89 protein-coding genes and 1 tRNA gene (1 of these 90 running past the window's edge) are annotated in these 115,343 nt (G+C 54.5%); 55 read left to right on the plus strand and 35 right to left on the minus strand.

The features are described from left to right. The coding region (locus tag AC222A_RS00005) for a TonB-dependent receptor (protein WP_486774527.1) at positions 1-1,363 on the plus strand (1,363 nt) is incomplete at its 5' end. Positions 1,364-1,384: 21 nt separating this feature from the next. On the opposite strand, the gene AC222A_RS00010 is transcribed toward AC222A_RS00005, so the two are convergent. From AC222A_RS00010 to AC222A_RS00020, 3 genes are read right to left on the minus strand one after another with little or no spacing between them, the layout of a single operon-like run. Then, a complete protein-coding gene (locus tag AC222A_RS00010; protein ID WP_372759519.1) occupies positions 1,385-2,674 on the minus strand; it encodes a flavohemoglobin expression-modulating QEGLA motif protein in 1,290 nt (429 codons plus the stop codon). Continuing rightward, positions 2,671-3,774: a GNAT family N-acetyltransferase/peptidase C39 family protein gene (locus AC222A_RS00015; protein ID WP_372797603.1), complete on the minus strand. Its 1,104-nt coding sequence runs from the start codon at positions 3,772-3,774 to the stop codon at positions 2,671-2,673. The genes AC222A_RS00010 and AC222A_RS00015 overlap by 4 nt, the downstream gene beginning before the upstream one ends. Beyond that, positions 3,771-4,907 carry a DUF2817 domain-containing protein gene (locus AC222A_RS00020; protein ID WP_486774528.1) on the minus strand — a complete coding sequence of 379 codons (1,137 nt, stop codon included), beginning with the start codon at positions 4,905-4,907 and terminating at the stop codon, positions 3,771-3,773. The genes AC222A_RS00015 and AC222A_RS00020 overlap by 4 nt, the downstream gene beginning before the upstream one ends. A 142-nt stretch (positions 4,908-5,049) precedes the next feature. On the opposite strand from AC222A_RS00020, the gene AC222A_RS00025 reads away from it, so the two are divergent. From AC222A_RS00025 to AC222A_RS00035, 3 genes are all read left to right on the plus strand, one after another. Continuing rightward, on the plus strand, positions 5,050-6,519 hold the full coding sequence (locus AC222A_RS00025; RefSeq protein ID WP_372749974.1) for a RimK family protein: 1,470 nt from the start codon (positions 5,050-5,052) through the stop codon (positions 6,517-6,519). A gap of 236 nt (positions 6,520-6,755) precedes the next feature. Further along, positions 6,756-9,173 carry a TonB-dependent receptor gene (locus tag AC222A_RS00030; RefSeq protein WP_486774552.1) on the plus strand — a complete coding sequence of 806 codons (2,418 nt, stop codon included), beginning with the start codon at positions 6,756-6,758 and terminating at the stop codon, positions 9,171-9,173. Positions 9,174-9,278: 105 nt separating this feature from the next. Next, positions 9,279-9,355 (plus strand) — tRNA-Arg (locus AC222A_RS00035). Positions 9,356-9,543: 188 nt separating this feature from the next. Here the strand turns inward: AC222A_RS00035 and AC222A_RS00040 are convergent. After that, the gene (locus AC222A_RS00040; RefSeq protein WP_372747222.1) at positions 9,544-9,747 is read right to left on the minus strand and encodes a helix-turn-helix domain-containing protein; all 204 of its coding nucleotides are present in this window, start codon (positions 9,745-9,747) and stop codon (positions 9,544-9,546) included. A 144-nt stretch (positions 9,748-9,891) separates the two neighbouring features. Between AC222A_RS00040 and AC222A_RS00045 the strand changes: the two genes are divergently transcribed. Genes AC222A_RS00045 through AC222A_RS00055 form a run of 3 tightly spaced genes read left to right on the plus strand, consistent with a single transcriptional unit; the run spans position 9,892 to position 12,213 of the window. Continuing rightward, positions 9,892-10,128 carry a hypothetical protein gene (locus AC222A_RS00045; RefSeq protein ID WP_372747199.1) on the plus strand — a complete coding sequence of 79 codons (237 nt, stop codon included), beginning with the start codon at positions 9,892-9,894 and terminating at the stop codon, positions 10,126-10,128. Then, on the plus strand, positions 10,121-11,326 hold the full coding sequence (locus AC222A_RS00050; protein ID WP_372747200.1) for an Arm DNA-binding domain-containing protein: 1,206 nt from the start codon (positions 10,121-10,123) through the stop codon (positions 11,324-11,326). The genes AC222A_RS00045 and AC222A_RS00050 overlap by 8 nt, the downstream gene beginning before the upstream one ends. Continuing rightward, positions 11,323-12,213, plus strand: a complete 891-nt coding sequence (locus AC222A_RS00055) for a hypothetical protein (RefSeq protein WP_372747201.1) — start codon at positions 11,323-11,325, stop codon at positions 12,211-12,213. Before AC222A_RS00050 ends, AC222A_RS00055 begins: the two co-directional genes overlap by 4 nt. 351 nt (positions 12,214-12,564) lie before the next feature. On the opposite strand, the gene AC222A_RS00060 is transcribed toward AC222A_RS00055, so the two are convergent. After that, positions 12,565-14,481, minus strand: a complete 1,917-nt coding sequence (locus tag AC222A_RS00060) for a flavin monoamine oxidase family protein (protein WP_372747202.1) — start codon at positions 14,479-14,481, stop codon at positions 12,565-12,567. 117 nt (positions 14,482-14,598) lie between these two features. Here AC222A_RS00060 and AC222A_RS00065 point away from each other — a divergent pair, with 117 nt between their 5' ends. The 9 genes from AC222A_RS00065 to AC222A_RS00105 all read left to right on the plus strand — a co-directional run bounded on the left by AC222A_RS00065 (position 14,599) and on the right by AC222A_RS00105 (position 27,319). Further along, positions 14,599-16,938: a TonB-dependent receptor gene (locus tag AC222A_RS00065; RefSeq protein ID WP_372747203.1), complete on the plus strand. Its 2,340-nt coding sequence runs from the start codon at positions 14,599-14,601 to the stop codon at positions 16,936-16,938. 94 nt (positions 16,939-17,032) lie between these two features. Next, the gene (locus AC222A_RS00070; protein WP_372747204.1) at positions 17,033-19,411 is read left to right on the plus strand and encodes a TonB-dependent receptor; all 2,379 of its coding nucleotides are present in this window, start codon (positions 17,033-17,035) and stop codon (positions 19,409-19,411) included. 259 nt (positions 19,412-19,670) lie between these two features. Beyond that, complete coding sequence (locus AC222A_RS00075; RefSeq protein ID WP_486774529.1) at positions 19,671-20,369, plus strand: hypothetical protein; 699 nt, start codon at positions 19,671-19,673, stop codon at positions 20,367-20,369. 99 nt (positions 20,370-20,468) lie between these two features. Further along, the gene (locus AC222A_RS00080) at positions 20,469-21,056 is read left to right on the plus strand and encodes a TetR/AcrR family transcriptional regulator (protein ID WP_372747206.1); all 588 of its coding nucleotides are present in this window, start codon (positions 20,469-20,471) and stop codon (positions 21,054-21,056) included. Positions 21,057-21,172: 116 nt separating this feature from the next. Continuing rightward, positions 21,173-22,696 carry a class I adenylate-forming enzyme family protein gene (locus AC222A_RS00085; RefSeq protein WP_372747207.1) on the plus strand — a complete coding sequence of 508 codons (1,524 nt, stop codon included), beginning with the start codon at positions 21,173-21,175 and terminating at the stop codon, positions 22,694-22,696. A 20-nt stretch (positions 22,697-22,716) separates the two neighbouring features. Next, positions 22,717-24,144, plus strand: coding sequence for an aldehyde dehydrogenase family protein (locus tag AC222A_RS00090; protein WP_372747208.1), 1,428 nt, complete (start codon positions 22,717-22,719; stop codon positions 24,142-24,144). A gap of 6 nt (positions 24,145-24,150) precedes the next feature. Then, positions 24,151-24,930, plus strand: coding sequence for a hypothetical protein (locus tag AC222A_RS00095; RefSeq protein ID WP_372747209.1), 780 nt, complete (start codon positions 24,151-24,153; stop codon positions 24,928-24,930). Between the two features lie 13 nt (positions 24,931-24,943). After that, positions 24,944-25,423 carry a hypothetical protein gene (locus AC222A_RS00100; RefSeq protein WP_486774530.1) on the plus strand — a complete coding sequence of 160 codons (480 nt, stop codon included), beginning with the start codon at positions 24,944-24,946 and terminating at the stop codon, positions 25,421-25,423. 12 nt (positions 25,424-25,435) lie between these two features. Beyond that, positions 25,436-27,319, plus strand: a complete 1,884-nt coding sequence (locus tag AC222A_RS00105; protein ID WP_372747211.1) for an NAD(P)-binding protein — start codon at positions 25,436-25,438, stop codon at positions 27,317-27,319. A 115-nt stretch (positions 27,320-27,434) separates the two neighbouring features. On the opposite strand, the gene AC222A_RS00110 is transcribed toward AC222A_RS00105, so the two are convergent. Then, on the minus strand, positions 27,435-27,920 hold the full coding sequence (locus tag AC222A_RS00110) for an Lrp/AsnC ligand binding domain-containing protein (RefSeq protein ID WP_372747212.1): 486 nt from the start codon (positions 27,918-27,920) through the stop codon (positions 27,435-27,437). A 142-nt stretch (positions 27,921-28,062) separates the two neighbouring features. On the opposite strand from AC222A_RS00110, the gene ald reads away from it, so the two are divergent. After that, entirely contained in the window at positions 28,063-29,166 is a 1,104-nt protein-coding gene (gene ald / locus AC222A_RS00115) for an alanine dehydrogenase (RefSeq protein ID WP_372747213.1), read from the plus strand. Between the two features lie 73 nt (positions 29,167-29,239). Here the strand turns inward: ald and AC222A_RS00120 are convergent, their stop codons facing one another. The 3 genes from AC222A_RS00120 to AC222A_RS00130 all read right to left on the minus strand — a co-directional run bounded on the left by AC222A_RS00120 (position 29,240) and on the right by AC222A_RS00130 (position 32,976). Then, complete coding sequence (locus AC222A_RS00120) at positions 29,240-30,727, minus strand: aldehyde dehydrogenase (protein ID WP_372747214.1); 1,488 nt, start codon at positions 30,725-30,727, stop codon at positions 29,240-29,242. Positions 30,728-30,757: 30 nt separating this feature from the next. Further along, positions 30,758-32,146 carry an aspartate aminotransferase family protein gene (locus AC222A_RS00125; protein WP_372747215.1) on the minus strand — a complete coding sequence of 463 codons (1,389 nt, stop codon included), beginning with the start codon at positions 32,144-32,146 and terminating at the stop codon, positions 30,758-30,760. A 110-nt stretch (positions 32,147-32,256) separates the two neighbouring features. Then, positions 32,257-32,976 (minus strand): GntR family transcriptional regulator, encoded by a 720-nt coding sequence (locus tag AC222A_RS00130; RefSeq protein ID WP_372747216.1) that lies wholly within the window; start codon positions 32,974-32,976, stop codon positions 32,257-32,259. Positions 32,977-33,040: 64 nt separating this feature from the next. On the opposite strand from AC222A_RS00130, the gene AC222A_RS00135 reads away from it, so the two are divergent. The 5 genes from AC222A_RS00135 to AC222A_RS00155 all read left to right on the plus strand — a co-directional run bounded on the left by AC222A_RS00135 (position 33,041) and on the right by AC222A_RS00155 (position 38,371). Next, positions 33,041-34,393, plus strand: coding sequence for a glutamine synthetase family protein (locus tag AC222A_RS00135; protein WP_372747217.1), 1,353 nt, complete (start codon positions 33,041-33,043; stop codon positions 34,391-34,393). A 10-nt stretch (positions 34,394-34,403) separates the two neighbouring features. Then, positions 34,404-35,165, plus strand: a complete 762-nt coding sequence (locus AC222A_RS00140; protein WP_372747218.1) for a glutamine amidotransferase-related protein — start codon at positions 34,404-34,406, stop codon at positions 35,163-35,165. After that, positions 35,162-36,625 (plus strand): NAD-dependent succinate-semialdehyde dehydrogenase, encoded by a 1,464-nt coding sequence (locus tag AC222A_RS00145; RefSeq protein ID WP_372782791.1) that lies wholly within the window; start codon positions 35,162-35,164, stop codon positions 36,623-36,625. The genes AC222A_RS00140 and AC222A_RS00145 overlap by 4 nt, the downstream gene beginning before the upstream one ends. Then, positions 36,622-37,911 carry a 4-aminobutyrate--2-oxoglutarate transaminase gene (gene gabT, locus AC222A_RS00150; protein ID WP_372747220.1) on the plus strand — a complete coding sequence of 430 codons (1,290 nt, stop codon included), beginning with the start codon at positions 36,622-36,624 and terminating at the stop codon, positions 37,909-37,911. The genes AC222A_RS00145 and gabT overlap by 4 nt, the downstream gene beginning before the upstream one ends. Before the next feature lie 61 nt (positions 37,912-37,972). Then, positions 37,973-38,371, plus strand: a complete 399-nt coding sequence (locus AC222A_RS00155; RefSeq protein ID WP_372809272.1) for an MATE family efflux transporter — start codon at positions 37,973-37,975, stop codon at positions 38,369-38,371. A gap of 818 nt (positions 38,372-39,189) precedes the next feature. Here the strand turns inward: AC222A_RS00155 and AC222A_RS00160 are convergent. The 5 genes from AC222A_RS00160 to AC222A_RS00180 all read right to left on the minus strand — a co-directional run bounded on the left by AC222A_RS00160 (position 39,190) and on the right by AC222A_RS00180 (position 46,565). After that, positions 39,190-40,608: an MBL fold metallo-hydrolase RNA specificity domain-containing protein gene (locus AC222A_RS00160; RefSeq protein ID WP_486774531.1), complete on the minus strand. Its 1,419-nt coding sequence runs from the start codon at positions 40,606-40,608 to the stop codon at positions 39,190-39,192. A 109-nt stretch (positions 40,609-40,717) separates the two neighbouring features. Further along, positions 40,718-43,111: a phosphoketolase family protein gene (locus AC222A_RS00165; RefSeq protein WP_372764419.1), complete on the minus strand. Its 2,394-nt coding sequence runs from the start codon at positions 43,109-43,111 to the stop codon at positions 40,718-40,720. Next, positions 43,104-44,351: an acetate/propionate family kinase gene (locus AC222A_RS00170; RefSeq protein WP_372764418.1), complete on the minus strand. Its 1,248-nt coding sequence runs from the start codon at positions 44,349-44,351 to the stop codon at positions 43,104-43,106. The genes AC222A_RS00165 and AC222A_RS00170 overlap by 8 nt, the downstream gene beginning before the upstream one ends. Before the next feature lie 194 nt (positions 44,352-44,545). After that, the gene (gene fnr / locus AC222A_RS00175) at positions 44,546-45,331 is read right to left on the minus strand and encodes a fumarate/nitrate reduction transcriptional regulator Fnr (RefSeq protein WP_372758371.1); all 786 of its coding nucleotides are present in this window, start codon (positions 45,329-45,331) and stop codon (positions 44,546-44,548) included. A gap of 49 nt (positions 45,332-45,380) precedes the next feature. After that, positions 45,381-46,565, minus strand: a complete 1,185-nt coding sequence (locus AC222A_RS00180; RefSeq protein WP_486774532.1) for an oxygen-independent coproporphyrinogen III oxidase — start codon at positions 46,563-46,565, stop codon at positions 45,381-45,383. Positions 46,566-46,870: 305 nt separating this feature from the next. Here AC222A_RS00180 and AC222A_RS00185 point away from each other — a divergent pair, with 305 nt between their 5' ends. From AC222A_RS00185 to putA, 7 genes are all read left to right on the plus strand, one after another. Continuing rightward, the gene (locus tag AC222A_RS00185) at positions 46,871-47,074 is read left to right on the plus strand and encodes a hypothetical protein (protein WP_372748321.1); all 204 of its coding nucleotides are present in this window, start codon (positions 46,871-46,873) and stop codon (positions 47,072-47,074) included. A gap of 211 nt (positions 47,075-47,285) precedes the next feature. Further along, positions 47,286-47,708 carry an Hsp20/alpha crystallin family protein gene (locus AC222A_RS00190; RefSeq protein WP_372748322.1) on the plus strand — a complete coding sequence of 141 codons (423 nt, stop codon included), beginning with the start codon at positions 47,286-47,288 and terminating at the stop codon, positions 47,706-47,708. A 40-nt stretch (positions 47,709-47,748) separates the two neighbouring features. Beyond that, complete coding sequence (locus AC222A_RS00195) at positions 47,749-48,015, plus strand: hypothetical protein (protein WP_372748323.1); 267 nt, start codon at positions 47,749-47,751, stop codon at positions 48,013-48,015. 9 nt (positions 48,016-48,024) lie between these two features. After that, on the plus strand, positions 48,025-48,474 hold the full coding sequence (locus tag AC222A_RS00200; RefSeq protein ID WP_372748324.1) for an OsmC family protein: 450 nt from the start codon (positions 48,025-48,027) through the stop codon (positions 48,472-48,474). Then, positions 48,471-48,920, plus strand: coding sequence for a universal stress protein (locus AC222A_RS00205; RefSeq protein WP_372748325.1), 450 nt, complete (start codon positions 48,471-48,473; stop codon positions 48,918-48,920). Before AC222A_RS00200 ends, AC222A_RS00205 begins: the two co-directional genes overlap by 4 nt. A 151-nt stretch (positions 48,921-49,071) precedes the next feature. Further along, entirely contained in the window at positions 49,072-50,445 is a 1,374-nt protein-coding gene (locus AC222A_RS00210) for an MFS transporter (protein ID WP_372758369.1), read from the plus strand. A gap of 76 nt (positions 50,446-50,521) precedes the next feature. Then, on the plus strand, positions 50,522-54,265 hold the full coding sequence (gene putA, locus AC222A_RS00215) for a bifunctional proline dehydrogenase/L-glutamate gamma-semialdehyde dehydrogenase PutA (protein ID WP_486774533.1): 3,744 nt from the start codon (positions 50,522-50,524) through the stop codon (positions 54,263-54,265). Between the two features lie 84 nt (positions 54,266-54,349). On the opposite strand, the gene AC222A_RS00220 is transcribed toward putA, so the two are convergent. After that, complete coding sequence (locus AC222A_RS00220) at positions 54,350-55,657, minus strand: MFS transporter (RefSeq protein ID WP_372798718.1); 1,308 nt, start codon at positions 55,655-55,657, stop codon at positions 54,350-54,352. Positions 55,658-55,809: 152 nt separating this feature from the next. Here AC222A_RS00220 and cyoA point away from each other — a divergent pair, with 152 nt between their 5' ends. The 11 genes from cyoA (at position 55,810) to AC222A_RS00275 (ending at position 67,553) form a co-directional block, all read left to right on the plus strand. Continuing rightward, positions 55,810-56,763: a ubiquinol oxidase subunit II gene (gene cyoA, locus AC222A_RS00225; RefSeq protein WP_372758380.1), complete on the plus strand. Its 954-nt coding sequence runs from the start codon at positions 55,810-55,812 to the stop codon at positions 56,761-56,763. A gap of 86 nt (positions 56,764-56,849) precedes the next feature. After that, a complete protein-coding gene (gene cyoB, locus AC222A_RS00230; RefSeq protein WP_372809265.1) occupies positions 56,850-58,859 on the plus strand; it encodes a cytochrome o ubiquinol oxidase subunit I in 2,010 nt (669 codons plus the stop codon). Next, a complete protein-coding gene (gene cyoC / locus AC222A_RS00235; protein WP_372748147.1) occupies positions 58,859-59,488 on the plus strand; it encodes a cytochrome o ubiquinol oxidase subunit III in 630 nt (209 codons plus the stop codon). Before cyoB ends, cyoC begins: the two co-directional genes overlap by 1 nt. After that, positions 59,485-59,850, plus strand: coding sequence for a cytochrome o ubiquinol oxidase subunit IV (gene cyoD, locus AC222A_RS00240; RefSeq protein WP_372748148.1), 366 nt, complete (start codon positions 59,485-59,487; stop codon positions 59,848-59,850). Before cyoC ends, cyoD begins: the two co-directional genes overlap by 4 nt. Before the next feature lie 2 nt (positions 59,851-59,852). Then, the gene (locus tag AC222A_RS00245) at positions 59,853-60,602 is read left to right on the plus strand and encodes an SURF1 family protein (RefSeq protein ID WP_486774534.1); all 750 of its coding nucleotides are present in this window, start codon (positions 59,853-59,855) and stop codon (positions 60,600-60,602) included. A gap of 40 nt (positions 60,603-60,642) precedes the next feature. Next, positions 60,643-61,974, plus strand: a complete 1,332-nt coding sequence (locus tag AC222A_RS00250) for an ATP-binding protein (protein WP_372763735.1) — start codon at positions 60,643-60,645, stop codon at positions 61,972-61,974. A gap of 4 nt (positions 61,975-61,978) precedes the next feature. Continuing rightward, positions 61,979-62,533, plus strand: coding sequence for a response regulator transcription factor (locus AC222A_RS00255; protein WP_372748151.1), 555 nt, complete (start codon positions 61,979-61,981; stop codon positions 62,531-62,533). A 309-nt stretch (positions 62,534-62,842) separates the two neighbouring features. Further along, complete coding sequence (gene edd / locus AC222A_RS00260; protein WP_372748152.1) at positions 62,843-64,651, plus strand: phosphogluconate dehydratase; 1,809 nt, start codon at positions 62,843-62,845, stop codon at positions 64,649-64,651. After that, positions 64,652-66,163 carry a glucose-6-phosphate dehydrogenase gene (zwf, locus tag AC222A_RS00265; RefSeq protein WP_372758383.1) on the plus strand — a complete coding sequence of 504 codons (1,512 nt, stop codon included), beginning with the start codon at positions 64,652-64,654 and terminating at the stop codon, positions 66,161-66,163. Beyond that, positions 66,160-66,882, plus strand: a complete 723-nt coding sequence (gene pgl, locus AC222A_RS00270) for a 6-phosphogluconolactonase (protein ID WP_372748534.1) — start codon at positions 66,160-66,162, stop codon at positions 66,880-66,882. The genes zwf and pgl overlap by 4 nt, the downstream gene beginning before the upstream one ends. Positions 66,883-66,926: 44 nt before the next feature. Then, on the plus strand, positions 66,927-67,553 hold the full coding sequence (locus AC222A_RS00275) for a bifunctional 4-hydroxy-2-oxoglutarate aldolase/2-dehydro-3-deoxy-phosphogluconate aldolase (protein ID WP_372748533.1): 627 nt from the start codon (positions 66,927-66,929) through the stop codon (positions 67,551-67,553). On the opposite strand, the gene AC222A_RS00280 is transcribed toward AC222A_RS00275, so the two are convergent. After that, entirely contained in the window at positions 67,554-68,393 is an 840-nt protein-coding gene (locus AC222A_RS00280; protein WP_372748532.1) for an SIS domain-containing protein, read from the minus strand. A gap of 151 nt (positions 68,394-68,544) precedes the next feature. Here AC222A_RS00280 and glk point away from each other — a divergent pair, with 151 nt between their 5' ends. The 4 genes from glk to AC222A_RS00300 all read left to right on the plus strand — a co-directional run bounded on the left by glk (position 68,545) and on the right by AC222A_RS00300 (position 73,868). Further along, positions 68,545-69,546, plus strand: coding sequence for a glucokinase (gene glk, locus AC222A_RS00285; RefSeq protein WP_372763736.1), 1,002 nt, complete (start codon positions 68,545-68,547; stop codon positions 69,544-69,546). 61 nt (positions 69,547-69,607) lie between these two features. Then, the gene (gene pgi / locus AC222A_RS00290) at positions 69,608-71,233 is read left to right on the plus strand and encodes a glucose-6-phosphate isomerase (protein WP_372748530.1); all 1,626 of its coding nucleotides are present in this window, start codon (positions 69,608-69,610) and stop codon (positions 71,231-71,233) included. Positions 71,234-71,308: 75 nt separating this feature from the next. Next, positions 71,309-72,268 (plus strand): alpha/beta hydrolase, encoded by a 960-nt coding sequence (locus AC222A_RS00295; protein ID WP_372748529.1) that lies wholly within the window; start codon positions 71,309-71,311, stop codon positions 72,266-72,268. Positions 72,269-72,413: 145 nt separating this feature from the next. After that, complete coding sequence (locus tag AC222A_RS00300) at positions 72,414-73,868, plus strand: flavin-containing monooxygenase (RefSeq protein WP_372748528.1); 1,455 nt, start codon at positions 72,414-72,416, stop codon at positions 73,866-73,868. 68 nt (positions 73,869-73,936) lie between these two features. On the opposite strand, the gene AC222A_RS00305 is transcribed toward AC222A_RS00300, so the two are convergent. Further along, positions 73,937-74,431, minus strand: coding sequence for an aminoacyl-tRNA deacylase (locus AC222A_RS00305; protein WP_372748527.1), 495 nt, complete (start codon positions 74,429-74,431; stop codon positions 73,937-73,939). 194 nt (positions 74,432-74,625) lie between these two features. Here AC222A_RS00305 and AC222A_RS00310 point away from each other — a divergent pair, with 194 nt between their 5' ends. Beyond that, positions 74,626-74,859 carry a DUF3820 family protein gene (locus tag AC222A_RS00310; RefSeq protein ID WP_372748526.1) on the plus strand — a complete coding sequence of 78 codons (234 nt, stop codon included), beginning with the start codon at positions 74,626-74,628 and terminating at the stop codon, positions 74,857-74,859. Here AC222A_RS00310 and AC222A_RS00315 read toward each other — a convergent pair whose 3' ends face one another. Together AC222A_RS00315 and AC222A_RS00320 are read right to left on the minus strand one after the other, a co-directional pair. Beyond that, the gene (locus AC222A_RS00315; protein WP_486774535.1) at positions 74,860-76,107 is read right to left on the minus strand and encodes a hypothetical protein; all 1,248 of its coding nucleotides are present in this window, start codon (positions 76,105-76,107) and stop codon (positions 74,860-74,862) included. Positions 76,108-76,341: 234 nt separating this feature from the next. Beyond that, the gene (locus tag AC222A_RS00320; RefSeq protein WP_372749612.1) at positions 76,342-77,343 is read right to left on the minus strand and encodes an NAD-dependent epimerase/dehydratase family protein; all 1,002 of its coding nucleotides are present in this window, start codon (positions 77,341-77,343) and stop codon (positions 76,342-76,344) included. Between the two features lie 57 nt (positions 77,344-77,400). Between AC222A_RS00320 and hrpB the strand changes: the two genes are divergently transcribed. Next, the gene (gene hrpB / locus AC222A_RS00325) at positions 77,401-79,917 is read left to right on the plus strand and encodes an ATP-dependent helicase HrpB (protein ID WP_372798118.1); all 2,517 of its coding nucleotides are present in this window, start codon (positions 77,401-77,403) and stop codon (positions 79,915-79,917) included. A 334-nt stretch (positions 79,918-80,251) separates the two neighbouring features. Here the strand turns inward: hrpB and AC222A_RS00330 are convergent, their stop codons facing one another. The 4 genes from AC222A_RS00330 to AC222A_RS00345 form a co-directional block, all read right to left on the minus strand. Further along, positions 80,252-81,739 carry an FAD-dependent oxidoreductase gene (locus AC222A_RS00330; protein ID WP_372763844.1) on the minus strand — a complete coding sequence of 496 codons (1,488 nt, stop codon included), beginning with the start codon at positions 81,737-81,739 and terminating at the stop codon, positions 80,252-80,254. 464 nt (positions 81,740-82,203) lie between these two features. After that, positions 82,204-84,735 (minus strand): TonB-dependent receptor, encoded by a 2,532-nt coding sequence (locus AC222A_RS00335; protein ID WP_372749430.1) that lies wholly within the window; start codon positions 84,733-84,735, stop codon positions 82,204-82,206. 193 nt (positions 84,736-84,928) lie between these two features. Continuing rightward, complete coding sequence (locus tag AC222A_RS00340; RefSeq protein WP_486774536.1) at positions 84,929-86,224, minus strand: hypothetical protein; 1,296 nt, start codon at positions 86,222-86,224, stop codon at positions 84,929-84,931. Between the two features lie 13 nt (positions 86,225-86,237). Beyond that, a complete protein-coding gene (locus AC222A_RS00345; protein WP_372764156.1) occupies positions 86,238-86,810 on the minus strand; it encodes a tRNA-(ms[2]io[6]A)-hydroxylase in 573 nt (190 codons plus the stop codon). 136 nt (positions 86,811-86,946) lie between these two features. Between AC222A_RS00345 and fabV the strand changes: the two genes are divergently transcribed. Together fabV and AC222A_RS00355 are read left to right on the plus strand one after the other, a co-directional pair. Then, positions 86,947-88,137 carry an enoyl-ACP reductase FabV gene (gene fabV, locus AC222A_RS00350; RefSeq protein WP_486774537.1) on the plus strand — a complete coding sequence of 397 codons (1,191 nt, stop codon included), beginning with the start codon at positions 86,947-86,949 and terminating at the stop codon, positions 88,135-88,137. Between the two features lie 3 nt (positions 88,138-88,140). After that, entirely contained in the window at positions 88,141-88,980 is an 840-nt protein-coding gene (locus tag AC222A_RS00355; RefSeq protein ID WP_372748019.1) for an MBL fold metallo-hydrolase, read from the plus strand. Positions 88,981-89,083: 103 nt separating this feature from the next. Here the strand turns inward: AC222A_RS00355 and AC222A_RS00360 are convergent, their stop codons facing one another. Both AC222A_RS00360 and AC222A_RS00365 read right to left on the minus strand, forming a co-directional pair. Continuing rightward, positions 89,084-91,150: a hydantoinase/oxoprolinase family protein gene (locus tag AC222A_RS00360; RefSeq protein ID WP_486774538.1), complete on the minus strand. Its 2,067-nt coding sequence runs from the start codon at positions 91,148-91,150 to the stop codon at positions 89,084-89,086. Then, positions 91,147-92,967, minus strand: a complete 1,821-nt coding sequence (locus AC222A_RS00365; protein WP_372758173.1) for a hydantoinase B/oxoprolinase family protein — start codon at positions 92,965-92,967, stop codon at positions 91,147-91,149. The genes AC222A_RS00360 and AC222A_RS00365 overlap by 4 nt, the downstream gene beginning before the upstream one ends. A gap of 269 nt (positions 92,968-93,236) precedes the next feature. On the opposite strand from AC222A_RS00365, the gene AC222A_RS00370 reads away from it, so the two are divergent. Then, positions 93,237-94,034 (plus strand): SDR family NAD(P)-dependent oxidoreductase, encoded by a 798-nt coding sequence (locus tag AC222A_RS00370; protein ID WP_372748016.1) that lies wholly within the window; start codon positions 93,237-93,239, stop codon positions 94,032-94,034. 20 nt (positions 94,035-94,054) lie between these two features. On the opposite strand, the gene AC222A_RS00375 is transcribed toward AC222A_RS00370, so the two are convergent. The 6 genes from AC222A_RS00375 to AC222A_RS00400 all read right to left on the minus strand — a co-directional run bounded on the left by AC222A_RS00375 (position 94,055) and on the right by AC222A_RS00400 (position 100,325). Then, the gene (locus AC222A_RS00375; RefSeq protein ID WP_372758174.1) at positions 94,055-94,714 is read right to left on the minus strand and encodes a class I SAM-dependent methyltransferase; all 660 of its coding nucleotides are present in this window, start codon (positions 94,712-94,714) and stop codon (positions 94,055-94,057) included. Between the two features lie 90 nt (positions 94,715-94,804). Then, positions 94,805-95,242 (minus strand): PaaI family thioesterase, encoded by a 438-nt coding sequence (locus AC222A_RS00380; protein WP_372748013.1) that lies wholly within the window; start codon positions 95,240-95,242, stop codon positions 94,805-94,807. Beyond that, on the minus strand, positions 95,239-96,150 hold the full coding sequence (locus AC222A_RS00385; protein ID WP_372748012.1) for an acyl-CoA dehydrogenase family protein: 912 nt from the start codon (positions 96,148-96,150) through the stop codon (positions 95,239-95,241). The genes AC222A_RS00380 and AC222A_RS00385 overlap by 4 nt, the downstream gene beginning before the upstream one ends. Next, entirely contained in the window at positions 96,150-97,286 is a 1,137-nt protein-coding gene (locus tag AC222A_RS00390; protein ID WP_372748011.1) for an acyl-CoA dehydrogenase family protein, read from the minus strand. Before AC222A_RS00390 ends, AC222A_RS00385 begins: the two co-directional genes overlap by 1 nt. A 27-nt stretch (positions 97,287-97,313) precedes the next feature. Next, positions 97,314-98,117: an enoyl-CoA hydratase/isomerase family protein gene (locus tag AC222A_RS00395; RefSeq protein WP_372747482.1), complete on the minus strand. Its 804-nt coding sequence runs from the start codon at positions 98,115-98,117 to the stop codon at positions 97,314-97,316. A gap of 18 nt (positions 98,118-98,135) precedes the next feature. Further along, positions 98,136-100,325: an acyl-CoA dehydrogenase family protein gene (locus tag AC222A_RS00400; RefSeq protein ID WP_372747483.1), complete on the minus strand. Its 2,190-nt coding sequence runs from the start codon at positions 100,323-100,325 to the stop codon at positions 98,136-98,138. A gap of 301 nt (positions 100,326-100,626) precedes the next feature. Between AC222A_RS00400 and AC222A_RS00405 the strand changes: the two genes are divergently transcribed. Next, positions 100,627-102,123, plus strand: coding sequence for a CoA-acylating methylmalonate-semialdehyde dehydrogenase (locus tag AC222A_RS00405; protein WP_372758175.1), 1,497 nt, complete (start codon positions 100,627-100,629; stop codon positions 102,121-102,123). A 260-nt stretch (positions 102,124-102,383) separates the two neighbouring features. Further along, positions 102,384-104,330 carry a pyrroloquinoline quinone-dependent dehydrogenase gene (locus AC222A_RS00410; protein ID WP_372747485.1) on the plus strand — a complete coding sequence of 649 codons (1,947 nt, stop codon included), beginning with the start codon at positions 102,384-102,386 and terminating at the stop codon, positions 104,328-104,330. Between the two features lie 59 nt (positions 104,331-104,389). On the opposite strand, the gene araC is transcribed toward AC222A_RS00410, so the two are convergent. After that, positions 104,390-105,544, minus strand: coding sequence for an arabinose operon transcriptional regulator AraC (gene araC, locus AC222A_RS00415; protein WP_372796602.1), 1,155 nt, complete (start codon positions 105,542-105,544; stop codon positions 104,390-104,392). 133 nt (positions 105,545-105,677) lie between these two features. On the opposite strand from araC, the gene AC222A_RS00420 reads away from it, so the two are divergent. Beyond that, on the plus strand, positions 105,678-107,450 hold the full coding sequence (locus AC222A_RS00420) for an N-acyl-D-amino-acid deacylase family protein (RefSeq protein ID WP_372747487.1): 1,773 nt from the start codon (positions 105,678-105,680) through the stop codon (positions 107,448-107,450). Positions 107,451-107,596: 146 nt separating this feature from the next. Continuing rightward, on the plus strand, positions 107,597-107,722 hold the full coding sequence (locus AC222A_RS00425) for a hypothetical protein (RefSeq protein ID WP_372747488.1): 126 nt from the start codon (positions 107,597-107,599) through the stop codon (positions 107,720-107,722). A gap of 141 nt (positions 107,723-107,863) precedes the next feature. On the opposite strand, the gene AC222A_RS00430 is transcribed toward AC222A_RS00425, so the two are convergent. Then, entirely contained in the window at positions 107,864-109,483 is a 1,620-nt protein-coding gene (locus AC222A_RS00430) for an AMP-binding protein (protein ID WP_486774539.1), read from the minus strand. 153 nt (positions 109,484-109,636) lie between these two features. Here AC222A_RS00430 and AC222A_RS00435 point away from each other — a divergent pair, with 153 nt between their 5' ends. Further along, positions 109,637-111,970 (plus strand): TonB-dependent receptor, encoded by a 2,334-nt coding sequence (locus tag AC222A_RS00435; protein ID WP_372747490.1) that lies wholly within the window; start codon positions 109,637-109,639, stop codon positions 111,968-111,970. A gap of 115 nt (positions 111,971-112,085) precedes the next feature. On the opposite strand, the gene AC222A_RS00440 is transcribed toward AC222A_RS00435, so the two are convergent. Continuing rightward, entirely contained in the window at positions 112,086-112,901 is an 816-nt protein-coding gene (locus tag AC222A_RS00440) for a TauD/TfdA dioxygenase family protein (protein ID WP_372747491.1), read from the minus strand. Positions 112,902-113,023: 122 nt separating this feature from the next. Then, the gene (locus tag AC222A_RS00445) at positions 113,024-114,208 is read right to left on the minus strand and encodes an acetyl-CoA C-acyltransferase (protein ID WP_372747492.1); all 1,185 of its coding nucleotides are present in this window, start codon (positions 114,206-114,208) and stop codon (positions 113,024-113,026) included. Between the two features lie 170 nt (positions 114,209-114,378). Between AC222A_RS00445 and AC222A_RS00450 the strand changes: the two genes are divergently transcribed. Then, positions 114,379-115,343: the 5' portion of an MFS transporter gene (locus AC222A_RS00450; RefSeq protein WP_372747493.1), read on the plus strand. The gene runs 283 nt beyond the window's last position; 965 of the gene's 1,248 nt are visible here — the first part of the coding sequence; its start codon is at positions 114,379-114,381; the stop codon falls past the right edge of the window.

A 115,343-nucleotide genomic window follows, 5' to 3' on the forward strand; every position in this document is an offset into this window, starting at 1 on the left:
AGCGCGCGGAACCGATTTTGGTACCTTCCCCGTTGAAAGCACCGGCGATGTCGTCGATTTGCGCAGTGGATCACCAAGTCTTGTGCCTGCGGGCACTCTGGTGCCAATTTTCTCCGCCTTGCGTGATAACTATCACCGCCAAATTACTCAGGAATTCCAGTTTACTGGCAAAGTGCTGGACGAGCGCCTGAGTTATACCGCTGGGGTCTACCTCTTTCAGGAAGAAGCTACTGAGGATAATCCCCAGCAGTTTGTGTTGCCGACGAGCTTTATCGCAAACGCGCTAACCGGCTTAACGCTACCACCCTTAGCGGCTGCCGCCAGCGCCACCTGGTTGGGTGCACCATTTGCGTATGAAATGGAGAACGCGTCGCAGGCGGTATACGGTCAGTTTACCTATAACGTGTTTACGGATTTCGACGTAACGCTGGGCCTGCGCTATACGCGTGACCAAAAAGAAACCACGTTGCAAAACAACCTAGATGGTGGCGACACCGTACGAGTGACCAGCGATGATGAGTGGAGCAATTTCAGTCCCACCTTTAGTCTCGACTATCGCTTCTCGGATCAGCTGAGCAGTTATCTGCGCATTGCCAATGGTTATCGCAGCGGCGGCTACAATGTGAGGGCACAAACGACCAGCGCCTTTACTACGCCGTTTGACCCGGAGGAAATCACATCGTATGAAATCGGTATTAAATCTGACCTGTTCGATCGGCGCTTGCGCCTGAATGTATCGCTCTTTCAAATGGACTATACCGATCGCCAGATCGCCCAGTTTGAGGCTGGTAGCGGCGGTGCGTCGAGCGTGATAGTGAATGCGGGGGAATCGGTGACGCGGGGGCTGGAAGTTGAATCGGTCTTTATCCCCACGCCTGGCCTGCGCCTGATTGCCAATTACGGCTTTCTTGATGTGGAGTATAAGGAGTTTATTGCTGGTCCGGTTAATCCCCAGACAGGCTTTTCGTCCGGCGCCAATCGCGATATTTCTGACGAGGTTACGGAAAATCTTTATGCCCCGGAACACAGCGGTGCGGTGGCAGTGGAGTACCGTATGGCGCCCTGGTCGTTTGGCCAGCTAACGTTGCGAGTAGACGCCACCTATGTCGACGCCATCAGTTTTCATCCGCAACTTTTTCTTTATGATCAGACCGAGGCATACAGTTTGCTGAATGCGCGCGCAACGCTGGCAGATATTCCGATGGGCAGCGGCAACTTGAAGCTCGCACTGTGGGGTAAAAACCTGAGCAACGAAGAATACCGTGAGTTTGGTATTGATTTCGGGTTGCTCGGGTTTGCCGTCAACAATTATGGTGTGTTGCGCAGAGCAGGCATTGATCTGGTATACGAGTTCGGTAAGTGAACAAGCGGAGCCAAGCCTGACTTAGGTTGGGCTTAGCTCTGCGAACATTTCCTGAAAGTGTTGTTGCACACTGTTGATATCCACAAGAGACAGACCGCTGGCAAAGCCAAACCACACATACAGCCCGTTGAGATCGCGGAACATTGGTGGCAAAAAGGTAGGTGCTTCGATAATGCCTTCTTTGTGGTACTGATAGAGCACCGGGATATCATCGAGGGTTACTTTGCCAGCAAACAGGAAAGGGAGTATCTGCGGAACATCGGAAAGAATCGCAGATTTGATAAAGTTTACCGTTTCTATAAAACCGCGCACATAGGACAGATCTTTCGTAAAACACGCGCCGCCACGCACGTCGCCACCCCGGAACGTGCGCTGGGCTACCGTGTAGGCGTCGCTCTCGCTTAAGCCCTTTTCGGTGAAGTAGCGGAACACTTCGATAAAATCGGCACCCCGTTCGGCCATGTCTATCGCTACAACGCGATCTGAAATACGCCGTGCACGGTTCGGATATGAACTGAAAGTCAGGGTTTCAATCAGTACCGCCAATCCTTCCTGTATTGCTGTGATTCGTGGCGAACCCACGCTAAGCCATGTTGCCCAAGGCTGGGATCGGCCGTTGAGCGTTGTGCCCAGGTGAACCCAGCCCTCGTGTACTTCAAGGACTTGAATATCCAGCGTCGAGAAGTGTGCCTGACTGTTTACCTTCAGAGTGTCACCACCGGCCGAGGCGTCCGACACAATGCCGTCAGACAAGGCAACCTTGATGGCGCCGTCAGGGAAATACGGCTGTAAGCGGGAGCGCAGTTGGTTCACGGCTTGTGGTGCGTCAATGGATTTTGGGTAAGCCGTGTTCAAGTGTTGTGCTGCGGGCAGCGAAAATATATGGGTCAGTCTTTCGCTCAGTTCTACCAGGGTTTTCCGATCGCCACGCAGGTGGTCACGGGCGGAACCATACAGCTGCTGCGATTTGGCCATAAAGCCGGGCTTGCCACGCTGCTGTAGCATGTCCACCACCAGCTGATACTGTTCGGCGGTTTGCTGCAGAATTTCGCCCAAGGGGTCGTGCGCGCCCAATGCATTGCGGATACGCTGTTGCAGATTGCGCAGCGCTGCTTGCGTGGCAGCTGCATCGAAATTGAGTTTCAGGCTCTGGTAGTACTGCGCAGATACATCCGGCAAACGCGTACCGTGATGAGCGAGAAAATCAACTTTGTGTTGGTAGGGCCATTTAATGGCATCCAGTACGAGTATGGGTTTTTGCAGAGCCAGTAGTTCATTGGATAACGCTTTGAGTTGTTCGCGGTAAGTCACGCATTCTCCTGTTTGTCCAGCACCAGAAAGGCGCGGAGTTTGCGGCGCCCGAAAGCGGCCATTCGCACAAAATTCTCGACCGGGATGGGCGCGCGGCGATAATCTGCCGCTTGCCAGGGCGCATCCGGTGGATCTGGGTCATTAATGTACACAAAGTCCTCATTGGCGTTGCTGACAAAAACCCAGTGTGGCGCTTTGTTGCGGTTCAGCATCCAGGTGCTGATCAAGGCTACCACTGGCAGCTTTAATGACAGAATATCCTGAATCTCCTGAGCATTCAGGCTTTGTTGGCGCACATCGATACCGGCCTTGCTGATCTGCTCAAGAAAAGTTTCATGTACTTGTGTCAGCACCCGTTTTTTTTGTTCGCCACGAACAGAATCGAGAAAGGGCGTTTCGTCTGTGTTGATGTAGAGCACTGGCTTGTAGCCGCGCCAGTGCGCGCTCAGTGCCAGGCCGTGGGGTGAGCACCCGCCGTGACCCGCGGTCATGAAAATGGTGGTAGCTTCGCGCCAGATCTGCAATTCGTCTTGGGTAGAGGGAGTGTAGTCTTTGTTCAGTGCTTGTAGCCCCATCATCAGCGAGGCCGGGCCGCAGGTGAACTCGGTAGTTTGCTGATAGTAGGGCGCAGGTGCGGTAGCCGGGGGAATGGGTAGCAATCGTTTTTCGAGCTGCTCCGCGTCACCGCCATCTTCGTAGTATTGCTTTATGCGCGTAAACGGCTTGTAGCCGAATTTCTTATACAGCTCGAGCGCTGCGGTATTCTGGGTGTGAACTTCCAGTCGAATAAAAAGGCAATAGCGTTGGCTGGCGATGGCCTCCGCCTTTGTCAGTAATTCGGAGGCTACGCCTTTACCACGTGCCGCCGGCGACACGGCGATGGAGTAAATACGGGCGAGGCTGGTTCCTGAGCGAAATAGGACCAGCACATAGCCCAGCATTTTATTGTCTTCAATGGCGACCAATAGATTGTGGGCACCTTTACTGACGAAGCGCATGAAACTGCGTCGTGACAGCCGGTCGGTTGAAAAGCATTCACTTTCCAGCGCGAGCAGCGCATCAATATCAAAGCGCGTGCCGGCGCGAAGGGTTACCGTCATGCGCGCTTGGCTCCTGATTGAATGTTGGTTGCGTGAGAAGCGTTTGCTTGCGACTGCGCGTGCATGCCTGCTAACGCGAGGCTCACCACCTGACGCGCGCGCAGCAGTACAGATTGACGCCAGTTGTCATCTTCCGGGTAAAAGAAGTCACGCAGGGCCGCTACTTCGGGCGCATCTGGGTCTCGCCCGATATCGGCTACCGCGCAGCGTCGGGTGTAGCGCTGTTCTCTGATCAAAGCTGTCAGCATGTCGTTCGCAGGATAGGTGCCAAACTCCAGCGTAACAAAACAGCCGCGTGGGCCAATCAATTTATGCCAGAAATAGTCTATAAGTCCGGTTTTGGGTGCCGAAACAGATTCACCTAGCGCGCTCGACATGGTGTTCGCGCCATACCACTCTCTCGCGATTTCAAAGCCGGGAGAGACCTTGGGGTGATCGCTGATAACTTCACCGTAGCCAAAGGGGCCTAGCCCACTGTGCAAATCGATAGCGGCGATGCTTTTCACTTTTTGCAGTAGCGTGCTTTGCTTGCGCGATTCGAGCCACTGTCTGGACCAGCTGGGTCCGTGACCACCAAAGTACAGACCGTTGGGATACTGGTACTGACCCCGGGTGATTCCTTCCAGAGTGTGGGCGTCGAATCCCTTGTCTGAATCTTCAGTGGGAGACAGCAGGCGATGCATGGTCGCATAGGCGCCATTGTTCGGCAGACCCGCTTTAAAGTCGATGAAGTTGCGATTGAGATCGATGCCCTCATGATCACAGCGGCGCAGCCAGGCAAATCCCCAGGGGTTCAGTGCGTGAATCAACAGCACGCCAAGACGTTCGTCTTCAAGTAGTTGCGGCATCTCCCCCAGCAGGTCGCACTGTACGGCGGATCCGACAAAGCCCTCGACACCGTGGGTTCCCGATATAAGAACCAGCAGATGTTCCGGCTGAGGGCTCTTTGACAGCAGGAGCCAATCGGCGTGCAGGGGGGAGCCATCCGGACCGTGTTCCGGATGGCGGTGGTGTACGGCGTCAAACAGCGCAAGAGAGCGCAGCTTTTCGCTGCGCGCCAGAAAGTTATTGCGGGCTGCCCGGTAGTCGTTGGCGAACACGCTAAGGTCGAGAGGAGGCAGTAAGGCGTGCATGAGCCGGCACCTGCGAGGCAGTGAAAAGTAGCTGAATCATACGCCGCTTTTCCCCCCTGTAAATAAGTATTGCGTGTCTATTGTTAATTCCCTATTTTGGTCTGACAATGCGCCCGTTTCCACGCACCCAGAGAGCCTAGATATGCCCCGTTTTCATGTAGTTGTCGACGACCTTTCCGACTGGTCGCCCTACTACCCCAGTCAGGATGTCATCACCTTTGAAGACTATCTGGCGCTGACCTCTTCCTCTAAGGCTGAACGGGTAAGGGTGGTCAACCTGTGTCGCAACTACAAATATCTGGGCAGTGCCTGGTACTGCGCCCTGTTGGCTGAAGCGCGTGGTCACCACGTATTCCCGTCTATCCGCACGTTGAGTGATTTTCGCTCCCGCTCCTTGTCCGATATTCAGTTAGACGGGATTGCGCCGTCACTGCGCAAGTTGCCTCGCGGCGACAGTAGCGAAATGTCGCTGCGAATCTGGTTTGGTGAATGCCTCCGCAGTGAATTTTCGCCACTGGCCAAAACACTGTTTGAGCGCTTCCCCTGCCCGCTGATGGAGGTAACGCTGGAATTTGATAAAAGCTGGGAAATAGACCGTATCCGGCCAATATCGTTGCGCGACCTGAAAAACAGTGATGAGCAGGAAGCATTTGCCAATGCCTTTGAGCGTTTCAGCAACAAGCTTTGGCGCAAACCAAAGGCGGGTAAGCGCTTTCGTTATGACCTGGCGATTCTGGCCAATCCGGAAGAGGATATGCCTCCCAGCGATAAAACCGCATTGCGCCGCTTTATCAAGGCCGGCGAAGAGCTGGGCATTGCGACGGAGCTGATCACGCCAAAAGACTACATGCGTATCCCCGAATACGACGGACTGTTTATCCGCGAAACCACGTCCGTTGGCCACCATACATACCGGTTCGCTAAGAAAGCCGAAGCCGAAGGTATGGTGGTGATTGATGACCCGACGTCTATTTTGCGTTGTACCAACAAGGTTTATCTGGCCGAATTGTTGAACAAGCAGAATATCCCGACACCGCAGACACGGATTCTGCACAAAAGTGACGCGCCGATGCTGGCGGAGAAGCTGGCAGACATGGCTTTCCCGCTGGTTTTGAAAGTGCCTGACGGCTCATTTTCACGCGGCGTGGTGAAAGTGGCAGATCGCAAGGAGCTAATTGAGCAGGGCGGGAAGCTGCTGAAGAGTTCAGCGCTATTGCTTGTGCAGGAGTATATGTACACCGAGTACGATTGGCGCATTGGTGTATTGAACAATAAACCGCTGTACGCCTGTCGCTACTACATGGTCAAAAATCATTGGCAGATCTACAAGCACGGCGCTGACAGCAGTGTTAAGTCGGGAGGGTTTGATGCCATGCCTACCTTTGAAGCGCCACGTGCGGTGGTCGATGCCGCTGTCAGCGCGTGCAAGCTGATAGGTGATGGTTTCTACGGGGTTGACCTGAAGCAGAGCGGTGATCGGGTCGCCGTTATTGAAGTGAACGACAACCCCAGCATTGATTCCGGGGTAGAAGACCAGTACCTGGGGAACCAGCTGTACACCTCCTTTATGGAAGATTTTCTGCGTCGTCTGGAGGCCCGTCGGCGCAAATAACTTGTCCATAGGTGGAATTTTTCGTTCTACTCTTATTCTATTGAGGAATAAGCGGTCTGCCGTCACGTCGACAAATCGCCGCTTTTCCTCGAGAAAAACAGGGTTGTCGCTCATTGAAGGGGCTTGTGGCGCAGCGCCCATGAGCGCTACCTGACAACCTGGTAAATTTTCTTCCTCCGGCGGTTTCTCTACAATGCGCGACACTTTCAAACAGTGTCGGTATTTCTCCTTTGAAAATGCATAAAAGCCTTTATCCTCTCGCTCCCGCTGCGATCGCGCTGTCGGTTGTTGCTCAGCCCCAGGAACCGGTCGTTGCCGTGGACAGTGGCTTTCGCAGCCGTATGGCTATTGAAGAGGTTGTGGTCCGGGCTCAGCGCCGCGAAGAAGACGTACGGGATGTGCCGATCGCGGTTAGCGCGCTGTCGGGAGATCAGCTGAAAACGCTTGGCGTGAGCGATGCCCGTGAGCTGGGCGGTATTGTCCCCGGTCTTGTCGTATCGGAGGGCGGACAGGGCGCGCCAGTGTATACACTGCGAGGCGTCGGGTTTACCGACAGCAGCTATTTTGCAACACCCACAACAGCGGTGTACCTGGATGAGGTAAACCTGCCGTATTCCATCATGTCGAAAGGCGCCATTTTCGACGTGGAGCAGGTGGAAGTGTTGAAAGGCCCGCAGGGTACCCTGTTTGGTCGCAGTACCACCGGCGGCGCCATCAACTTTATTGCCAACAAACCGTCGACGGAGCTAGCCGCCGGCGCAACCATTAACTATGGGCGTTTTGATACTCAGGATATTGAAGCCTATGTTAGTGGGCCAATCATCGACAGTCTGCGGTATAGATTGGCGGCGCGGGATATCCAGCGCGAAGAAGGCTGGCAGTTCAGCAATACCAACAAAGACAAGTCACTGGGGGAGCAGGATCGATCAGCCTATCGTCTGGCGCTGGAGTGGGAACCTAACGAAACCCTGCAGTTGTACCTGGTAGGGTCGCGCTGGCGCGATCGAAGTGACGCTCAGGCCGGGCAGCCTATTGCAGTAGTGCCTCAGAACCCTTACGCGGACGATGAAAATTCGCCTCTCGTCGCTGACAGTGTTCGCCGATACCCCTATGTCAGTCAGGACACAGAAGATAACCGGGTCGCCGAGTGGTGTACGGGGCACCCAGAATGTGTGCGCTCCGACGGTCGCCCGATGGATTTTCAGCTGGATGAGACCTTCGAGCAGGTAGCATTGCAAGCCCGCTGGCATATCAACGAGACGCTCCGGGCTGATTTCCTTGCGTCACATACAGAGCTGGTGAGTGACGATTCTGAAATTCCCACAGGCGCCTTTAATCAGCGTCACGCTGAATTGGGAGTCGACGTCACCATGACGGTTGTGGATCTTGAGGCGCGGCTTAGCGGCTCCAACGACGATGAAAGCCTACGCTGGCTGGTGGGCTACCACACGACTCCGCGCGATGAGGTGGATGAATATCTGCATTTGATTATGAGCGGCAACGCCAGTGTGGTATTTCCAGCACCGATCATCGAGCAGAGCCTGTTAGTAAGCGAATACTATTTTTCTGTGGCAGAGCTGTCCTACGAATCTAAGGCGCCTTATGCGAATGTAGAATGGCAGTTTGCGGATACTCTCAAACTGGTACTTGGCGCCCGCTACACCGAAGAAGAACGCTTTTATTCGGGTTGCTCCGGATCCAAGAGCCCCTTGAGCGGCATGTACGTGCTGTTTCAGAGCCTGGCTACCCAGCGCGCGCTGGAAGCTGGAACAACCCCGGAAACGGTCGACGTAAATGGCTGCTTCAGTGTCGGTGAGGCGGGTAAAGTGGGTGCATACGAGGAAACCTTAGAAGAGGACAGCCTGTCTTACCGCGCGGTAGTGGACTGGACGCCTTCGGACGACTACCTGCTCTATGCCTCTTATACCCGTGGGTTCAAATCGGGTTCATTCCCCTTGTTTCAGACCTCGGATCACGCTCAGCTGGAATCGGTGAAGCAGGAGCAGGTAGACGCCTACGAGCTGGGCGCCAAAGTGGACGTGTGGGAGCGCCGCGCTCATATCAACAGCGCGCTGTTCTACTATCGCTATCGGGACAAGCAACTGCTGTCACGTTTTAATGACGCGGTATTTGGGCCGCTCCCCGCGCTGCGCAATGCGCCGCGCTCAGAGGTCAAAGGCGTAGAGCTGGACTTCACCCTCACACCGCTCGACGGCCTGTATCTGGCAGGCGCCATTGCCTACCTGAAGACCGAAATCAAAGAGTTTGAGGCGATCAATAATCAGGGCGAAAATGTGGACCTAGCGGGCCAGGAATTCAACTACTCGCCGAAGCTTTCCTACTCTCTAACAGCCGACTACAGCCTCCCCATCTCCGAGCGTTTTGAGGCTGGTATCGGTATCGACTACCAATATGTGGATGAAACCAACTCCAGTATTGAGGGCGACCCCCTGTTTGCCCATCCGGATTACGGCATAACCAACGCCCGCATCCGCTTCGGTCGCCAAACCAGCGACTGGATGGTTACTCTGTGGGGCCGAAATATCTTCAATGAATACGTGGTAAATAGCGTGCATCAGGGCGTAGGTGACATCAAATACCGCATCACTGGCATGCCGCAAACCTATGGCCTCACACTGTCGGTTAAATATTAAACAAATAGACCGGTAAGCCCTTGGAAAGGTGGATTTTCCCTTACTGAAGGTTGACACTCGAGAGGTGCTTCCCTATAGTACGCGCCTCGGCAGAAATGCCACTAAGCGCCCGTAGCTCAGCTGGATAGAGTACCTGGCTACGAACCAGGCGGTCGCACGTTCGAATCGTGCCGGGCGCGCCATACATAAGCTATTGAATAGCTTTCAAAAACCCAGTCATCGTGCTGGGTTTTTTTATGCCTGCAATTCCGCGTTGTGCCCAACTTGTGCCCATTCTGTGCCCAGAAAAATGCGGCAACTTTTCGGGCGACCTCTTGGTGCGAATCCCACCGGGAAAGACAAGAGGTCAGCGGTGACTGTGCGGTTATCGTTAGTCAGAGACCCTTTCAAATAGCTCCCCAACTTCGCAGTCAAAAAATTCGCAAAGTTGGTCTACCGCATCTAATTCAACGCGCGTTGCTGTTTCTTTATACAGCAGCGTAATTGTATTGCGATGCAGCCCTGTTTCTCTTGCGACGTCTGTCACCTTTAATTTGCGCTCACCCATGAGCCGACTTAAGTGGCATTTTATCACTCTAAAAAAAGAAATGTCATCCAGAATGAAAAAAAGTTGTTGCAAAACATATTTTGCGCGCTAAAATGTCATTCAAGATGACAAATCGCCTCCCTATCTAGCGTTTTGTCATTTCCTGATTCTATCACAGAGGAGCGACAACACATGAGTCATCAGACATTTCTCACTACCGAAGAGCTAGCTCAGCGGATTAAGTATGACGCCCGGACCATTCGCAACCAGTTGAAGGACTCGGTACTGATAGAGGGCGTTCATTACGTCCGACCATTTGGCGGCAGAAAAATCCTGTATATCTGGGAACAAATTCTTGAGGACATGACAAAGGTACAACCTCGTTCGACGAGTATCCCGATGGCGGCTGGAGGAGTGTGTAATGGGTAGTATTCGAGTTCGCCCAGAAACGGGATATCTCTTTTTTGAGTTTCGGTGCCAAGGTAAGCGGTGTCGAGAGCAGACTAGATTGCCGGACACACCTCAAAATCGTCGCAAGATGGAGCAGGTCCTCAAGAAGATCGAGGCCGAGATTACGCTGGGTCAGTTTGATTATCTGGCCTACTTCCCGAACTCAAAAACCGGGCTGAAGTTTGCCTCAGGGTTGGGGCAGGGGGCTGCGGTACAACCATCGGTTGAAGCGGCGCAGAGCCAGGCATTTGATGTCCCCATCTTTTCCGATTTTGCTGATCAATGGCTGACGGAGAATGAGGTGCGATGGCGCCGGGCGACACTCGAGTTGCAGCAATGTATTTTGAATCGCCACCTGCGCCCTGTCTTTGGTCAAAAAAGCGTCAACAGCATCACCAAAGCGGAAGTACTGTCATTTCGGTCGACACTCGCCAAAGTCCCCGGCCATCACGACAAGCCACTCAGCGCAAAAACCATCAACGAGATCGTCGGATCCTTAAAGGCCATCCTTGATGAGGCTGCTGACCGGTATGAATTTACCAGCCCAACTGAGCGCATCAAAAGGCTCAAGGTCCAGAAGACCGATATACACCCGTTCTCGCTGGAAGAGGTTCGATTGATCCTTGAAAAGGTTCGGCCGGACTACCAGCCCTACATGACGGTGCGGTTCTTCACGGGTATGCGCTCTGGGGAGCTACATGGCCTGAAGTGGAAACATGTCGACTTTGAACGTCGCCAGATTCTGGTGCGGGAAGCATTTTCAAAAGGCCGTACGGAATACACCAAGAACGACGGCAGCCAGCGGGAAATCCGAATGTCGGAGGCCGTTTATATGGCGCTGAAAACCCAAGAAGTAGCAACGGGAGAGGTGAGTGAGTATGTCTTTTGTAATCGCCTGGGGCAGCCGCTAGACAACAAAAACTTCACGGATAGGGTTTGGTACCCATTACTTCGATATCTCGATTTGCCTAAGCGTAGACCGTATCAGACGCGACATTCCGCGGCGACATTGTGGTTGGCGGCTGGCGAGTCACCAGAATGGATCGCTAGCCAATTGGGCCACACGTCCACTGAGATGTTGTTTCGGGTGTATTCCCGGTACGTGCCCAATCTCACTCGCCAAGACGGGTCTGCCTTTGACCGTCTGCTAGAGGGTGAAAAGGAGAGCGGAGTATGAAAGACCGTAATCCAGATACCACAGTAAGCATTGGTACCCAGGGCCAACCGCCATTGCTCTCGGAGCCTCTATGGCTGGAAGACCGCCAATTTCGGGTGCTGGGCAGGATCGACCGCCTGAATAGGGAGGGGCAGGGGTGTACCCGCCTAGAGTTAGGCTGCCTGGCTGGTACAGCTACGGCAGTACTGCGCCACAGTAACTTTCTTCCTCACCAGCGCGCTATTCAGCATGGTGACATTGTTCGAGTATCTGGAGAGCTACGGACCTTGAATGACCGGCGACTGCTCAAAGTGGACTCGCTGCATCGTTGTGACCTATTAGAATCATTGCGTCCAACGGCCTTGTTGCCTGCGGATTGGGTGCTCCCACACCTCATTCCGAACTTGAGGCGCGTGACGCGCTATTGGAACAGTATCTATCACCCGGCAGTACAGGCGCTTCTTTCGGCGGTATTTCGAGATGCGAGTACAGCGATGGGGTTTCTTAATGTCCCAGGCAGCATGCGCCATCACCACGCCTATCAGGGCGGATTATTGGTGCATACAGCAGAGATGCTCGAAGGTTTGTGCAAATACGCTGCTTACCGCGACGCCGGCATACGAAGGGATATTGCGATTGCGCTGATCATCCTCCACGACATCGGTAAGACCGTTACGCTGGTTGGGTCGGAAAAGGAACGCTATGCGTCATGTCGGGGTGCGATACAGCCCCATGACATGGCCGCCCTGGAAATGTTGGCCGTACCATTGGCGCGGCTTGAGACGAAAGATGCATCGATCGCAAACCTGATTAGGGGCTATTTCAGGCCTAGGTACTGGCACCCGAAAAACGATACCGCTCTATATCAGTTGGTATCCTCCCTGGATCGGGAAACAACGATAATGTAGTCTGGCCGTTTTATTTATCTACTTTATTTTCAATAAGATATATTCGTCACTGTAAATAAGGCCCTAGAAAAACAAGCCTAGTGCTCAATAATCTAGAATCAGGTATGGCCCCACTAACAAGATCGCGACTACCTAAACTCAATGAGTTACGCGATATCGCTCTGAATTTAGGTCGCGTCGGATATGCCGTATGCTCGAAAGACCTCCTTCACGATGCGAACTGTCTCAACTTCCTTCAGAATTCAAAGGATCTGCGTCTCCGGGTAGTATGACTTTTCATTGTGGTTCTCCTTCGTCGTATCAGCGTACGCCGGAGAACTCCAATTGGGCATGTCGCTATTTTATGGGGGCTTACACGAGTTGCTCCTGTACCGCACGCCACGCCGCATCAGTAGCGGCGTTCATTAGTGGTGTTGCCTCAGAGTCCGAATTGGCGATGGAAATGCGACCGAATTGCCGGCGACCAATCTCGTGGGGTGCCTTGCCTTCTTCCCATGCTGGGTCGTGCAACCCACTGTAGCTGTAGGCATAGCCATGGGGGATCCTGTTGACGGTGATTGCCTTGATATCGGTCGTGTGGTTAAAGCCGTGCTTGCCCAGTAATGACTGCAACTGGTTACGAATTTGTTGCTCGAATTCTGCAAAGGTTGTGGCGTATACCTTGTGGCGCGCAAGTCTCAGTACATCGCGAACGTGCATGCCTTCGGTAGGTGGTTTCTCCATCGGCGAGCTCATCATAAACATCAGCATGGGATCTTCCGGAGTGCGTGGCGGTTCATATCCGCCTATAGCGACGTCCGGCGCGGAGGCTACCCACTGAAATGGGTCGTTTGGACATTGGTAAAAATTGGCGCTTAACTTTGAAAATGCCTTGCTATCCTTCAACAAAACATTGGCGTAAACAAATGGTATCTTAACGCCGTACTGGAGCGCCTGCTTCTGCTCGTCGGGTAATTGCGGGCAAAGGTGCGGAATGATGCCGTTATAGCAAGCGAGAATGCAGCGATCAGCTGAAACACGCAGGGCAGTGCCATTTTGGACGTAGTCGACTTCGACTTTTTCGCCCGCGACTTCCTGTACACGCACGGCGGTGCTGTTTAAACGAATTCGTGTGGGATTGTCTGCGCGGTCGAGTGCACTGTAATCAAAGCGCGCGGTGACTACATCTTCGGTTCCCTTCATATCGGGTGCCGCCATGGGAATCATTTTTTGTACCAGTAAGCGGGCAACGGATGCGTTACCGTCGGGGAACATGCGAATCGGAGCAAGGTAAGATTCGGCAACCCAAACGCCCGCTTTCGATACCGCCTTGCCCAACCAGCCGATGGCGCGAAAACCGGGGGAACCGCCGGCGCATGCTTCCAGCACCGAGTAGTTCCAGCCGGTGTAGCCCCCTAATATCATCAACCAGGCATTGGTAATGGCGATGGTTTCCTCCGCCAGCCCAACCTTTTCTGTGAGAAACTGGTTATAGGGTGTGGTTTTGATGTACTCCCAGGTTTCAAGTAGTGACAGATCCGCAAGATAATCCTTATCACCTCCGACCAGAGTAATGAGTTTGTCCTGTTCTGGAGTAGAGAGGGGGAGTTCGCGTATTGCTGACACATAGTCGCCCTGGCCCTGTAACAACAGGAGCCACTGTCCACCCACAGCAACATGACCGTCGGGTCCAGGTATTGCCATACCGAGTTGCGCAGGGCCGGTCAGCGTGCTGAGTACCATCCCGTAATCGTCTGCGGTACTTTCACCCAATTTGTCCATGAATGCTTGATCGATCCCGATATCGTTCATCAGGCTCACGGCCTCGTCACTGTAGCTGCCCAGCCCTTCGATATTCTGTGCGCCACCCAGACCCAGCAACATGCGGCCGTTGTAATGAAACTCGTTACGCTTGGCATGACCGCCGAAGTCGTCGTGGTTGTCCAGAATTAGAATTCGAGCGTCGTGGCCGACCTGTTTGCGGTAGTACCAGGCCGCGGCCAGACCACTCATTCCTGCGCCGACCACAACGAGATCGTAGTGCTCATCGAGCGGTTGGTACTGTTCAGGCTTCTTTCCGCGCCAGGCTAAATCGTGTGCCACTTCGAATGAACCAGGGTGACTGCCGCGCATGCCGGTGAGGGTGGGTGGATAGTATCTGCTAGCTTTGCTTGCAAATCCGGTCGCCGCCTCACCGGCAGCCAGCAACCCGCTGGGCGCCAACATGCCGGCTCCGGTGCCGATAGCGATCCCGTTTAACAAATCTCTGCGTGTAACGTTGCGAGTCATCGAATACCCCTTGCCCGGTATGGTAATTGTAAAGCCGAATGCGACGCAGCTATACATGTCAATCGACATGTTGTAGTATTTTTCGGAATTATACAAATAAAATAAGGATTGCCCTCCATGAGAATAATGCTCGTTGCGGCTGTTGTGGTTATTCATATACTCGAGTCGGCACACGCACAGCAGCCGTCACAAGCTACGCAGCCCCAGGGCCGTTTCATCGAGGAAGTGATTGTCACCGCCAACAAGACCGAACAGAGCGTGCAGGATATTCCCGGTTCGGTGCAGGCGGTTACCGGCGAATTTTTGCAAAAGGCAGACGTCAACGATTTCGCCGAAGTGGCGTCGTATATGCCGAATCTGATGGTGACAGAGACGGATTTTTCTCCCCAGATTGCGATCCGCGGGATGCAATCGACCGGTGTTGGCGACAACTCCGTGGGAATGGTGGTCGACGACCTCGTGTTGAGTCAGCAGGATTTCTTTCACATGGGGTTTTTCGACCTGGAGCGGGTAGAGGTGTTGCGTGGTCCGCAGGGCACTCTCTTCGGCAAGAGCGTCACGGCCGGTCTGGTAAGCCTGGTGTCCGCGGCGCCAACGGACGAATTCAGCGGAAATATCACCCTGCGTCAGGGTGAAGACGATCAGCAGTTACAGGGCGCAGTCAGCGGACCGCTAGCAAATACGCTCAGTGCCAGAATCAGCTTCATGGTGGAGCGTGAGGGGTCCCGATCAACCAACACTTTCAATGGTGATGAGGTGGGATACGTCGACCGCACCAGTTATAGAATCAAGTTTCTTTGGCGACCTACTGAATCCACGGATATCAGCCTATTTTTCAGTAACACCGATGTAAAAAATGAAGATGTTAATTCGCCATTCGGCGAACTGGTTGAAGCCGATCGCGATTATCTGGCGCAGTTTGATCCAGATATAGACGGCGATGCCTTTGACGGCCGACAGTCCTTCGATTTTCTGCGGCAGGGAGAAATCGATGATGCTCAGTTATACGGTATCCGGCTGGACACCGATTGGGGTGAATGGGGGCCGCTGGATTCACTGTCTACTACTGTCGTTTTGGGTGCGTTGGAATATTTCAATAGCGCTGACGCTGATACAGATTCAAGTCCCGCCGATATCTTTCGGGCACCAGTTAGTACCGGCGGAGTCGATATGCAGCAACTGGAAATGCGGGTTCAGGGTGCAGCAACGGGGTTTTTTGGGCTGGGTGGTGGTGACACGGAATTCATTACCGGCATTTTTCTGCAAGAAGAGGAAATTGCTACCGACTACATCCTGGTGGGTGGAGAGGATGCGGAATCCTATCTGGCCGGGCCCGGTTTTGAGGCGCTGCTTGGCTTTCCTGGCATTCCTATAACACCACCCGCTGGGTTTGGCGGCTCACTGGTTGATGACGGGATCCGGGTATCGCCCGAGTATGATGTATCCGTACAGGGCATATTTCTGCAGATGACCTACCGTCCGATCGAGCGGTTGGCGATTACTGGCGGAATTCGTTACGACCGAATTAATCGCGATGCCTACATGCCGGTACGCAAGCTGCACCCCAGTGGCAATGGTGATCTTTCAATTGTCGCCCAGGCCTTTGAGGCGGAAGATGTTACCTTTACGCCCAAAATCAGGGAGCGGGAAGATTCCGCCAAGGTCAGCGTGCAGTATGATCTTTTTGAAGGCAAGGTCGTCAGCTACCTGACCTGGGCACGTGCCTTTAAGGGTGGGGCGTTCAACGATTTTGCGGTCAACTCCACCCAGGAGGTGCAGGTGCGGCCCGAGTTTGTAGAAGGATGGGAGCTCGGCTTCAAAAGCGTGTTATTTGACAGTTCGTTGATCTGGAATATCAGTGCCTATGATTCGGAATTCGATGACCTTCAGACCTATGTCTACTTTGAGGAAGGATTATTCCCCTTCATCCGTCTCGACAATGCGGCCAAAGCGAGAACGCGCGGCGTTGAAATGGATGGCATGTGGTTGCCGCAATTCGCGCACTGGCTAAGTATCAGCGGCTCGGTCGCGTACTCTCATGCCCGGTATCTGGATTATAAGGACGGGCCGGGCGGAGATTTAAGCGGCAAGACGCTGGTGAATGCGCCCGATTGGTCAGCAGTGTTCACCCCGGAAATCAGTTTTCCGCTGCCGTGGATGGGTGCAGACACCGCGATTTCGCTGGCGATCGATGCGCTCTACACTGACAGCTACTACACCGAAACCAGCCTGCCATCGGACAAGGAAATCGAGGCAAGATTGTTGTTCAATGCCCGGCTTAGTCTGGCGCCGCAGTCCGGTCCCTGGTCGGTGGTTCTCTCGGTGTCCAATCTCACCGACGAGAAATACCTCACCAGAAATGGCGGTGGTGATGGCGATTTGGTCTGGCCCAACTCAAAGCTGGTGCGAGTGGGCGACCGCCGTCATGCGTCACTGGATTTTAGTTGGGCCTGGTAGCGCCGCGAAGCAGCAAGTATCGCGGGTTTACATGTCATTCGACATGCAATATGATTTCAGTGATAAGTCTAATAAATTGAAAAGGTTTAATGTGATGAAGACCCTTCGTGTCGCGATTGTGTCGGTATTTGCGATGTGTCAGTTCGCCTACGCCCAGCAGCAGGCGCCGGCGAGCGGAGAAGCGCAGGGCAGGGTGATCGAAGAAGTGATTGTCACCGCCAACAAAACCGAGCAGAGCGTGCAGGACGTCGCGGGTTCGGTGCAGGCCTTGACCGGCGATTTCATGCAGAAGGCGAATCTGAATGACTTTAGTGATATTGCCAAATACGTGCCCAATACCACGTTGGCCGACAACGGCGTTGAACCGGAGATTGCGATTCGCGGCGTTCAGTCAGTCGCTGCGGTTGGCGGTGGTGACAACTCGGTTGGTCTGGTCATCGATGATCTGGCGCTAGCCCGGCAGACTTTCTTTCATCTGGGTTTTTTTGATCTGGAGCGGATTGAAACCCTGCGTGGCCCGCAAGGTACGCTGTTTGGCAAAAGCACCACCGCTGGGGTTATCAACCTGATCACTGCCGCTCCGACCGATGAATTCTCGGGATTCATTTCCTTGCGTCACGGTGAAGAGGACCAGCAGTTCTCCGGCGCGGTCAGCGGGCCCCTGACCGACACGCTCAGTGGCCGGCTCAGTGTTCTGGTCGACAGGCCGGGCTCCAGATTTGAAAATACCTTCAATGGCGATGATGTCGGATTTATTGATCGCACCGTCTGGCGGACTAAGCTCCGCTGGACCCCATCCGACAGTACTGAGTTCAATATCTTTTTTTATGAAGTAGATGTGGATCATACGTCCGTGAATGAGCCTTTAACCTCTCTGTCTCAAGCGGACAGGGATTTCATGTCCCAGTACGACCCGAACATTGAAGACAACGCCTTTGACGGCAAGCAGTCATTCGATTTTGTGGATCACACCACGATAGATAACGCACGGCTATACGGCGTGCGGATGGACAACGACTGGGGATCACCTTTGCTGTTTGAAAATCTCTCCACAACACTGATACTCGGTGGTGCGGACATGCTGATTGATGCCCCTCAAGATCTGGATGTCAGCCCTGCGGATGTATTCCGCGTTCCGGAAGCCCTCGAAAATATCCGCATGCGACAACTGGAGGCCCGGCTGCAGGGTCTCACGCCCGGATTTTTCAGCCTGGGTGGCGGCGAGACTGAGTTCGTCTCCGGTATTTTTTTACAGGATGAGCGCGTCAACTATGATTACCGCATTGTCGGTGGTGACGATACGGTAGCCTATTTAGGGAGTCCCGCAGGCCTACAAGTCCTCGGAGTCCCCGGTATCGGTGGTGGGCTCTGCCCGACCTGCGGCTTACCTGACCTGAGTGGTATCACATCGCTTGCCGGAGACGGCGTCGCCGTCTTTCCTGAAATGAAGACCATCGCACAAGGTTACTTCACCCAGATGATTTATCGCCCTGTGCCACGGCTGGCCATCACGGCTGGCCTGCGATACGACCGGGTCGATCGTGATGCCTTTATGCCCGTTCGCAAACTACACCCCAGTGGTGAGGGTGATGCCTCGGTATTGGCCCCGGCGCTCGGTGCAGAAGAGGACGTGACCATGGAACCCGAGATGCGGGAACGTGAACTTTCTGGAAAACTGAGTCTGCAATACGAGTTTTTTGATGGTGATGTTGTCAGCTATGCCACTTATTCACGTGGTTTCAAGGGGGGGGCGTTCAACTTTTTCGCCCTCAATGAGGAAAGCACACTTCAGGTTGAACCCGAATTCGCCGAACTCTATGAAATCGGCCTGAAGAACGTTTTATTCGATCAGACTTTACAGCTGAATGTGAGTCTTTACCGTTCTGACTTCACTGACCTGCATGTCTATGTGCGCACCGACGATGGTGTTATACCGTTTTTATCGCTCGCAAATGCAGCGGAGGCAAGGGCGCAAGGTGTTGAAATCGATGGTATGTATCTGCCCGCCAGCCTTCCCTGGCTGACTCTGAGTGGCTCATTCGCTTATAACGACGCCACCTACCAGGACTATCCGGGTGGCGGACCCAATGGCGAGAACCTTGCGGGCGAAACACTGACCAATGCACCGGAACTGAGCGGTGTGTTCACGCCGGAAATCGCACTACCGCTCCACTGGATGGGCGAAGGCGGGGTAATTTCACTGGCTGTCGATGCCCTGTATACCGACAGCTTTTTTACAGACCCCGGGTACAGGCCTGCCAACGAACATGAAGCGCAATGGATATTCAACGGCCGGCTTTCACTGATGCCGGCATCTGAGTCCTGGTCTCTGATGCTGTCAGTCACCAACCTGACCGATGAAAAATATTTCTCACTCAAGAGCGGATACGGATCATCGATCTGGCCTGACTCCGAGTTTGGACGGGCCGCTGATCGCCGGCATGCCTCGCTGGACTTTAGTTGGAATTGGTGATTTGCCAGCCAATCGAAAAACGCCTTTTGCATTGTTAACTCGCTCTTATTACGCGAACGATGCTTAAAAATCGTGCTATGAAATAGCTGCCCACTCCCAGAATCATCTGATCATTCGGCGGGAACTAAAAATGAATAGATCCACACTGGCATTTCTCACACTACTAGCTTGCGTCTTTGGACTTTAGCTGGTTTTGGTAAAAAACACTGTCCACACATAAATAATAGGTTGAGGAGCTTGTGTAATGAAGCAAAAATTGTTGGAAGAAGATATCAATCGACTTGGGTTTTGGTCAGTTATCGCTGCATTCGCGTTGGCGCTTGCATCGGGTTTCTTTCCGCTCGATGCGCCTGGTGGCGCCGAGGCGGTGCACGCCGATCGAGCGGCCTGGCTTAGTGCGAACGGTGGTTCATTCATCATGGGCTGGTTGATTCAGATCGCATGGATGAGTGCATGGACGGCGACGATGTTTGTACTTTGCTGGATGGTGTTTGCTGCCCGTCCGATCCGGGCGCTGATTGCCGCTATGTTTGTACTGGTGTCTTTTGTGGCGTTTATCATCCCGAAATTTATTGCGGTATGGACGATCCCGCAGCTGGGTGATGCGATTGTCGATGGCGGCGCAGGCGCTGAAATGGCCGATGCGCTGCTGCTGATTTTGAATGTGTCGATCCCGTATTCGCTATACACTTCTTTGGATTACCTCGGATTTTGGATGTACGCACTGTTTTCCTTGATGATAGCTGGCCCGCTGTTTGAGCAGGCAGCGGAGTCACGCAGCATCAAGATCGCGGCGGTGGCGCTGGGCCTGTTTGGCTTGATCTGGCATGTAATGATGATCGCGGTCTTTATGGACGCGGCGGGCAGCGCCGCGATTGAGATCGCAGTTGCTGCGGGGTTCCTGCTTATACTCATCGCGTTTGTTGCTGCGGCGATCAAGTTCAAGTCGGCAATGTGACGCGGCACCCGAAAGACGTCGGTTGACCGGTATACTGTTTAGCTTATCGTAAATATGTGCTTCTAGAGATTAGGGGGGAACCCAGGTGGAGGGTGAGTAGTGAGTAGACAAGCAGTACAAGCGGTAGAGCTGACTGATCGCAGAAAACAGATATTGCAGGCAGCCATCGAGATTATCGCCACGGAAGGTTATTCAGCGCTGGGTATGCGTTCGCTGGCACGTGCGAGTGGGCTAAAACTCGGTGCTCTGCAGTATCACTTCGCCAATTGGGAGGCGTTGTTGGTCGCACTGGCGAGTTACATCAGCGACGTATATAAGGCTGGTTGGCATGATCTGCAGGCGCGTGGCGTGGGTAGCAGTCCGGTAGAGTTCATACAGATGCTTTTGGAAGATGCCCCGGGGAACGCGTTGTTATCAGACCGCTTATGGCCGCAACTTTGGGCAATGGGACAGGTTGAACCGCTGGTCAAGGAATTGGTTGACGGTATCTACGCGCAATATCTGTCGTTGCTGGAGCGAGCGCTGAAAACAGCCGGCAGCCCGGCGCCGCGAATTGAGGCGATTGCCCTGATGTCTTTGGTTGAAGGTTCGACGATATTTATTGGAGAGGGCCGCCGTTGGGAAAAGCACCGAAAGCAGGTTGAGAAGTTTGTGCTGGATGCGATCAGAGAGAGATCGGGCGCATAGCCCTTAGTGTGATCGCGCTATACATGTCAAACGACATGTATTAGTATATTAAGCCGTGCCGGCAGGGTTGTATTCGCTGTCGGTTCGTATGACTAATTACAATAATGGTATAAGCCATGCAACACCTTGCAAGCATATTGAGCGATGCAGCTCAGCAGTACGGTGATCAAATCGCGCTGGTGATCGGCACCGACGAATTTTCTTTTATTCACCTTGATGCCTTATCCAATCAGGTCGCAAGCGGACTGGTTGCCAACGGGGTGTCGCCCGGCGATCGGGTCACTCTGTATGGGGCTAATGCCTGGGAGTGGGTGGTCAGCTACTACGGTATTCTCAAAGCTGGCGCCGTAGTCAATCCGATCAACGTCATGTTAACCCCGGAAGAGGTCGAGTTTGTCGTTGAAGACTGCGGCGCCAAGGCGATTATCGCGTCACGCGAAAAAGGTTTGCCACTCGTTGAGCGACTCTCAGGATCGGGCATCGATTCCTTGATCCTTTACGGCGATGATATTCCCGATGGTGCGATCGCCTTTGAAACAATGCTTGCGCACGGTAGTGAACAATTCGAAGCTGTTCTGTCCCCGCCGGAGAGTTTGTCTACAATTTGCTATACCTCTGGTACTACCGGCAAACCAAAGGGCGCAATGTTGTCGCATCGTGCCGTTGCCACCAATATTGCCATGACCGGGCTGATGCACGGCCGCAACTCCAGCGATGTTGTTGTCACCGCGCTACCGTGCCCGCATGTGTACGGCAATGTCGTGATGAATGCCATGTTCCAATGCGGCGGCAAGATAGTGATTCATCCGCTGTTCGACCCGGGCGAAATGCTCGCTTCAATGCAGGCGCACAAGGCCACGATCTTTGACGGCGTGCCCACCATGTACATGTTCATGTTGAACCATCCGAAAGTGGGGAAATTCGACCTGTCTTCGTTGCGATTGTGCACGGTTGGCGGGCAGCCGATGCCTCCGGCGAAGATGCGGGAGGTCGAAGAACGTTTTGGCTGTCCGCTGATTGAGTTGTGGGGTATGACTGAGCTCGCCGGGCTCGGCACTACCTTTGCGTGGAATGGTGAATATCGCCATGGTTCGATCGGTGTGGCGATACCCTACGTCAGCGCCCGAATCGTTGACGTCGATGACGCATCTAAAGAGATGCCCGCCGGAGAAGTGGGTGAGCTGATGATTCGCGGTGCCATCGTTATGGACGGCTATTTTGGCAACGAAAAGGCAACACAAGAGACGATTGAACCCGATGGCTGGTTGCACACCGGCGATCTCGCAACCATGGACAGGCAGGGCAATATCAGTATTGTCGACCGTAAAAAAGACATGATTTTGACCGCGGGCTATAACGTGTACCCCGCAGAGATCGAGCGCGTTTTGGCTACTCATCCGGATGTGGCGCTGGCAGCGGTAGGGTCCGTCGCAGACGAGCTCAAGGGCGAGCTCGCGAAGGCGTATGTCATACCGAAAGAGGGTTGCTCGCCGAGTGAGGAAGACATCATCGCGTACTGTCGCGAGCACCTCGCCGCCTATAAGGTGCCGCGGGCAGTGCAATTTGTTGCGGATGTTCCCAAGACCAGTACCGGTAAAATCATGCGCCGCGAATTACACACCTTGGATGTATCAGACTAATAATAGCAGGAGCTGAAATCATGATTAATTTTGACAGCGATTATGCAATGACCATCGATGGCAAAGCGGTGTTCACCGACAAGACCCATCCGGTCTACAACCCAGCGACCAAGGCGGTGATCGCCGGTGTGCCCGATTGTTCCCAAGCGCAGCTGGATGAGGCCGTTGCCAGCTCCCGTCGTGCATTTGGCGCTTGGAGTAAAACACCCCTGGCGGAGCGGCAGGAAAAAGTCGCTGCACTTGGCGATTTGATCGAGGCCAACGCCGAAGCGTTTATGGCCTTGCTGACTCGCGAACAGGGCAAGCCGCGGGCAGGTGCCGAGTGGGAGGTGTTTGGTTCTGCTGCCTGGTTGAAAGAAATTGCCACCCAGTCGCTGGAAGACGAAGTGTTGGAAGACAGCGCCGAGCGCAGGGTGGTTACCCGTTATACCCCGCTGGGTGTGGTTGGCGCCATCGTGCCCTGGAACTTTCCGCTGTTACTTGCGGTTTGGAAAATTGCGCCGGCACTGGTGGCAGGTTGTACCGTGGTATTAAAGCCGTCCCCGTATACACCGCTATGCGATTTGAAGTTTGTCGAGTTGGCGCAGCAGATTTTACCACCCGGGGTGGTGAATTGTGTAACAGGTGACGATGAGTTGGGTAAATGGATGACGGCGCACCCGGACATCAACAAGATCGCATTTACCGGTTCCACCGCAACAGGACGCCACGTGGCGCGCTCGGCGGCGGACACCATCAAGCGTGTAACACTCGAGCTTGGTGGCAACGACCCGGCTATTGTCTTGCCCGACGTTGATCCGGAGGTGGTCGCCGAGCAACTCTTTTGGGCCTCGTTCCAGAACAATGCGCAGTTTTGCAACGCGACCAAGCGTGTGTACATTCACGAAGAAATCTACGATCAGGTTCGCGACGCGATGGTCAGGTTCATTGAGGCCAACGTAAAGGTGGGTGATGGCGCCGAGGAAGATACCACGCTTGGTCCCATCCAGAATTCAATGCAATACGAAAAAGTGCAGGATTATTTCGAGGATTGTCGGAAAAACGGCTTCAAGTTTGCTGTGGGTGGCGAGATCGACACTAACGCGCCGGGTTGGTTTGTACCCGTAACATTGGTGGACAATCCCCCGGAAGATTCTCGGATCGTCACCGAAGAACCGTTTGGTCCTATCCTGCCGTTGTTGAAATGGTCAGACGAAGCAGATGTGGTCGCTCGTGCAAACGATACTATCTACGGCCTGGGTGCGTCGGTCTGGGGCAAGGACCTGGACGCGGTGCAGCGCATCGGTGCGCAGCTTGAGGCGGGTACCGTTTGGTTGAACGAAATTCACGAATATTCACCGCATCAGGCTTTCGGAGGCCACAAGCAGTCTGGCCTCGGTTGTGAGAATTCTCTGCACGGGTTGATGGAATACACCAACTGGCAAACCACGACTCTTAAAAAACAGTAGTGGTTGATGATGTCCGATACGGTTGGTTCAGCGGGAGTGTTGCCGGCGGGAATTGACGACAGCATCTTTCGGTTTGGCTTCTGGATGGTGGTGGTCACATGTGTGTCGGGTGTGATCGCGCCATTCTTTCCCACCAGCGCTCCCGGCGGTTATGACACTGGTCACGCTGAATCTGTGCTTTGGTTGAGCGAGCATGGCGGAGCTTTCATTGCAGCCTGGTCGACTCAAATAGTCGGGATGCTGTCCCTCTCCGGGATATTTATGGTACTGGCCTGGCAGGTTTTGCGAGAGTGCCCGCTCCGTGCGGTAGCAGCCGCGATGGCAGTCCTGGTTGCGACGATTGCCTTTATCATTCCCAAGTTCATGGCAATCTGGGCGGTGCCGCAGATGGCCGACGCGGTGATAAATGCAGAGGCCACTGCTGATATGGCCGATTCGCTGCTGTTGATGTTGAACGTTTCAATTCCGTTTTCCTTGTTCAAGTCTCTCGATTATCTCGGCTTCTGGATGTACGCGCTGTGTGCGCTGTTGCTCGCATTGCCACTGGTAAATCAGGCGGGTATAGACTTGAGTACAAAAATAACCGGCGTTGCGATGGCGGTATACGGGTTGGCGTTCCATGCGCTGATACTATTCTGGATTCTAGGGGCAATTCCCGCGGCCCAAATGCGGACCATCGGAGCGCCAGTGTTCGGGGTAATGCTGATTGCGGTTGTTGCTGCGGCATTCAATTTTCGCAAGCGTATCGAGCAGCTGACCACCCACAATCAAGAATCTACGAATTAAGAGGAACATAGTGATGGAGCACCGAGCAGAGTTTCTAAAGCTGTTTGAATATGAAGTGCAGAATAGACTGATGGCGTACAACGGCAATTTGGGCATGGTTAAAAGGAAGCTCGAGCCAGAAGTATTACGTTGGTATCAGTCCTACCTTGCATTCGAAACGTTGAATCAGGAGCGGTACACACCCGTTGCAGAAAAATTCGGCATCAGCACTGCGCCAAATTTCAAAACCAAAATGGAAGTATTTGTAGGCGCGCTGGTGTTGCGAATATTGTCTGAGCTTTCGGTCTTAAGGTATATGTGCAAGGAAACGGAAGCCTACGTTGCTGACCTGGAGCGACTCAGGGATATTGCGCCCGAAGAAGACAGGGAGTTCTTCGATTACGTTGTTGCGCAGGAAGTGATGCAGGTGGAGACCTTGAAATTACGTCTTGAAGGTAATCCCCAAAAAGCAACTGAAGTCATAGATAAATTTGTGGCTCAATACCGAAGTTAACGGGGTAGTATTATGAGTCGCCACATTAAGCGTAGGGACTTTCTTGACGGCGCTATGCTCGCGCTTGCCGCTGGTGCTGCGATGTCACCGCGAGAATTGCTGTCGCTCGGCGCGCCCCATGGTTCCCCCCCAATAATAGACAGCAGCTATTATCCGCCAACGCTGACCGGCATGCGCGGCAGTCATGACGGGTCTTTTGAAGTGGCCCACGCAATGGCGTGGCGTGGTGAGAAGCCGTCGAAATACACGAGCTTAGACGAGGAGTACGACCTTATCGTTGTCGGTGCCGGCATCTCGGGCTTGGCCGCGGCCTATCTGTATCGCAAGCAACACGGGCCCGAAAGTCGAATATTGATACTCGATAATCATGACGATTTTGGCGGCCATGCCAAGCGCAATGAATTTCATATCGATGGGCGCATGTTGCTAGGTGCAGGTGGAAGTCAAAATCTGGAGACCCTGAATTTTAGCGATGACGTCAATGCCTTCATTGACGAAATTGGTGTGGACATAAAAAAGCTCGGTGCGGCATGTGAAAACGATTTCGTTCTTCACACACTCCACTCGGAACATGGGGTCTTTCTCGGCAAGGAACACTTCGGGAAATCCAGATCTGTCTTAGGTAATTGGTGGGGCGTGTGGCTGGGTTTGGGCGACTGGCGCCAGATGGTGCAATCTCTCCAGTTGCCGGACGAGCAACAGCAGCGGCTAATTGCGTTGATAGCGGGTGAGAAAGATCTAACCGAAGAATTGTCGCTGTTGGAAACCAAGCGTTACATCGAAGCGACCTCGTACATGGAATTCCTTACCAGTCGAGCGGGGTTGACGCCGGAAACGGCGACATTGTTTGAGCCCTTCATAAAGCTCTTTTGGGGCCTGGGTGCAGAATGCCCTTCGGTATCCGAAGCGCTCTTGCTTGGCATGCCGGGGGCCAGGAGCCTTGGGCTGGTGGGTAAACTCTTTACCAGGGTTTTTGGATATGTGAGCTCGAAGGTGTCCTTTCCCATGTTTCCTGACGGAAATGCCTCGATCCCGCGGCTGCTGGTTCGTCATCTTATTCCAAACGTCGCGCCCGGCAATACCATGGACGACATCGTCACTGCACGTTTTGATTATAGTCAGCTCGACCGATCTGATGCGCCTGTCCGCCTGAGGCTAAATAGCACCGCCGTTAACGTGGTGAATTCCAAGGACGGTGTGGAGGTTTCCTATGTGCAGGACGGGAACGCGCTTACCGTGTCGGCCAGGCACTGCATTCTGGCTTGCTATAACGGTATTATTCCGCACCTGTGCCCGGAAATGCCCGAAGCGCAAAAAGAGCACCTCAGGTACGGCGTCAAAATTCCATTGGTCATGGTTAATGTGCTGTTGCGGAGAAGTGCTGCGATACAGGCTATGGGTCCAGCGCAGTATACCTGTCCAGGTAGCTATTTCGTGTCGGTGATGAAATCTGCACCAGTAAGCCTCGGTGACTATAACGGCAAGACTGATGAGAATGATCCGATGGTGCTGTGGATGGGGCATACACCGTCGCCACGCATCGCTGATGGACAGTCTGCCCGGGATGCCTACCGCCTTGGCCGATACAAACTTTACAGCACGCCGTTTGCGACTTTTGAGAGCGAGATCAAAAAACAACTCACCGAGATGTTTGGCGAACAGGGCTTTGACGCAGAACGCGATATTGCAGCGATTACGGTCAATCGCTGGTCGCACGGCTATACCTATGATTATCTGGATCGTTACGATCCGCAATGGGAGGAAGGTCAGGCACCCCATGAACTCGGTCGCGCACCGATCGGGCGAATCAGCATCGCCAACAGCGACTCCGAGGCTCAGGCATACGTGCACAGCGCGATCGATGCAGCTTATCGTGCGGTGGCTGAACTGGGGTAAAGGTGCCCTGGCTTGTCTCCTGCAATTTCCCTAAGCCAGCGACATCTCCAGGGAAACGTTGCAATTCCGACATCGATCAGCGAGGGCTTTTATCGGTAAAGCCCTCGGTAACAATTTAATTTTGCATCGCCCGCTCAATAGAGATCACGGGCGTGTCTTTGACTTCTTCCATGACGACGTAAGTTGTTGATTCCAGTACGCCGGGCAAGGTTAGCAGGGTGTCGCCGAGAAAATCGCGGTACTCTCGCATGTCTGCAACCCGTGCTTTGATCAGGTAGTCGAAATTGCCCGATACCAGAAAGCATTCCTGAACCTGGGGCAGCCGCGCAGCGGCTTTACTGAACTCGCGAAAGATATTGCGAGATTTTCGGTCGAGACGGATTTGTACCAACACCACCAGTCCTGCATTCAGCACTTCTGGGTCCACCTGAGCGTGGTAGCCGCGAATAACGCCCAGCCTCTCTAGCTTTTTGACGCGCTCCATACACGGCGAGGTACTCAGGCCCACCTCCTCAGCTAGTGCGGAATAGGTCATCCGCCCGTTTTCCTGCAGAACACGAAGAATATTAAGATCGATTGTCGATAGTTTATTTTCTGCCATATCGTCATTTTACGATAAAAAATGCTGCTTAAGTAAAAATATAAATTATATAACCTGATAAACATGAATATTAAAGAATATATTCTGTGGCAAATGTGTAGAGTTTTCACTTATGTCAAGGGTCTGAGTTAGGTGAAAAATCATGCGTATAGGTGTCCCCAGGGAAATCAAAAATCACGAGTATCGTGTCGGTCTGAGCCCAGCTAGCGTTCGCGAGCTCACGGAGCTCAATCACGAAGTCACGGTGGAAGCGGGTGCTGGTGCCGGAATCGGATTTGGTGATGAGCAGTACCGCGCTGCTGGCGCACGCGTCGTGTCTGACAATATTGCAGTGTTTGACGCTGCCGAATTGATCGTTAAGGTGAAGGAGCCACAGCCAGAGGAGTGCAGGTTGCTACGCGATGGCCACACGCTTTTCACCTATCTGCATCTAGCAGCAGATCGTGCACTCACTGAAAATCTATTGGCCAGTGGTGCCACCTGTATCGCGTATGAAACAGTGACCGATGATATTGGTCGCCTGCCCTTGTTAGCGCCAATGTCAGAAGTGGCGGGGCGCATGGCGGTGCAGGAAGGGGCGCATTGTCTGGAAATCGCACGAGGCGGTTCAGGCGTGCTGCTGGGCGGTGTTCCGGGCGTTCCCCCTGCCAATGTATTGGTGCTCGGCGGCGGGGTGGTTGGTTTGAATGCCGCGCGGATGGCCATCGGCATGGGCGCGAATGTCACCATGCTTGATCGTAACCTTGACCGACTCCGATACATCGACGATCTGTGGACTGATCGCATCACTACGGTATATTCCACCACACAAGGTATTGAGCACTACCTTGGGTTGGCTGATCTCGTGATTGGTGCGGTGTTGTTGCCCGGTGCAGCAGCGCCCAAGTTGGTGACGCGCGAAATGTTGCAGCTAATGAAGAAGGGCTCGGTGCTGGTCGATGTGGCTATTGATCAGGGCGGTTGCTTTGAAACCAGTACGCCCACCACGCATGAAGACCCCATCTATACCGTTGACGGTATCGTTCATTACTGTGTCGCCAATATGCCCGGAGGGGTGGCGCGAACGTCCACGCTTGCGCTGACCAACGCGACCTTGCCATACGTAATCCGACTGGCAAACGACGGTGTGTTGGACACGTTGAAAAAAGATAAGCACATACGTAACGGCCTCAACATCATCGATAAACAACTGACGTGTAAAGCGGTGGCTGACGGACTGAATTTGCCATTTGTTGCGTTTGAGTAGATATCGAGGCTGCAACAGACATAATCGTTGAAATGCTTGTCATCATGTCAGTCGTGTGGCCGCGTTTGCGGCCCTACAATCTGATCAACACATTTTTCAGGTCGGTATATTTGTCGAGTGCATGCAATGATTTGTCGCGACCGTTACCGGAAGCTTTGACGCCGCCGAAGGGCACTGTAGTATCGCCTTCGCCCCAGGTGTTGACCCAAACCATGCCGCATTGCAGTTTGTCGCTGACTCGATGCGCTCGGGACAGGTTGCCGGTCCAGACGGCGGCGCCGAGCCCGTAAGCGCTATCATTGGCTAGTGCGATAGCTTCCTCTTCTGTTTCAAACTCGCCCACCGCGAGCACTGGACCAAAGATCTCATCTTTGACGAAGGTCATATCGTTGGTCGCGTCGGATACGATGGTTGGGGTTGCATAAAAGCCATTGCCTGGAAGGTAATCGGATGCTCCGCCCATCAGCAAGTTGCCACCTTCATTTCGCGCTGACTCGATATAGCGTTCTACTGTTGCCAATTGCGCGCGATCAACCATCGGTCCCATGGTGGTGCTCGGATTTAAGGGATCCCCGGGTTGGAAATGCTCGGCAGCTTTCAGCAGGGCTTCCAAAAACGGTGCTTTAATCTTCTTCTCAACATACACGCGCGAGCAGGCGATACACACCTCACCCTGGTTTGAAAAGATTGCGGCAGCTGCACTTGTGGCAGCAGCTTCGATGTCGGTGCAGTCTGCAAATATTAAATTGGGTGACTTGCCACCGGCCTCAAGCCAGACTCGCTTCATATTGGATTGGCCTGCGTACTGCATGAGCAGTGCCGCGACTGCAGTCGAGCCGGTAAAGGCAAGCACTTGCACGTCTTTGTGTAATGCGAGGGCTTTTCCGGCCGTCTGCCCCGAGCCGGGCACAACATTTAACACGCCGGCTGGGATGCCTGCTTCGGAGGCTAATTGTGCGAGTCGGATAGCGCTCAGCGACGCTTTTTCCGACGGTTTTAGGACGACGCTGTTACCCGCGGCCAATGCCGGTGCAATCTTCCAGGCGATCATCATCAGCGGGTAGTTCCATGGTGTGATCGCACCGACCACGCCGACGGGTTCACGCTTGATCAACGCCAGTGTGTCTGGACCGGTCGGGGCAATTTCGCCATACACCTTGTCGATGCATTCCGCGGTCCAGCGAAAGCAGTCGATGGTATCCGGTAGGTCAATCGACATCATTTCCGAGATGGGCTTGCCCATATCGAGCGTGTCGGTGAGGGCTAATTCCTCTTGATGCGCTTCAATCAAGTCTGCCAGTTTCAGCAATACCTGCTTGCGCTGTTTCGGTGCGGCATTTGACCACTCGCCGTTTTGAAAAGCAGTGCTCGCAGCTTGCACGGCCAGGTCGATATCCGTCTCGTCGCAGGCGGCGATGTCCGCGAGATGTTCCTCGGTCGCCGGATTGACACTCGGGAAATACTCACCACGTTGTGGTGGTTGGAACTTGCCGTTGATATACGCTTGACCGTTAAATGTGAGAGTGCGGCTGAGGTGCTGCCACTCGGCATAAGTCTTCATGGTTTGCGTCACTCGCTCGTAATCGGAATATTAGCCCGCGTTGACGTCTTTCATCGTCAGGTCCAGGCAGTGCTTGGCCTTGGTAACAAGCTCATCAACTTGCTCGTGTGTAATGATTAGCGGTGGTGACAACACCATGCGACTGCCCACGGCGCGCATAATCAAGCCATTGTTAAAACAGTGGTTTCGGCAGATCAGCCCGATGTTTACATCATCGCTGAACAGGGCCCTGGTCGATTTGTCTTTGACCAACGCAATGCCCGCCATCAGACCTAGCCCCTCGATGTGACCCACCAGCGGGTGGTTCGCCAATGTGTCCCGCAACTGCTTCTGAAAGTAGGGTCCGATGTCCGAAGCCACGTAATCGATAATGTTTTCGCTCTGCATGAGGCGGATATTCGCGGCTGCGACGGCGGCTGCGACGGGGTGGCCGGAATAGGTAAAGCCGTGTGCGTACTCGTCATCCCATTCCAGCAGCGCGTTGGCAATCCGGTCGCCTATTGCCACTGCCGCTATCGGTAGATAGCCGGAGGACAGGCCTTTGGCCATGGAGATGATATCCGGTTCAATGCCTAGCGTTTGGCTGCCAAACCAGCTACCGGTGCGGCCAAAGCCACAGATCACTTCATCGGCTGCCAACAGTACATCGTACTTTCTGCATATCCGCTGAATCTCGGTCCAGTAGTTTGCCGGTGGCACGATGACACCACCGGCGCCCTGCACGGGTTCCGCGATAAACGCAGCAACATTGTCCGGGCCGACGGCAAGAATGCGATCTTCCAGCGCCTGGGCACAGGCGAGTCCGAAATCTTCTGGAGATTGATCGCCACCTTCACCGTACCAGTAGGGCTGGCGGATATGCTCGATGCCCGGCAGCGTGGGCGCACCCTGCTTGTGCATCGCCGACATGCCGCCGAGGCTTGCGCCGCCGACGGTGCTGCCGTGGTAGGCGTTCTCTCTGCTGATGAGAATATGCTTGTAAGGTTTTCCCTGAATTTGCCAGTACTGACGGGTAGTGCGGATAATCGTGTCGATGGCTTCAGAGCCCGAATTGGCGAAAAACACGTGATTGAGATCGCCGGGGGTGACACTGGCTATCAAGGCCGCTAAATCCACCGCTGGTGTATGGGTGGTTTGAAAAAACGTGTTGTAGAAGGGGAGCTCGCCCAATTGCCGGGTGGCGGCATCAATCAATTCCTGGCGGCCGTAGCCCATATTCACGCACCACAGGCCGGCCATTCCATCGAGGATTTTATTACCCTCGGAATCCCAGACATAAACGCCTTCGCTGCGAGTGATAACGCGCGAGCCCAGACGATTCAATGCTCCGCTATTGCTGAAAGGGTGTATGTGATGAGCAGCGTCCATGGCTTGAATTTCTGCAGTGCTTGTCGATGGCGTCAATGTTGACTGGGTCATGGCTGCCCCTGTTGATTGGTTTGAGTCAGGCGATGAATAATGTGATCACAAAAAGAGGTTGTCAAGGAAAATGTGATCACAAAAGTGGTGATTAGGTCCTGTTTTCCTGCTCATGCATTGGTGTCCTGCCTCGACTGGATGACAAAGCTTTGCAATAAATGCGGGTCGGCAGCGAACGCCAGTCCGTCGCGTATATCGCTGGTAATCGCCATTTTTAGAGCGTAGGCATCGCTTTTCGCGATAGCAGAGAGTGCTTCCTTGTGGCGGTCTGCGATGTAGTGATCGGCCAGATTTGCCATAGCCAATCGCATAAACGGTCCAAGCTGTAGCCACAAACTCTCTATCAGTGGCTGGGTAATATCATGGGGGTTTGCCAGGTATAGCGTACGGTGAAATTGCTGATTGAGCTGGGTTATTTTGATGAGGTCTCCTTCGGCCTGCGCTTCATCGATCCTTGCATCCAGCTCGGTTAGGTCGTCGAATCTGCGACTGTCAATATAGGGCATCGCGCGCGCCGCGGCGTGCGTCTCAAGTGCAATGCGGGCTTCACACAATTCGGCGAATTTCATCGCGCTCATCTCGGGCACGATAACCCGGCGGTTGCCCAGCAGTTCGAGGGCATTTTCTGCGGCGAGAAGGCGCAAGGCTTCTCGAACCGGCATGGCGCTGACGTCGAGTAGTGCAGCCAACTCCCTGATGGTGAGCGCGCGACCGGGGAGCACAGTGCCGTTCATCACGGCATCTCGCAGGGTTCGATATACCCACTGCGTCACTGTCTCCGTCTGATCGCGCGGGTCAGGGATGATGTTGAGCGGCGATTTCTTGTCCATTGACTTTACCCGGATAAATGTGATCACATTATAGCTGAATTTTACGCGACTTGTAGATGAATATATGGCCGTTGAAAAAGAAAACGAGATCGATGTCTTCGTTACCGATCTGAACGGTAACCTCAGAGGCAAGAGGCTGCCAGCGGGCAGCGGCGACAAGTTGGCTGTCGATGGTGTGAAAATGCCGCGTTCGGTGTTGGGTGTCGATTTCTGGGGTAGCGACGTTATTGATAATGGCTTGGTCTTCGAAACCGGGGACAGCGATGGCATCTGTCTGCCGGTAACGGACCAGCCAGTGCCAGCGCCGTGGCTGGAACCTCCCCGTCAGCAGGTGCTGGCGACGATGTTTAACGCCGATAGCACGCCGTTCCTGGCCGATCCGCGGCAGGTACTGAATCACGTGGTTGCGCAATATCACGCTCGCGGTATGTATCCAGTGGTGGCGTTGGAACTCGAGTTTTATTTACTGGATGGAAGTTCAGAGACGACGCAGCGCCCGAAGCCCCCGGTATTGACTGATGGACACGGGCGTCAGGTCTCAGAAATTGATGGTTATTCCATGGATGAACTCGATGCGCTGGCGCCGTTTTTTGCGGAGGTGCGTGAAGCCTGCAAGCAGCAGGGCATATCCACACAAACCATCATTTCCGAATTCGGACCCGGACAGTACGAAATCGATCTCGAGCACGGGGATGACCCCTTGCGTGTTGCAGATCACGCGGTGATGTTTAAGCGCCTGGTCAAAGGGGTCGCCCGCAAGCACGGTCACGCAGCAACGTTTATGGCCAAACCTTATACAGAGCACAGCGGTAATGGCATGCATGTACATTTCAGTTTATTGGATGGCGACGGCAGCAATGTATTTGATGATGGTAGTGATCACGGCAGCGGCCTGCTGCAGCAGGCGATTGCCGGACTGATCGATACCATGGCCGACAGCATGCTGATACTTGCGCCGCATCAAAATTCCTACCGCCGCTTCATGCCGGGTTCGCACGCACCGACGTTGGCTTGTTGGGGATACGAAAATAGAACCGTCGCGATTCGTGTGCCGGACAGCCCGCATGCCGCGCGCCGTATCGAGCATCGCGTTGCCGGTGCCGACGCCAACCCTTACCTTGCGCTCGCCACGGTCTTGGAGGGGGCCTTGCATGGCATTGACAACAAACTGCAACCACCCGCTGCGACAGAAGGCGATGCCAATGATCTTGATAATCGGCAGCCTGGCACCACCGGTCCCGCGTTGCCGCGTAACTGGACTGACGCGATACACAATTTCACCAACTGCAGCGTACACGTTAATTATCTTGGCGATACCTTTGTCAAAGTGTTTTCTGCCGTTAAACAGCAGGAATTCGAAAAGATGCAGCGATGGATTCCAGATATCGAGTACGACACCTATCTCGGCCAGTTGTGAGGCGAAGCCTGTGGCAATCACAACGCTAAAGGTTGGAATTCTGGCGGCTGGGATTACCCCAGATGAGTTGCGTGACGAGTACGGCAGCTATGCCGACATGTTCATTGAGCTGTTTAATCGTGCTGGTGAGACGTTTGCCTACGAAGTGTTTGATGTGCGGGATGATTGTTTCCCCGACAGCGTTCAGCAATGTGATGCCTGGCTAATCACGGGTTCAAAATTCAGTGTGTACGACGGTTTTCAGTGGATAGATCGACTCAAGCAATTTGTGCGTGATGTTTACGCGGAGGGACGACCACTATTGGGTATTTGCTTTGGCCATCAGATTATTGCTGAGGCGCTTGGTGGGCGGGTTGAAAAGTATAGCGATGGTTGGGGAGTTGGGTTGCAACGGTATCAGGTGGTTGCGGCACACAAGCTTGCTGGCACGCAGCTAAAAGAATTCACTTTGAATGCGATGCATCAGGATCAGGTGGTCAATCTGCCTGAGCAAGCCTGTGTGTTGGCGAGTTCGACATTTTGCAAATATGCCGCGCTCGCCTACGGGGATGCGGTGCTGACCCTTCAGGCGCATCCGGAATTTACCTCAAAGTTTGAACGAGAGTTGGTGAGTCTGCGTAAAGGCGTGGTTATTCCGGAGGACGTTGCAGACCGGGGATTGAGTTCGCTCATTGACAGCACTATAGAGCGTGACGAAGAGCCGGTAGTGCGGTGGATGACGACATTTCTTAAGCAGGTTAACAACGAAAAGCATCAGGCTGATATAACATGAGTTTACAGTTGGCGGACAGATCACTTTTGCGCACGCAGGCCTATATTGACGGTGGGTGGTGTGATGCGGATGACGCTAGTACACGCCCGGTAAAAGATCCCGCGACCGGTAACGTGATTGCAGAGGTCGCTGCCTGCGGGCAGACGGAAACCCGGCGGGCGATTGACGCTGCAAGCGCGGCGCTGCCTGCTTGGCAGGCGCTCACAGCAAAAGCACGCGGTGGACTGCTGCGTAGCTGGTTCGATCTGGTCATGGACAATCAGCAGGACCTGGCCAAAATTCTTACCGCAGAGCAGGGCAAGCCGCTGTCCGAGGCGGCTGGCGAAATCGCCTACGGTGCCAATTATATCGAGTGGTTCGCCGAGGAAGCCAAGCGGGTGTATGGCGATACTATTCCGGGACCTGCGGCAGATAAGCGCATTGTCTGCGTCAAACAACCCGTCGGTGTGGTGGCTTGCATCACGCCCTGGAACTTTCCCAACGCCATGCTCACCCGCAAAATTGCGCCGGCTCTGGCGGCCGGTTGTACCGTGGTGTGCAAACCCGCCAACGAGACGCCGTTCTCGGCCCTTGCTCTGGCGGAACTGGCAGAGCGCGCCGGGATACCCGCGGGCGTCATTAATATACTGGCGGGTAATACTCAGGCCATAGGCGCTGAACTCACCGCCAACCCCATTGTGCGCAAGCTGAGCTTTACCGGATCCACCGAGGTTGGCAAAAAACTGATCGCTGATTGCGCCGGTACCGTGAAACGCACCTCGATGGAATTGGGTGGCAACGCACCGTTTATCGTATTCGACGATGCTGATCTCGATGCCGCGGTGCAGGGGGCTATGGTCAGCAAGTACCGCAATGCCGGTCAGACCTGTGTTTGTGCCAACCGCATATTGGTCCAGACGGGTGTCCATGATGTGTTTGTTGAGAAGTTGCGGGCCGCGGTCGCAGAGTTACGCGTCGGCGACGGTACCGAAGAGGGGATTGCCATCGGACCGTTGATCAACGAGAGCGCTGCTGCGGATGTGCGGGGATTGATCGATGACGCGACATCACAGGGAGCCGAGGTATGCATTGGCGGCAATGTGGCGAGTAAGGGCGCGTGCTTTGTCGAGCCCACAATTCTGACCGGCGCGACCAACACCATGCGGGTGTTTCGTGAGGAAATCTTCGGGCCGGTGGCGCCGGTATTTCGGTTTGATACCGAAGAAGAAGCTATTGCGATGGCCAACGACACCGAAGTTGGTCTGGCCGCATACTTTTACTCACGCGACATCGGTCGCTGCTGGCGTGTGGGTGAAGCTCTGGAATACGGCATCGTGGGTATTAATGAAGGGCTGATCTCCAATGAGATGGCCCCCTTCGGTGGGGTCAAGGAATCCGGGCAGGGGCGCGAAGGCTCAAAATACGGTCTCGATGACTACCTGGAAATAAAATATATGTGCATGGGAGGCATCGACAAATGACGGTAAGCAACGCTGAGTGGCAGCAGCGCAAGGAAAATGCCATTGCGCGTGGACAGGGCAATGTTGCTCCGGTCTATATTGATCGTGCGGACAACGCCGAAATGTGGGATGTGGAAGGCAAGCGCTATATCGATTTCGGTACGGGCATTGCTGTGTGCAATACCGGGCACCTGCACCCGCGGGTCAAGGCGGCCGTGCTGTCCCAGCTTGAACGCTTCAGTCACACCTGCGTGATGGTGACCCCCTATGATTCCGCCGTATTGCTCGCCGAGCAGCTAAACCGTTTGGCGCCGGGCGATACACCGAAGAAATCTATTTTTGTCACCACCGGCGCCGAGGCTGTCGAAAACTGTGTCAAGATTGCCCGCGCTTACAACCGGCGGCGTGGTGTGATCGCCTTCAATGGTGGCTTTCACGGCCGTACCCAGTTGGCGATGGCGATGACCGGTAAGATCACCCCTTACAAGAACTTGTTTGGTCCGTTTCCCGGCGAGATTTTTCATGCACCATTTCCAATGGCGTATCACGGTATCTCAGTGCAGCAATCGTTGGCGGCTCTGGACACGCTGTTCAAAGTCGATATCGCGCCCGAAGACGTATCAGCGATTATCGTCGAGCCGGTGCAGGGCGAGGGCGGATTTTATCCGGCGCCGGACGAGTTCATGCAGGCGTTGCGCAGTTTATGCGACCAGCACGACATCGTTTTGATCGCCGATGAGATTCAAACCGGGTTTGCACGCACCGGCAAGTTCTTTGCCAGCGAATATTCAGGTATCGAGCCCGACCTGATGACCACGGCAAAGGGTATGGCCGGCGGGTTTCCGTTGGCGGCGGTGGTGGGCAAGGCCGATATTATGGATGGGGCTTTGCCGGGCGGCTTGGGGGGCACCTACGGCGGTTCACCCATCGGCTGTGCTGCCGCGCTGGCGGTTATCGAAACCATAGAACAAGAACAGCTAACGGCGGCTGCGAATCGAATCGCTGCGCGCTTCGGCGAGCTCTTGCGCGCACTGCAGGCGAAGCATCCCGATAGTATTGGCGAGGTGCGTTGCGACCGCGGAGCCATGATTGCGATTGAACTTGTGCAAGACGGCGATGCTACCAAGCCGGCGGTCGAGCTGACCAAAGCTATCGTCGCCGAAGCTTACCAACGCGGTTTAGTGCTGCTGAGCTGCGGGTACTACGGCAATGTGATTCGCTTCCTGCCTGCACTCACCATCGACGATGCGCTGATTGACGAAGGTCTTGCGATCTTTGCTGATGCCATGGACGCCTGCTCGCAGTAGCGTAAGTTCTGCTTCTGCCGGTGATCGTTGCGGCAAAGCCATATTCACTTTGAGATGACGCATGTCAGAAGCTGACCAAACCAGGCTGCATAGCGAATACGCTGTCGATGACCACGCGCTGAATGGCGCAATCATTCCGACATTCTTCAAGTATCTGTTGCCGTCGCTGCTGGGGTTGCTCGCTTTAACTTCGGCTTCGATTGTCGACGGGATTTTCATTGGCAACTATGTTGGTATCACGGCGCTCGCAGCCGTCAATCTGATTATTCCGGTAACTACGCTGCTATTTGGCGTAGCCCTAATGTTAATTATTGGCGGCAGTGTGCGTGGCGGCAAGTATCTGGGAGAAGGGAGTGCAGACAAGGCTTCGGCCATTTTTAGTAAAACAATTCTGGCAGTTGGTGCCTACGGCGTGGTTGTTGTCGCACTGGGAATTGCGTTTGAAGAGTTCGTAAAATAGAAAAATGTCACGTTTTAATATAGTTTTAAAGTAGTGCAATGGCCATAAAAAGCAAGCTTTGACAGATAGTTAGTGCAAATTAAGGTCTGTTGGAGAGCTTTGGTGAGTATTACTAGTATGCAGATACTTTTTGCTACGAACCAGGCGGCGTCCCGGGCGCGCCATACAAACAAAAAAGGCTCCACTCGCAAGAGTGGGGCCTTTTTTGTTTGCGAGGGGTGTTCGACCGAAAGAACGTCTCCGTTCGACAAACGCGGTAGTGTTTGGATCAAGCCGCGCAGCGGCGCAGCCCGCAGGGCATCAGCAGGCCTTAGCCTGTTGATGATCAATCGTCCTTTCGCCGTAGACGCCAATTTCAAGCCGAGACTCGCAAGAGTGGGGCCTTTTTTGTTTGTGAGGGGTGTTCGACCGAAAGAACGTCTCCGTTCGCCAAACGCGGTAGCGTTTGGATCAAGCGGCGCAGCCCGCCTTAGCCTGTTGATGATCAAGAGCCGTTGTAGCGTACCGAGATTGTCCTAAATCCTAAAAAAATCTGCCCTCGCGCTGCCAGTTATGGTCAGGTCGTCGTGTGGGAGAATTCTGCGTCATTAATGTAGATGGGATAAGAGACAATGAAGGGTGCATATGGCCGCCGCTGGGGCATACTTATTTCACTGCTACTGCTCAGCTTTGCGCTGACTGCCTGTAAAAGTTTTTCGTCCAGTTCTTCAAGTCCGCTAGCGGTAGGGGGTGGTTCACTGCGCATTCCGGCAGCCTGTTGAGGGTTTGTGGGATTCAAAGGCTCGCGAGGCTGCAATAAAACCGACTGCCGTTTACGCTCAAAAACTGACAGTTTCTCCCGGTCCTGGAATCTGTGGTTGCCAGCCCTCGCGTTTTACCAGTGCGGCCAAGGCGTTTTTTGCTTCGTCTTCACCGTGTACCAGAAAAAGTCTGGGCTTTTTGCCTTTGAAATGACGCAGCCAATCCACGAGCTGGCTTTGCCCGGCGTGGGCGGAAAAGCCGCCCAGCGTATGAATGGTGGCTCTCACGACAACCTCTTCGCCGGCGATCTTGAAATGCCTTGCGCCGTCGACCAGTGCGCGGCCCGGTGTACCAATGGCCTGAAAGCCCACGAAGATAACATGGGATTGCTGACGCCAGAGATTGTGTTTGAGGTGATGTCGTATCCGCCCGCCGTTACACATTCCGCTGCCGGCAATGATGATGGCGCCACGCTCCACTTGGTTCAGCGCCATCGATTCTTCGGTGGAGGTAGAGTAGCGAAGCACTGGCAGAAAAGTATGCAGGCTTTTTTGTTTCGTAGGGTGCGTTGAAGCCGTTGAGTCTATCGCGGCTTTGTCTTCAGTATTATAAATATCCTGATACCGGTGGTAGATTTCGGTGACCGCTATTGCCATTGGGCTGTCGAGGTATATGGCCATATGTCGAAGCTTGCCCTGTTGATAGAGCTCGCCTAGTCTGAAAATAATTTCCTGAGTGCGGCCCACCGCAAAAGAGGGGATGAGAATGTTCCCTCCATTGCGAGATGCCGTTTCGATGACGTCTTCAAACTCTTGCAGCGTGGTTTCCATTGAGCGATGGTCGCGGTTGCCGTAGGTGGATTCCAGTAGCAGTACATCCGCGGTATCAACCGTGTCCGGGTCGCGCAGCAAGGCGGCCTGAGAGTTGCCTAGGTCGCCTGAGAAAACCAGCTTCTTCTCAACGCCTCGCTCATTGATAAATAATTCGACTATCGCCGAGCCGAGTATATGCCCGGCATCAACAAAATTTACATCGACGCCGTCGGCGATGTGCGTGCGGTGGTGATAGGGAATGCCCTGGCAATGATCTAGAACTTCTTCCACATCATCGAGCCGATAGAGTGGCTCTATCGTCTCTTTTCCTGCGCGGCGTCGACGTTTATTTTCCCACTCCACATCGCGTTCCTGTAACGACGCTGCGTCTTTCAAAAGCACGTCGATTAAATCACAGGAAGGGCGAGTCATGTAGATCGGTCCTTCGAACCCTTGCGCCATCAGTAGCGGCAGTCGACCGGAGTGGTCCAAATGCGCATGGGATAACACGACGGCATCGATCCGGGAAGCGTCGAACGGCAGCGGCTTCCGGTTGGCGTCCTCCTCCTCGCGGCGGCCCTGAAAGAGCCCGCAGTCCAGCAGCAGGCAAGCATCATCGATTTCAAGCAGGTACATGGAGCCGGTTACGCCGGCTACGGCACCGTAGAATGTCAATTGAGCCATAACAACCTCCGTTTCATCCGCTGGTTTTCTGCTTTTCCACAGAAAACGATTGTCTTGTGAGGGTGCTGAATACAGCGCAATGCGCTGCCTTCGCGCCGCTGCGGTTTCGTTAAAAGGGCCAGACCCAGTCGTCGATTTGAGGCATGTCGGTGCCGTGGGTGTGCGCGTATTGGCGGCATGAAATCTGCTGATCCCGAAAGGCTTGCTTGGCATGCGCACCTGCGACATTCAGCCCTGGTACTCGGTTGATAACCTCGATAGCGAGACTAAACCTGTCTATACGGTTTTCTATGGCCAGTTCCAGAGGGGTGTTGATATTGCCCTGTTCAACATAACCCCTGACATGCAGGTTGCGGTGATTATTGCGCCGGTATGCAAGCCGGTGGATTAGCCACGGATAGCCGTGAAAATTAAAGATGACGGGCTTGTCTGCAGTGAATAGGCTGTCGAAATCACTATCGGAAAGCCCGTGCGGGTGTTCACTGTTCGGTGTTAAGCGAAACAAATCGACGACATTGATAAAGCGAATTTTCAGCGTAGGAAAGGTTTCGCGCAGCAGTGCCGTGGCAGCGAGTGCCTCTTTCGTTGGGATGTCACCACAGCCCACCATCACTACATCGGGTTCTTCCCCGGCGTCGTTGCTGGCCCATGTCCAGATACCCAGGCCTTTGGTGCAGTGTGCAATCGCGCTGTCGATATCCAGATATTGAATGTGTGCTTGCTTGTCGCAGACAATGACATTGATGTCGTTGTGGCTTCGCAGGCAGTGATCGGCTGTCGATAGCAGACAGTTTACATCCGGTGGTAGATAAATACGTGTAACCGCTGGGCTTTTGTTGACAACAAGATCGAGAAAACCTGGATCCTGATGGGTGAATCCATTGTGGTCCTGGCGCCACACAGTTGAGGTAATCAGTAAGTTTAGTGACGCTATAGGGGCTCGCCAAGATAGTTTTTCAGCAATCGCCAACCATTTTGCATGTTGATTAAACATCGAGTCTATAACGTGTACAAACGCTTCATACGTTGCGAAAAAGCCGTGCCGACCGGTTAATACATAGCCTTCTAACCATCCCTCTAACGTGTGCTCGGACAGCATTTCCAGAACCCGGCCATCGGGGCTCAATTCACCTCCATTGGCATCCTCGGGCAAGTACTCTGCTAGCCAGAGCTTCTTGCTGACCTCGTAAATAGCGTCGAGTTTATTGGAAGTGTTTTCGTCAGGACCGAATACGCGGAAATTACGGTTGTTCATCTGCATAATGTCGCGCAGCATGGCGCCGAGTGGGCGGGTATTCATTGCCGCCGAAGTTGCGGGCTTAGCCACGGTTGCCGCGTAGTCGCGAAAGTCTGGCATGCGCAGGTTACGTTTCAGCAGGCCACCGTTGGTATGTGGGTTGGCGCTCATGCGTCGCAGCCCTCGTGGCGCCAGTGCCCGCAATGCTGGGATCAGACTGCCGTTTTCATCGAACAATTCTTCCGGGCGGTAGCTGCGTAACCACTCCTCCAGAAGTTGCAGATGCTCGGGGTTTTGGTGCACCGTTTTTAGCGGTACTTGATGTGCACGCCAAAAACCTTCGATCTTGTTACCATCGACGGTTTTGGGGCCGGTCCATCCTTTGGGGGAGCGCAGCACAATCATTGGCCACACTTGGCGGCATGCGTTTCCCGCTTGGCGTGCGGTGCTTTGCAGCGCACGGATTTCGTTGATACAGGTTTCCATTGTTTCGGCCATGCTGCGATGCATTGCCATCGGCTCGTTACCTTCAACGAAATGTGGTTTCCAGCCGTAACCTTTGAAAAGTGCCTCAAGTTCTGCGTGGGGTATGCGTGATAGCAGCGTAGGATTGTTAATCTTGTAGCCGTTTAAATGCAGTATAGGTAGAACTGCGCCATCTCGTATTGGGTTGATGAATTTTCCTGAATGCCAGGAGGTAGCCAATGGGCCAGTTTCTGCTTCGCCGTCGCCAACTGCCGCCACACAAATCAAGTCCGGGTTATCAAATACAGCACCGGTCGCATGAGACAGGCTGTAGCCCAACTCTCCCCCTTCGTGAATAGACCCAGGCAACTCTGGCGTGCAGTGGCTGCCAATGCCGCCGGGAAATGAGAACTGCTTAAAAAGACGTTGCAGGCCTGTGCTGTCCTGACTGATATCCGGGTAGATCTCAGAGTACGTTTCCTCTAGATAAACGGGCGCAATTACACCAGGTGCACCATGTCCGGGGCCGGCCAGGAAAATTGCGTTTAGATCTAGCTTGCTGATCAACCGATTCATATGAACATACATAAATGACAGGCCCGGGCTGGCTCCCCAGTGTCCAAGCAAGCGTCGTTTAATATGCTCAACGCGCAACGGTTGCCTTAGCAATGGGTTGTCCTGTAGATAGATCATGCCGGCTGCCAGAAAATTACAAGCGCGCCAATAGGCGTCCAATGCCTTTAGTTCTTCTTCCGTCACCGTGCCATGGTACGAGGCACGCGCCGTTGTGACATTATTCATAGAGGTTTCCTTGACGTGTTTGGCAGACAGCATGTGGTAGCGCGGAGCTACCCTCGATTGCTGTTAGTACTTCTTTGGCAATCATGAGTTGTTCACAGGTTTTTGTAACAAATATACGGACCCTAGATTGGCTGCTGGCGATTTCCGGCGCTTCAAACGCCCTGAGCCGTACTTTCCGGTTCCTTGCATCGTCGATCTCGAGCCCGATAACCTGTAGCCGATCGCAGATGCGTTGCCGCATAGTGGCGGAGTTCTCGCCGATACCACCGGTAAAAACCACGGCGTCTATTCCTCCTAGAACTGCCGCAAAGGCCCCCAAGTATTTGCGTGCACTATAAGCATAGACCTCAATAGCAAGCTGCGCGTCGAGATTACCTTGAGCAGCCCATTGCTCAAGATTGCGCAAGTCCGGGCTGCCGCCAAGCGCTTTTAAACCGCTATCGGTGTAGAGCTGCTGTTCTATCGTGTTTATGTCCAGTCCGCATTGCCTGGATAGATAGCTGAATAGACCGGGGTCAACGTCCCCAGAGCGGGTGCCCATAGCCAATCCGGTTAAGGGAGACATCCCCATCGAAGTGTCCACGGATGTTCCATTTTCAATGGCGCACAGGCTCGATCCGTTGCCCAGATGGCAGCTGATAATGCGCAGATTTTCAATCGGCGACTGCCATGCTTGAGCGGTTCGCATCGCCACGTATTGGTGTGAGATGCCATGGAAGCCGTAACGCCTCGCTCCAGCTTTTCTCCAAGCCGAAGGGATGGCGTAGGTATATGCGGCTACCGGAAGGCTGTGATGGAATGCTGTATCGAAAACCGCTATTTGGGGCGCGCTTGGCCAGATCTTTTTGCTGGTGGTGATGCCAGCCAAATTGGCAGGATTGTGTAGTGGGGCCAGTGGAGTGCAAGATTGGATATACTGCAGAACTTCTGAATCGATTAGCGTTGCTTTTGTAAATCGCTCGCCGCCGTGAATTACCCTGTGTCCTATGGCATCAATTTGGCTATATCCCCATTCCTGCAACAGTGTTGGTACGCACTGGATCGCTTCTTCAATCGATGCCAGGGGTTCCGATCGTATTTGCTCATCACTATTTTCTCCACCGAGACGAAAGTGGAGTACACAGTGGCCGTCTTTGAAATTCTCAAATTCTGCTTTGACAAGGCGACAATCTTCGACGGCCATGTCAAACAAGGCGAATTTCAAGCTGGAGCTGCCAGCGTTCAAAGCGAGGATCTTCACTATATGCTGCCTTTTGTTTCGCCCCTGGCTACTTAGCCCGTTAGTCGCTGATAAACAGGCCGACCACAGGCGAGCGTCCGTTGGGGTGTGGTTGATAAGTTATAGTAAGTACAAAGCCGAGACGGTAGCTTGTTCTAGATCAAGAGAAGAACTGATTGGCGGTCGGGTCGTAACGGGTTTTGGATTTGAGCGGGTCAGGCTTTGTAGCGATTGACGCTGGCTACATGGCGTAGCCGGTCTAAGTCGAGCAGGGCCACTTCCTTGTTGTCCACGGTTAGCAGGCCGTTGTGGGAAAACCGGGTGAATAGTCGGCTTACCGTTTCCACCGTTAACCCCAGATAGTTGCCAATATCGGTGCGTGACATTGGTAGCCTAAAACGCGTCTCCGAGAGGTTCCTGCGTGCATTGCGAGCGGAGACACTAAGCAACAGCGCGGCAAGGCGTTGCTCGGAGCTACTCTTACTCAAGAGGGTTATCAGCTTCTGATCTTCGGTGATTTCCTGGCTCATCAGCTGGAAGAAATGACGTTGTAGACTGGGCAGCCGTGTACTTAGTTCACCAAGCTTTTCAAAGGGTATTTCGCACACACTGGTGGTTTCCAGAGCTGTAGCTGAGCTACAGAATCGTCCGCAACCAATGCCGTCCATGCCGATTATCTCACCGGGGAAAAAGAAACCATTGACCTGTTCCTGTCCATCATCAGTGATATGGTAGGTCTTGATGGCACCACTGCGAACCGCGTATACCGCGCTAAAATGGTCTTTTTCGCGGTACAGATGCTCTCCGCGTTGGAGTGGGTGTTTGCGCTCGATGATGTTGTCGAGGAGATCAACATCTTTAGAAGTTAGGGCAATGGGCAGGCAAATAGCACCTAACAGACAGTTTCGGCAGTGTTCAAAGCCGTCTTTGGCACAGCCCTCTCGAAGTGTGTCTTTGTCTGCGTCCTTGCTTGTATGTGTCATGGCCTTGTGCGCAACCATTGATTTTTACCGTCCAGTATAGCCGTTGAGTGACTTGGCGGGGCTTAATCTAATGATCGGTGAGGTATGCATCAAACGCCATACATACTTTCCGCAATAGTCGCTGCCCCTGGGTCGTAACTTGAAGAGTACTGCCATGTCTGGTGAGCAAACCATTCTCTTCTAGATTTTCAACTGCTTGATATTTATCGGAAAAGAACTCAAAAAATGGTACGCCGAACTCCTTGTAGACTGCATTTGTATCGACTGACAAGTTACAGATCAGAGACATAATAACGAAGCGTTGAACCAAATCGTTAGTGTTCAAGTAACGCCCTGTTACGACGGGCAGGATATCCTGCTCAAGACATCCATAATAGTGATGAACCGAGCTGGTATTTTGCACATAGCAGTCGGGTAGGCCGCTGATGGCGGAAACCCCCAGGCCTACCAAATCGGGGGCCAGGCTCAGGGTGTAACCCTGTAAATTACGCTGCAAGCGGCCTTCATTGCGGGCCACCGCTAGGTCGTCATCGGCGCGCACAAAGCATTCCATACCCAGATGTTCATAGCCCGCGTCATCCAAGCGGGCTATTAATTTGTTTTTCAGCATCGGTCTTTCACTGGTACCTAATCGAACATGATGATCAAAGACCAGCAGATTAGGTGGCTGTACATGGCTATCGCTAAAACAGTCATAGCTGATGCGATCAGGCGCCAGCTCGATCAGGGTGTCCAGCGTTGTATTGATACCGGACAGGGGTGATCCGGACTCCTCGACAGGCATGCTATAGGTCAGCGACCTGAAGCCGTGATCGCGCGCGGCTTCAGTCAGTTGAGCCAGGTGGTGGGCTTTCTGAGCAAGGTAGCTTCCTGACGACGAACCGGTTGTCGTTTTGGGAATACGAAAAACCAAACGGTTGAATCCGAGCCCTTTCAACAGCGCCAGCGTCTCTAAATTGACGGTGTCTGGGTTGATATCAACTGAATATTCGCGGTTGTCGAGCTCTATGAGGTTCAAGGAAGTGGAAAGCATGAGTACCAGATGAGTTAAGTCTGCATTGCCCAGTGTGGTCAACACGCTGCCGCCAACGTAAAACTGCGTAACAGGTCGCCGGGCGCCAAAGAGTGCAGCTTGCAGCCGAATTTCCCGTTGTAGGTGATCAAGGTAGGTGCGCGCGGGTGAAATATGTCGCGGATTTATCTGCGGCGTGTTTCCCGTGTGACTGACATCTTCCAGAAAAGGTATGTTCACATAAACCGATAGTGGTGCGATTGATGTTTGCTTTGTCGCGCGTATCGCCTGTCTAACATCTTCGTCGCAGAACCTCTCTGTAAAGTAGCGCGTTGACGGGTATGACCTATAGCTTGGTGTGAAACCGCCATGTTCGACTGCGCAACCTTCCGTGCCTCGTGTGTTCACTCTATTGCGTTTATCGATTTTAGGCGACACTGGTTTTTTCATCTTCTGCTCCCCTGCGCCCCTTAGAGATCGCGTTGCCGCGTCTAACTGACTGCCTCTTGCAAGGAATGTACTCGAAGGCAGCTCGGAGAGCGTTGTTGAGCGTTCATTGTGATGCCTTTAAGCCAACACAGAACTACCTAGTCTATGATGCACGCTGGGCTGAATCGAACATTGATCTGAGTCAAGATGGTCGACTCTTTCTTGCGTCTGGCTACAGGCTAGGAGGGTGTATTGGCGTTGGCGTTCGCTATGGTGTTGGTGATGGCGGCAACCGGCAAAAGCGGTTAATCAATATCTAGGTTTCGATAAATACCTCTGTTTCTTATCGCCGCGACCAAGCAGCAACATCCTATCGTGCATAGATCTGGCGATCCATGCACGGCAATAAATCTGTGCAGCCTCCAGTTATCCGTGCTTTTGTTGATACGGATCAAGGTCTCCCCGGCAACAACGCAGTAGTTTGGATGGTAAGCCATGCAGGCAAATGGACAGATGATAGGAGGCGTTATCATGCATCTTATACCGCGAGATTCTTTAAATAATATTTTTGACCATGTCTTTTCCGGACTGCGACATGACGATGACGCAGAACGAAACGGTTTTTTCTCCCCTTCAGTCGATATCGAAGAGAGGGACGGCAAATACGTGCTGACGGCTGACCTGCCCGGTGTTAGTAAGGAAGATATTTCAGTTGAACTAGACGATGGAATCCTGACATTGCGAGCGGAGCGCCATGAGGAAAGCGAAGAGAAGGAAAAGGGACGAGTTATTCGTCGCGAACGTCGTAGCGGCAGCTATGCGCGTAGCTTTTCGGTTGGTCACGGTGTGTCTGGCAAGGACATCACGGCTTCCTTTAAAAATGGGACGCTGACATTAAGCTTGCCAAAGCCACAGCCGGCAGCCCCTAGCAGTCACCGTATACAGGTTCAATGACACAAGCCCGGCACCAAGGGCATTTTCAGGAGTGAAATTTATGGACAGTAGCAAAAATACCCAAGAAGACTGGTTGCAGAATATCAAAACCGAAAGGGATGAAATTCGAGTGCGCATGCATCTCGCTGCCGCCGACCTTCATGACGAATGGGAAGAATTGGAAAAGCGCTGGGAGCACCTTAAAAGTAAGTCGCGGGACGTGGGAGAGGCCGCTAGTGAAAGTGCGGAGGATGTGGGTGTAGCACTTGAACTACTGGCAGAAGAGTTGAAGGCTGGCTATCGCCGAATTCGACAGCGGATGCATTGAGCATCTGCCATGGTTCAATTGCCTCAGGATTATTCTGTTGCTGCTTCGGCGCTGAACACCGGTTTGGTGGTCACCCAATGTGGAGCCAAGTCGAACCTGATTGTTGAACCCCCGCCTGCCTTTGGCGGTTCCGGCAATGCTTGGTCGCCGGAAGAGCTGTTGCTGGCGGCATTGGCGGATTGTTACATCCTTACCTTTCGTGACGTTGCCGCTCGGAAAGGTTTTGTCTGGAGACAAATAGCCTGTCGTGCAGAGGGGGTGCTGGATCGCGTGGGCTCGGGGGTTGGCTTTGCCGCTTTTAACATGGATTGCGTACTTCAGATTGATGAAAGTGTCAGTAAGGTCGACGCAGAGTCCCTTTTACGTAAGACCGCTAAAAGTTGCTTCGTATCCAGAGCATTGGCCGTAGAGCCCAGCCTGAGTACTTCTGTAGAAATTTTGTCGGGAGATGCGGTATGAAAGGTTACTCGAATATTCTCGTGGCCGTAGATTTGTCAGATGAAGCTGAGCAGGTGCTAGAGGAAGCCGCTGCTCTAGCTGCGCGGTACCAGGCCGAAATTAGCGTGATACATGTAGCTCATGCACTCACTTTTTACGGCGATTTTCCTTATTATGCGAGCCCGCTGGATAGCGAGCTCTATAATCAGGAAGAGATTCGCAAGATACTATTTAAAGAGCTCGATAAACTGGCTGAGCCCTTTGATATCACGCGCGGATCGATCGATGTGCGTTTTGGTTACCCCCCAGACGAGATTGTGGCCAAGGCTAAACATGATCATGCGGATCTCATTGTGGTTGGTAGCCACGGTCGCCACGGTATCCGCTTGCTGCTGGGGTCAACGGCAAACAGCGTGCTACATCATGCGGAATGTAATGTGCTAGCCGTACGAATAGTAGAGTCATAAGCATCTGATATAACGCTACAGAAGGCAGTGTGCGGCTTGCATCGCAAGATTGCCGCCAGATGAATTAGCGGCACAAGAAATTGTTTTGCGGGCTATTGCACACTTGGCGTGCGGCTATGTCATCATTGCCGCCATGCATAATGAAAAAATAGTGAATAGCTGGCAAGACCTTTTCTCTGAGGGGCGCCTGTCGCGCTTGTTGTTTCTGGGTATGGCTGTGTGGACCGGCGCGGCAGACAGTTTAGTCACAGCCACCATCATGCCCAGTGTTGCTCGCGAACTGGGCGGGGAGGGCCTCTTTAGTTGGGGGGTGGCGGGTTTCATGCTCGGTGCGTTGCTGGCCAGTGCAAGCGCTGGCCGCTTGAGTGAGACGTTAGGACTGCGTATCGCAAATGGTGTTGCTGGCGTGCTGCTTTTATGCGGTTGCTTGATGAGTGCAATGGCCAGCGATATCTATGCATTTATCGTGGGGCGGGTGGTACAGGGGATTGGCGGCGGTTGGTTGTCGGGCTTTGCGATGGTGGCTGTGGCTTTTCTCTTTCCAGAGCGTCATGTAGCCAGGGTATTCGCTTTGGCGACATCGATCTGGGGCATTGCGACGATTGTCAGCCCGCTACTAGGCGGCCTGCTCGCTCAGGCCGGAGACTGGCGCTGGGTATTCTGGTTGTTCTCGGTGCAGTCGGTGCTACTTATCGTGTTATCACTGTGGCTGCTTGACGACACCGCGCGTAGCAAATCTGCAGCGGCGGTAAATTGGGTTCAGTTGACGTTGCTCTGTTCGTGCCTGTTGTTAATGGGGCTGGCTAGTAACAGTGATTCTACTTCTGAGTCGATTGCGTGTCTGCTGTTATCCCTGACGCTGCTCGTAGGCTACCTTTGGCGTGAGAACCGCATTGATAACGGTTTGCTGCCGCAGGGGGTAGTTGCGCGAGGTTCTGCTGTGGGCGCGGGTTACTGTGCCATGTTTTTACTCACCACAGCATTAACGTGCTATTTGGTGTACGCACCGCCATTGCTGCAATCGCGTTTCGGTTTAACGCCGCTCCATGCGGGTTATCTGGTGGCTATACCCTCAATGAGCTGGACGCTGGCGGGCTTGCTGGTGTCCAACTTTCAGGCGCAGCGCATTCGCAACGCGAGTATTCGCCTAGGTGGACTTTGCGTCGCACTGGGCACGGCCCTACTGGCCATGACGCTGAGTCGGGGAGGTCTGGTGAGTATTGGTGCCAGCGCAATTGTGCTCGGATTGGGGTTTGGCTTGTCGTCCAGTCTTCTCAATCGACAAGTTCTGGCAAGTTTGGGCGATTCAGACCGGGCGATAGGGTCGTCGGCGCTTACAGCGGTTCGTCAGATGGGTAATGCCATGGGCGCCGCCTTGTTCGGCGTTTTTGCCGTACTTGTTGGCTTTTCAAGTCAGATCAATGCAAGTGACGCAGCACACGTGGGTTTTGCGTTATTTGCTCTGGCTATGCCCTTGTCGATAATGGGGATGTTTGCTTGTTGGCGGGCGGTCGCTACCCACTGATGATCGCAGCCAGCGGCTGATTTACCGTGCTATTCGCGGTACGGTAGAGTCAAGGGAGACGGATAGGCACTCGGCTATGCGCGATGAGTTTGTTCTGACGCACGGAGAATGGCTTCACGCCAGCGAGCGCACTCGTGCTACGTCGCCCGATCTGTCCGGGCGCTACCTTGCCGATGATAGAACTTGCCTGCAGACACTTTTACCTGAGGCGACCTTCGAATCTGCAACTGCTGAGCGAGTAGCCGATTACGCGGCGCGCCTGATTACCGCTATTCGTCGCGATCAGCAACATCGAGCAGGGGTCGATGCCTTGTTGCAGGAATATTCCCTGTCGTCTGACGAGGGAGTCGTGTTGATGTGCTTGGCAGAAGCCTTGCTGCGCGTACCTGATGACCTCACTGCCGATCGCCTAATCGCTGACAAAATTCTCGCGGGTAACTGGTCAGCGCATGTCGGGCCTCATCATATAGGGCATCGTCATTCACTGTTTGTTAATGCGTCAGCTTGGGGGCTGCTCATTAGCGGACAGCTGGTGCGGTTCGGTCAGGAGCATCATGACCACCTGCTATCAGTACTCAGGCGAACCGTCAAACGCCTAGGGCAGCCGGTCATTCGCGAAGCAGCGCGCTATGCGATGCGTTTGATGGGCGACGCTTTCGTGATGGGGCAGACAATCGATACCGCGCTGTCACGTGGGATTCCGCAGGAGGCGCAGGGATACTCCTTTTCCTACGATATGCTTGGCGAAGGCGCTCGCACCGCCGCTGATACAGAGCGTTATCTAGCCAATTACCGCAATGCCATTGAGGCCATTGGTCGGCATTCTCGTGACTCAGCTTCGAGATCTCTTGAGTCGATGTCGCGTGCCGGAATTTCAGTCAAGTTATCTGCGTTGCATCCTCGCTATGAGGTTGCACAGCGAAGTCGCGTACTGACGGAATTGGTGCCTCGCCTGTTGTCGGTGGTGCTATTAGCTCGGAACAATAACCTGACACTCACGCTAGATGCCGAAGAGGCAGCTCGTCTAGAGCTGTCGCTGGAAGTTTTTGCTGCCGTTTTTTCGGAGCCGGCATTGAAGGGATGGGATGGTTTTGGTCTCGCAGTTCAGGCTTATCAGAAGCGGGCTCCTGATGTTATTGCGTGGTTACAGGCTTTGGCTCAGACGATGGGACGGCGCATTCCCGTAAGGCTGGTTAAGGGCGCATATTGGGATGCCGAAATCAAACTGGCTCAGACCCAGGGCTTGGCGGATTACCCAGTCTATACCCGCAAAGCCGCAACTGACGTTGCGTATCTCGCCTGTGCGAAACGTCTGTTAGCCGGCAGAGCGTGGTTTTTTCCACAATTTGCAACCCACAATGCCCACAGCGTGGCCGCAATTCTTGAAATGGATGAGCAGCGTACCGGCTTTGAATTTCAGCGCTTGCACGGCATGGGTGAAGCGCTCTACGGGCAGTTGTTGGCGGACACGGGGCTGGCTTGCCGGATATATGCCCCAGTGGGGAAGCATGCGGATTTACTTGCCTATCTGGTGCGGCGTTTGTTGGAAAATGGCGCCAATACGTCCTTTGTGAATCAGGTTCTTGACGCTCGTCGTTCAGTGTCTTCGCTGATTGGCGATCCAAGAGCAGCACTCCAGGTACAGCGATTGTGGCATAACCCGGCGATACCGCGTCCCCCGGAGCTATTTGCTACTGCTGTTACCGGCCAAGCTAACTATCTGACCGGGCCGAGAGCCACACCGCCAGCGCGGCAAGACTATCGTACTAACGCCGCCGGATTTTGTTGGAGCGACAGTAACTGGTTGCGGCGATTGCGTGATGAAATGCAGCAGTGCTGGCGGGCGCGGTTGGACAGTCTGGAAGTTGGTGCTGTCAGTGTGTTCAACCCGGCAAGGAAAGCCGAACTCGTCGGTCGACTCGACTACGACAGTGTTGAATCAATGGGCGATAAGCTGGCGGCGGCGCACCAGGCGTTTGATGCATGGCGAGAAACGACGGCGCATGAGCGGGCGGATATTCTGCGGCGGTTGGCCGATTCAATGGAAAGCCACCGGGAAGAATTCATGTTGCTGTGTGTAAAAGAAGCGGGAAAAACCCTGCCGGACAGTCTCGCAGAAATACGTGAGGCCGTGGATTTCTGTCGCTTCTATGCGCAGCAGATTGACTCCGAATGCAGTGTGCAAATAGGTTCACCGCGCGGCGTGGTGCTGTGTATCAGTCCTTGGAACTTTCCCTTGGCCATTTTTGTTGGGCAGGTTGTAGCGGCCTTGGCAGCGGGCAACTGTGTGTTGGCCAAGCCAGCTGAGCAAACTAGTCTGACTGCAGTGCGGGCGGTGCAATTGATGTACGAGAGTGGCCTACCAACGCATGTGGTTGAAATTGTTCTCGGGCCAGGGCGAGCCGTGGGTGAAGTGCTGATCGACGATCAGAGAATTCAGGCGGTTTCGTTTACGGGCTCTGTGGCAACAGCGCGGTGGCTGTCAAGAGCATTGGCTGATCGCTGCGATGCACCGGTTGCGTTTACAGCAGAAACTGGCGGTGTGAACGCGATGGTGGTCGACTCTACAGCATTGCCTGAACAGGTAGTGGACGATGTGATCCGCTCTGGATTTCGCAGCGCCGGGCAGCGCTGTTCAGCACTGCGCGTGTTGTTTCTGCAGGAGGAAACCGCGCCTGCTATTATCGCCATGCTTAAAGGTGCAATGGACGAACTGTGTGTCGGCGACCCTTGTTTACTGGCAACCGACGTAGGGCCGGTAATTGACGAACGGGCGCTGCAGCGTTTGCAGACGCACCTGAAATATCTTGATGGCTGCGGACGTTTACTGCACCGCTGCGAACAGCTGTCAGAGACGCAGGACGGCACGTTCTTTGCGCCGCATTTGTATGAAATTGACACGCTGTCTACTCTACCGGAAGAAGTATTCGGCCCCATCGTACATGTCATACGGTATCGCGCGGATCAGCTCGATCAGGTGGTTGATCAGATTAATGCCAGTGGCTATGGGTTGACCCTGGGTATCCACAGTCGGGTGCAGAGCACCGTCGATATTATTGCGAGCCGGGTGCAGGTGGGCAATGTGTATGTAAACCGGGACATGGTCGGCGCGGTTGTTGGAGTGCAACCCTTTGGTGGCAGGCGGTACTCGGGTACCGGCCCGAAAGTGGGCGGACCGAACAGCCTTAAGCGATTAGTAAGTGCTGGATCTCCTGTTGCCTCAACGGAGAAGTTGACGTCAAAGACTTACCCATTTATCACGTGTCTGCACGGTTTTATTAGCGAGAGTACACAGCGTCGCTTGACGGAAATCGCCACGGTCTACGAACGAGACTACGCCGAACCCCAAAACCTGCCGGGGCCTACCGGTGAGTCCAACCGTCTCCTTTACGAACCACGTGGACACCTGCTGGGTGTTTACACTCAGGGCGATGCCATTGACGACTGCCTTGCTGCCGTCTTTAGTGCGTTGTTGATGGGTAATCGAGTGTCTCTGAAATGTCCGGCTGCCTGGTACGGTGTTTTAACGCGCTGCATCGAGACCGTGCCTGAACGATTTGTCCTGCTGGAAAAGAGTGACGGTAACAATTCACTTTCAGATGGTGATATTCAGGGAGTTTTTACTGCGTGTACAAGTATTGAGCGGCAAGGTATTGCACGCCTGTTGGCGCAGCGCGAAGGTGTGCCTGTGCCGTTGATTGCAGAACAGCCTTGTGGGTATTCGTTGTATGCCTACGCTTGGGAAAAGGTGGTGACGATCAATACTACAGCGGCGGGGGGCAATGCCGCGCTGATGACCTTAGGGAGCAGCGCGGTTTAAGCAGGTGACTTGTTGTGTATTTTACTATCAGGCGATTTGCCTTTACGTATCATGTAAGTGCCAGAGTCGGACGATAAAGCCAGGTCAGGCATTTCGTTCAATCTGACGATTGATATACAACGCCAGTAGCGTACATAGAGCACCAGACAATACGTAGAGGCTAACGGCGGTAAGCCCAAATTTAACCGATAGGCCAAGTGCAATCAGTGGCGCAAAGGCGGCGCCGAACAGCCAGGCAAAATCTGAAGTAAGAGCTGCACCGGAGTAACGAAATCTTCTAGCGAAGTTGGTGGTCACGGTTCCCTGCGACTGGCCATAGGAAACACCTAGCAGGGCAAAACCAATAAGAATAAAGGCATTCTGCATGCTCGCTGAGCCATTCATCAGCATCGGTGAAAACAGTGCAAAGATCCCGATCAAGACAGCCATCACACCAACAGTGGTGCGTTTACCAACGCGACTGGCGATGATGCCGGAAAAAATCGTGGCAATAATGCCAATTACTGCGCCGAATATCTGAATTTGAAGCACGTCATCGATAACCTGCGACTGATTGAATGAAATCCAGGACAGCGGAAAAATTGTGACAATGTGGAACAAGGCGTAGCTTGCGAGTGCGGCGAAAGCACCGAGGAAAATGTTTGGTCCTTCCTTGTCTAGCATCTCGCGGGTGCTGATGGGTTCCAGTGCGCTCTCTTCGAGCGCAAAGGTGTATTCTTCGGTCAACACCAGACGCAGACGGGCAAACAGGGCGACCACATTGATAGCGAAGGCGACGAAGAATGGATAGCGCCAGGCCCACGCTTGAAAGTCTTCAGGGCTCACGCTGAGAATTAGGTACAAGAACAGCATGTTTGCCAGCAGAAAGCCGATGGGTGCGCCGAGTTGGCCAAACATGGTGTACCAATTGCGTTTGGCTTTGGGAGCATTCAATGCGAGCAGGGTGGGTAGACCGTCCCAGGAACCTCCGAGGGCAAAGCCTTGCAAAATGCGGAACATGGCGAGCAGAAAAATGGCTGTGCCGCCGATGCTGTGATAGCCAGGAAGAAAGGCAACACCGACCGTTGCCGTACCGAGCAAGAATAGCGACGCGGTAAGTTTAACGCTGCGTCCCCAGCGTCTCTGTATGCTCATGAACAGCGCAGTGCCGAAGGGACGCGATACGAATGCCATGGCGAAAATGGCAAAGCCATAAAGCATACCGTTGAGGTTGTCGGTGAACGGAAAGAACACCTGCGGAAAAACCAGAACGCATGCAATACCGAAAACGAAGAAATCGAAGTGCTCAGATGCGCGACCAATAATGACGCCCACGGCGATTTCCGCCGGGGCAACCGGAGAGTGTCCGGCGGGAGTTTGCATGTCGGCTTCAGTATGTGTAGTAGTGGCCATGATTAGGCGAATTTCCGATCAAGTAATTCAGGACAAGCACAGATTACCGGTTTTGATCTGCGCCAACCATAGGACAAATTGTCCAATTCTTTCGTTCTGACAAATCGCGTAGAGTTTCCGACCGTTTTCACTAGCTGGATATACGTGTGGCGATGTCTGTTTCCAGATGCTTGATTCAAGCCCTGTTTTTGGTGGCCTTTTCGGTGTTTCTCACCGGGTGTAACTGGGTTGTCATGTCCCCTTCTGGCGACATTGCGGCCCAGCAGGCAGACCTGATCGTATGGGCAACCATCCTTATGTTGATCATTGTGATACCGGTGATCGCGCTCACTTTCTTCTTTGCCTGGCGCTATCGAGCTTCTAATACCAAGGCTACCTATAAGCCTGACTGGGATCACTCCACTCATCTTGAACTGGTCATTTGGGCCGCACCGCTGGCGATTATTATCGCCCTTGGTGCCATGACCTGGGTGAGTACGCATCAGCTGGACCCCTATCGTCCACTGTCGCGCATTGATGAGGGAAAGCCGATTCCGGAGGGCGTCGAGCCGCTGGAAGTGCAGGTGGTTGCTATGGATTGGAAGTGGTTGTTCTTTTACCCGGAGTACGATATCGCTGTGGTCAATGAATTGGCTGCACCATTGGATCGGCCGATCAAGTTCAAAATTACCGCAACCACCATGATGAATTCATTCTATATTCCCGCGCTGGCTGGCCAGATTTATGCGATGGGCGGAATGGAAACCAAACTGCACGCGGTCATAAACGAACCCGGCGTTTTTGACGGTTTTTCGGCTAACTATTCTGGTGCCGGTTTCAATGGTATGCGGTTTAAATTCCATGGAATGACCGAGGCGGATTTCGACGCCTGGCGGGACAAAGTCAAGCGTGAAGGCCAACCTATGACACGGCCGATCTACAAGCAGCTGGCGCTGCCGAGCGAGTATGAGCCAGTGCGCTACTACCGTACTGTGATGCCCGGTTTGTACGACAAAATTCTGAATCGGTGTGTGGAACCCGGCACGCTTTGTATGAAGGACATGATGAAGAGTCATACACAGCACGCCGCTCATAAGCTCGATGCAGGAGAGCATTATGCGCATTGATTCGGTCTTCAGTAATTTTCCTGTAACCCTAGCTGTTATCCAGCTTTCCGATTCACCCGTAGAGCGCATGCGCGCCGGTAGTTCTCATGTCTGAACAGTTCGACCTAACCAAGTTGATTTTTGGCCGACTCAGTCTGGAGTCCATTCCGTATCACGATCCCATTATCATCGCGACCTTTCTGATGGTGGCGGTAGGTGGCATAGCGCTGTTGGTCGCTGTTACGCGGGCCAAGTTATGGGGTTACCTGTGGCGGGAATGGTTTACCAGTATCGATCACAAGCGCATCGGGGTTATGTATATGATCCTGGGTGTGGTAATGATGCTGCGCGGTTTTGCCGATGCCATCATGATGCGTATTCAGCAGGCGATCGCGTTTGGTGATTCGATGGGTTATCTACCGCCGGATCATTATGATCAGATTTTTACCGCCCACGGCGTCATCATGATCTTCTTTGTGGCGATGCCATTTGTTGTCGGGCTGATGAACTACATTGTGCCACTGCAGATTGGAGCGCGCGATGTCGCCTTTCCGTTTCTGAATAACTTCAGTTTTTGGATGACGGCGTCAGGTGCAGTTCTAATCATGATGTCACTGTTTGTGGGGGAGTTTGCCAAATCTGGCTGGCTCGCCTATCCGCCACTTACCGGAATAATGCAAAGCCCGGGCGTGGGGGTAGACTATTATATATGGGCGCTTCAGATTGCCGGCGTGGGTACGCTGCTATCTGGCGTCAACTTTGTGGTGACGATTGTCAAAATGCGGGCGCCGGGGATGAGCTTGATGAAAATGCCCATTTTCACCTGGACCGCACTGTGTACTAACATTCTGATCGTGGCGGCGTTCCCGATCTTGACTGCGGTGCTTACGCTGCTGTCGCTCGATCGCTATCTTGATATGAATTTCTTCACCAACGATCTTGGCGGCAATGCCATGATGTACGTTAATCTGATCTGGATCTGGGGTCACCCGGAAGTGTACATCCTGATCCTGCCGCTGTTTGGTGTGTTTTCTGAAATTGTGGCTACCTACAGCGGCAAGCGTCTGTTTGGATACTCGTCGATGGTATACGCCACTGTGGTTATCACCATACTGTCTTATCTGGTATGGCTGCACCACTTCTTCACCATGGGCTCAGGCGCTACCGTTAACAGTTTCTTCGGCATCACCACCATGATTATCTCGATACCCACCGGTGCCAAGGTATTTAACTGGCTATTTACTATGTACCGCGGTCGCATTCGTTTTGATGTGCCGATGTTGTGGACGGTCGGCTTTATGGTGACCTTTGTCATTGGCGGCATGACGGGTGTGTTACTCGCTGTGCCACCGGCTGATTTTGTGCTGCACAATAGTTTGTTCCTTATTGCACACTTTCATAATGTCATAATCGGCGGTGTACTGTTTGGCGTTTTTGCCGCTATTGCATACTGGTACCCGAAAATGACCGGTTACAAGCTGGATGAGTTCTGGGGCAAGATGTCGTTCTGGTTCTGGCTGGTTGGTTTCTATTTGGCCTTCATGCCGCTGTATGTGCTGGGCTTGATGGGGGTAACCCGTCGCATGAGTCACTTTGATGACCCCTCGTTGCAGATCTGGTTCCAGATTGCACTGTTGGGTGCCATATTGATCGGTATTGGTATTTTCTGCTTCCTGTTCCAGTTCTACGCCAGCTACCGCAAGCGCGACCAATTGCGCGACGAGACCGGCGATCCGTGGGACGGGCGAACGCTTGAGTGGTCCACGACGTCGCCGCCGCCGAAATATAACTTTGCGTTTACCCCGCGAGTTCATGACAACGATGCCTGGTGGCAAATGAAAAGCCATGATTATCAGCACCCCAAAGACGGCTTTGTTCCCATTCACATGCCGAAGAACACGGCAGCGGGTATTGTAATTGCCGGTATCAGCACCGTGTTGGGCTTTGCCTTGATCTGGCACATGTGGCTCATTGCCGGGTTGTCGTTTGTTGGCCTGATTGGCGCAACCGTTGCGCACACCTTTAACTATAAGCGTGACTATTACATTCCCGCGGAAGAGGTGGCGCTGGTGGAAGCGCAGCGAAGCAATGATTCTGGAAGCGAGGTACTGGCCTGATGTCTCACTCTGCAACCATGAATGCCGGAGAAACCGGCAAGCTGGAATTCCTGGTGCCCGGCGAGCATCACGTACCCAATGGCACGCTGCTTGGGTTCTGGATGTATTTGATGAGCGACTGCCTCATCTTTGCCGCTCTGTTTGCCACCTATGGTGTATTGAGCCAGAGCTTTGCCGGCGGTCCTACCGGCGGTGATCTATTTGATCTACAGCTGGTGGCACTAAATACCGCGTTCCTGTTGTTTTCATCGATTACCTATGGCTTTGCGATGCTGCAAATGCAGCAGAACAAGAAGATGGGCACGCTGGTCTGGTTGGCAATAACCGGTTTGCTAGGTGCAGCCTTTCTTGGGGTTGAGCTCTATGAGTTCTATCATATGATTCACCAGGGGGCGGGGCCGCAGCGCAGTGCCTTCCTCTCGTCCTTCTTTACGCTGGTGGGTACCCATGGCTTGCACGTTACCTTCGGTCTGATTTGGCTGATAACCTTGCTGGTTCAGGTAAACAAGCACGGCCTTATTGCGGCTAACCGACGGCGATTGTTTTGTCTCTCCATGTTCTGGCATTTTCTTGATGTGATCTGGATTGGCGTTTTCACCTTCGTATATCTGATGGGGTCGATGACATGAGCGAGCATTCCCTACACGACACAAATCATCACGATCACCACGAAGAAGAGGCACCGCACGCGTCTTTCAGTGGCTATATGATCGGTTTCCTGGCCTCTGTTTTTCTTACGGCCATTCCTTTTGTATTGGTGATGGGTGACGTCTTTTCATCTGATGGCGTGACCTCCTTAATCATTTTGGCATTTGCTGCCGTTCAGATCGTGGTTCACATGGTCTATTTTCTGCATATGAATTTTCATTCGGAAGGGGGCTGGAATATGCTCTCCTTGCTGTTTACGGCCGTGTTGCTATTTATCACCCTGTTCGGATCGTTGTGGGTCATGTACAACATGAATGTAAACATGATGCCCGGCATGATGTAAGCATGGTTGCCGAGCAGGGCATCCAGCGTCGGCGCCTGGGCTGGCAGCTTGTCGTGTTGTTCGTGGCGATCGTTGCGTTTGTCGGCTTTATTGCGTTGGGTAACTGGCAGTTAGAGCGGCGTGCCTGGAAACAGGATTTGATGGCGCGCGTCGCTGAGCGAGTTAACGCGTCGCCAGTTGCAGCACCGTTACCCAGTGAGTGGCAGGCGATTAGCCGTGAGCGGGATGAGTACCGCGCTGTCAGGGTCAAAGGCGAGTTTATTGACGCGGCGGATACACCAGTAGTGGCCGCGACCGAGCTGGGTAGCGGCTACTGGATCATGTCTCCCCTGCGTACCCGGTCCCGCGGAACTATTCTGGTGAATCGCGGATTTGTGGCGCAAGGGGGCGAGCCGGCGCCAGTTCCTGCAGGGCCAGTAGAGGTAACCGGACTGTTACGGCTAAGTGAGCCCGGCGGCAGTTTTCTGCGCGACAATGTGCCAGCGGACAATCGCTGGTATTCCAGAGATGTCGGCGCCATCGGCAGTGCACTCAATCTTTCTCTTGCGCCTTATTTTATCGACGCGGCAGCACAGCAGCCCGGCTCGCCAGGCCTCGGTCAGAGTGCTGAAGGCCCGGTCGGCGGCCTGACAGTTGTGCGGTTCCATAATTCACACCTGGTGTATGCGCTGACCTGGTACGCTCTGGCGCTGATGGTCGTAATTGCCGGTGTCATCGTCGTGCGAGAGCAGCGGAAACTGCGCCAAAGCTAAGGCGCGCGTATACTGGGCTTTTTCTGCACGAGACCGGCGTATGATTCCCACACCCGCCAAGCTGCGCATCAGCCTGCAGCAGCCCCGCCACCTGATTGTTAGCAACAGTGACAGCGATACCCTGAGCAAGCACATGCGTCAGCTGGTGCAGCTGCGCTGGATGGCGGTGCTCGGACAGTTGCTGACTATTCTTGTGACCCATTTCAGCTTTGGTGTTGAGCTGCCGCTGCAGAAAATGTTTGGTGTGCTAGCGGCATTGGTGGTGTTTAACGGGCTGTACGAGATTAGCCTGCGCCTCGGACGTCGCATTCATGCGCTCGAAATTTTTGTCGGGCTGCTGGTGGATATGGGCACGCTTACCTTTCAGCTCCATCTCAGCGGCGGTGCTACCAACCCCTTTGTTTTTCTTTACGTACTGCAGGTGGGGCTGGCGGCGGTGTTGATGGCTGCGCCGCTGGCCTGGGCGTTGTTGGCTATTTCGACTCTCTGTTTTTTGTGGTTGGCCGAAACGGCCCATTCGCTGAATTTGCCCTTGGACTATCACTTGGGTATCGAAAGCTTCTACGTGCAGGGCATGTTTATCTGTTTGGTGCTCAATGCCGCGCTGCTGGTAATTTTTGTAAACCGGATTACCCGTACCCAGCGGGATCGGGATGCGCGGCTGGCTGAGTTGCGACGTCGTGCGGCGGAAGAGGAGCATATTCTGCGCATGGGCTTGCTGGCATCGGGCGCGGCTCATGAGCTGGGAACGCCGCTGGCAACAATCGACGTCATTCTTGGTGATTGGAAGCATATGGATGCTCTTAGCGCCGATCCTGATCTTGTGGCCGATATGGAAGAAATGAAGGCTCAGGTTCGGCGTTGCAAGGCGATTGTTAGCGGTATTTTGATGTCGGCGGGGGAAACGCGCGGTGAGTCATCCGAGGAGACTACGGTCTGTGAGTTTTTCGAGGATCTGATCAAAGACTGGCAAAACACGCGTAAAAGCCAGGAGCTGCATTTTGAGAACCGTTTCGGTGAAGATGTGGATATTGCGTCGGACTCGGTGTTGAAGCAAACCGTCTGCAACCTGCTGGACAATGCCTTGGAAGCGTCGCCGATGTGGGTAGGGCTGGAAGTGGCTCGCGACGGTGATATGTTGGTGGTGCGTGTTTTTGATCGCGGGCCGGGTTTTTCCAGCAAGGTTTACAATCGACTCGGTCAGCCGTATCAGTCGACCAAAGGGCGGCCCGGAAGTGGTCTCGGCCTGTTTCTGGTGTTTAATGTTACCCGTACACTCGGGGGTGAGGTTCAGGCTCGCAATCTCGCTGAGGGCGGGGCTGAGGTTGTGCTCAAGCTACCGCTGGATGCTCTGTTGTTGAAGGAGGATTGAAACCATGTCTGATGTCGGTAACGAAGACGAACAGCGCACATTGTTGTTGGTGGAAGACGATGAGGCCTTCGCCCGTACGCTGCGCCGCTCGTTCGAGCGGCGCGGGTATGCCGTGCTCAATGCTTCCAGCCTGGAAACCACCGAAGCGGTATTGGCAGAGCATTCTCCGGGCTATGCTGTGGTCGACCTTAAACTTGATGGTGAAGCGTCGGGACTTGCCTGTGTGCAAGCCTTGCATACGCATGACCCGGATATGTTGATAGTGGTGCTCACCGGATACGCCAGTATTGCCACGGCAGTGGAGGCGGTAAAACTGGGTGCCTGCCACTACCTGGCCAAGCCGTCCAATACCGATGATATTGAAGCGGCCTTCAACCAAGCCGAGGGCAACACCGAGGTTAAAATCAGTGGTCGCCAGACCTCCATCAAAACGCTGGAGTGGGAGCGGATTCACCAGACGCTGGCGGAGACTGACTTCAATATATCTGAAGCAGCGCGGCGGCTGGGAATGCATCGGCGAACCCTGGCGAGAAAGCTGGCCAAGCAGCAGGTGAAATAGCAGATTGTCTCGCTGCAATTACTGCGGCGCACAAGAGTGGGCATGGTGCGCTGGGCGGGGCAAGGCAGTTCTCGTACTCAGTCGCCCATTGTATCGCCCGGGGTATCGCGCACTCGGCACCTTCTCCGCGTTTGCAGCTATGCTAAGAAATGACGGGCTCGTTTTTGTGAAATCAGGCTTTCCAGTTAAATTATTTAATTAAGTTAAATAATTGTATTGATGTAAACGTTTTAATCTGGATAATTAGTAATGGTGCTAAATATTGGGGCCTGAGTGTCTCATCACTTTTCCACGGCCAAAGGTAATAGCGTGATCCAAGCCGATATCCAGCGCGTCACCGAGCGCATCATTGAACGCAGTCGCGATACCAGACGCGATTATCTGGCGAAAATCCGGCGTGCGCATCGTCCCGGCGTGTCTCGCACGCAGCTGTCGTGTGGTAATCTCGCGCACGGCTTTGCCGCCTCCGATCCCCATGATAAGGCGGCATTGGCGGTAGACCGGGCAGCCAACTTTGCGATTGTTTCCGCCTACAACGATATGCTGTCGGCGCATCAGCCTTTTCAGGATTATCCGGCCCAGATCAAACAGGCTGCCAGAGAGCTGGGGGCAGTCGCGCAGTTTGCGGGTGGCGTGCCTGCCATGTGCGATGGGGTGACCCAGGGCCGCGAAGGAATGGAATTGTCCCTGTTCAGTCGTGACACCATTGCCATGGGTGCGGCGGTGGCGCTGTCTCACGATATGTTCGACGGCGTGCTGTGCCTTGGCGTGTGTGACAAGATCGTGCCCGGTTTGGCCATCGCTGCCCTGTCCTTCGGTCACTTGCCTTGTGTGTTTGTTCCAGCCGGGCCAATGGAGTCTGGTCTGCCCAATGCGGAGAAAGGTCGAATTCGCCAGCTGTATGCTGAGGGTAAGGTGGGGCGAGATGAGCTATTGGAGGCGGAAAGTCAGTCTTACCACAGCGCTGGTACCTGTACGTTTTACGGTACGGCCAACAGCAACCAAATGCTGATGGAAATTCTTGGAATGCAGCTTCCCGGTAGCTCCTTTGTGAACCCCGGCACACCACTGCGACTGGCGCTGACCCGGGCAGCCGTGACCCATCTCAATCAGTTGTCGCCACTGTCGCCGGACTTTATGCCACTGGGGGAAATGATCGATGAAAAAAGCATCGTCAATGCGATTGTCGGCTTGTTGGCAACCGGTGGCTCAACCAATCACACCATTCATTTGGTGGCTATAGCACGTGCGGCGGGCGTGTTGATTGACTGGCAGGACATGGCGGAGCTCTCTGAAGTTGTGCCCCTGTTGTGCCGAATCTATCCCAATGGATTGGCCGATGTGAATCACTTTCACGCCGCAGGCGGGATGGCCCTGCTAATTCGCGAATTACTGGACAATGGCCTGCTGCATGAGGACGTATCAACCATTGCTGGCAAGGGTTTGCGTCACTATTGCGATGAGCCCTTTCTGGACAAAGACGGTGAGGTTCAATGGCGCTCCGGTCCCTTGGCAAGTCTGGATAGCGAGATCATTTCAAGCTGCTCGGCGCCTTTCAGTCGCGAAGGAGGACTGCGTTTGATGCAGGGAAACTTGGGGCGATCAGTCATCAAAACCTCCGCGGTCAAACCTGAGTATCGGGTGTTGCGTGCGCCGGCCGTTATCTTTGACGACCAGAATGAAGTTAAAGCGCGTTTCGATGCCGGGGAACTCGATAGGGATTTTATCGCCGTTGTACGCTTTCAGGGGCCGAAAGCTAACGGCATGCCTGAGCTGCACAAGCTGACGCCGGTGCTGGGTGTATTGCAAGACCGCGGGTATAAAGTTGCACTAGTGACAGACGGGAGAATGTCAGGCGCATCTGGAAAGGTGCCAGCGGCAATTCACCTGACACCCGAAGCGCTGGACGGTGGCCCGATTGCCAGTCTGCGCGATGGTGACATGATTGAACTTGATGCCGAACAGGGAATATTGAAAGTAATGGACGACGCAGCGCTGGCGCGACCGCCAGCTGACTACGCCGGCGGGCACGAACAGGGTATGGGTAGAGAACTGTTCGCCAGTTTTCGACGAGTGGTCAGCAGTGCTGAATCGGGCGCATCGGTTCTGGGGGTATAGGTGACAACACAGACAACAGACAATCGGCAAAGTGTGTCCGCCGAACCCTTTGATATCGTCATATTTGGTGGCGCAGGCGACCTCGCATTTCGAAAAATTCTACCGGCACTTTATCGTACGTACTGTGAGGGAAAGTTACCGGAGGGCTCGCGGCTTTTCATTTGCTGCCGTGGCGACCGCGATCCGAATGCCTATCTTGAGCAGGCGGATGTGGCTTTGCAGGAATACCTGTCGCCGGGCGAATACAGTAAAGCCGGGTTCAAAACATTTTGCGACTATGTTCAAGTCGTGGAGTTGGATATCGCCACGTCAGATCAGCGCTGGCAGGTGATGGCTGAAAAGCTTAACAACGAAGCGGATCGCGTGCGAGTTTACTATCTGGCAATCCCTCCGACCATCTTCGGTATCTGCTGTCATCACCTCCACGATTATGGGCTGGTTAACCGCCATAGCAGGGTGGTGGTAGAAAAACCATTGGGTTACGACGCAGCCAGCGCCACTGCCATAAATAATGAGATCGCGCGCTATTTTGACGAAGCGGCCATCTACCGTATTGACCATTATCTCGGTAAAGAAACCGTGCAGAACCTGATGGCGCTGCGCTTTACCAATGTGATATTTGAGCATCTTTGGGATGCGAAAACGATCGATCACGTGCAGATCAGTATTTCCGAAACAGTCGGCCTTGAAGGGCGGGCGGGATTTTATAATGAGGCCGGTGCGTTGCGGGATATGGTGCAAAATCATTTGCTGCAACTGCTGTGTCTGGTGGCAATGGAATCGCCTCACAAAATGAATGCCAGCAGTATTCGGGCGGAAAAAGTCAAAGTACTTGAAGCGCTGCGCCCTATGCGTGATGAGGATGTGATGCGACATACCGTGCGCGGGCAATATGTGGCTGGCAACCAGAAAGGCAAGCTTGTTCCAGGCTATCTGGAAGAGCTGGGAGAGGCCGGCAGTAATACGGAAACCTTTGTTGCGTTACGCGCCTATATTGATAATTGGCGATGGTCGCGGGTACCGTTCTACCTGCGCACCGGCAAGCGCATGAAGCAGCGCAGCGCTGAAATTGTCATCCAGTACAAAGAAGTTTCCCATCGCGTTTACGGCGCTGATACGGGGCCTTTGCTCCCCAATCGTTTGATTATACGTCTGCAACCTGAAGAGAGTATTCAGCTGTCGATGATGTCCAAGGACCTTGATACGCTGGACATGAATTTGAAGCCAGTCACCCTCAATCTTAACTTTTCGGAGGCTTATAAAGGCTTTAAGAGTGATGCCTACAAGCGTCTGATTCTCGACGCGGTTGCGGCCAATCCCAGCCTGTTTATCCATCGTGACGAGGTAGATCACGCCTGGGCCTGGATTGACCCGATCATTGAAGCCTGGCAGCGATCTGACGATACGCCTCACCTATACCGCGCCGGTAGTTGGGGGCCTCCCGAGTCGGATGAGTTGCTGGCCGAGGATGGCTTCAGCTGGTTCAACGCCGGCGAGTATCAGGCACCGTGATTAACGACAGATCTTTCCCCGATCGAGCCAGCCTGGAGAAGGCATTGGCCGAGGATATCGTTCGGATTCTCTCCCACGCTATCGAAATGCGTGGTACGGCCGTATTTCTGGTGTCCGGCGGCAGCAGTCCTCGGGGGGTGTACAACGTGTTGTCGCAGGCAGATATCGACTGGTCCAGAGTTTACGTGGCACTGGTGGACGAGCGCTGGGTGTCATCAGATCACGAAGCGAGTAATGAGATGTTTATTCGCAAAAACCTGCTGACGGGCGCGGCAGCAAAGGCTCATCTGGTGGGAATGAAAACGTCTGCCGCAGATGTACATGAGGGCCTTGCCGAGTGTGAGCAGCGCTACGCGGCGCTTCCTGCGCGGCCAGACGTCTGCCTGCTGGGTATGGGAAGCGACGGTCATACCGCATCGCTTTTCCCGCATGCCACCGGTCTGGAGGAGGCGATCGCGTTGCCTGTCAGTCAGGCATCGCAGGTGAAGCCTCCGCGCTGCGCTGCGATAGACGCCATTCCCAGTGCAGTGACCGGCCCGTATACCCAGCGGATGACAGTAACTCTGGACTATCTGTCCAGCGCGCGGAAGCGTCTGTTGCTTATTACAGGTGCCGAAAAACGTTCAGTATATGAGATGGCGCGAGCCGGCGTTGATATCAGTGATATGCCGGTACGCGCCTTGTTTGGCTTTCCACTTGATGTGTTTTGGGCACCATGATGCTGTTGGCCGAAGCAGTTTACTTGCACAGGATATAAGACCCCATGCTGGATCTGGATTCCATTATGTCGCGTTGCCCGGTTATTCCGGTCATCGTTATTGAACAGCCGGAGCATGCCGTGCCGCTCGCCACAGCCCTGTATCGTGGTGGCCTTACTGTTTTGGAGATAACGCTGAGAACCGAACACGGACTCGGCGCTATTCGCGCCGTTAGAGCGGCGTTGCCCGATGCGATTGTGGGGGCGGGTACGGTGGTGAGTCGGGAGGATGTGGTGCAAGCTCGGGATGCGGGTTCGCAATTTCTGGTTAGCCCCGGTTGCACCCCTGATCTACTGGCTACGGCCCGTGAAGTTGGAGTGCCGCTTTTGCCAGGTGTTAACACCCCCAGCGAAGCCATGCTGCTGTTGGAGCAGGGCCTGCGCCATCTCAAATTTTTCCCGGCGGAAGCTGCAGGTGGTGTGGCAATGCTCAAATCGCTGTCCGGCCCCCTGCCGCAACTGCGGTTTTGTCCTACCGGCGGCATCAGTCCGGCTAATGCCGCACATTACCTATCTTTACCTAATGTGTTATGTGTTGGCGGCACCTGGATGCTGGAGAAACAGTTGATCGCGAGTGCTGACTGGATTGGCATTGAAGCGCTGGCTCGGGATGCGGCAGCACTGACTGTTTGATCAGAGTTTGGTCACATCGAGGCTGTGTTTTATCTTTTGCAGCTGCTCTTCAGCCGCCGAGCCTTTACTGAGCGCCAACCCGGTCGCAAGAATGTCGATTATCGACAGAATAACGATGCGCGTCGTCATGGGTACATAGATGGTAGTATCTTCGAGTTCGTCGCCTGAAGTGATGACTACATCGGCCTGCTCGGCAAGCGGCGACCGGGGGCTGGTTATCGCCAGTACCTTAGCACCGCTGGCTTTTGCCAGTTCCGCAATGTCAATCATCGCTCGTGTGCGGCCGGTAAACGAAAAGGTAAGAAAACAGTCCTGTGCAGAAGCTCCGGCAGCCGCCATACGCAACATAAGGTGGTCGTTGTAGGCGATGCTGGGTATACCGAGGCGGAATAGTTTGTGTTGTGCATCCTGGGCGATAGCGGCTGCGCCGCCCATACCGGCGATCACAATTTGACGCGCTTGCGCCAGATGCGTGACAGCGGCTTCCACGGTGGCGCTGTCGATATGCGTGCGTAAGTACTCCAACGCCGCTTGATTTGCGCTGATGCGCTTTTCGATAATCGTGGCAGTCGAGTCGTCACGATTGACGGCCTCAGTTATAAAGCTTGCTCGCTGAGCGAGGCTTTTTGCCAGCTGAACTTTGAACTCGGGAAAACTATTGCAGCCCAGGCTGCGGCAGAAACGCGATACCATCGGATCGCTGACGCCGGCGCGACGGGCAAGTTCAGCGGTTGCCATGTTCACGGTTTCTTCGGGAGATGCGAGAATGGCATCCGCGAGTCGGGCCTCGGCTTTGCTCAGGGTATCGCGTTGGGCTTTTAACTGGCTCAGTACACTCATGGCATCATTCGTCGGTTTTGGGGCAGGGTTGAAACAAGGTGTAATAAAATTAATCCGGATCTGGCAACTCTTCAATCTTATGGTTTTTTCTGTAATTTAGCGAGAAGCCGGTGCGATGCACTAACAATTGGTGGACAGGAGTAAAGCGCAGGTGGCTGCGGCAGAAAATCAGACCGTTCAGGTGGTTGCAGATATTGGTGGAACCAATGCGCGCTTTGCCTGTGTGCGTTCAGGTGACAGAGTGACGGGTTCGGAGGATATTCAGGCCGTTAAAAAATTCGCCTGTGCCAACTATCCGCATTTTGAGGAGGCCGTGCGCAGTTATCTGGCGTGGGGTGAGGCGCATGGGCATCTCGCTCGCGTAGAGAGAATCTGTCTGGCGGTGGCCGGTCCGGTGGGGCAGGACTGGATCGACCTGCCTAATAATCATTGGGCGTTTAGTGTGCGTGCCCTTGAGCAATCGCTCGGGCTACCGGTTACTGTCATCAATGATTTTAGTGCGCAAATACTCAGCATTCAGGCATTGGGCGCTGACGATCTCTTGTGGCTGGGCAATGCGCGCCCAGTCGCTAACGCCAGCGGTGTAACAGCGGTGGTTGGGGCCGGCACAGGCTTGGGAGTATCTGCGCTGACTTCGGGGGGCGAGATTCTGCCCTCGGAGGGCGGGCATGTGAGCTTTGCGCCGGTAAATGCGCATCAGGCGGCTATCCTGGAACAGCTGTGGCAACGCTACGAGAGGGTCTCGGTTGAACGGTTGCTGTCAGGTATGGGCCTTGCCAACCTTTACTGGGCTAACGCTTGCCTAGAGGGGGCTGAAAAAACATTGAGTGCGCCGGAAATTACCGCGGGTGCGCGTACAGGTGATGCGCTGTGCAAACGCACAATAGAGGATTTTTGCGCTATTCTGGGGGGTGTTGCCGGGGATGCTGCGTTGATGATTGGCGCTTACGATGGCGTATATCTTTCCGGCGGCATTTTGCCTCAAATGCTGGATCTGGTGGATACTGACCTTATCCGTCGTTCATTTGACCACAAGGGGCGCTTCAGCGACCTGTGTGCAGCGATTCCCCTCGCGATCATTACCGCTGCTGAGCCGGGGTTGATTGGCTGTGCTCAGGCCTTACGACTGTCGTGCGCCACCGCGCCGTCATGATCGTGTGAGCAACTGAGAACTCACATCTATAACCAATAATGACCTAGAACAGGGTGACAGGATGAGCGGTTTTACTGCGGGCGAGGGAGTAATCTGGCAACAATTGGTTGAGGCTCAGCGGCGGCTGGCGCCTGTGCACATGCGTGATCAGTTTTCACAGGACGAAAAGCGCTTCTCGCGCTATTCCCTGCAAGTGGATCAGTTGTTTCTCGACTATTCCCGAAACCGGCTTGACGATACTGCGTTGGCGTTGCTGATTGAACTTGCATCGCAGGCTGGCATTGCTGAACGGCGTGACGCAATGTTTGCCGGTGACGCAATTAATGCCACGGAAGGGCGTGCGGTTTTGCACACGGCACTGCGCGCCACAGCCGATCAGCGTATTGAGGTTGCCGGGCGCAATGTGGTGCCTGATGTTTACCACGAGTTGGAGCGGATGGCCGCGTTTGTCGAGGCGGTACGTTCCGGCAAGCACCGAGGTGCAACCGGTGCGGCAATCAAGCATGTTGTGAATATTGGAATCGGTGGTTCTGACCTGGGGCCGGCGATGGTGGCCGACGCACTGAAGCCCTACGCCAGTGATGGCCCGGCTGTGCATTTTGTATCCAATGTTGATCCGGCTCAGATCCATGACACGCTGGCACAGCTAGATCCGCAGGCAACCCTGATTGTAGTGGTTTCCAAAACCTTTACTACGCAGGAAACCATGGCCAATGCGGCGGTAGCCCAGCGTTGGCTTGAACAGAGTGTCGGTGAGAATATTCAGTCGCATCTGGTCGCGGTAACCACTAAGGCCGAGGTTGCACGCGAGCACGGATTTGCTGATGAAAGCACCTTTCTGTTCTGGGATTGGGTTGGTGGTCGTTATTCGCTCTGGTCCAGCGTCGGCGTGTCCATAGCGCTGGCTATCGGCATGCCGCGTTTTCGCGAGCTGCTTGCGGGTGCGCAGGCAATGGATGAACATTTCCGAACCGCGCCGCTCGAGCAGAATATGCCAGTGGTACTTGCGATGCTCGGGGTTTGGTATCGCAATTTTTGGGGGGCGGCAACGCATGCGGTGTTGCCCTATAGTCAGCGTTTGCACCGGCTGCCAGCTTACCTTCAGCAACTGGATATGGAAAGCAACGGCAAACGCGTTCGCCTTGATGGCCAGCCTGTTGCCTGCGCCACCGGACCTGTGATCTGGGGCGAGCCGGGTACCAACGGGCAGCACGCGTTTTATCAGCTGCTGCATCAGGGTAGCGATCTCGTTCCCTGCGATATCCTGTTTGCCCGGGAAAGCGATACCGGTGATGCGCAGGGACACCGTATGCTGATAGCCAATGCCATTGCGCAGGGTGAGGCACTGATGCGAGGCAAAGAGTCGGCGCAGTTACGTGTTGAATTGCGCGATGCCGGCATGACTGATGCGCAGGTGGAACAGTTATTCCCACACCGGAGTTTTCCCGGCAATAAACCAAGCAATACCCTGGTGTTTGACTCGTTAAGTCCAAGAGCGCTGGGGAATATTATCGCGCTATATGAACACAAAGTGTTCTGTCAGGGCGTTATCTGGGGGATTAATTCCTTTGATCAGTGGGGTGTCGAGCTGGGCAAGCAGCTGGCAAAGGGGGTGCTGGCCAGTCTGACAGGCAGTGCACAGCCACCATCGCAAGATAGTTTGCTGGGGTGGGTATTGCGCGACTAGCGACCATTTGGTTCTGTGCCTAAAACTGCTAGAGTCGTAGTTTTGTTGCAATCATAAAAATCAGGCAGCGCTACCATGAAAATTGAAAAACATCAGCTCGATCCGGAACTGCAGCGATACTATCGGCCCACCATGAGTATAGCGTGGCTGATCAGTCGAGAATGGGGAATAAAGCTGATGCGCAAGGCAGAGCGCTTTTCCCGTGGTAAAGAGATAAAAGGACTGGTCAACGACGAGCGATACATCCCAAGTACGCACGGTGGCCCGGATATCAGGGTGCGTATTTACAAACCGGAGAATGCATCAGCAGATCAGCCATTGCCGATACTGCTTTATATTCACGGTGGTGGCTACGTACTGGGATGCCCTGAGCTGTTTGGCATGTTGATTGAACGTTTTATTAAGGCTCGCCCGTGCATCGTGGTGGCGCCTGATTACCGCAAAGCGCACGATGCGCCATTTCCAGCCGGTTTTGATGATTGCTACGACACTTTGTTGTGGGCGCGTGATCATGCAGCGGAGCTGGGTGCGCGCAGCGATAAATTTATGATTGGCGGCCACAGTGCCGGTGGCGGTATGACAGCCGCTCTTACTTGGAAAGCGCGCGACACAAAAGACGTTGATGTTGCTTTTCAGATGCCGATTTATCCGATGATTGATGATCGCCACCAGACGGAATCCGGTCAGCACATGCTTGCGCCGCTGTGGGGTACGCCGAATAATAAACTCGCTTGGAGTCTTTACCTAAAGGGGCGACAGGCAACGGATGGCTCGGTGCCAGACTACGCAGCACCAGCGCGAAATCAGGACTATACCGATTTTCCGCCTACCATTACTTTTGTCGGTGATCTGGAGCCTTTCCGGGATGAAACCATAGCCTACGCGGATGCGTTGAAGGGCGCGGGGGTACCCGTCAAGTTTGAGTTATTCACGGGCTGTTTCCACGGCTTTGATGGTATGAAATCTGCCATTTCCACGCGCGCATTGGACTTCACCTTTGACTCCTTTGCCGAGTATTACGACACCTATCTCTAGCGGAGATACTTGGATCACACGTTGGCGCCTGCTGCAAACTATCAGGCGCTGCGGCATGCTACCATCCGCAGCACTAGCGTATGATGCTCAGTTAAATGCATTGGTTATTGCATTCGGTAGAAAATAAAAATTGGTGGGAGCAGTAATGTCAGAGCAGGCGGAACACGATGTAGTGATTATTGGTACCGGATTTTCCGGGCTTGCCATGGCCATTGCGTTGCAGCAGGCGGGTATTAGTCGTTTTACACTGCTGGAGAAGGCAGACGAAGTTGGCGGCACCTGGCGCGAGAATACCTACCCAGGCGCTGAGTGTGATATTCCTTCTGCACTGTATAGCTATTCGTTTGAACATAATGCGCAGTGGGAATACAAGTGGTCGGAGCAGCCGCAGATTCTGGGCTACCTTAAGCATACCGCGAGCAAATACGACCTCTATAAGCATATCCAGTTTCAACAAGAAGTTGCATCTACCCATTACGATGAGGCGCAGCGCATTTGGCAGATCGAAACTGTGCAGGGCAAGCGTTTGCGTACTCGCTTTCTGGTGTCGGCGGTGGGACAGCTGCATCGTCCCTTTATTCCGGACATTGCCGGCCTGGATGATTTCGGAGGGCCGCAATTTCATTCCGCGCGCTGGCGTCATGATGTTAGCTTGAAAGACAAGCGGGTGGCGGTGATTGGCAATGCCGCCAGTGCATTACAGTTTATTCCGGAGATTGCGTCGCAGGCTAAGCAACTCACGGTCTTTCAGCGGTCTGCCAATTGGGTCATGCCCAAATTCGATCGCCCGTACAAGCCGTGGGAACAATGGTTGGCAGATCGCGTTCCGCTTGTGGCGAGACTGTATCGTTTTCGCTTATGGGCGCGTAACGAGTGGCTGGTTTATCCAATGCTCACGGGAAACCGATTAATACAGGCTTGGTTTCGCTGGACCCACATGCGCTACCTTCGGCGAACGGTGAAAGATCCGGAGCTGCAGGCCAAGCTGACTCCGGATTATCCGGTTGGTGCCAAGCGGGTATTGTTTTCCGATGACTATTTTGAAGCGCTGGCGCGGGACAACGTGGATGTTGTGACAGAACCCATCGCTAAGGTCGTTGAACGCGGTGTGGTCACGGCTGACGGTTTGCGCCACGATGCCGACGTGCTTATTTTTGGTACCGGGTTCCGAACCAACCCCTTTCTGGCGCCGATGGAAATCTTTGGCGCTGGCGGAAAATCGCTGCGTGATCATTGGCAAGGTGGCGCGCATGCTTATCTGGGTGTCTGTACGGCCGGCTTTCCAAACTTCTTCATGATGTATGGCCCTAATACCAACTTGGGGCATAACTCGATTGTGTTGATGGCAGAGGCGCAAGCCAAGTATATCTGTTCGTGTATCAAGCGTATGAGTGGTTCAGGGGCTCTAGAAGTGAAGGCTGATGTAGAGCGTGCCTACAATGATGAATTGCAGCGCAGGCTGCAGGGTATGGTCTGGAATTCGCTTGATGCCAGCTGGTACAAAGATGGCGGGCGAGTAACCAATAATTGGGCCGGGACGACTTGGGAGTATATGCGACGCCTGCGCAACGTACGCTGGGAAGATTTTGTGGTGAAATAATAACCAATCCCGGCGGTGGCTTCGCCGCCGGATTGGTTTGTCTGTATACAGAAGACGGTCGCGCAGCGCTAGTGAAAGGTCGCGCCGGCTTCTTCTGGCATGCAGCTGATGATGTCGTGGGCCTGGAGCCCCATCAGCTCCATAAACGCGGCGTGTTCCAGATGAATTAGATGTTCGTGGTCACCACTTTCGAAATAGATGTCCTGCACGTCATTCAATTCATCGTCCCAGACCACGGGCATGCCATACACCTGCCCCAGGGCGGGTATCGCGCCGGTTTCGCAATCGTCGAAGAGCGCGGCTATTTCATCTTCGGTGGCAAGGCGGTAACTACCGTGCATCCGTTGATTTAGCCAGTCTAAAACCAAGCGCCGGTTTGCGGGCATGACGCAGACGCAGTATTTGTCGCCATCGTGGGCAATAACGGCTTTGGCAACCTGGGTTGGTGGTACCTTTGCCGATATAGCTGATTGCATGCTTGTACTGCTATGGGGGTGAGCGACGAGATCGTACGCTACGCCGATTCTTTCCAGATGGGCTTCAATGCGGGGAGCGATAGCCATGATGGTTCCTCCACTGTGGGCCGGTATATCGGCCACGTAATATCCGTTTTCACTATAGAAAGACGGGGTCGCCTTGTCCAAGACCGGAAACGCGTAACTACAATGATTGATAAAGCTCATCGGAATAAGCTTAATGGCACGGATAGTGATTAATGGGCAACTCGGTTGGCCCGTGGACAGGATTAAATTGCGCAATGAACCTTGAATGTGATCAGGAGTTTTTACTGGCTGCTATCAACCAGACCATGCCCTTCGGTAAGTACAAAGGTCGCAAGTTGCTGGAATTGCCGGAGCCCTATTTGGTGTGGTTCCACCAGCAGGGCTTTCCTTCAGGAAAACTAGGCGAGCAATTAGGGCTGATGTACGAAGTGAAGCTCAATGGCTTGGAGAATATGCTCCGGCCTCTGTTGAGGACGGAGCGCAAATAGTTAGGGTAGCAGTGTAAACAGGCTGCATCCGCTTGCGAGCGGAGTGTCCTGGAAAGGGCAGGCTGAAGCACCACCGGTGATATTGATAATCGGGCCAAGCAGTAGGTCGAGCGGTGTGCCGGTTGGGCCACCACCACTGCCGCTGCCGCCACCTGCCAGGCCACTGCTTACCGTGCCCAGTAGAAGAGATATGGGGTCTGTGCCTTCACTGTCGCCGAGTCCGGAATACGCTGCCAGCAGAATCGCAGGTAAAAGCGTATTTTCGATCGGGTCCAATACCGGTGCCAGTTCATTGTTCATGGCGCTGGCCAGTTCCGGTAAAGCCACAGAAAGCAGGTTGGTGCCCAGCGCAGAGGTAAGCTGGTCGATACCCTGTGCGATCGGTGTGCTCAGTACACCGGGCTGTCCCGCCTGTGCCTCCAACATGGTCAGCGGCACGATGGTTGTCAGCGTGTTAGTCAGCGCGCGATTCAGCGCGGCTTCGAGAGCTGTCGCGGCAGCATCGCCGTTGTATCGGGAAAACCAGTACAGCGTCGTGTCAATATCGGTAAGTGCTGTGCTCAATGTCTGCAGAGCGCCACCCAGGAAGGGGGCTCCGGTGATTTCAGCAGGGAGCTGACTCATGCCGCTTTGGAATGCGGTGGCCAGTTGGTTGCTCAGTAGTGCCAATGAGTACAGGTCTGCATCCTGACCGTTGCCCGACTCGTTAGTGGATAGTTGGGCCAGGACAGGTGCGAGGGCGTCGCCCAGCGGCGCCAGTGGTGTGTCTGCCAATGGGTTGCTGCCGGGTGTTCCAGAGCCGTTACAATCTTCGCCGGTAAGTACGCCCAGGGCACCGGGCAAATCCTTAGACAGCTCGTCCAGCGAGAATTGGATATTACCCGAAGCCGCCTCAAATACGGCCGGATCCTGAGTTGATGCAGCCTCTGACAGGGCTAGTGCTACAGAGTCCAGAATGTCGAGCGTATCAATAACAACTGCCTGACGAACGCAGTCCAGGGTTCCCTCCAGGGGGGTACCTTCGGCTCCGGCAATGATCTGACCAAACACGCTCTCTGAGACAGGGGTTTGTACCTCATCCAACGGCCCATTAACGCCGTCTGCAACAGATGTGTTGTTGGGTTCGGCCGGTGGTGGGGCTACGCTACCGCTGCCAGACGAGCTGGAGCCGCCGCCACAGGCGCTGAGTGTTAGAGAGAAAAGGATCACGAGTAATCCCTGAGCCAGTGTTTGATGCGGCTTTACCATGGTGAAACCTCCGACGGCAACGACAGCCTGAATTAAGTTTGGTAATACTGCACAAAGCATACGTGCATAGCGGAGTTGGGAGGAAGTGTTGCTTGAATTATTTTGCTTACTGTGTCACAGCCTTTCGAGTTCGTGAATTAGGCTGTGACGAAGTTGTTCTTTGCAGTGCTTGTTAGCTCACATTATTGACGCTGCAATTACTCAGATCGTTGTGCCGTAGGAACGCTGGCTCTATCAATTGGCTCTATCAATGTCACTTAAAAACCATTGCGCAGATCGCTGGATGCTTTCTTCAATGGGTATTCGCGAAGTAATGTTACTGGCTTGTCGAATTTTTAACGCGCTGTGGCCGCAGGTTTTCCCAAACATGCACACCAGCAGGCGGTGCAGCGGTGGCTCCTGAGTTTGCCCTGTCAGGGCGTAGAGAGATTCAGCAATGCGAGCGATGGCCATGGCAACAGGGAAAGGCAAGTTTCGGATTTTTTTGTCAGTCTGTAGCATCTGCTGCAGAAGCTGAAGAGTGTCGTACCAGTTCAATTCGGTGTCGTCGCGGGCGTTGTAGATCTCGTTGATTGCCTTGTCGCTGCGTGCGGCCCACAGAAGCAAATCTATCAGGTTATCAACGTCTATCAGTCCTGCGTGGGCCTGCCCGCGGTTAATGGTCAGCATGTCGCCACGGTCTAAAGCGTTGCCAATCTCCCGAATGAATTGGCTGCCAGGGCCAATCACGTTGGCGGGACGGATAATCGTAAATGGCAGATTGTGGGCGTTCGCAGTTTGCCAAACCCGCTGTTCACCTTCCAGTTTACTGTCACCGTAGCCGAACCCTACTTTTCGTGGCTCGGTCGTTTCGTCGGCAGGGTGCTGCGGATAACCGTAAACATCAACCGTCGAAATATGTACAAAACGTTTCAGAATAAGATTGTTGTGTACCAGGGCATCGAGCAGGTTTTGAACACCCAGCACGTTGGTTCGGTAGTAATTGGTCGCGGAGTCCCAGGTGTTTACATTGGCAGCGCAGTGGAACACGAATTCGCAATCACGTACCGCGAACGCCAGAGCGCGTGAGTCGTTGAGATCGCCGTAAACGATGTGGCATTGTTCGCGAAGCGCGGGCTCCAATGTTGCCCCCGGTCGAATCAGCACCGTGAGATGATAGCCTTCGGCTAACAATCTCCGGGCAAGATGGGAGCCTATAAAACCGGTAGCGCCGGTAACCAGTGCGGTGGCCTTCATCGGCTGTTGTGCCAGTATGCTATGCTTTTGCGCCGTTGTTGGCTCATTGCATTATTCATGTCACTTCCTATTGATCAGGTACTTCCCAAGATTCATGAGGCGCTGCAAAAGCGCGATGAGGCTATTGTGGTGGCAGAACCCGGTGCGGGCAAGACCACACGTGTACCTTTGTCCTTGTTGAACGAGCCATGGCTTGCGCAACAGCGCATATTGTTGCTGGAACCCCGGCGGATTGCTGCACGGCTCGCGGCCCAGCGCATGGCGGATCTGCTGGGAGAACCGGTCGGTGAAACTGTGGGTTACCGCATGCGGCTGGAGAGCCGCGTGTCCGCTAATACCAGAGTTCTGGTAGTGACGGAAGGGGTGCTCACACGGATGCTGCAGACCGATCCCAGTCTGGAGGGAGTCGGCCTGGTGATCTTCGACGAGTTTCATGAGCGCTCGGTGGATGCCGACCTCGGTCTGGCACTGTGTCGATATGCACGCGGGTTGTTTCGCGACGCGTTGCCGCTGAAGTTGCTGGTTATGTCTGCAACGCTGGACAGTGATGCGCTGTCGGACTATCTCGATAGTGCACCCGTGGTTCGCAGTGAGGGGCGCAGCTTTCCCGTTACCGTTCACTATCGGGGAAGAAGTGACCTGCGCGACATTGTTCCCCAAGTAAAATCATGCGTTTTGCAGTGCCTCGTAGAGGATCAGGGCAGCATCCTCGTCTTCCTGCCGGGGCAGGGAGAAATACTCCGACTGCAGAGGGAGTTGCAACAAGCGGTGACCGAAAATTCGATGTCGGATTCGGTGAGCTTGTCGCCCCTTTATGGTGCCTTGTCATTGGAAAAACAGCGCGAGGCGATTCGGCCGGTCGCTGCGGACAGGCGCAAGGTGGTATTGGCGACAGATATTGCTGAATCGAGTTTGACGATTGAAGGCATCACCACGGTGATTGACAGTGGTTGGGCGCGCAAACCCGCCTTTGACCCCCGCTTGGGTATGACCCGATTGAGCACCCGACGCATTTCCCGCGCAAGTGCGGAGCAGCGAGCGGGCCGCGCCGGACGTTTGGCGGCGGGCAATACTTGGCGGTTGTGGAGCGAGGAGCAACAACGAGAATTGCCTGCCTTCGACGAGCCGGAAATCGTCAACACAGATCTTGCGCCGTTGGCGCTACAGTTGATGTTATGGGGCGTTGGTGTCGATGAGCTTGAATGGCTAGAGCGACCGTCAGGTGCCGCTTGGCAACAAGCGCTTGCATTATTGGAATCCTTGGGTGCCTGCTCGGTCGACGGTGTTATAACCGAGCACGGCAAAGCGATGACCGAATTGCCAGTGCATCCGAGATTGGCCCATATGCTAATCCAGGCCCGCGAGATCGGTGTGTTGCCGATGGCGGCTGATATTGCTGCGCTGCTATCTGATCGTGATCCTGAGCCGGTGCTGGGTGCTGATTTGAGCCTGCGCTTGCCATTGGATCGTCTGCGCAATCGCGGGGTTGCATCGCGTCTGCAACAACAGGCGAAGCAATTTCGAAAAATGTTGAGTAAGGGTGGCGAGCAGCCAGCGAGTGAGCCGGCGCCAGGACGAGTGTCGCAGCAGGAAAGCATAGGATTGTGTATTGCGCTTGCCTACCCTGAACGCATCGCACAGCAGCGCTCTTCTGCTAGTACCGGCTTCCAGCTCGCAAACGGGCGCGGCGCGGTGCTTGCAGAAGACGACTCACTGCAGCGCGAGACATTGCTCGCCGTAGCGCAATTGGGGAGTCGCGCTGGCCAGGCGAACGACCGGATCTTTCTCGCCGCACCCCTGAGCCCACATTTTTTTGGCGATATTTTGCCTGCGCCTGAGCGGCGTGAAGTGGTGGAGTGGCGAGAGAATGGCCAGTTACTGATTGAGCGCCAATATTGCGTCGGGAAGCTGGTGCTGAATCGGGAAGCAGTGCGCGAGCATGACGATGCTGTGTTAAAGGCCGCCTTGATGGACTGGCTGGCCGAGCGTGGTGTGCAGGCCTTGCCGTGGAGTGACAATGCGCGGTGCCTTCAGCAAAGGGTACTGTGTTTGTACAGGCTCGATATGCAAACTCGGGGCGAGAGTGAGTGGCCGGACTTATCTGACGAGTGGTTGGCGGCGCACCTTGATCAATGGCTGGAGCCTTATTTGCCGGTAGTCAAAAATATCCGGCAGCTGCAAGCACTGGATCTTGAAACGGCGCTGGCTACGCTGTTGCCGTGGCCGCTTCCGCGCAAACTTGACGAGGCGGCACCACGTACACTTGAAGTACCAAGTGGTTCGCGTATAGCAATTGATTACAGTGAGTCGCCGCCGGTGTTGGCGGTAAAACTTCAGGAAATGTTCGGTCAACGGGAAACGCCGAAAATCGCCGGAGGCCAATTGGCGCTGACATTGCATTTGCTGTCGCCAGCTGGGCGCCCACTGCAGGTTACACAGGATCTGGAAAGCTTTTGGAACAACGCCTACAGCGACGTCAAAAAGGACATGAAAGGGCGTTATCCGAAACACCCCTGGCCTGATAACCCGCTGGCCGCCGTTCCAAAGCGCGGCACTAAAAAGCAGGGTTTTTAACGCTCCTCGACCAGTGTTGTCTCTAGGATATCTGGCTGTCTTCACGCTCAGTGATAGAACGGTAATGGCGGGTCATCGCGGCCATCAGGTAGTACTGGGACATATGCTGGCGTGTTTCGGCGCAGTGCAGGATGCAGGACAACAGTACCTTCAGGGTGCCACTGGCTGCTCAGGCGATTGCCGTAGGCTAGGGCGCGCCTTGGGTAAGGCCGATCGACTCAATGGTGGGTAGTACAACATGCGTTGTGTGCGTGGGTGGGATAAGCGCTGAACCCGTTATGTTTCCAGCCTTAAGGCAGCCTCCCGGCCGGGGAGGCCACCTTAAGGTGATGATCTAGCGTGCTGCAGCTGCCTTGCCCGCCATTCGGCCAAAGAAGGTGGCGTCACCCACCGACATGCCGCTGGCGTAACCCGCTGCGGTTCGCGGAATACCGGCGGTGGTTCGTCCGGCAGCAAACAGGCCCGGAATGATATCCCGCTCAGGTGTCAGTACTTCGCCGGTGCTGAGGGTGTCGAGGCCACCAAGGGTGAAGAAGGGGTAAAAGGTACCACGGCCCAAGGTGCAATCCAGTGCCACAAACGGCGGTTTGATCGGGCGCAGCCAGGCGTCGCTTTTGTGGAACAGTGGGTCTTCACCGTTTTCCGCATTGCGGTTGTAAACGTCCAGTGTGCTACTCAGGGTGCCTTCGGGCAGCGCCAGTTCCTGCTCCAGTTCTTCGGCCGTCTCACCGGTGCCGGCTACCTGAGCGCCCAGATAACTCATTTTTTCGTAGTCGCCGTAACCTTCCACGTCGGTAATGAGGTAGATGCGTTTGGAATGGTTGTGCTGTTGCACCAGAGCGTTGAAACCCACCCGTCCGTGGTAGCAGTCTTCGTTGATAAACCGTTGCCCTTTATCGTTCACGAAGATGCCGTAAGTCAGTGACTGGGGTGGGTAGTAGGGAATGGTAGTGAAGCATTCATGCATGTTCACGGTGCCGGCGCCGACGCCCAGCCCCATCAGAATGCCGGAGCCGGTGTCGCCGGGGTTACCGATGGGTTCTAGTTTCTTGTCAAAAAGTGGTGCGTACTTGCGCACCATGTCTTCGTTCATGCAGAACCCGCCTGCGCAGAGAATGACGCCTTTACGAGCGCGCACGGCGACTTCTTGCTGATTGACCCGGACCAGAACGCCGACAACTGCACCGCTATCGTCGGTGATCAAGGTGAGGGCGCGCGATTCGTAACTCACGGTGATATTGCTGCGCTTTTCCACTTGTTCGGTAAGAATTTTCATCAGCAGCGGGCCGCCGTTGTCGCCCTCGATTTCGAGGTTGTGTCCACGCGGTACCGGGTAGGCTGATTCAGTGAAGGGGTAGGCCTTTTCGTTACCCGTGAACAGCAGGCAGTCATCGGTGAGAGCCATAATGGCGCGTTCTTTCAGCTCAGAGTCCTTGAATGGAACGCCTTTTTCCACCAGCCAGTTAAAGTGGTCGACGCTGTTATCGACATAGGCATCGATCTTCGCTTCGTCGGCGTTGCTGCCAAAAGCCGTTTTGAGAAAGGCTTTCATATTGTCAGAGGTGTCGTCGTAACCACAGGCTTTTTGTACGCGGGTACCGCCATTACCACCCATATAGATTTCTGCGCTGGACAAGGCCGTGGAGCCGCCGCTGGCGCTGGCCAGCTCAAAGATAGTTACATCGGCGCCGGCGTCAGCGGCTTCCAGTGCAGCGCAGGCTCCGGCGCCGCCAAAGCCGATGACGGCCACGTCGGTTTCGATGCCCCAGTCACGGATCTCGGCCAGTTTTTTGGGTTTTGTCGGGCTGGATTTATCGCTCATCGGTTATAGGCTCCGCTGCGTGTCAGTGATTTTAAGGCACCAGTATTATATTGGACTTTGCCCGCAGAATAATGACATTTACGGTCAGTAAGATAGTTCATATTGGGGATGTTTAATATGTTGGACTGATCGCTGCTGTGGTGGGGTCATTGCGACTGTCCGGCCATAAAACGCTAAGCGTAACTTCGAGTGGAAATCGAGTGCTTCAACCATCGTTTGTTGTGATATAGCTGCGCTCCAGAAAGAGCTCCTTCGCCCTGCCCCTGTCCCAAAGAGGAGAGGAGGCCATCCGAGCCGTTCCGTACGCACCTCTACTAAAAAGTGAACCCTCTCACTTTAGAGCAGGATTGGGGGAGGGTAGCTGCCGATAGAGAGCATCAAAACTAAACCCTGTCCGCACAGTTGTTTATGGCGAACCAAAAAAAAGGGCTGCCGAGGCAGCCCTTTTGGTCAAGCGTCGTGGCTCAGTACTCGTAGATCAAATCCAGACCGTAGGTGCGGGGCTCGCCCCAGATAACCGCACGGTCGATTTGCGGAGTGTTATCGATCGCAGTGACGTGGTATTCCTCGTCAGTTACGTTCTTGACCCAACCGGCTACCTGGAAGACACCGCCCCACAGAGGCATGCCAGTAACGCCGAGGCGCAGGTTGGTCAGGCGGTAGTCGTCGAGGAAGGTGCCGCGCGACTTGTCACCATTTTTAGCCACGTTGAATGAGCGTGAACCACCGTTGCGCTCGTCCATGAAGTTATGGCTAACGTTAAAGTTCAGTCGACCCCAGTCACCTTCGGCAATGGTCCAGTCTACGGCCAGCGTGTAGGAGTGCTGCGGCGCAGAGAAGAATACGAAGGTGTCGGAGATGTCTTCACCAGTAGCTGCTGACGTCGCCTTGGTTACGTCGGTATCTAGGTAGGCGTAGTTGAACAGCATCAGGATATCGCGCGTCGCGAGGAAGGTGACATCCATTTCCATACCCTGCATTTCTGCTTCACCGGCGTTGCTTACCTTGGTGTCAGCTACGGTGCCAGTCAGGATCTGGTTCAGCTGGATGTCGGTGTACTCGCTGTAGAACACGTTGCCGTTAAGACGCAGACGACGGTTCATCAGCTCGCTTTTAACACCGATTTCATAGGATTGAACCTTCTCGGAATCAAAGCCTTCCTTGAAGCCAAATCCGTAGTCAGTGCCATCAGAGGCCGGGCCCTGATTGCCGTCGCGCTGCGGGTCGCGAGTGTTGTAACCACCCGATTTGTAAGCTTCAACAGATTTGGCATAGATGTTGATGTCGTCGGTGATATCAAACTCTGCCGTGAAGGTGAAGGAGTCATCAGAGAAATCCTTGTCGCCCTCAACATTCACAAACTCGCGATCGGCAGAGTTTGGAATGCCTGCGCCGCCGAGGAAAGTGGCAACCAGCGGGTTACTGGCTTCTGCCGCACCGCCCACTGCAGCCAGGAGGGGGCTTTCGATATAGACAAAATCCTGCTGGTTTTTCAACGCGTAGCGGCTGTCTTCAGAATGACGGTAGCCGAAGGTCAAGTGCAGGCGATCTTCTAAGATGGCTGGCGTCCAGGTGAACTGACCGAACAGTGCGCTGGAGTCGTTCTCAATATCGTATTTCTGGCTCAGCAGGTTAACGATGCGAGTGGAGCCACTTGGATCGGAATCGATCGGCGCGCTCAGCTGGTGGTGCAGCGGTGAGTTGTCTTCCTGGGCTTCTTCTTCAAAGTAATAGGCGCCCACGATGTACTCTACGCGGCCATCGGCAAAATCGCCGGTGAACTGCAGTTCGTGTGATGTCTGCTCCTGGGTGATAACCGGAACCACCAGCGGGGTACATCCGCCCACCGCAACCTGTGCGGCAGGACCGCAGTAGCCGTTGGAGTCGAGGCGGAAGTCTGGATCGCCATCACCCGTCAGATCAGCGTAAGCTTGGTCTTCCAGCGTGCGGTAGGCACCGATGTATTTCATCTGCCAGGTATCAAAATCCATGGCGATTGTGATGGAGTGACCTTCAACCTCAGTGGCCGAATCTTCCATTGGCGCGCTACTGGCCAGGCTGTCCAGGCGTTTGTCGCTATAGGTGGTGCTAGAGGAGCTGGATTCCTTGATTTGATCGGTCTGGCCCTTGTTACAGGTCGACGGATCGCCGCCACAGGGTGGGGTGACCGGCTGGTAAATGGTGTTGACCGTGGTCATATCGGAGAAGTCGTAGGCGTAGTCGACTGTCATCCAATCAGTGGCATCCCAGCGCAGGTCTACACGGTAGCCTTGTACATCGCGGCTGCCAAAATAGTCTTCGCTGTCACCGGCAATAAAACCGGGGCTGCTGGGATCGTTCTGCGGACCGGTGTTTTCCAGCCAGCCGCGCTGACTGGTGGTCAGGAACGCGACCTTGGCTGCCAGTGTGTCGGTAATCGGCAGGTTGGCAGAGGTTTTCGAGGTGAACAGGTCGCGGTTGCCCAAGACAAACTTTTGTTTGAATTCAAAGGCGTCGACAGATGGGCGTTTGGTAATCAAGTTTACCGCACCGCCAGTGGTGTTACGGCCGTACAGCGTACCCTGCGGACCGCGCAGTATTTCCATCCGCTCCAGTTCCGCAACGTCCAGTGCAGTACCAGTTGCACGGGCGACGTAGACACCGTCAACGTAAATCCCTACCGGCGGATCCTGCGTAACCTGTGAATCTGAGATGCCGATACCGCGAATAAAAATACGCAGTGTGGTGTTGTTGATGGGGAAGGGCTCGATGGTCAGGCTGGGCACCTTGGAACCGATGTCTGCGAGACTGTTGATGCCATCGGTTTCAAGGCGCTCAGCACCAAACGCCGTCAGAGATATTGGCGTATCCTGTAGCGACTCTGCCTTTTTCTGTGCTGTTACGATGACTTCTTCCAGAGCGATGGGTGCCGCATTTGAACTCGTTTGCGCAATGGCAAACAAGGGTACGGCAGCGCTGCCCAGGAACGCAGTGAGCTTCAATGCGAATCTGTTCATAGTTAATCCCTTCCAGCGGTTCGGTAGATACCGAGAATCAGTTGTGACTTTTTATTGGCGCGTCCTGTTTTATTCTAGATACGACAGAAGAACACCAGTGGCATTGATTTTGGATTTTTAGCCAGTCGGGAATACTACCACAGGACTTCGGAAAGACTAGGGCAGATAGAGCCAAAAAAGGTGGCCTGAAATGTTAATTTCTGGCGGGATTTGGCCCAATGCTGGCCGGGCCGCGCACTTGGTTGTCTGCCAGCGTGTTCTGCATGCTATGTACCGGGTTTTTGCTGTCGGCACTGTAACCAAAACTTGTGAGCCAGTTCGCGTCGCTCAGGGCTTTTTCTAGCGGTATGTCGGGGTGCTGACTACGGCATGAATGGATCCATTTGAGACATTTGAAGCCGTCGAACCAGGTAAATAAAGCCCGTTGTCGACGCTTGTTGTCGGGGTTGTTTTTCCAGGCATTGGCGATAGCGTTATCACATTGGAATTGCTGCCACAGTGAACGTAGATGACTGTAATCACATGCGTTATGGCGTGCCGCTTGCTGGAGGCATACCTCGCTGTCAATTGCGGCCATGCGCAGTGCCTCCAGTGCGGCCTTTAGAAGCACAAAACTGGCTGGATGATAGCTCGTGAACGCAGCTGTCGACGCAAGGTCTGCAATTTTGCGCAGCGCCGGCCCGGTGCCAAAGGGTACCCGCTGTGAGGCTCGGCCAGATACCTCGATATGTGGGTCTGATACGTGGACCACACCGCCCAGCTTGGCCAGCTTGTCCAGCAAGTAAAAATCTTCGCCGGCGGCGCGTTTTGGAAACCCCCGAGCCTGCTGATAATGAACGACATTGATAGCCATGCAACTGCCGATGGTGGGCCAGGCGTAAGGGGAGCCGGCAAAGCGTAGGCCTGACACGTAGTAGAGCATATGCAGTTCGTAGAGCGTGACAGCATATGCCGGCACTGATTCGGGCCGATGGTTAAACGGAAACATGGCGGCGGCTGCATCGGTGGGTAAACCCGACAATGCAGTGTCATAGTGGCCGGGCAGCAGAGCGTCTGCGTCGCTGCTGCCAATCCAGGGGCAGAGAATCTGCTGACGGCTATGTAACCGGCAGGCGATATCGCAGCCGATTTTCCGGGCTAGACCAACCCCCTGCTTGGCCGGCAACGGCGGTCCCGATAGGCAGCGGTCTATGAGTAAAACGTCGCCGTTGAGGGCGGTTTGTTCCGCGCAATGCAGGGATATATGCGCCTGTTGCCACTTGGCCGCCCCCAGCATTTCAAGTAGCTGCTGTGCCCAGCGGGTATCGCTGTCATTGTCGGGCCGGTTTACAACCAATATCAAAAGCCGTTCGGGAGCGGTATGAGAATCGAGAAATGCACCTGTTTCTTTGTAGGCAGGAGTGACCAACGCCGACTGCCACTGCCCCGGCAGTGTGGTGACGAGGTCGGTGTCAGGTTCGGCGTAGCGTGACAGGTAAGCGGCGGGCATTATCTCTGGTTCGTCAATGCAGGGCGGCTTTAATGGGCTGGGCCGCAATAATCTCAGCCTCCAGGCGCAGCCATTGGGCGAGCCGCTGTTCAATAGCCGTGGTTGGAAAGTAGCGGGCGGCGAGGTCGGTGAAAAGCGTGCGATGGCGTTCTTCAGAGCGGCTGATGGAGTTGTAGAATGTTTTCAGTTGCCCCGCTTCAAGTGCGTCGGCAATCAATCCAAAACGCTCCGCGCCCCGAGCCTCGATCACGCCACCGAGCAGCAGGCGGTCGAGAAAGTAGGCCTCACTGCCTTTGCGCAGGTGTTTGCGCAGCGCATTGACATAGGGGTCGCGTTCGTCGGCGGCAGTGTGCCCGCCGCGCTGGTGGATGATTTTCACCACCTCCCGATAATGACTCATCTCCTCTACCGCCAAATCAGCCATGGCCTCCACCAGTGGCGGCTTGTCGGGGTAGTGGGAAGCCATAGAGATGGCCATGCCCGCTGCTTTTTTTTCGGCAGCTGCATGGTCCAGTAAAAAAGTATCAAAGTTAGCCAGCACGGTTTCTGTCCATGCTGCGGGCGTGTCATATTGAAGGGTAATCACAGTGAAAGCGTCATTTTCAGCCGGTATATTGAGAAAATCCGCCGTTCGGAATGTTGACGTCGAACATTAGTCCGGGCGGGATGAGGCTGCTAGAATGCGGCCTGTCTAAAGGCTCATTGTAAAAGGAATAAGCTGCATGGTCATCAAACCCCGCGTACGCGGTTTTATGTGTGTCACCAGCCACCCGGTTGGCTGCGAGGCGAATGTCAAAGAGCAAATCGACTACGTAAAGGCACAGGGCGCGATCGATAACGGCCCCAAGCGTGTTTTGGTGATTGGGGCGTCCACCGGATATGGCCTGGCGTCGCGGATTACAGCCGCTTTTGGTTGCGGGGCGTCAACGCTGGGCATCTTTTTTGAGAAAGAAGGGACGGACAAGAAGCCGGGCACCGCTGGCTGGTATAACTCGGCGGCCTTCCACAAGTTTGCCGAGGCCGATGGCCTGTACGCCAAGAGTATCAATGGTGACGCTTTTTCTGACGCGCTGAAAGACAAAACCATCGCTCAGATCAAGGCAGATTTGGGTCAGGTAGATCTTGTGGTTTACAGCCTGGCCGCACCACGCCGCGAGCACCCGAAAACCGGTGAAGTGCACTGGTCTACCCTCAAGCCGATTGGCAAAAGTGTGACCCAGCGCGGTGTCAATACTGACAAGGAGATCGTTGAGGACGTTTCCCTGGAGCAGGCGAATCAGGAAGAAATAGACAACACGGTGGCGGTTATGGGCGGTGAAGACTGGCAGATGTGGATTGACGCGCTGGATGAAGCCGGGGTACTGGCAGCCGGTGCCAAAACAACTGCCTATACCTACTTGGGCGAGAAGTTAACCTGGGATATTTATTGGCACGGTACGATCGGTCAGGCCAAGCAGGACCTGGATCGCCGTGTGGTGGATATCCGCAAAAAGCTAGCTGGAAAAGGCGGGGATGCCAGGGTATCGGTACTGAAAGCGGTCGTTACCCAAGCCAGCTCGGCGATTCCCATCATGCCGCTGTATCTGGCGCTGCTTTTCAAACAAATGAAGGCCGACGGTAGTCATGAGGGTTGTATCGAGCAGATTTACGGCCTGTTTAAAGATAATCTCTATAACGCATCGCCGCGTCTTGATGATGAAGGCCGTCTGCGACAAGACCATCTGGAGCTGCGTCCGGAAATTCAGGAAGCGGTGGCCGCACAGTGGGCTAAGGTTTCCACTGACAACCTGCGTGAGCTGACTGACTTTGCCGGGTACAAGCACGAATTCATGCGTCTGTTTGGCTTTGAGCTGGACGGCGTGGATTATGACGCGGACGTAAACCCGAACGTGCCCATCAAGCAACTTGTCTGAGTTATGAATGATTTTACCCACGGCAAGGCCATAGAACTGGCATCGGGTATACACCGGGTAGTAGCACCGAACCCGGGGGTGATGACAGGGCCGGGCACCAATACTTATCTGTTGGGCCGTAAAGAGATCACGGTGCTTGATCCAGGCCCGGCGGAGCCTGCCCATTGCGAGGCAATTCTGCGGGCAGTGGACGAGCTCAGTGGCGAGGTGGTGCAAATAGTCACCACCCACACGCACCCCGATCATTCACCGTGTGCCGCACTGCTGCGTGAGCGTACCGGTGCGTCGATTATCGGCTCCGTAATTGAGCAGGACGGTTTTCAGGACGAGAGCTTCGTGCCCGATCGCGAGCCAGAGCACGATGAAGCCATTGCGGTGGATGGCGAAACGCTTCGAGCCATTTATTCGCCGGGACACGTGGGAAATCACTTCTGCTACCTGCACGAGCGCAGTGGTTTGTTGTTTACCGGTGACCATGTGATGCAGGGCTCAACAGTGGTAATCATTCCGCCTGCGGGCGATATGAAGGATTACATTGAGTCTTTGCGCCGGATGCTTGAGTATCCACTGGCGTATATCGCCCCCGGACACGGCGGTTTGATTCCGGAACCGGCAAAAGAGTTGGAGTACCTGATTGGTCACCGGCTCAAACGCGAAGCCAAAGTGGTGGAAAAGCTATCCGGTTTTGATCGTGTGACCTTGGAAGAGCTGGTGGTGCCGGTTTATGACGATGTTGATCCGTCGTTGCACCCGGTAGCGCAATATTCGTTGTTAGCGCATCTATTAAAGCTGGAGAAAGATGGTCGCGCCATCAAGCGCGACGAGAGCTGGTCGCTGCGTTAGCAGTCCGGGCACCTTGCAATTGAAAGCCGCTATAGGCTGCTGTAGTACGGCAGCGTTAGGCGATGTACCAAGTACCAAGTATGGGAGGCGGCTGAATGAACGGTCACACGCTCTGTAGCCGTAATTCATAGTCGCCCGCATCATCAAGCACCGCAATCCACCCCGGATAGACCACGATAGTGGTGAACGTTTCCTCAATCACAGCCGGGCCGGTAATACGGTGACCGGGACGCAAATTTACGCCGCGGTGGATCGGCGTGTCCTGATAGCCTTGCCCTAAATTCACTTTGCGGATAGTGGTGTGTTCTGCGTCAAAGGCGGTGGTGGTAAAGCCGCTGTCTACCACGGGCGCTGGCGTGTCGACGGACGTTGCCAGCCGCACACCGGTGATTTCTGGAATTTCCTCGTCGCGAACATGGCCGTATTCCGCCATATGTCGTTCGTTAAACGCAGCAATCGCCTTGCCACCCAAGTTGTCATCAAGAAAACTCAGATCGTTCTGTCCCATATCAAACGTCAACGCGAAGTTCTGACCGCGATAGCGCATATTCATCTGGTAGGTAGATTGAATTTCTGACTGGCGGAAATTGGCATCAGCAAAGTATTTCACCGCGCGCGCCTCCAGTTCTTCCCATAGCTGGCGCAGTTTTTTGAGATCTGGTGCATTGGCAGGGCAGATAAACGAGCGTTCTTCGTCGATACTCGGCTTGGCAACGAGTGTGCCGAGCGCCGAAAAAGTGGGCGAGGCTTTGGGTATCAGTACCCTGTTTATACCCAGCGCTTCGGCGTGCACCGCGGCAAATGCGGCACCATTGCCACCGTATGCCAGCATTACCATGTCTTTCGGGTCGATGCCTTTGCCGGCGGTGGTGCGACGAATGGCCTGAATCATATTGGCGTTTACCAGCCGCCAGGCGTCGAAGGCTATCTCTTCCGCGCTGCTGCCGAGTCGCTCACCGATTGAGTGAAAGGCTTCGCGCACGCCCTTTGCCGACAGCGAGAAACTGCCGCCAGCAAATTCTGAATCGGCCGATAGCACGCCTAGCATCAGCAGCGCATCGGTTACGGTGGGGTTTTGTCCGCCGCGACCATAGCAGATAGGGCCTGGGTCAGAGCCGGCGGATGCAGGGCCAACCTGCAACTCACCGTTGTTGATATGACAGATAGAACCGCCACCTGCGCCGAGCGTTTCCACCTGCACCATGGGTACACCCACGAGGTTGCGGTGGTGCATATTCCAACCAGCGATAGCTGGCGCATTGCCGTTCGCGACGACGGATATATCGTAGGAGGTGCCGCCCATGTCGACACATAAGATGTTGGGATAGCCTTTTTTGCTGCCCACATGGGCTGAGCCGATCACACCACCGGCCGGGCCTGAAGCCAATACCCGAATGGGTGAACCCTCGATATACTCTTTGGTCATCACGCCGCCACTGGCCTGCATTACCATGAGCTGATTCTTGTAGCCGCCTTGTTGTAGCCGGCTCACCAGTTTTTCGAGGTAGGAAGTAACCCGTGGTGCTACGTAGGCGTTTACAACTGTGGTGCTAGTGCGGTCGTATTCAGGTGCACGCGGCAATACTTCGTGGGAAGTGGAGAGATGCACGCTAGGCATTTCCTCGGCGACTATCTCGGCTACACGCTTTTCATGAGACGGGTTTACAAACGAAAAGATCAGCGATATTGCAACGGATTCAACTTTCTGTTTTTTGAGCTTGCGGCAGCATTCGCGTACCGCCCCCTCGTCCAGCGTTTTGTAAACCGAGCCATCGTACAGTATGCGTTCCGGTACGGTTAGTCGGCGACGTCGTGGCACAATGGGTTTGGGCGGCGCCAAACGTGTGTCCCAAATATCTTCTTTGAAACCGCGACGGTATTCGAGTTCATCGCGGAAGCCTTCGGTGGTTATGAGGCCGGTGACAGCGCCGTCCATTTCAATCAACGTATTATCGGCAATGGTCGTGCCGTGCACGATTGCGTCGCACTGGCTGAGAAAATCAGCGAGGCTCAAACCTTCTTTCTGAGCCAGCGTATCCAGTCCGGTCATTACCCCGATGGAGCGGTCTTCAGGCGTACTCAGATTCTTGTGCACAATAACCTGCGTGCCTTTCAATAGTGCGAAGTCGGTAAATGTGCCACCAATATCTATACCAACGCGGTAATTCATGGATTAACTCCTTTCGCGGCAGCCATCTCTTTCCTCAGCGCCTGGGTCGCGGCTAAATCCACCGTTAGATCGTAGTCATCCAGTGAGCCAGTCAGTACGACACCGTATTTTTCCCTAGCGCCTTCTATGCTCACATAGTCGTCCAGTACGTCTTCTTTCACGGCTTCCGGGTCGCGCAACCAGGGGTAGCCGAAGCCGGCACCGCCGCCGTGCTGATAAGCGATCACTGCATTGGCCGGTAGTTGAGCCTGCATCGTCAGGTCAATTTTGTATTCGTTCGGTGTGCCCACTTCAAAATGGTTTGTGTAGGGGCTGGCGGGATCGCCGCCGCACATGCCGTTCATTGGGTGGGCAGATGAAACCATCCACGCGGTGGCCATGGTGGGTTGCAGCACTTTTTTTACATTCAGGCTGCCCGGCTGTCCCCGCCATTGACCGGCGCCGCCAGCATCGGTGGTCATTTCCCGACTGAGGTTGATAACGGGGCCTCGCGCCTCGGCTTCTTCGGCCTCCGAAAGCAGCAGATTGCCCAGCGACACGGGGCAGGAGCCCCAGCCATCGATCCCCTGTACCGCAGAGGCATCCATCGAGCGTGCGTCCACTCCCTGATCCATCTGCATCATGCCGTTTTCGTCAAACCAGATAACCGCGTTGGGCATGCCAATTTTATACACCTGCGGCGCAGCGCGTTCTGGTACCACTTCTGACAGCGCTACACATACTGCCTCGGTGATTTCGCAGGCCGGGTGGAACGAACCCAGGGCAGCTGGTTTGTTGGGTGGTGGATGCGCGATGCAGCCTTCCGGAATAATGATATCGACGGCGTTGAACAGGCCTTCGTTTTTGATAATGCCGGGGTCAACCATCGCCGACAGCTGGGTCATCACATAGCCGCGACTGTTAGCGAAAGTGTTCCACACGCCAACCAGCTCTTGACGATCGTCAGTGCCGGTCAGGTCGACGGTGAGTTGGTCGCCCTCGATGTTGCACGCGACATGTACTTTGACGTCTTTAGTGCCCTGAGTGTCGTGATCGATAAATACATCGGCTTCATAGGTGCCATCGGGCCAGGCACTCACTTCGTCGCGGAAACATTTTTCAGTGTGTTCAATGTTGTAATTGATGGCAGCTTTAACTGAGTCAGCCCCCCATTTCTCAATAACGTCGTCCAGCAGACGAACGCCCAATTGCACGCCGCTGATCATGGCGGCCAGATCGCCCGAGAAGGAGGCGAAGCGATTATTGCGTTCAATAAGCTTGATAATGTCTTTGCGCTTCTCACCGCGGTGAACCAGTTTTACACAGGGTATGGCCAGCCCCTCAGTGAAAATGTCAGTAGCTTCAAGAGTGAAGCCACCGGGGTCCTTTCCACCAGTGTCGCCCTGGTGAGCCTGCAGCGCTTGAATCAGTACCAGTTCACCGCGGTCGTCGAATACCGGCGCGTATACGTTGTAGTCGGGTAGGTGGCCGCCACCGAAATCCGGGTCATTGCCAAGGAAAACATCACCCGGTCCCCAGTCATACTCTTCCAGTTTTTCCAACCCATAGCGAACCGTTAGTTGCGATACAAAAGTCAGATGTGGGGTGCCGATAGAACCCGAAGCCAAGCGACCATGTGCGTCGATGACACTGGCATTGCGCTCGTTAGACTGGTTGATAATAGGCGACGAGGCGGCGCGCCCCAGATGCGTGGCTGCTTCGAAGCATACGGTTTCCAGCGCGCCACGAATAATAGCGGCGCTCACCGCATCAACGGTGGCTGACGTAGGCAGAGACTCGCGTTTTGCGGCCAGGCGCCGATTCAACTCAAAAGACATGGTGCTCTTCCTTTTGGCAGGGGCATCACAGGATGAAGGTCATCAAACTATAAGCACCAAAGGGATTCCCGACTTGTCGTGTCACGGTTTCGACAGTTAGTGCAAGCGAGCTGGGTTTGCTAGCAGCGCACCGTCGATTAGCCTGAAACGGAGCTACAAAATGCCCTCAACTGCACTGCAGTGGTGAAGTGGTCGTCGGCGGCTACCGATACGTCCTAGAATCGGTCAGCAAGTCGCAAATAAAATCCTGAACGGAGGCCTGACAGATAATGGCAAACAATTCTGACAAACCGGTGGTGCTGGTCACAGGTGCCAGTGCAGGCATAGGCGATGCAATTGTTCGCTATTTTGCGCGTAACGGATGGAATATTGTGGCTGTTGCCCGACGCCAGGACCGCCTCGATAAGTTAGTGGCCGATATGAAGGGCGTGGCTGACGTTGCAACTGTGGTTGCGGATGTTACCGCAACCGATGCACCGCAACGGGCGGTCGACGCCGCCATGGAGCGCTTTGGACGACTTGATTGCCTGGTAAACAATGCGGGCGCCGGCAAGTGGGCGCCACCTGCGGAGACTGACGATGCAACCATCGACGAGGTCATTGATACCAGCCTGAAAGCGCCATTTCGTTTCGGGCGTGAAGCGCTGCGGGTAATGAAACCGGGATCTTCCATTATTAATATCGGTTCGGTCTTTGGCATGCTGGGCGGTCTGGATGGCGGTATCTATTGCGCGGCCAAGGCCGGCATGATCGGCATGATGCAGGCCTTTGCCTGTCAGTACGGTGCGGCGGGTATTCGCAGCAATGTGGTTGCCCCAGGGGTTATTCGCACCGAAATGACCGATGCTGCATGGGACGCTGAACCCTTCCGCCGTATTAATCATGAGCTGACGCCCTGTGACCGCGAGGGCACTGTGGAGGATGTTGCCGCCACGGTATTTTTTCTGGCGTCGAAAGAGGGCAGTTATATCAATGGCCAGACGATTGCGCTGGACGGTGGCTGGAGTACGACCAAATATATGACGCCGGAAGCATTGTTGGCCGAGCGTTCTCCCCCTCTGTCCTGATCGCAGGCCAATACAAGGGGCTACAGGCTTCGGGCAAACTGCAGAATGTCGCCCTTGAAGACGCCGTCGAGGTAGTCGGTGTGCAAGGGCTTGATGTGATTGCTGCTGAAACCATTGGCGCCCATAGCCCGGCTGAACTTGTTCTTCCGGCCCCGGCCGGGATCCACCAGGATCACTTCACAGGCAGGTCTTGCATGGCGGTGGATAAATTCCGCCAATAAGGCGATGTGTTCATCTTCATAAAGCAGATCACTGCCGATAATCAGGTCGAAGGTACCCAGCGTGCTTTGGGTATCTGCCCAGTCGGCGCGCTCAAAGGCAATTGTTTTACCGTCATTTAGCCGCGTATTGCGGGCCAGAAATGCTTCAACTTCGGGGTGGTAGTCGGTTGCGGTGATGTCGGCTTTTAGCGCATTGAGCAGCAGGCTGGATAAGGCGATTCCGCAGCCTACTTCTAAAATGCGTTTGCCCTCGGTCTGAAAGTCGGCGATGTGATGGGCCAGCACCAGGCTCGATGGCCAGACTACGCCAAAAATGGGCCAGAGTGCAGACGAAATGCCCAGATTCTCGGCGAGGCTTTCCGGGTCGCTGAACTGCTGGCGATCTCGCAGTGTACACACGTGAATGTCGTTGTTGCCGACTTCAATGGTCTGATAGCGAATACGAAGGGGAGGGGTCATTATTTGTCCTGATTGCGCACGGGTTTAGCCTAAAGCAAAAACCGGGGGCTGTCCCCATATTCTTTCTGTTAGCGGGCTGCCCCGCTAGCATTACCTGGCCGACGCCATCTCCTTCCAAATCCCTTCGGCGCTCGCAATTGTTTTTTCCCCGGTTTTGATCAGTCCGCGGATAAATACAACATCCCTTGCCTGACGCACGATTTCCGGCTTGCAGGTAATAAATTCACCGACTCGCGCCACCGACACAAACTGGGTTTGCAGGGACAGTGTCACATAGCCGCGCGCCTTTGCCCCCAATGCTTTTGACATGGCACTGCCAAGGCCTATATCGGCGAAGGTCATCACCACGCCGCCGTGGAGCGTGCCGATATGGGAATTGGCGTGACGACTTTCAACCAGCATACCGACTTCATGGTTGTGGGCATCGCCGCGAAACCAGAAGGGGCCGACATAGCCGGTAAAACCTTCGGTGGTGAGATCCGTCCAACCCGCTGCACGCAGGCTGTCAAAGGTGCTGGCTTCGCTCATGCGGCGTCAAAGCAGTATTGAGCTACGGCTTGAGCCTGACCACCGCGACCACCCAAATCACTGAGTAGGGCTTTCAGGCGATAAGTCCACAGGTGCAGATCCATCTCCAGTGTCATGCCCATAGCGCCAGACATCTGATGCATGTCATACACCACGCGCAGGGCGCTTTCCTGGCCGTGTAGTAATGCCATGGCAGCTTCGCCTGCATCGCCGCTCCAGGCCGCTTTTAGCGCAAGCCAACGTACACCGCCAGCCAGTACCGTACACTCACTCAGTCTATGGCGCAGCGCCTGAAAGGTGCCCAGCGGGCGGCCGAACTGCTTGCGCACGCTAACATGTTCCACTGTGGCGTCGATGGCAGCCTGCAGTAGCCCGGCCATCTCACAGGCATTGGCGATGCGCAGCCAGGTTTTGACGGTGTCGGCTTCTTCAGCAGATAGCGCAGTGAGTTCTACATCGCTTTTCAGTTTCGCCATGGGGTAGGCGAAGAGCGAGTCGGGCAAGCTCTCTACCTGATCGGCAGAAGGGTGGGCAACGCTAACGTTGTCGCCGTCAATCACGAGTACTGTTTTCGCTGTCGCGACAAAGCGGCCGGGGCGAGAGTTTTCCACCACCGCAAAGGGGCGTGGCAATTCCATGTTTAGCGCAGGGCGAACCAGCATAGATAGCGCGATTTCAGCGGTGTAAGGCAGTTTGGCCAGGCGCTCGACGGCCAATGCGGCGGTAATCGGCCCCATTCCTTCCATCGTGGCGAGCTCAAAAAAGCCGTTGTCTTCCAGTTGCTGTTCCAGCTCGGGGCTGGCTAACGCAAAGCCGTGAAAATCGACTGGCGAGGTAGCGAATTGCCCTGCCAGCTTTTCCAGCTCACTGGTTACCGCGAGCTGATCGTCGTTGAGTTCGAAATCCATCAGCGCGGCTCCCGCGGTAGTTCAAGGTATTGGGTGGCAATCAGGTTGAGCTGTATTTCGGCGGCACCGGAGGCGATGCCGGCAACGATGCCGCGCTGATGGTGGGCGAGCAACATTGGGTGTTGGCCGCTGATCGCTTCTGGTACATGCTCCACCACAAAATCCGCCACCATGCGTTCGCAATTGACGGTGGCAAAGCGCCCCACGCTCGCTTCCGGACCTGGAATACGGCCTTTGGCTCGCTGGTCAATAATACTGTAGCTATAGAGACGGGCGGCTTCGCAGGCAGCGTGAGCCTTGGCGGCCTGATCTACCGCGCCGAGCCCAAACCGACCTTCGGCCTTGAGCAGCTCTACAGCTTTTCTCAATGTGGTAGATGCCAGTGCAAAGCGGGGGATGCCGACTCGCTCTAACGACAAGGCTTTACCGACAATTTCCCAGGCCTGACCTTCGTCGCCGAGGCGAGCGGTCTCGGGTACGACCACATCGTCAAAAAACACTTCGTGAATATCGCCTTCACCGATAATGCTCGGAATATCGCGCACAGTGATGCCTGGGGTGTCCATCGGAATCAGAAAGATGGAGATGCCGTTTTTGCCGGGGTTAGTGCGCGCCAGGCAGAAGCAGGTATCGGCATCGCCGGCGTAGGATGTCCAGATTTTCTGGCCGTTGATGCGGTACCCATTGCCGTCTTTGTCGGCTTTGGTGCGCAGTGAAGCCAGGTCGGAACCGGATTCCGGTTCGGAAAAACCCTGACACCACAGGGTTTCGCCGCGTGCCATCGGCGGGATATGCTGCTGTTTCTGCTCGTCCGAGCCGTACAGCATCATGGTTGGGCCAATCCAGTTTACGTTCATGTATTGGCCGCCACGGGGTTCGCCGGCCATCCACATTTCTTCGGCCAGAATGAACGCGATCCACGGGTCAACATTGCGGCCGCCCCATTCTTCCGGCCAGTGTGGCACCAACAGACCCTGCTCGGCCAGCTTGCCGCAGAAAGTTTTGGCGAAGGTGGTCTGCTCTTTCGAGGCGGGGCCGTGGGCGATGTGTTCCCAGTTGTCCGGCAGGTTGTCTTGCAGAAATTGGCGAACAGTGGCGCGAAAGGCCTTCTGTTCGTCGGTCCAGGCAAAATCCATGAGATTGTTTTTCCGTATACCCGAGGGTTAGTCTTTTTTTGAACCGACGCTCTTGACGTAGGCTTCAATGCGGGCGAGGTAATCAGGGCTGAGCATCAGTGCGCTGTTGGCCATGCGTTCAACATGACGCGACTGGTCGCGGCCCAGTTCGGCGCAGAGTTCGATGGCAATTTTGGCGGCGCCCATCTGCTCGCCATTCTGTTCAGCCAGATGGCGGCAGAAGCTCATTACATCGTCTTCAAAGCTTTCATCGGGGAACACTTCGTGTACCAACCCCATGGTCAGAGCGCGGTCGGCGTCGGCGGGCAGGTTGGCCATAATCAGATAGCGGGCCCAGTGTGCACCGATCACCCGGGTTAAACGCGAGACGCCATTGGAGGCGGGCAACACACCCATTTTCCCTTCGGGAAAGGCGTATTTCGCACTCTTGGCGGCCAGGCGGAAATCACAGGACAGCGACAGCTCCAGACCACCACCTACACAGGTGCCCTGATGGGCAACGACGATGGGTTTTTCGATATGTTCCATTTCGTCGTAGATGCGATGCATGCCATGCAGGCCCAGGCGGTGCTTTTCCCGAATCTCGCGCGGTGTGTGAGCAGGCTTGTCGTCGGAGCGGTCGCGCAGGTCGGCGCCGGCGCAGAAGTAGCGCCCGGTGGCACGCACCAGCATGACTTTCAGTTCCGGGTTGTCGCGAAACCCGATCAAGGCCTCTTCGAACAAGCGCATGGTCTGGCCGGTAAGTGCATTGAGTTTGTCCGGCCGGTTCAGGGTTGTGATCTGAATCCCGTCTTTCTGTTCGACCAGCAGGTGAGGTGCTTCGCTCATCATGATTTCCTTTGTTTTCTCTTATCCGCGAGTGCGTGGCAGACCCAGTGCCCGCTCGGCAATCATACTGCGATGCACCTCGCTGGTCCCACCGTAAATGGTGGTGCCGTGGGCGTGTCGGTAGGCGAGGTTGAGTTCACCGGCCGGGCCTTCGCGTTTTGACAGCGAGTGCGGCGCAGTCAGGTCGAGAAGATCGCGTGAATCAGACTGGAATTTTTCGGAAGAGAACATTTTGGTCATAGGGCCGTAGGCTTTGCTTTCCAATCCCATTACGCCTGTCCACAGGGCGCGGTTGCCCAGTACCTCGCCGATGTAAGCGTGCATCTTACTGCGTGCCAAACGCTTCTGTGCGTTGCTGGTTTGCAGTAAATCAAGCTCCTGACACAGCTCTTCAGCCGCTTCGGTCATAGCAAACTGGCTCTTCATAAAGCCACCGCCGTGTTCTAGCTCAAGCGCCGCTGCCATCACTTTCACGCCGCCGTTAACCTCTCCGAGTCGATATTTGTCGGGGATCACGACATTGTCGTAGAAGGTTGCGTTGGTGCGCTCATCCTGGAAGGTATGTACCGGGTGGATTTCAATGCCGGGCGTGTCCAGAGGTACGACAAACATGGTGAGGCCCTTGTGCTTGGGCAGATCCGGATCGGTGCGTGTCAGCATCAGTACATAGTCGGCAATGTTAGCGCCGCTGGTCCACATCTTTGCGCCATCAATTCGCCAAGATCCGTCTTCCAGCTGGGTGGCCTTGGTTTTGGCCGCAAACACGTCGGAACCGCAGCCGGGCTCGGAGTAACCCAGCGAGCATACCGCTTCGCCGGCGACGATTTTTGGCAGGATATCGCTCTTCATTTCGTCATTGCCGCATTTGCGAATCATGGTGCCAACCAGCATGGTGGTGCTGGTCGGATGTCCGGTCCAGCCCTGTTTTTCCCACACTTTACTTAGCGCGCTGACTACATAGGGCTCGGCTTCACGGCCACCGTATTCCTTGGGCCAGGCGGGGAAGAGGAAGCGGTTTTCTGCAAGAATTTTATGCACACCTGGGTCGTGACCGTCGAATGAGTAGTGGGCCTTGGCGCGCAGTTCCGGGGTGAGGATGCGATTGAACAAGTCGTCCAGCTCTTTGGCCATAGCGCGTGCTTCGTCGCCCAGATCAAAATCAATCGCGACCTCGCCCACATCCGGCAGCGCAACCTGTTCATTGGCGTACAGGCGACGTCCGGCCTCTTCGAGGTAGTTGCCCGGATCGCCCGCTACCAGCGGCCACGCCTTGGCGCGCAGGTTGTACAGATGGATATCGTATTCGGTGGCCAGACCGTAGCCGCCAAAAGTATGCAGCGATTGGGTGACCGCGCGGGCGGCAGTGTCGGCGTTCCAGTAGAAGGCCATGGACACCTGTGCAGCGGCATCATTGAGATTGTGTTTGATATCGTGAATGGCTTTCCAGGCGAGGAATTTGCCACCGTCGACTTCAGTGATCAGATCGGCCAGCGGGTGGGATATGGCCTGATAAGCTCCGATGGGTTGGCCAAACGCGTTGCGCTCACAGGCGTAATCGGCGGCCATTTGCACGGCCTGACGCGCCAGGCCGCTCAGTGCGATCGCCAGCAGCAGCTTCCACTCCTCAATTGCCTGAGCAAAGACGGTTTGCGCCGTCTCATCGCTACCAAGAATCGTGCACTGGGCGTTGCTGAAATCAATTTCGGCAAGCGCGGTAGACGCCAAAGTCTCTTCGCCGCGTTTGGTGTCGCTTAGTGTGAAGAGGCAAATGTCATTACCTTTCTTGGCGACTACAGCGCAAGCTACAGCGCCACCGGCTACCCATTGCTTGGCGTGGCTTGCTACGTCGTTCAACGCCAGCGTGATGACCTGGTCGCCCTGCAGAGCAGATTCGAGCAGGGTGTTGTCGGCGCCAAGCAGGCCGGCCACGCGCAGCGCGACTAACGCTTCGGCCAGCGGCCCAGAGGCAAGGGTGCGGCCGGCTTCTTCCATTAGTACGGCGGCATCAAATATGCCCAGCCCCATGCCGCCGGCGTCTTCGGGAACTCTCAGCGACAGGGCGCCCATGTCAGCCAGCCCCTTCCACAATGCGGCGTCAAAGCCGTTGGTGTCCTGGGCAGAGCGCACACGTTCCATGGTGCTCTGTTCTGTCAGAAAGCGCGCGAAGGTGTCGCGCATCATTTTCTGGTCGTCGGAAAGTTCAAAATTCATTGCTGAGAAAACTCCATAGCTGGCTCGCAGTCGGCAACCGGGTTTCTGTTAGTGTTCAAAAAGACCATTTAAAACAAAGGCCTGTGAATTTTCTTTGCGGGAATAGAGGGCCGTGTTCACATGTTGCTACAAGCGCTCACCCGCAGTTACCGGAGCCTGATCAGACTACACTGCGCAACTGCTTCTGGTCAACAGTGCTGTACAACAGTATAATGGTCGCCACTGTTCATTTACGGGCTTTCTCCGCGCGCTTTCCACGGCACTGGCGGGCAGGCTTAACGCAAATTTAGAGGTAGCAGATATGACCATAGTCGGGCATTTTATCGGTGGCAAACATGTTGCTGATGCTGAGCGCACACAGGATGTATTCAATCCTGCCACCGGTTCACCGGAGAAGCAGGTTGCGCTGGCCAGCAAACAGACCGTTGAGTCTGCAATTGCCGCTGCTGAAGCTGCGTATCCAGCCTGGCGCAATACGCCACCGCTGAAACGTGCCCGCGTGATGTTCAAGTTTAAAGAACTGCTGGAAAAACACGCCGACGAAATTGTTGCGCTGATTACGGCGGAGCATGGCAAAGTGAGCAATGATGCCATGGGCGAATTTCAGCGCGGTGTTGAAGTTGTGGAATACGCGTGTGGTGCTCCGGAGCTATTAAAAGGTGAGCATAGCAAGAACGCCGGTCCGGATATCGATTGCTGGAGCGAATTTCAACCGTTAGGGGTTGTGGCGGGAATTACGCCGTTTAACTTCCCTGCGATGGTGCCTATGTGGATGTATCCCATGGCTATCGTGTGCGGTAACACCTTTGTGTTGAAGCCTTCTGAGCGCGACCCTTCGGCGTCGATGCGCATTGCGGAGCTATTTCAGGAAGCGGGACTGCCCGACGGCGTATTCAACGTGGTTAATGGCGACAAGGTGGCCGTGGATACCTTGCTGGCGAACAAAACCGTTCAAGCGATCTCGTTTGTGGGTTCTACCCCGATTGCTGAGTACATTTACAGCACGGCGACTGCCAATGGCAAACGCTGCCAGGCATTGGGTGGCGCGAAAAATCACGCCATAGTTATGCCCGACGCCGACCCGGATTACGTTGCCGATAACCTGATGGGCGCGGCTTACGGTTCAGCCGGTGAGCGCTGCATGGCGATCTCAGTTGCGGTTGCTGTCGGTGATGAGGCAGCAGATACGCTAATTGAAAAACTGAAAACCCGTATGGCTGATTTGAAAGTTGGCCCCGGTACCGACGTCAGCAATGATATGGGGCCGCTGATTACTTCTGCCCACCAGCAGAAGGTGAAAGGCTACGTGGATCTGGGAGTGAAAGAAGGTGCCACTTTAGTTGTAGACGGTCGTGCGCTGGAAGTGGAAGGTCACGACAAGGGTTTCTTCCTCGGCGGCTGTTTGTTTGATCACGTAACAGCGGAAATGAAAATCTATCAGGAAGAGATCTTCGGTCCAGTGCTGTGTGTGGTGCGGGTGGAAACCCTGCAAGAAGCCATGCAGCTGATAGACGATCACGAGTACGGCAACGGTACCTGCATTTTCACCCGTGACGGTGAAGCCGCGCGCTACTTTACTGACAACATCAAGGTCGGCATGGTGGGCGTTAATGTACCGCTGCCGGTGCCGGTGGCCTATCACAGCTTTGGCGGCTGGAAGCGCTCATTGTTTGGCGACCTTTACGCCTACGGCCCGGACGCGGTGCGTTTCTATACTCGTCGCAAAACCATTACCCAGCGCTGGCCTTCAGCCGGGTCGAGCGAAGGTGTTCGTTTCGCCTTTCCAACCAACAAGTAATTCCCCTGCACAACTAAGACGCTGCGCCGGCAGCGTCTCGACGGTTCCCTTCCTTGGTCGTTGTGACCGCCCGCTTCGGCGGGTCCTTTTTATATCCTGCTTGTGCTTTGCGCGAGCGCGCCGCCGTACTCATGCATAAAAGATTACTAATTCATTGCGCGTGGGTGACGCGAATTGACCCACAGTGTTTCACAACTATACAATGATGTTGATCAATAGCGACGCATGCGCGCCGACAATAACGCATAGAGACCCCAATTATGATCAGCAGGTTAACGCAAAAAGCAGCCGGCATCGGCCTGATCGGAGCCTTGTCCAGTGCTCCTGTTTTCTCAGCCAGTTTTGCCGATCACCAGTCAGGCACCCAGTTTTCATCGCTAGACCAGATTAATGCGAGCAATGTGGCCAACCTTGAGCTGGCCTGGGAATTCCACACTGGAGACCTGCCTCCTGAGGATCTGACCGGCAAACTGGTCGCCTTTGAAGACCAGCCTACTCTGGTCGATGGCAACCTGATGATCTGCAGCACCAAGCGCAAGATTTTTGCGATTGATCCGGCTACCGGCAAACAGCGCTGGATGTTCGACCCGAAAGACCCGCTGGAAACCGGCATTGGTATGCGCAAGTGCCGGGGTATCTCCCACTGGGTAGACAAACAGGCCGAGGCGGGTGCAGCGTGTGCGTCGCGTATTCTGCTGGGCACGGCGGATTATCGTTTGCTGGCGATAGACGCCAAAACCGGCAAACCCTGTGAAGGTTTTGGTGAGATGGGCGAAGTGGATATTCCCATCGATAAGCCGGAAATCATGCCCGGCGAAGTGATTGCCACCTCGCACCCGGCGGTGATTAACGATGTGATTGTGGTCGGCTCATCGGTGGCCGATAACCAGCGCGTTAAAGCGCCCAGCGGTCGCGTTATGGCCTATCACGCGCGCACCGGAAAGTTCCTGTGGCAGTGGGATCCTGTGCCTCGCGACGCCAGTGACCCGGCGATGAAAACCTGGAAAGACGGCACCAAAAATTTTGGACAGGGTAACGTCTGGTCGTCGATGGCGGTCGATGAAAAACTCGATATGGTCTACCTGCCTACCACCAGTACGTCCAGCGATTTTTATGGCGGCGAACGTGTGGGCGACAACAACTACACCACCTCGGTCGTCGCCCTGAAGGCGAGTACCGGGGAAATTGCCTGGCACTTTCAGGTGGTACACCACAACGTATTTGATTACGACATACCCGCGCGCCCGATGCTGATCGACTACCCGAAGGGCGACGAGATGGTGCCGGCGTTGCTGCAAAACACCAAGATGGGGTTGGTGTTCATCTTTGATCGCGAAACTGGCGAACCGCTGGTGCCGATTGAAGAGCGCCCGGTTCCGCAGGAAGGTTTTGTAAAAGGAGAAGTGCTGTCGCCAACCCAACCCTTCCCGGTGGGAATGCCGGCGCTGGTGCCGCAGAAGTTTGATCTGGACGATGTGTGGGGCTTTACCCCGATCGATCGCCACTTTTGTAAAAAGAAAGTTGAAGGGCTGAACTACGGCCCGATTTATACCCCGCCTAGCGAGAAAGGCACGGTATTTATGCCTTCTGCCGGTGGCGGCCCCAACTGGGGTAGCGGCGGCTACGATCCAAAGAGCAACATCATGGTGGTGCCGGTAAACCGCATGCCGATGATTGTGAAGCTGACGCCGCGTGAAAAATCCAATGTGAAAAAGGAGGACGGCCAGAATGTCGAAGGTCTGTCCATGACCTTCGACGTATTGGATTCGCCCTATATTCCCACCATAGAGCCGCTAATGTCCTCACTCGGAACGCCCTGTTCAGCGCCGCCATGGGCGAGTCTGGTGGCGGTGGATATCGTCAAGAAAGAAAAGGTATGGGAAGTACCGCTGGGCGGCCTTGAAGCGATGATGCCATTCCCCATTCCGTTTATTGACACCAATCTCGGCATGCCGGGGGCGGGTGGCCCGCTGGTCACCGCCGGTGGCGTGGTCTTTATCGGGTACAGCATCGATGATGTCTTTCGCGCTCACGATCTCAAGACCGGCAAGGAACTTTGGCGCACCAAGGTACCGGCGGCTGCCGTGGCGGTCCCGGTAACCTACGAGGTAAATGGTGAGCAGTACATTGTTATCGCAACGGGTGGCCACAGCATGTTTGGTTCCACCCTGGGTGACTCGGTGGTGGCGTATAAACTGAAAAAGTAGGTTTGGTTTTCCATTGTAACTCGCAAAGAAGCTCGCCTCGCGCGGGCTTTTTTGTGGCTTTAGATTATTGGATCCCCGACAAGGTCACTTTGTTGCTGGTTGCGATACTGTTTCGGGCTACAGCCAATATGTTGGCGAAATGTACGTGAAAAATACGTGGGGTCACTAAAGCCAAGCTGTGTGCCAATACTGGAAATGGGCTCGTCACTGCTGCGCAATCGATGCGCCGCTTGAATCAGTCGGCGTTCGTTGCGCCAGCTAAACACGCTCAGCCCCGTGTGGCTCTTGAACAGGGCCGCCAGTCGCGACGGCGACATATATACCGCCTCTGCCACTTGTTCCAGGGTAAATGCCTCGCTCAGATGTTCTTCCACAAAACGCTTCGCATTTTCGACACGCTCGTCGCTAACCCGATGGTGGGAGTCGGGGAAATAACTGCGACAGCGCAGAATGAACTGGAGCAGTAGATTGGCTTCTAGGTCGTGCATGACGGCGGTGGGGTGAAGGCTGTTATCCATAAGGTCGTTGAGTATTGTCCGTATGCGATTTCTCTCAGATTGTGGAACATTTACATGGCCGACATGGGGCGCTGGCATAGGCCAATCAAGGTGGTGACGCCAGTCTGTGTGCGGATGAAAGGAGAGCCAGTAATGGTTCCAGCGCGCACTGTCTGGGGAGCGGTTGAGGTGATACATGGCATTGGGTGGCAGCAGTAGTACATCGCCGGGGCCAATACGCATATCACGGATTCCGGCTTTGAGCGTTGCCTGACCTTTTACGGTGTACAGAATAACCCAGCGAATATTCCGCGCCGGTTGGGATAGCTCTACATCGAAGGGGCTGCCCGCTTCACGTTCGGCAAGACCGATAACAACAGGTTGGCGAATAATGGCGTTGGTGTCGAGTACCGAGGCGTATTGGTGGTGAAATTCCTCGGCTTCCTGTTGGGTAAATGTGTCGCGTTCGCCCAGTCTTTTTGTCCAATGGGTGGCAAGCTCTTTTAATGAGGCCTGACTATCGAGCTCGCGCTGGATCTGGGTAATCCAGTCTCGAAAAACGGCCAATGTCACGCTAACGCCGCGATTCACGAAGTAATGATGGAAGCGGCGCAACTGCTGTTCGGGTAGGTTGTGGCGCTGAATCACCCTCAGCATAGTCATCGCTGTCTGCTGCAGCTCACCGGCTTCAGTAATATCGTTAAAGTCTTTGGTCATATCCTTCTACCGGCTAGTGCTAATCAGGCATATATTCATAGTGAAGCCTGATATCAGGGCGTTTGGCAAGTCGAGTCGCCCGGTAAAATCATTAAAGTTATTCGAATAAAAAGACGACCAGGAGAAAGTGATCATGTCTGCTCAAGATCCCACAGCTCGATTGATTCAAGGTGGCACGATAGTTGATGGCACAGGCGCGCCGGCCTACCGTGGTGATTTGCGTATTGCCAATGGAGCTATTCAAGCGATTGCCCCCGAATTATCGCCAAACGATGGAGAAGAGGTGGTAAATGCCAGCGGCTGTATTGTCAGCCCCGGGTTTATTGAATCCCACACCCATTTCGATGGAGCCATGTGGTGGGATCAGACACTGGACCCCCTGCCGGGTTTTGGGGCGACCACCGTTATCATGGGTAACTGCGGTTTCAGCGTGGCGCCAGTGCCTGACGACGAAGCGGTGCGCAGGGAAGTGGTCGGTATTTTTTCGTTCTTTGAAGATATTCCAGAATCCCCCTTTATGACAGAGCTGCCCTGGGACTGGCGCAGCTGGCCTGAATACCAGGCTTCTATGCAGCGCAACGCATCTTTGCCCGCTAACTATGCAGCCTTTTGTGGTCACATCGCGCTGCGACTTGCGGTAATGGGGATGGAAGCCTGGGAACGCGCGGCGACAGCCGATGAGATCGAACGCATGGCATTTATGCTGGATGAAGCACTTGCGGCGGGAGCGTTGGGGCTATCAACTAACTTGATGGACCATGACGGCGAGAACCGGCCAGTACCCTCTCTGCACGCGGACGACGCGGAGTTTCGCGCTCTTTTTGAAGTTATGGCACGTCATCCCGGCGTCAGCTTTCAGGTAATTGTCGATACTTTCCGCAATATGGCAGCGCCCGACCAGCTTGAACGTATTGCCCGGCTGACAGAAGGTCTTGATATCAGGGTTCAGTGGGCTGGCCTGCCAACTCTGGTTTTCCAGCGCGATCTGATGGGAATTCAGGCACCACTGGCTGCCATGCACGAACGGCTGAAAACTGAAGGTCGTGACTTCTGGACGGGCTATGCGCATATCCCAGTGACGTCCACGGCCAGTGTGCAAAGCTCTTTGTTGTTTGCCCAATCCAATGACTATGTCTGGCACGAGGTTGTCCTTGCAGAAGGTGACGACGCCAAACGGGCACTGCTGAAGGACGACAGCTGGCGCGAGCGCGCTCGGGCGTCTTGGGATAACGATGTATTTGAATTCTCGCCCTTTGCCAAGGCTCGGGCACCGCACATGTTATTGCTTAATTCGGAGAATAATGCGGGGCCAATTGGCGTGACGTTGGGCGAATATGCAAAGCAGATTGGTGCGCCGCATGTCTCTGATGCGATGGCGGAGTGGCTGATTGCCAATGGTCTTGAATCAACAGTCACCATGCCGCCTTTCGAAATGGATACCGACATGGTGATCAGCCTGATCCGTGATAAAAAGTCGGTCGGCAATATCAGTGATGCTGGCGCGCACGGCCAGATGCTGTGCGGCGGCGGTGAAAACATTCGATTGTTTACCGAGTTTGTTGCCAAAGGACAGATCACCCTTGAAGAAGCGGTGTGGGTGCAGACTGGCAAGCTTGCCGACCATTTTAGTCTCCGGGATCGCGGTAGCCTGCAGGTAGGCAAACGGGCGGATATTGCGGTGTTTTCGCTGGACGAGATTGCGGAGAGAGACCTTAAAAAGGTTTATGACGTGCCCATGGGTGATGGCAATTTCACATGGCGCTGGACACGCGACTCAGCTCCTATGCGTCTGACTTTGGTGAACGGTTTGCCAACGTTCGAGAACGCCGCAGCAACGGAACAGCGTCCAGGGGAATGGGTGGCGCCGCATGTGTCCGCAGCTCAGCAGCAGCGCGAAACGGCTTGAGTGGATTCTGCTTCCGGTGCCGTTTTGCCCGGAAGCAGTCGACCCGCGCGGAAAAATGCATACGCTTTGTCGATTAATCCATAGGCACAAAGCTGTAACTGGCGTTTACTGATTGTGGCTGAGCGTCAAAAACTACGTGACGCCAGATGACGGAAATCGATAAATCTAATATCGAAAATGCCTTTCTTGATACCGAGTCGCTTGATGAAGATCGTTTGGCAACGCTATTCAAGTTTCGGCACGAGGCCATTAAGCGTAAGGCTTCGCCGTGAGGGTCAGGAACTTAATAACAAACGAGTTTAGCTGTTGTGCAGCAAGGCGGGACAGGTCGTTAAAAAGTATAAACGGCGTAAGGGTGTTGCCATTGAATGATCTGGCAGGTCATAGATCTAAAGCCTGTACAAGCCGATGGTTCAGTCTTTGCTGTTTTTAATCAACGCAGCGCGAATTTCGTGCTTGAGCACCTTGCCTGAGGCATTGCGAGGCAGGCTCTCCCATATATCTACCTGTTCCGGTATCTTGAATTTGGCCACATTGCGCGCCACCAAAAACTCAAGCAGGGCTTTCACATCTAGCATTTTGTCGCCCTCGGCAACAATGACCGCGCAAACCCGCTCACCGGTTTTGGGGTGAGGGCGGCCGACGATGGCGATATCCACAATATCGGTATGTTCCAGCAGTAAGTCTTCGAGTTCTTTGGGTGAAATATTCTCGCCGTTGCGAATGATGATATCTTTGGCTCGGCCGGTGACTTGTATGTAGTCACCAATATAGCGACCGATATCGCCGGTGCGGAAATAGCCTTCGTCGTCAAAGCTTTTAGTGTCGTCTTCGGCATGTAAATAGCCCAACAACATCTGCGGACCTTTGGCGCAGATCTCGCCTTCGCCCGGTAGCGCCGCAGGGTGTTCTGTCAGCTTGATCAAAGCGATGCCGGCGCGACCATCGGTGTCTGCAGCAAATTCCAGCTCGTTAGGCAGAGGTGCGCCAACCGTGGTTACGGGTACTTCAGTAGAACCGTAAACTCGGGTAACGCAGGCATTGGGGAAGTAGTCTGCGGCTTCACGAATCAATTGTGGCGGTACGGCGGCGCCGCCACAGATGAAGGTTTTCAGTTTTTGCAGGTGCGTGTTTTTGCTACGTGCCGCTGCCAACAACTGTTCCAGAAATGGCGTGGCTCCGGCCATATGGGTGCAGCCCTCGGCTTCCATCAGATCGATAGCGGGTTCTGGTTGCCAGGCTTCCATCAATACCGCGCGGCTGCCTAACAACAAGGGGCACTCAAACGCATAAATTGAACCGCCGATATGGCTAATGGGCGAGGGCACTAAAAAGGCATCGCCTTGATCTATGCGCCAGTGCTTTCCGAGCTGCTGTATCAGGGCGTGTAGGGTGTTATGGCTGTGCAGCACGCCCTTGGCGCGGCCGGTGGTGCCAGAGGTATACATCACCATTCTGATATCGTCCGGGTTCAGTCTGGGGAGTTCGATGGCGGGCGTCTCGGCCTGGAGCAGGGTGTCAAAGGCGGTATGGTGACCAGGGCTGCCGCGCAGAACGATCACTTCAGGAGGCAGCTCCAGTTCGGCGATTACCTCATCGGCGAGGCTGCGGTAGTCAAATTTACGGAACTGGGCTGGAACAAACAGAAATCGGCTGTCGGCGTCCTCAAGAATAAAGCGCAGTTCGCGACCACGTAGATTGGGTAGCACCGGGTTGGCGACCATGCCCGCCAAGGTTGATGCTAGGTAGATGACAGCGGCTTCATGCCAGTTCGGTAGCATAAATGACACGACGCTGCCGCTGGGTGCCCTGGATAGTAGCAACTTGGCCAGGTGGCTTGCCTGAGTGTGCAGGGTCCTGCAGTCGAGCCGCACATCACCGTCTACCAAAAGTACTCTCTCAGGGGTGGTATTGGCGGCTTCCCGCAGGGCATCAGCCAGTGTGGTGCTGACCCAATGTCCGTCTGCATAGGCGGCATCTTTCAGGGCTGAAAAGCGTGCAGAGCGGGCGGTGTCTGGTTTAAGTCGCTTCATGAGGCTGTCTTTGTGTCTGTACCGGGTTTCCAAAAGAGGTATTGCTTATTAGGCAACAGTGTTGTCTTATATTAACCGCTACTATAGCAGCATCGGGGTGGGAAGGCACGGCGGATTCCCGCGTTGAAATATCATAACAACGAAGCTGAACGTATGAACAAGTTACTTGTGCCGTTGCTGGCAGCCCTGCTGCCCACACTTTTCCTTCCGTTAAAGGCTCGAGCCCAGCTTGAAGAGGTGGTGGTGACGGCCCAGAAGCGAGAGCAAAATCTTCAGGATGTGCCGATGGCGGTAAGCGCGGTGGGACGCGAGCGAATAGAAGCCAGTGAAATCAACAATATTGAAGATCTGGCGAAGATTGTACCGTCATTGCGTTTTACCGCTGATGCTTACATTAACAGCTCCGTCAATATTCGAGGCGTTGGCACCAATGTCTACAGTGTCGCGGTGGAACCCAATGTGTCGGTAATGCTCGATGGCGTGCCGTTAGCGCGAAACAGTCAGATGAATTTTGATTTTGCCGATATTGAGCGGGTGGAGGTACTGCGCGGACCACAGGGAACACTGTTCGGGAAAAATGCTTCAGCGGGGCTGGTGCACGTGATTACCCGTGATCCGGCGCAAGAATTTGAAGCTCGGCTGCGCTTCAATATTGAACATCCCGATGATTTCCCCGGTAGTTTCACAAAGCTGCAGGGTACCGCAAGCGGGCCGCTGACAGATACGCTGGGATTGCGGATAACGGCATTTGCCAGTCAGCGTGATGGTCATCTGGAAGACGTATCGCGCGCAGATCATGTGCCAAAATCCGAGCAGTTAGGGGTGCGCGGTAAGCTGCGCTGGAACGCCTCCGATACTTTGTCCTTACGTCTTAATCTGGAGGCGCAGCGACGGGACGGTACAGGTGAAGTACTCACTTATCGAAGTGGCAATCCGTCGCTGCGCGAGCGCAGTCGCCCGATACAGTTCAGTGACGAAAATCGGCAGGGCAGAAGTGCGGGTGACAATGTGTCCGATGCGGACGGTAAGGCGGCTTCGTTAGCGGTGGATTGGGATCTGGAAAGCATGGTGCTAAGCTCCGTGACAGGATTTCGACGTTCTATCAACGATGACAATATCACTGCCGCTGCACTCGATGGTGCTCGAGTGGACCTGAGTAATAATTATTCAGAAATAGAGATTGAAACCTTTACCCAAGAATTGCGGTTAACCTCCGCCAACAATCCGGTGTTCGAATATACGGCGGGAATGCTGTGGTTTGATAATCGCGTAACGGAAGATTACGACCGAGCGATTGAAGATCTGTCTGCGGCGGTGATTGCCGGTACGGTGGCACCAGGGCTGGTTCCCATTGGTATTGGTGACGGGTTGGGCGGCAATGATGCGGTGAGCCAGTACGATACCCGCGATGCAGAGGTGGATATAAGCAATCTTGGTGTTTTTGCTGAAGGCACTTGGCATTTCGACGATCGTTGGCATTTGACTGTTGGTGCGCGCTTTATCGATGAGGAGGTGAGCGTGCTGCTGGAGCGTACCTCGCGATTGGCGCATGCGACAACCAATGCGACGGCAACCAGCAGCGAGTTTGCGGCTACGCGGGCAACAGTTACTGATGAAACCGTGACGGGAAAGCTGGCGTTAATGCTGGACTGGAACGAAAACGTCAATCTGTATGCGGCAATCTCCACGGGGTATCGTGGCGCTACGTTTGATGTCGCCGGGGAAGACCCCGCGCAGGCATTGGCTAACCCGGTTGACCCGGAGAAGGCTAGGTCGTACGAAGTAGGCGTAAAATCCCGACTGTTTAATAATAGGCTGGAGCTTAACGCCACGGCTTTTCTGACTTACTTCGAGGATTTTCAAGCGCAGATAAGAGATCTGGAAAATACTGGCTCAATTGTATCGCATCGGCTGGATAACGCAGGCGAGTTGGAGACGCGCGGTGTAGAAATTGAGTTCCATGCCCGGCCCATACCGGAGCTTTCAGTGGTGGGCTCTGTGCTGTTTAACCGCGCAATCTATAACGATTTTATCACCCAGTGTTTTCCCGGTCAGGGGCCGAATGAGGGAGGGGCGATTGATAGCGATGGCGACGGCAGCTGTGATGCTCAGGACGTGAGTGGCGGCGTGCTGGCCAACGCACCCAAGCGCAGCGCTTCTTTGACCACTCGTTACGATCATCTATTTGACTCAGGCTCGGCGTTGTATGGCCAGGTAACGGGGCGCTGGCAGGACGATGTGCAGTTCACCAACGAGCAGCAGCCTACCACCGTACTGGGCGCCTATAGTGTGTGGGATATGCGTCTGGGCTGGACTGGTGCCGGCGCGCGCTACGAGATTGCGGGCTATGTGAACAATCTATTTGCTCAGCGTTATGTGCGTAACCTGATTCCCCTGACCCTGTCGGGTGATCGCCGGGATATTGTGCACAATATGTCGATGGGGGCAGATAGGATATTTGGCGTTTCGTTGGGGTATCGGTGGTGATGTTTGGTGAAGGTTGTAAAAAAGCAGCGGGGCATTCTAATTTCTAGTCTCTAGGTCCACATGTACACATGCCAACATATCAACAAAGTAGAGGCGCCGCTGCAGTCGAGAACTGTTAGCCGCTAAACGACTCTTCGCCGGCAAGTTTGGTGCGGTGCATCATGCGGCCGCTGTCCAGCGGGTATCGCGTTGCGCGGTGCATGGTGCCGGTGTTGTCCCAGATTACCAGGTCTCCCACGTTCCATTTGTGGCGATACACAAACTGCGGTTGGGTTGCGTAATCGCGCAGCTTAACCAGCAGTTCGCGTCCGGCCTGATATTCCATGCCTTCAACGTAAGCCGCTGTTGATCCCAGGACCAGCGAGTTGCGACCGGATTTGTGTTTCCACACGAGCGGTAGGGTATTGGAAGGCACCCGGCGCCACATCTGCATGGTTTCGTAGCTGGGCTCCGGGTGAACATATTGTTGAGCATTTTCGAGACTGTGTACGACTTTCAGATTGTCGTATTTGGCTTTGTCTTCTTCGCTTAAATCCTCGTAAGCGGCATAGGTATTACTGAACTCGGTGTCGCCGCCGGTTTCTGACAGTTTTTTCGCGCTGAGGATGGAGGCCAGAATAGGTACATCCAGTGTGGTGCCGTCAATGTGCCAGAAAAATGCGCCTTTGAGATAGTCCGCTTGCGGGTTTTCTTTAGTATCCAGTGTTACTTTGTAAACACCTTTTTCACCTTCGTCGATTACATTGCCCAGCGTTCCGGTAAAGGCGAGCTGCTGTTCGTCGCTCATGTGCACTTCTTTGAATACCACGACGCCGCGCTGCTCGAGAATGTCGCGAATCTCCGCCGCGTGTTTGCCGCTTAGTAGGGTGTCGATATCGGCTTGAATTTCGGTGCCGATACGAGGGCTCAAATCACGTGTGCTGAAGGTCATGGCCAACTCCCGGTGCTGGGTAATTCGACGAAGCCATGAATGTACAAGAGAAATCATTGTTGGTCAACAATGGTGTCTAATAGTGCCACTTGCGACGGGCAGCCGCAAGTGGCACTAGTGTGTCAGGCTACCTCAAACAGGCCGGCTGCCCCCATACCACCGCCGATACACATCGAAATCACGACATATTTCACGCCACGGCGCTTGCCTTCGAGCAGTGCGTGGCCGGTCATCCGCGCACCGGTCATGCCGTAGGGGTGGCCGATGGAGATAGCGCCGCCGTTAACATTGTATTTGTCAGGATCAATACCCAGGTGGTCGCGGCAATACAGAGCCTGGCAGGCAAAGGCTTCGTTTAGCTCCCACAGGCCGATATCGTCAATTTTCAGACCGTGCTGTTTGAGGAGTTTGGGGATGGCGTAGATGGGAGCAATCCCCATTTCCTCGGGGGCATTGCCTGCCACCGCCATACCGCGGTAGATGCCCAGAGGCTGCAGGCCACGCTGTTCGGCGAGTTTGCTGTCCATCACCACGCAGGCGGATGAGCCGTCGGAGAGTTGGCTGGCGTTACCCGCTGTCACGTGACCACCTTCAATGACAGGCTGCAGGCTTTGCAGGCTTTCCAGTGTGGTTGATGGACGGTTGCCCTCGTCCTGGCTCAGCGTGACTTCTTCGAAGGTGACTTCCTTGGTCTCTTTGTTTACGACCTTCTTGGTTGCCGTAATCGGCACAATTTCATCGTTGAACTTGCCGGCGGCTTGGGCGGCTGCCGTACGCTGCTGTGACAGCAGGGAAAATTCATCTTGAGCGTCGCGGCTTATCTTGTAATTACGGCTTACGGTCTCTGCGGTTTCCAGCATGGCCATATAGGTGTGTGGATGCAATTTCACCAAGTCTTCGTCCTGCGCATCCCAGGCCATCTGAAAGAACTGCTGGTTCAGGGCAGTGATATTTTCCTGTCCCCCGGCCACCACGATGTCCTGTCCGTCGACAATGATCTGTTTAGCGGCGGTAGCTATGGACATCAGTCCAGACGAGCACTGCCGATCGATCGTCTGGCCAGGTACGGTGTTGGGCAAGCCCGCCGCCAGCGCCGACAGGCGACCGATATTCAGGCCAGCGGTGCCGGCGGTCAGTACCGAGCCAATCACACAATCGTCAATTTCAGCACCCTCAATGCCAGCGCGTTCAACGGCGGCGCGTATGGAATGAGCCATCAACGTAGGTGACTTCATATTATTCAGGGCGCCCCGGAAGGCTTTGCCGATTGGAGTACGGGCGGTGGAAACAATAACGGCTTCTCTCATAGCTGGGCTCACTGTGTGCGGAATGGGTCGTTGGTCGGTCGCAGGTTGGATTGCCGCGATCGCATAGTGTAGTCAACAGGGTTGTCTTATTAAAGGGCAAGGATGCTATCGTATCACTTTTGTTAATTCAACGGCCTGGCGCGCTGGGGTCGAGAGAGTGAGGGGCTGGTGTGAACAATTTGCAGGGAATCTACCGTGGTTGGTACCAGGTTGCGGCGGTTTTTGTATTGCAGATGTTGTGTTTGGCTAGCGTGTATACCGCATACAGTGTTATCGCCTTGCCGATCGGTCGGGAGTTTGGTGCCAGCGCCATGGTTCAGGTTCTCGGTGTGACTGTGACTACGTTGAGTGCGGGTTTGCTCAGTCCCGTGCTGGGTGTTGCGGTTGACCGCCTGCCATTGAAATGGCTAATGAGTGGCTCCGCACTGTGGTTCTGTAGCGGTTTTTTCGCGATGTCCTGGACATCGGCCATGTGGCAAGTATTGCTGGTTTATGCGGTTTTCATGGCGCCGGCAACGGTCTTATTGGGCTCGATGGCCAGCGCTGGCCTGTTGTCTCGTTGGTTCAATCATCAGCGTGCCCGGGCACTGGGCGTGGCGGCGACCGGTGTGGCCGTTGGTGGTTTGTTGCTGCCCCCGTTGTTGCAGTGGTTGATTGAGCTCTTTCAGTGGCGAGTGGGGCTGCGGTATTACGGTGCTGCGCTCGCGCTAGTAATGCTTCCCGTAGCCTGGGGCCTGATAAAAGGGCAGCCTTCAGCTGCTGAACTTGCTCAAGAACCAGGCGTTGATGAGCACCATGATCCGAAGCACCGCACGCAGCCGAAGGCGCTCAATTTACGCGACAGTAGTTTCTGGCTGTTGGCCATATCGTTAGGGTTTATTTTCTGCGGTCCCATTGCGCTCACCAGTAACATGCTGCCGTTGTTGGTGAGTAAAGGCATCGACGCCAGCACTGGGGTGTTTGTTTTATCGTTGGTGGCGATAGCCAACTTTGCGGGCAAAGTGTTGGTGGCCTGGCGCGGTGACAGAGTGCCCCATCATTATGCGTTGTCCGCTATTCTGGCCACTCTGGGCTTGGCAGCGTGGGTGTTTGTAGAGGCACAAAGTTTTGCGGGCTTTGCACTGGCGGGGATGAT

The sequence above is a fragment of the Litorivivens sp. genome (genome assembly GCF_057445395.1).

Bases quoted from the DNA above. Each gene is read 5' to 3' on its own strand.
- AC222A_RS00395 (WP_372747482.1), bottom strand. From the start codon at position 98,117: ATGATGAGCGAAGCACCTCACCTGCTGGTCGAACAGAAAGACGGGATT.
- AC222A_RS00025 (WP_372749974.1), top strand. From the start codon at position 5,050: ATGCCCCGTTTTCATGTAGTTGTCGACGACCTTTCCGACTGGTCGCCC.
- AC222A_RS00380 (WP_372748013.1), bottom strand. From the start codon at position 95,242: ATGAGCGAAGCCAGCACCTTTGACAGCCTGCGTGCAGCGGGTTGGACG.
- AC222A_RS00105 (WP_372747211.1), top strand. From the start codon at position 25,436: ATGAGTCGCCACATTAAGCGTAGGGACTTTCTTGACGGCGCTATGCTC.
- AC222A_RS00315 (WP_486774535.1), bottom strand. From the start codon at position 76,107: ATGGTAAAGCCGCATCAAACACTGGCTCAGGGATTACTCGTGATCCTT.
- AC222A_RS00160 (WP_486774531.1), bottom strand. From the start codon at position 40,608: ATGGCTCAATTGACATTCTACGGTGCCGTAGCCGGCGTAACCGGCTCC.
- cyoA (WP_372758380.1), top strand. From the start codon at position 55,810: ATGTCTGTTTCCAGATGCTTGATTCAAGCCCTGTTTTTGGTGGCCTTT.
- AC222A_RS00320 (WP_372749612.1), bottom strand. From the start codon at position 77,343: ATGAAGGCCACCGCACTGGTTACCGGCGCTACCGGTTTTATAGGCTCC.
- AC222A_RS00275 (WP_372748533.1), top strand. From the start codon at position 66,927: ATGCTGGATCTGGATTCCATTATGTCGCGTTGCCCGGTTATTCCGGTC.
- AC222A_RS00135 (WP_372747217.1), top strand. From the start codon at position 33,041: ATGGCCGTTGAAAAAGAAAACGAGATCGATGTCTTCGTTACCGATCTG.
- AC222A_RS00310 (WP_372748526.1), top strand. From the start codon at position 74,626: ATGAACCTTGAATGTGATCAGGAGTTTTTACTGGCTGCTATCAACCAG.
- AC222A_RS00015 (WP_372797603.1), bottom strand. From the start codon at position 3,774: ATGACGGTAACCCTTCGCGCCGGCACGCGCTTTGATATTGATGCGCTG.
- AC222A_RS00375 (WP_372758174.1), bottom strand. From the start codon at position 94,714: ATGACCCCTCCCCTTCGTATTCGCTATCAGACCATTGAAGTCGGCAAC.
- AC222A_RS00445 (WP_372747492.1), bottom strand. From the start codon at position 114,208: ATGAGAGAAGCCGTTATTGTTTCCACCGCCCGTACTCCAATCGGCAAA.
- AC222A_RS00190 (WP_372748322.1), top strand. From the start codon at position 47,286: ATGCATCTTATACCGCGAGATTCTTTAAATAATATTTTTGACCATGTC.
- AC222A_RS00145 (WP_372782791.1), top strand. From the start codon at position 35,162: ATGAGTTTACAGTTGGCGGACAGATCACTTTTGCGCACGCAGGCCTAT.
- cyoB (WP_372809265.1), top strand. From the start codon at position 56,850: ATGTCTGAACAGTTCGACCTAACCAAGTTGATTTTTGGCCGACTCAGT.
- AC222A_RS00335 (WP_372749430.1), bottom strand. From the start codon at position 84,735: ATGAACAGATTCGCATTGAAGCTCACTGCGTTCCTGGGCAGCGCTGCC.
- AC222A_RS00330 (WP_372763844.1), bottom strand. From the start codon at position 81,739: ATGAGCGATAAATCCAGCCCGACAAAACCCAAAAAACTGGCCGAGATC.
- AC222A_RS00155 (WP_372809272.1), top strand. From the start codon at position 37,973: ATGTCAGAAGCTGACCAAACCAGGCTGCATAGCGAATACGCTGTCGAT.
- AC222A_RS00385 (WP_372748012.1), bottom strand. From the start codon at position 96,150: ATGGATTTCGAACTCAACGACGATCAGCTCGCGGTAACCAGTGAGCTG.
- AC222A_RS00360 (WP_486774538.1), bottom strand. From the start codon at position 91,150: ATGAATTACCGCGTTGGTATAGATATTGGTGGCACATTTACCGACTTC.
- AC222A_RS00120 (WP_372747214.1), bottom strand. From the start codon at position 30,727: ATGAAGACTTATGCCGAGTGGCAGCACCTCAGCCGCACTCTCACATTT.
- cyoC (WP_372748147.1), top strand. From the start codon at position 58,859: ATGTCTCACTCTGCAACCATGAATGCCGGAGAAACCGGCAAGCTGGAA.
- AC222A_RS00305 (WP_372748527.1), bottom strand. From the start codon at position 74,431: ATGGCTATCGCTCCCCGCATTGAAGCCCATCTGGAAAGAATCGGCGTA.
- AC222A_RS00165 (WP_372764419.1), bottom strand. From the start codon at position 43,111: ATGAATAATGTCACAACGGCGCGTGCCTCGTACCATGGCACGGTGACG.
- AC222A_RS00365 (WP_372758173.1), bottom strand. From the start codon at position 92,967: ATGTCTTTTGAGTTGAATCGGCGCCTGGCCGCAAAACGCGAGTCTCTG.
- AC222A_RS00390 (WP_372748011.1), bottom strand. From the start codon at position 97,286: ATGGATTTTGCCTGGACCGACGAACAGAAGGCCTTTCGCGCCACTGTT.
- AC222A_RS00130 (WP_372747216.1), bottom strand. From the start codon at position 32,976: ATGGACAAGAAATCGCCGCTCAACATCATCCCTGACCCGCGCGATCAG.
- AC222A_RS00100 (WP_486774530.1), top strand. From the start codon at position 24,944: ATGGAGCACCGAGCAGAGTTTCTAAAGCTGTTTGAATATGAAGTGCAG.
- AC222A_RS00280 (WP_372748532.1), bottom strand. From the start codon at position 68,393: ATGAGTGTACTGAGCCAGTTAAAAGCCCAACGCGATACCCTGAGCAAA.
- AC222A_RS00340 (WP_486774536.1), bottom strand. From the start codon at position 86,224: ATGCCCGCCGCTTACCTGTCACGCTACGCCGAACCTGACACCGACCTC.
- AC222A_RS00420 (WP_372747487.1), top strand. From the start codon at position 105,678: ATGTCTGCTCAAGATCCCACAGCTCGATTGATTCAAGGTGGCACGATA.
- AC222A_RS00200 (WP_372748324.1), top strand. From the start codon at position 48,025: ATGGTTCAATTGCCTCAGGATTATTCTGTTGCTGCTTCGGCGCTGAAC.
- AC222A_RS00110 (WP_372747212.1), bottom strand. From the start codon at position 27,920: ATGGCAGAAAATAAACTATCGACAATCGATCTTAATATTCTTCGTGTT.
- gabT (WP_372747220.1), top strand. From the start codon at position 36,622: ATGACGGTAAGCAACGCTGAGTGGCAGCAGCGCAAGGAAAATGCCATT.
- AC222A_RS00435 (WP_372747490.1), top strand. From the start codon at position 109,637: ATGAACAAGTTACTTGTGCCGTTGCTGGCAGCCCTGCTGCCCACACTT.
- fabV (WP_486774537.1), top strand. From the start codon at position 86,947: ATGGTCATCAAACCCCGCGTACGCGGTTTTATGTGTGTCACCAGCCAC.
- AC222A_RS00095 (WP_372747209.1), top strand. From the start codon at position 24,151: ATGATGTCCGATACGGTTGGTTCAGCGGGAGTGTTGCCGGCGGGAATT.
- hrpB (WP_372798118.1), top strand. From the start codon at position 77,401: ATGTCACTTCCTATTGATCAGGTACTTCCCAAGATTCATGAGGCGCTG.
- AC222A_RS00405 (WP_372758175.1), top strand. From the start codon at position 100,627: ATGACCATAGTCGGGCATTTTATCGGTGGCAAACATGTTGCTGATGCT.
- araC (WP_372796602.1), bottom strand. From the start codon at position 105,544: ATGACCAAAGACTTTAACGATATTACTGAAGCCGGTGAGCTGCAGCAG.
- AC222A_RS00125 (WP_372747215.1), bottom strand. From the start codon at position 32,146: ATGACCCAGTCAACATTGACGCCATCGACAAGCACTGCAGAAATTCAA.
- AC222A_RS00370 (WP_372748016.1), top strand. From the start codon at position 93,237: ATGGCAAACAATTCTGACAAACCGGTGGTGCTGGTCACAGGTGCCAGT.
- AC222A_RS00220 (WP_372798718.1), bottom strand. From the start codon at position 55,657: ATGGCCACTACTACACATACTGAAGCCGACATGCAAACTCCCGCCGGA.
- AC222A_RS00060 (WP_372747202.1), bottom strand. From the start codon at position 14,481: ATGACTCGCAACGTTACACGCAGAGATTTGTTAAACGGGATCGCTATC.
- AC222A_RS00440 (WP_372747491.1), bottom strand. From the start codon at position 112,901: ATGACCTTCAGCACACGTGATTTGAGCCCTCGTATCGGCACCGAAATT.
- AC222A_RS00295 (WP_372748529.1), top strand. From the start codon at position 71,309: ATGAAAATTGAAAAACATCAGCTCGATCCGGAACTGCAGCGATACTAT.
- pgi (WP_372748530.1), top strand. From the start codon at position 69,608: ATGAGCGGTTTTACTGCGGGCGAGGGAGTAATCTGGCAACAATTGGTT.
- AC222A_RS00020 (WP_486774528.1), bottom strand. From the start codon at position 4,907: ATGCACGCCTTACTGCCTCCTCTCGACCTTAGCGTGTTCGCCAACGAC.
- putA (WP_486774533.1), top strand. From the start codon at position 50,522: ATGCGCGATGAGTTTGTTCTGACGCACGGAGAATGGCTTCACGCCAGC.
- AC222A_RS00430 (WP_486774539.1), bottom strand. From the start codon at position 109,483: ATGAAGCGACTTAAACCAGACACCGCCCGCTCTGCACGCTTTTCAGCC.
- AC222A_RS00245 (WP_486774534.1), top strand. From the start codon at position 59,853: ATGGTTGCCGAGCAGGGCATCCAGCGTCGGCGCCTGGGCTGGCAGCTT.
- AC222A_RS00410 (WP_372747485.1), top strand. From the start codon at position 102,384: ATGATCAGCAGGTTAACGCAAAAAGCAGCCGGCATCGGCCTGATCGGA.
- AC222A_RS00205 (WP_372748325.1), top strand. From the start codon at position 48,471: ATGAAAGGTTACTCGAATATTCTCGTGGCCGTAGATTTGTCAGATGAA.
- cyoD (WP_372748148.1), top strand. From the start codon at position 59,485: ATGAGCGAGCATTCCCTACACGACACAAATCATCACGATCACCACGAA.
- AC222A_RS00255 (WP_372748151.1), top strand. From the start codon at position 61,979: ATGTCTGATGTCGGTAACGAAGACGAACAGCGCACATTGTTGTTGGTG.
- AC222A_RS00050 (WP_372747200.1), top strand. From the start codon at position 10,121: ATGGGTAGTATTCGAGTTCGCCCAGAAACGGGATATCTCTTTTTTGAG.
- AC222A_RS00065 (WP_372747203.1), top strand. From the start codon at position 14,599: ATGAGAATAATGCTCGTTGCGGCTGTTGTGGTTATTCATATACTCGAG.
- AC222A_RS00085 (WP_372747207.1), top strand. From the start codon at position 21,173: ATGCAACACCTTGCAAGCATATTGAGCGATGCAGCTCAGCAGTACGGT.
- fnr (WP_372758371.1), bottom strand. From the start codon at position 45,331: ATGGTTGCGCACAAGGCCATGACACATACAAGCAAGGACGCAGACAAA.
- AC222A_RS00250 (WP_372763735.1), top strand. From the start codon at position 60,643: ATGATTCCCACACCCGCCAAGCTGCGCATCAGCCTGCAGCAGCCCCGC.
- ald (WP_372747213.1), top strand. From the start codon at position 28,063: ATGCGTATAGGTGTCCCCAGGGAAATCAAAAATCACGAGTATCGTGTC.
- AC222A_RS00195 (WP_372748323.1), top strand. From the start codon at position 47,749: ATGGACAGTAGCAAAAATACCCAAGAAGACTGGTTGCAGAATATCAAA.
- AC222A_RS00045 (WP_372747199.1), top strand. From the start codon at position 9,892: ATGAGTCATCAGACATTTCTCACTACCGAAGAGCTAGCTCAGCGGATT.
- AC222A_RS00030 (WP_486774552.1), top strand. From the start codon at position 6,756: ATGCATAAAAGCCTTTATCCTCTCGCTCCCGCTGCGATCGCGCTGTCG.
- AC222A_RS00355 (WP_372748019.1), top strand. From the start codon at position 88,141: ATGAATGATTTTACCCACGGCAAGGCCATAGAACTGGCATCGGGTATA.
- AC222A_RS00070 (WP_372747204.1), top strand. From the start codon at position 17,033: ATGAAGACCCTTCGTGTCGCGATTGTGTCGGTATTTGCGATGTGTCAG.
- AC222A_RS00425 (WP_372747488.1), top strand. From the start codon at position 107,597: ATGACGGAAATCGATAAATCTAATATCGAAAATGCCTTTCTTGATACC.
- AC222A_RS00055 (WP_372747201.1), top strand. From the start codon at position 11,323: ATGAAAGACCGTAATCCAGATACCACAGTAAGCATTGGTACCCAGGGC.
- AC222A_RS00400 (WP_372747483.1), bottom strand. From the start codon at position 100,325: ATGAATTTTGAACTTTCCGACGACCAGAAAATGATGCGCGACACCTTC.
- AC222A_RS00300 (WP_372748528.1), top strand. From the start codon at position 72,414: ATGTCAGAGCAGGCGGAACACGATGTAGTGATTATTGGTACCGGATTT.
- AC222A_RS00090 (WP_372747208.1), top strand. From the start codon at position 22,717: ATGATTAATTTTGACAGCGATTATGCAATGACCATCGATGGCAAAGCG.